Raw genomic sequence first — 115,343 nt, forward strand, 5'->3', positions numbered from 1 at the left:
GCCGGGCTGAACCCCACGGAAACGCTGGAGATCGACGCGCTGATCCGCCGGGTCGCCGCCACCGGCGTCACGGTGGTTCTGGTGGAGCATGACATGAAGATGGTCATGAACCTGTCCGACCGCATCCTCGTCCTCGACTATGGCCGCAAGCTGGCCGAGGGCACCGCCGCCGAGGTGCGCCAGGACGCCAACGTCATCGCCGCCTACCTCGGTGCCCACGCATGAGCCTCATCGAAAAGCCGGAGGCCGCACCCATGCTCGCCCTCACCGCCATCACCGACGAACACCGCAACCTGTGGCGCCTGACCGTCACGCTGGAGGCGGTGGCCGACGACATCGCCGCCGGGGCCGCCGTGGACCCGGCCTTCTTCGCCGCCGCCTTCGATTACATCGACCAGTTCATGGACGGCTGCCACCATGCCAAGGAGGACGGCCACCTGTTCCCCGCCGTCCGCCGCCGCACCCAGGATGCCGACGCCGCCATCGACCGGCTGCAGGCCGAACACCGCAACGGGCCCGCGGTGCTGGCCGCCCTGCGCCCCCGCTTCGCCGGGCCGCACCCGGACGGGGAGGCGCTGGCGGCCCTGCGCACCTACACCCAGACCCTGCGCGCCCACATCGCCACCGAGGAAAAGGAGGTGATGCCCATCGCCCGCGCCGCCTTGACCGCGGAGGATTGGGCGGAGATCGACCACGCCTTTTCCGACCACCACGACCCGGTGTTCGGCACCGCGGCCCGCGAGGAATTCCGCGACCTTTACCACCGCATCGCCAGTCTGGCCCCGGATTCCGTGGGGCTGGGCACCGCGGGCGTGCCGGCGGCGGACACCCACGACGTGCTGCTGCGCATCACCGGCCTGGAAAGCAGCTATGGCCGCATCAAGGCGCTGAAGGGCATCGACCTGGAGGTCCGCCGCGGCGAACTGGTTGCGCTGGTCGGCGCCAACGGGGCGGGGAAGACCACCTTCCTGCGCGCGCTGTCGGGCGTGCAGCCCATCGGCGCCGGGCGCATCACCTTCGATGGGGAGGATATCAGCCGCCTGCGCGCCGACCTGCGGGTCCGCCGCGGCATCTGCCAGTCGCCGGAAGGGCGGCAGGTGTTCGGCACGCTCAGCATCGAGGACAATTTGCGCCTCGGCGCCTTCACCCGCAGCCCCGCCGACGCCGAACCCGACCTGCGCCGCGTCTACGCCATGTTCCCGGTGCTGGAGGAAAAGCGCCGCCTGCCCGCCGGCACCCTGTCGGGCGGGCAGCAGCAGATGCTGGCCATCGGGCGCGCGCTGATGGGGCGGCCCAAGCTGCTGCTGCTGGACGAACCGTCCATGGGGCTGGCGCCGCTCTTGGTACAGGAGGTGTTCAACGTCATCCGCCGCCTGAAGGACGAGGGGATGACCATCCTGCTGGTGGAGCAGAACGCCTTTGCCGCCTTGGCAATCGCCGACCGGGGGTACGTGCTGGAAACCGGGGCGGTGACGCTGACCGGCAGCGGGCAGGATCTCATCGGCAATGAACAGGTGCGCTCGGCGTATCTGGGCATGTGACGTGGTGTCGAGGGGCACCGCCCCTCGACGCTCCCCGGCAGGGGCCGGCGGCCCCTGCACCCCATTGATGGGATGCTTGAATGTTTGAGACGCTTGAAATTGCCATCGACAATGGCACGGCCACCGTCTGGATGAACCGGCCGGAGGTGCACAACGCCTTCAATGCGCAGGTGATTGCCGATCTTCATGCGGCGTGCACGGCGCTGGACGCCGACGAGGCCGTGCGGGTGGTGGTGCTGGCGGGGCGGGGCAAGAGCTTTTCCGCCGGGGCCGACCTCAACTGGATGAAACAGGCCGGCGAGGCGGGGGAGGATGAGAACCGCGCCGACGCCCGCCGCATGGCGCTGATGCTGCGCGCGCTGGCCGAGTTGTCCAAGCCCACCATCGCGCGGGTCCATGGTGCGGCGCTGGGGGGCGGCATGGGGCTGGCGGCGGCGTGCGACATCTGCATCGCCAGCCAGCAGGCGGTGTTCGCCACGTCGGAGGTGCTGTTCGGCATCATCCCGTCGGCCATCAGCCCCTATGTCCTGCGCGCCATCGGCGAACGGCAGGCCGGGCGCTATTTCCTCACCGCCGAACGGCTGGGCGCCGAGCGCGCCGTCCAGCTTGGCCTGGCGCACGAGGCGGTGCCGGCGGACGAGCTGGACAATGTGATTGCCGCCATCATCCAGGCGCTGAAGCGCGGCGGCCCGCGGGCGCAGACGGCGGCCAAGGCGCTGATCCGCGGCGTCGGCACCCGCGCCGTGCCCGAGGCGGTGGTGGACGACACCGCCCGCCGCATCGCCGCACTCCGCGTCACGCCGGAGGCGAAGGAGGGGCTGGGCGCCTTCCTCGCCAAGCGTCCGGCGGCGTGGAACGTGGGCTGAGCGCGCCCGACGGAACTCCTGTCACGTCCCCCGCTTCCGTCTCACTCCCGTGGGCGGCTGGCGGAACCTGGGCCGGGTGCCGTTGGGTGCCCGGCCCCCTTTTCCCCCGGTGGGGATCGTGCAACCGCTTGAAACCACGAGGGGATGCCCCATGACGGACGCTGCCGGTTCGGTGATTTCCCAGGTTGCCGGCGAGGCCGGACGCCTCGGCCTCCACGTCGCCGACATCGTGGGCCACGTGGGCGACGTCAGCACGGTGCTGAACGAGCAGGCCCATGCCTTCGCCGCCCTCCAGCAGATGGCGGGGGAGGTGTCGCACTCCAACACCCGCATCAGCCAGGCGATCTCCATGGCCCGCGGCGCCGGCCAGCGGGCGCAGCAGACCACCGCATCGTCCCAGACGCGGCTGGAGCAGGCGCTGCAAACCATCCGCACCCTGCTTCAGGCCGTGGACCTGATCGCCAGCGAGGCCACGGGGCTGGACGAGACCTTGCAGCGCATCTCCCGCGTGGCGGGCACCATCGCCACCATCTCCAAGCAGACCAACCTGCTGGCGCTCAACGCCACCATCGAGGCGGCCCGTGCCGGCGATGCGGGCAAGGGATTCGCCGTGGTGGCGAGCGAGGTGAAGACCCTGGCCCGCCAGACCAGCGACGCCACCGACGACATCAGCGCCACCGTGCGCACCCTGTCGGGCAAGCTGACCACGCTCGCCACCCACGCGGGCGAGAGCCGCCGTCTGGCGGCGGAAGCGCGCGATGCCACCGACATGATCGGCACCACCGCCGGGGATGTCACCGCCGCGCTGGGCGACATCGACGCCGGGGCCGGGGAAATCGCCGCCGCCGCCCTGCAGATCGAAAGCCGCATCGGCGATTTCGTCGGGCGCGTGCTGTCGCTGTCGGGCACGGTGGAACGGTCCAACGCCAGCATGGCCGAAATCTCCCGCCGCTCCGACACGCTCCTGGAAATGTCGGAAACCCTGATCGGGCTGACCGCCGACACGGGCGTGGAGGGGCCGGACACGCCCTTCGTCCGGCTGGCCGTGGAGACCGCCCGCACCCTGTCCGATGGGCTGGAACAGGCGGTGCGCCATGGGGACATCACCCTGGCCGACCTGTTCGACACGCCCTATGCGGCGGTGCCGGGCTCCGATCCCACCCAATACACGGCACCCGTCACCCCGCTTCTGGATGCCGAGCGGCCCATGGCCGACCGCGTGGCCGGCAGTGACGGGCGGATCATGGCGGTGGGATTCTTCGACCGCGATGGCTATCTGGCGGCGGGCGACCGCAGCCTGTACCAGCCCCAGCGGCCCGGCGACCCGGCGTGGAACGCCGCCAATTCCCGCATCCGCCGCATCTTCAAGGACCGCACGGCGGCACGGGCCTGCCACAATCAGGCGCCGTTCCTGGTGCAGACCTACCGCCGCGATCTGGGCGGACGGTTCCAGTTGATGAAGGACGCCTCCGCCCCCATCACCGTGGCGGGACGCCACTGGGGGGCGGTGCGCATCATCTACACCGCCTGAGGCCCCGGCGGGTCACGCCGCCGGTTCGTGTGCCTTGGTCCTGCTGAGCAGGTCGAGCGCCACATCGACGATCATGTCCTCCTGCCCGCCGACCATCTTGCGCCGGCCCAGCTCCACCAGAATGGTGCGGGTGTCGATGCCGTAGGTCTTCGCCGCCCGCTCCGCATGGCGCAGGAAGCTGGAATAGACCCCGGCGTACCCCAGCGACAGGCTCTCGCGGTCCACGCGGACCGGGCGGTCCTGCAGCGGGCGCACCAGATCGTCCGCCGCGTCCATCAGCGCGAACAGGTCGCAGCCGTGGTCCAGCCCCATGCGGTCGAGCACGGCGATCAGCGCTTCCAGGGGCGCGTTGCCGGCCCCGGCCCCCATGCCGGCCAGCGAGGCATCGACGCGCACCGCCCCCGCCTCGATCCCCGCCACGGCGTTCGCCACGCCGAGCGTCAGGTTGTGGTGGGTGTGCACGCCGATCTGGGTTTCCGGTTTCAGCGCCCCGCGGAAGGCGTGGACCCGCTCCGCCACCTGATGGGGCAGCAGGGCACCGGCGGAATCCACCACATAGACGCATTCCGCGCCGTAGGATTCCATCAGCCGAGCCTGTTCCACCAGGCGGCCCACCGGGATCATGTGCGACATCATCAGGAAACCGATGGTGTCCATGCCCAGCGTGCGCGCGTGTTCGATGTGCTGCTTCGACACGTCGGCTTCGGTGCAGTGGGTGGCGACGCGCACGCTGCGCGCCCCGGCGTCATAGGCGGCGGACAATTCCTCCTTGGTGCCGATGCCGGGCAGCAGCAGCACCGTCACCTTGGCGTGGCCGACGGCGGCGGCGACGGTTTCGATCCAGGTGACGTCGGTGTGGCTGCCGAAGCCGTAGTTGAAGGAGCCGCCGGCCAGCCCGTCGCCGTGGGTGATCTCGATGGCATCCACCTTGGCCGCGTCCAGCGCCTTGGCGATCGTGACGACCGTGGACAGGTCGTACTGGTGCCGCAGCGCGTGCATGCCGTCGCGCAAGGTCACGTCCTGAATGTAGAGCTTGCTCATGGTGCCGTCTCCCCTCACGCGGCGCGCGTCCGCTCGACCCAGCGGTCGGCGGTGGCCATGGCGGCGGAGGTCATGATGTCCAGATTGCCGGCGTAGGCGGGCAGGTAATGGGCGGCCCCCTCCACCTCCAAAAAGATCGACGACTTGATGCCGGTGAAGTCGCCGTAGCCGGGAATGCGCACCGGATCGTTGTTGCCGAACCGTTCGAACTGGACCTTCTGCTTCAGGCGGTAGCCGGGCACGTAGCTCTGCACCTCCTTCACCATGGCCTCCACCGAGGCTTCGATCTCTTCCGGCTCGGCCCCTTGCGACAGCACGAACACGGTGTCGCGCATGATGAGCGGCGGTTCGGCGGGGTTGAGGATGATGACCGCCTTGCCCCGTTCGGCCCCGCCCACCTGCTCGATGGCGCGGCGGGTGGTCTGGGTGAATTCGTCGATGTTGGCCCGCGTGCCGGGTCCGGCGGATTTCGACGAGATCGACGCCACGATCTCGGCATAGGGCACGGCCTTCGCCACGCGCTTGACCGCATAGACCATGGGAATGGTGGCCTGCCCGCCGCAGGTGACCATGTTGACGTTGGGCTGGTCCAGATGGGTGTCGAGATTGACCGGCGGCACGGTGTAGGGGCCGATGGCGGCGGGCGTCAGGTCGATCACCTGCTTGCCGGCGGCAATGCACGCCGCGCTGTGCGTCTTGTGGGCATAGGCCGAGGTGGCGTCGAACACCACCTGGATGTCGGCCCATTCCGGCATCGCCATCAGCCCGTCGAGCCCGCCGTGGGTGGTGGCCACCCCCAGGCGGCGGGCGCGGGCCAGACCGTCGGATTCCGGGTCCACCCCCACCATCACCCCCATCGCGAGGTGCTTGGCCTGCCGCATCACCTTGATCATCAGGTCGGTGCCGATGTTCCCCGACCCGAGGATGGCGATCTTCGCTTTGCTCATGCTCGTCATTCCTTTGCAAAGGCGGCGCGGACGGAGCCGAGGCCCTGGATGCGCGCTTCCACCACCGATCCCCAGGTGACGGGAACCATCGGTCCCAGCGCGCCGGACAGCACGGTGTCGCCGGCCTTCAGCGGGCGCCCGGCCCGCACCATCACCCGCGCCAGCCACAGGACCGCGTTCAGCGGGTGGCCCAGACAGGCGGCGCCGGTGCCGCTGGACACCACGGTCCCGCCGCTGTCCATCTCCATGGCGCAGCCGTACAGGTCCAGCCCGTCCAGGCGCCGCGGCGGCCCCCCCAGCACGTAGAGACCGGACGAGGCGTTGTCGGCCACCGTGTCGGTGATGGTGATCTTCCAATCGCGGATGCGGCTGTCCACCACCTCGATCGCCGGCAGGGCGAACTCCACGGCGCGGATCACGTCGGCGAGGGTGATATGCTCCGACGTCAGGTCGCGGCCCAGGACGAAGGCCACCTCGGCCTCCGCCTTCGGCTGGATCAGGCGGCGGCGGGGGATGGCTTCCCCGTCCGGCACCGCCATGTCGGTGAACAGCATGCCGTAATCGGGCTGATCGACGCCCAACTGCGTCTGCACCGCCAGACTGGTCAGGCCGATCTTGCGGCCCGCCGGAACGCGGCCCTGGTCCAGCCAGCGCCGGGTGTTGATCTCCTGCACCGCATAGGCGGCGTCCACATCGCCCGGCGCCAGCAGCCCGGCCAGCGGGCCGCACGGCGTGCCGCTGCCGTGGGCGGCCCACAGCCGGTCCGCCGCGTCCTGCACGGCCGCCGTTTCAAGGGCGGTGGTTTCAAGGGTTGCCGTCATGGTGGCTCACCCCTTCAGGAAGTCGATGTGGATGCGGTTGAAGGTGTCGGGGTCTTCGTGCTGGGGCCAGTGGCCGCAGTTCTCCATCACCACGAACCGGCTGTTGGGCACCAGATTGGCCAGCCGCTGCCCCACCTCCACCGACGCGGTGGGATCGTGGGTGGTCCACAGCACCAGCGTTTCCGCCTGGATGCGGCTCAGTTCGTCCTCGGTCAGCAGGTTGCGGACGCGCACCTCCATATCCTGCAGGCACATGATGCGTTCCATCGCGTGCGCCATGCCGGGCAGGCGATAGACGCCGAAGCGTGCCTCCACCAGATCCTCGGTGACGATGGACGGGTCGAGCATCAGGAATTCCAGCCGCTTGCGCGTCGCCTCGCGGTCGGGCGCACGCACGGCGGCGAGGCTGAGGGTGCGCAGACGCTCCATCACCTTGGGGTCGGCGATCATGCCGCCGGCGGTGTTCAGCACCAGCTTGTCGATGCGCTCGGGATAGCGGGCCGCGAACCGCGCCGCCACCCAGCCGCCCAGGGATTCGCCCGACAGATGGATCTTTTCTTCACCGATGGCGTCGATGACATCCTTCAGGTGCTCGACGTAATCGTCGATCTCGTAATTGCGGTCGGGCTTGTCGGTGAAGCCGTGGCCCAGCATGTCGATGGCCATCACGCGGAAGTGCTCGGCGTGCGGCAGGACGTTGCGCATATAGGCTTCCAGATGCCCGGCGATGCCGTGCAGCAGAATCAGCGTGCGCGGACCCGCCCCCGCCTCCAGCACGCGGGTGCGCACGCCGTTGGCGTTGACGTAGTGCAGCCGCACCTCGCCGCCGGCGATGGCCGACCACAGCGAGCGCAGTTCCGGTTGGGCCGCCGTTCCGGCCGCGGAATGGGACATGAACCTTCCTCCCAAGGGGCGTTTTTCACGATGCGCGCCAAGATGAAGAAGGGACGCCGGACGGCGCCAATACATAATCCTTTGCTTATTCAGACGTGAAATATCTTAATCTTTGTGCAGCGCACGCTTCACCAGATCGACGAACCCGCTGAGGGCGGGAAAGTCCCGGTCGCGGCTGCGCACCATCGCCAGTTCCACCGACGGGGCGGAGCCGGCCAGCGGGCGGGTGGTGACGTTCTTGAACACCAGATGCTCGGCGTAATCGGGCAGCAGCCCGAAGCCGATGCCCATGCCGATGAGCGTCAGCAGCGTCAGCACGTTCTCCACATCCTGGATGGGGCGAAGCTGCACGCCCATGGCCCGGCAATGGGCCTCGGTGATCTCGGACAGGTTGCCGGCATGGTTGGGCGCCACCCGCAGATAGGGAAAGGGGGCCAGCGCCTCCAGCGGGATCTCGGCAAGCTGGGAAAGCTCATGATTCTCTGGTAGGACCACCACGATCTTTTCCAGCAAGACCACATCGTGGATCAGGGTCGTCTCGTCCACGGGAAGCCGCATGAAGGCCACATCGATACTGCCGTTTTCCAGGGCAGCGAGCTGTTCACCGGTGGTCATGTGCCGCAATTCCACCTGAGTATCGGGATATTGGGCACGGATACCGGACAGAACGCTGGGAAAGATCTTCACCTCCGCCGACGGCAGGAAGCCGATGGCCAGCCGGGTCTGTTCCGGCTGGGCGGCGCGGCGCGCCATGGTCACCGCCCGCTGGGTCTGGGCCATGACCAGCCGCGCCTCGTCCAGAAAGGCGCGTCCGGCGGCGGTGAGCGCCACGCGGCGCTTGGTCCGTTCCAAGAGCGGGGTTCCCACCTCGTCTTCCAGATCGCGGATTTGCTGGCTGAGCGACGGCTGGGCCGTGCGGAGCCGTTCGGCGGCGCGGGTGAAGTTGAGTTCCTCAGCCACGGCGATGAAATAGCGGATGTGCCGGAGTTCCATGCCGGCATTAAGACGTGGCACGTCTTTTTATGCAAGGAACAAAATATTTCACCCCCACAGCCTTTGCGGACATTTTCAGCCCACGAGCCAAAAAATCCCAACCAACGGTACCTGGCCAACGGTACCAGGAGGAGACAGCCCGATGGGCGACCGTATCGATGTGCAGAGCCTGGTGAACGCCCGTTCGGGCACCGTCACCCCGGCCATCTACAGCGACCCGGACATCTACACGCTGGAACTGGAACGCATCTTTGCGCGAAGCTGGCTGTTCCTGGTCCACGAGAGCATGATCCCCAAGGCCGGCGATTTCTTCACCACCTTCATGGGCGAAGACCCGGTGATCGTGGTGCGGCAGAAGGACGGCGGCATCGTCGCCTTCCTCAACCAATGCCGCCACCGCGGCATGAAATTGTGCCACGCCGACAGCGGCAACACCCGCGCCTTCACCTGCGCCTATCACGGCTGGGCCTTCGGCCTGGACGGCGGCCTGACCATGGTGCCGCTGGAGGAGCAGGCGTACCGCAATTCGCTGGACAAGAGCAAATGGGGGGCCGTGCGCGTGCCCCGCGTCGTCAGCTACAAGGGTCTGGTGTTCGGCTGCTGGGACGAGGCCGCACCGGAGCTGGAAGAGTATCTGGGCGACATGAAGTGGTATCTGGACGGCTTCCTCGACCGCCGCGAGGGCGGGACCGAGGTGGTCGGCGGCATCCACAAGTGGGAAGTGAAGTGCAACTGGAAATTCGCCGCGGAACAGTTCTGCAGCGACCAGTACCACGCCCCCTTCACCCACATCTCGGCGGTGCAGGTGCTGCAAAAGGTGCCGGAAAACACGCCGCAGGACCGCGACGCCCCCCTGGGCAGCGGCCAGACCGCGCGGCCTGTGTGGTCGGACGCGCAAGGTGGCGTGCAGTTTGCCGGCAACGGCCACGGCAGCGCGTTCTTCTTCACCAAGGAAGCCGACGCCAACGTGTGGGTGGACGGCACGGTGTCGGCCTATTTCCGCGACACCTTCGCCGAGACCGAAGCGCGTCTGGGCCGGGTGCGCGCCCTGCGTCTGGCCGGGCACAACACCATGTTCCCCACGCTGTCGTGGCTGAACGGCACCCAGACCCTGCGCATCTGGCACCCCCGCGGGCCGGACAAGATCGAGGTGTGGGCCTTCTGCATCGCCGACAAGGCCGCCCCGCAGGAGGTGAAGGACGCGCTGATCCGCAGCCACGCCCGCGCCTTCGGCCCCGCCGGCTTCCTGGAACAGGACGACACCGAGAACTGGATCGAGGTGCAGAAGGTTCTGCGCGGCCATATCGCGCAGAAGTCGGAGTTCTGCATCCAGATGGGTCTGGGCTTCGAGGAGCGCCGCGCCGACGGCATCCCCGGCATCACCAACTACACCTTCGCCGAAACGGCGGCGCGCGGCTTCTACCAGCGGTGGGCCGACATGATGACCGCCGAAAGCTGGAACGAGATCCAGTCCCGCACCAACGCCTATGAAAAGGAGGTCGTCCATGTCTGAGGCCGCCGTTCTCGACAAGCCCGCCGCCGCCCCCCTGGCCTGGGCGCCGATCGCCCTTCAGCATGATGTGGAGCAGTTCCTCTATCACGAGGCGGCCCTGCTGGACGAATGGAAGTTCCGTCCGTGGCTGGACCTGCTGGCCGACGACATCACCTATGTGATGAAGACCAACACGCTGGCCCAGACCCGCGACCGCCGCAAGGGCATCGCCCCGCCCACCACCTTCATCTACAACGAGGACAAGTTCCAGCTTGAGCGCCGGGTGGCGCGGCTGGAAACCGGCAACGCCTGGGCCGAGGAGCCGGTGTCGCGCACCCGCCACATCGTCAGCAACGTGCGCATCCTGGCGTGGGACGATCCCGAGGACGTGCTGGTGTCGTGCAATTACCTGCTGCACCGGGCGGCCAAGCCGCAGGACCATTACGATTTCGTCGGCACCCGCCGCGACCGTCTGCGCCGCGTGCCCGGCGGGGCGGGGTGGGAGATCTATGACCGGCAGATCGAGCTGGACCAGTTCGTCCTGCTCGCCCCCAGCATCAGCATCTTCTTCTGACCATGGCCCGTATCCTCGTGTGTTCCGTCGAAGACCTCCAGCCCGGCGATTCCCGCCGGGTGGAGTGTTCGCCGGCGGTGGCCGTCTTCAACGTGGACGGCGCCTTCTACGCGGTGGCCGACCTGTGCACCCACGGCAACGCCTCCATGGCCGACGGCTATCTGGAGGATGACGCCACGGTGGAATGCCCGCTGCACACGGCGCGCTTCTGCCTGAAGACCGGGCGGCCCATGTGCCTGCCGGCGACGGAGCCGCTGCGCACCTTCCCCGTCGTCGTCGAGGGCGACAGCCTGTTCGTCGAGGTGGAGGAGGCGGCATGAGTGGCGCCGTGACCACGGGCCGGCTGACGGGGGAGGCGATCCTCGTCACCGGCGGCGGGTCCGGCCTGGGCCGGGCGGTGGTGGAACGCTTCCTGGCCGAAGGGGCGCGGGTGGGCGTGCTGGAGCGGTCGGCGGAGAAGGTGGCGCAGCTTGCCGCCGATTTCGGTGACCGTGTGGTGGCGATCCAGGGCGACGTGCGGTCCCTGGACGACAACCGCCGGGCGGTGGCGGACACCGTGGCCCGTTTCGGCAGGCTGGATGGGTTCGTCGGCAACGCCGCCATCTGGGACCACGGCGCCGGCCTGCTGGCCACCGACGGCGACCGTCTGGCCCAGGGCTTCGACGAGCTGTTCGCCGTCAACGTCAAGGGCTACCTGCTGGGGGCCAAGGCGGCGGCGGCGGAACTGGTGAAGACCGAAGGGTCGATGATCTTCACCCTGTCCAACGCGGCCTTCTACCCCGCGGGCGGCGGGCCGCTCTACACCGCGTCCAAGCACGCGGCGGTGGGGCTGATCCGCCAGCTTGCGTACGAACTGGCGCCCAAGGTGCGGGTGAACGGCGTTGCCCCGTGCGGCATGGCGTCGGACCTGCGCGGGCCGGAAGCGCTGGGGCAGCAGGACATGAGGATCATGGATTCCCGCACGCCCGAGGCGATCCGGTCGATCCTGCCCCTGCAGTTCTTCCCCGAACCCGCCGATTTCACCGGCCCGTTCGTCATGCTGGCGTCCCGCGCCGACAACCGCACGCTGAGCGGCGTGCTCATCAACGCCGACGCCGGCCTCGCCATCCGCGGCATCCGCCACGTGGCGGGCGGCCTGGACCTGTAACCAACAAGATCCGCGCTTTTGAGCTTGGGAACAGTGCAGGGTCAAGGGGCATCCGCCCCTCGACACTCCCCGACAGGGGCCAACGGCCCCTGTACCCCATTGATGGGATGCAAGGGCCGTCGGCCCTTGCTGGGGGTGTCGGGGGCAAAGCCCCTGACGTTCAGGCTGTTCCCTTGGCTCACACGGCGCCGAACCGGGAGGAAACCCATGCCCGTGAAGCTGATCTGCGCCTCGCACACGCCGATGATGGATTACATCCATCCCCCCGCGGCGGTGGAGGCCGAGGCGCGCGCCACCTTCGCCTCACTGGCCGAGGATGTGGCGGCGTACGATCCCGAACTGGTGGTCGTGTTCGCGCCCGACCATTTCAACGGCTTCTTCTACGACCTGATGCCGTCGTTCTGCGTGGGGCTGCGGGCGGCGTGCGCCGGGGATTGGGACATCGGCCACGGGCCGCTGAACGTGCCGGAAGCCCTGGCGCTGGATCTGGTGCGGGCGGTGCAGGCGCAGGACATCGACGTCGCCTATTCCTACCGGATGCAGGCGGACCACGGCTTCACCCAGCCGCTGGAATTCCTGTGCGGGAACGTGGCCCGCTATCCGGTGATCCCGATCTTCATCAACGGGGCGGCCAAGCCGCTGCCGCCGTGCCGCCGGGCGGTGGCGCTGGGGACGGCGGTGGGCCGTTTCCTCGGCGGTTTGAGCGAGCGGGTGCTGATCATCGGCTCCGGCGGCCTGTCCCACGACCCGCCCACGCCGCAGATGGGGTCCGTCCCGCCGGAGGTGGAGGAATTCCTGATCGCCGGGCGCAACCCGACGCCGGAGGCCCGCCAGCGCCGTCAGGAAAACGTGCTGCGCACCGGCCGCCTGCTGGCGGAGGGGCAGGGGCAGTCGCTGCCGCTCAACGCCGACTGGGACCGGAAGCTGATGACCCTGTTCGCCACCGCCGACATGGACGCGCTGGCGGCCCTGCGCGACGAGGACATCCTGGCCCAGGGCGGGCGCGGCGGGCAGGAGATCCGCGCCTGGATCGCGGCGTTCGCCGCCATGAACGCCATGGGGCCGTATCAGGCGGTGACCCATTACTATCACCCCATCGACGAATGGATCGCCGGCATGGGCATGATGAGCGCCGTTCCGGCCCCCCGCAACGCGCTGGCGGCGTGAGGCAGTGATGACGGAAACCTATGTGATCGTCGGCGGCGGACAGGCGGGGGCGGTGGCCGCCGCCAGCCTGCGCACCTTCGGCTTCGGCGGGCGCATCTTGTTCGTCGGGGCCGAATCCCATCTGCCCTACGAACGCCCGCCGCTGTCCAAGGAGGTGCTGACCAAGCCGGAAACCGCCCGGCTGACCATCCATCCCGACAGCTTCTACGCCGGCAACGCCATCGAAACCCGCTTCGGCACCGCCGCCGTCACCCTGGACGCCGAGGCGCACACGCTGGAACTGGCGAACGGGGAAACCGTCCGTTACGACCGGCTGTTGCTGGCGACGGGGGCGCGGGCGCGGCCCTATCCGCTGCTGGACCATCTGGGCGCGGGCGTCCACACGGTGCGCACGCTGGACGATTCCGAAGCGCTGCGCGGCCACATCTGGCCGGGGCGGCGGGTGCTGGTGGTGGGCGGCGGCGTCATCGGGCTGGAGGTGGCGGCCAGCGTCGTCACCATGGGCGCCACGGTGACGGTGATCGAACGCGGCGACCGGCTGATGGCCCGCGCCGCCCCGGCGCCGCTGGCCGACGACCTGCGCGCGCTGCATGAGGGGCGCGGCGTGGCCTTTGCCTTCGGCTGCGAGCTGGTGGAGGCGGTGAAGGCCACGGACGGCACCATCACGCTGGCCGCCGCCGACGGGCGCCGGTTCACCGGCGATCTGGTGGTCTATGGCGTCGGCGTGGAACTGAACGTCGAACTGGCGGTGTCGGCGGGGCTGCATGTGGAGGACGGCATCGTCGTGGACGAGCATGGCCGCACCAGCCACCCCGCCATCTTCGCCGCCGGCGACGTGGCGCGGCAGTGGCACCCGCACCTGAACGGTTACCGCCGTTACGAGACCTGGGCCAACGCCCAGAACCAGGGGGCGTGCGTCGCCCGCGCCATGGTGACCGGCGAGCCTTGCGGGTTCGAGGTGCTGTGGTACTGGACCGACCAGTACGGCATCAACATCCAGGTGGCAGGATCGTGCGAGGCCGACGACTGGCTGCTGCGCGGCAACCGGGACGGCGGGCGCTACACCCTGTTCGGCGTGACGGCGGGGGTGGTGACCGGGGCGGTGACGGTGAACAACGGGCGCGACATGCGCCCGGCCCGTGCGCTGATCGCCGCCGGGGCCGCGGCGGACGCCGCCCGCCTGACCGATGCCGGGACACCGTTGCGCGCCCCGGCGGCCAAGGCGGCCTGACGGCATGAAACGCAGGGTGCGGCCTCCCGCCCGCACCGGGGGATGCGGTGGGCATCGGGCATGGCGTTGCCCCTGTTCCATGCGTCCTTGACTTGAGCGGCCGGGCATTCCCGTGCCCGGCCCTCCTTTTCCCTTTCGGAGCCATCCGTCATGACCACCGCTTCGGACGATTCGGCTGTTCCGGGGCCCGCCGTTCTGGTGGCGGTCCTCAACGATCTGGCCCGGCGCATGGGCACGCTGGGGCTGGAGTTGTCCGACATCACCGGCAACGTGGATGCGGTGTCGGCGGTGGTGGAGCGGCAGGCGGCCCAGTTCGCCACCGTGCGCCGCTCGGTCGAAACCATGGTGGCGGCCAACCGTGCCATCCATCTGCAGGCCGACGCCACGCGCGAGGCCACCGGGCGCGCCGCCGACGACATCGCGCGTTCGCGCACCGTGCTGACCGACGCGGTGGAGCGCATCGCCGCCCTGATCGGCGGCGTGGCCCGCATCGAAGAACATCTGGGCGGCATCGCCGCCTCGCTGCGTCAGGTCGCCGCCTTTTCCGGCATGATCGAGGCGATTTCCAAACAGACCAACCTGTTGGCGCTGAACGCCACCATCGAAGCCGCGCGCGCGGGGGAGGCCGGCAAGGGCTTCGCCATCGTCGCGCGGGAGGTGAAGGGGCTGGCCGAACAGGCGCGCCGGGCGACCGAGGAGATCGCCCGCACCGTCGCCACCCTGAACGGGCAGGTGGACGCGCTGCTCCAGCACAGTGCGGCGGCCAGCGCCGGGGCGGTGCTGGCGCGCGACGGAACCACCCTGATCGAGCGCTTCATCCATCAGATCGAGGCCGATTTCACCGCCGTGGGCGACGCCATCCTGGCCATTGCCGCCAGTGCGCGCGGCAACCTGGACCATTGCGCCGCCCTGACCGGCGAGGTGACGGCGCTGGAAGAGGCCGGCGCCACCTCCACCGGCGCGCTGAAGACCGCCGACGGGCGGCTGGTGGCGGTGCTGGAGACGTGCGAAGCCCTGATCGACGCCATCGCCGCCGGGCCGGTGCCCACCCCCGACAGCCCGTTCCTGCGCATGGCCGAGGACGCCGCGCGGCGGGTGGCCGATGCGTTTGAGGCGGCGGTGACCGCCGGGGCCATCGGCATCGACGCCCTGTTCGACGAGGATTACCGCCCGGTGCCCGGCACCGCCCCGGAACAGGCGCTGACCGCCTTCACCACGCTGGCCGACCGGCTGCTGCCGGGCATTCAGGAACCGCTGGTCACCCATGACGCGCGGGTGGTGTTCGCCATCGCCAGCGACCGCAACGGTTATGTGCCCACCCACAACCGCCGCTACAGCATGCCGCAGAGCACGAACCCGGTGTGGAACACCGCCCACAGCCGCCAGCGCCGGCTGTTCCGCACCCGTGCCGCGCTGAAGGCGGCCCGCTCGCCCAAACCCACGCTGCACACCATGCGGCGCGATCTGGGCGGCGGCCAGCACACGCTCATCAAGATCGCCAGCGCCCCCATTCTGGTCCGCGGACGCCAGTGGGGGGCGTTCAGCGTCGCGTTCAATCTGCCGACCGGGGACATCGGGAACGGCAGCCCATCATAAAAAAGACGATCGAGGAGGTAAGCCCAGATGGATGCCGCGTTGCGCAAACGAATACAGGGTCATCCCAAATACCGCCAACTTGTGGCCCGCCGCATGCGGCTGGCGTGGTTCCTGTCGGCGGTGATGGTGGTGGTCTATTACGGCTACATCCTGGCCGTGGCCCTGATGCCCCAGCAGATGGGGGCACCCGTGGCCCAGGGCGGGGTCACGTCGGTGGGCTTTCCCGCCGGGGTGGGGGTGATCCTGACCGCCATCGCCCTGACCGGGGTCTATGTCTTCCACGCCAACCGCCGCTTCGACGGCATGATCCGCGACATCGTGGAGGAAACCCGGTGATGCGCCGTCCCCTTTCCCTCATCGCGGCGGGCGTTGCCGCAGCACCCGCCGCCGCCTGGGCCGCGGGTGCGCTGGACGGGCCGGTGACCAAGCAGGCCACCAACGTCACCGCCATTATCATGTTCTTCGCCTTTGTCCTGGCCACGCTGGGGCTGACGTGGTGGGCGGCGCGGCGCACGCGCTCGGCGTCCGACTTCTACACCGCGGGCGGCGGCATCACCGGGTTCCAGAACGGTCTGGCCATTGCCGGCGACTATATGTCGGCGGCGTCGTTCCTGGGCATCGTGGCGCTGGTCTACACCTCGGGCTACGACGGGCTGATCTATTCGGTGGGGGTGCTGGCCGGCTGGCCGCTCATCCTGTTCCTGATCGCCGAACCGCTGCGCAACCTGGGGCGCTTTTCCTTTGTCGATGTGCTGTCCCAGCGGCTGACCGAGCGGCCCATCCGGCTGTTCGCCGCGTGCAGCTCGCTGACGGTGGTGGCCTTTTACCTGATCGCCCAGATGGTGGGGGCGGGGCAGTTGATCCAACTGCTGTTCGGGCTGGATTACATGTACGCGGTGGTGCTGGTGGGGGTTCTGATGATCCTCTACGTCACCTTCGGCGGCATGCTCGCCACCACCTGGGTGCAGATCACCAAGGCGATCCTGCTGCTGCTGGGCGCCACCTTCATGGCGGTCAGCGTGCTGATGGCCTTCGGCTTCAGCCTGGACGCCCTGTTCGCCCGCGCCATCGAGATCAAGGGCAGTGCGCGCATCATGATGCCCGGCAATTTCGTGAAAGACCCGTGGCAAACGGTGTCGCTGGGGCTGGCGCTGATGTTCGGCACCGCCGGGCTGCCGCACATCATGATGCGGTTCTTCACCGTGGCCGACCAGCAGGCGGCGCGGCAGTCGGTGTTCGTCGCCACCGGCTTCATCGGCTATTTCTACATCCTGACCTTCATCATCGGCTTCGGCGCCATCGTGATGATCGCCGGCAACGACACCTATCTGGTGCGCAACGCCGAGGGCGTGGTCACGGGCCTGCGCGGCGGCGGCAACATGGCGGCCATCCATCTGGCCCACGCCATCGGCGGCGATTTGTTCCTGGGCTTCATCTCGGCGGTGGCCTTCGCCACCATCCTGGCGGTGGTGTCGGGTCTGACGCTGTCGGGGGCGACCACGGTGTCGTACGACCTCTATTCCCGCCTGATCCGCAAGGGCCGGGCGAACGAGCAGGCCGAGATGCGGGTGTCGCGCATCGCCACCATCACGCTGGGCATCGTGGCGGTGGGGCTGGGCATCCTGTTCGAGAAGCAGAACATCGCCTTCATGGTCGGTCTGGCCTTCGCCATCGCGGCCAGCGCCAATTTCCCCGTGCTGATCCTGTCCATGTTCTGGCGCGGGCTGACCACCCGCGGGGCGGTGGCGGGGGGAACCGCCGGGCTGATCACCGCCGTGGGGCTGACCATCCTGGGGCCGGGGATCTGGGTGAAGGTGCTGGGCTTCGCCACGCCGGTCATCGCGTGGGACACGCCGGCGCTGATCTCCATGCCGGTGGCCTTCGCCGTCATCTGGCTGGTGTCGCGGCTGGACGGCAGCGTGGACCGCGCGGCGGCGGGGGAGGTGTTCGAGGACCAGTTCGTGCGGTCGCAGACCGGCATCGGTGTGGCGGCGGCCCAATCCCACTGACGGACCCAAGACAGGAAAGCGCCGCCGGACCCGTCCGGCGGCGTTTTTTCATGGCGGCGCCGTTTCCCGGCCCGTACGGGCGGCAGGAACGGCGGGCGTGAAGGGGGTGTCGCCGCCGTCGCCGAACCCATGCCCGGCATCGGAGCCGTCACCGTAGCAGTAGCCATAGCCATAGCCGTAGCCCGTGTCGGAGCCGTCGCCGAACCCGTCGCCGTCGCCATAGCCGCCGCCGGGCAGGCCGTGGGCCGATCCGCTGAGCAGGGACGCCATGGTCAGCGGCCCTGGACGGGGGCGGCGGCCCACGCGGCGGCGGCGGCATCGGTCACGCCGAAGACGGCGGTCACGCCTTCCAGAATGACCGACGGCGCCGTGGCGCTGATGCGGCAGCGCCCGGTCGGGCCGATGTCGGCCAGCCCGAACACCCCGCCGACGTCTTCCGACCAGTACAGGCACATCCGCGCGTTGGTGAGAACGATGGGCCGGGCCGCCACGTTTTCCGTCGTGCCAAAGACGACCCCGCGTTTGTCGGTGCAGACGACGACGTTGGTGCTCATGTTCCTTGCCCCATGCTCTGCCGGCGTGGTGCGGTCCGTGGCGCGGGATGGTGATCTCCGGGGAACGGCCGCGTTTCCACGAAAGACTGTAATGCGGTTAAAAAACCGCGTCAACAGAAAATGCGGCTTTTTTACCGCATTGGCGCCGCTGGGCGCCGGGGCGTGCGGGCGGTGTCCTGGCATGCCACGCTTGCGTTATTATGATTTTGTTCCTATTATGGTTGCGGTTCCGGATGGCGGGAGGGTACGATGACGGGCGTGCTGTGGGATGCGGGCACCATTCCCGACGAAGCGTGGGAAATGCTCCGCCTGCTTGATGTCTTGCCGGATGGCGTCCGGCGCAGGGCGCTGAGGGATCTCAGCCTGCACGCTTCTTGCGTGCGCGTGCGGCGTCGGCGAGCGCCCGCAATTCCTCAAGAAAACTTTCCTTCTGGCTGGGGGGGAGTTCGTCGAGGTCCGCGATAGCCTTCAGCTTCCAGTCTTCCATGCCGCTTGGGTGCGGAGCCGGCTTGGGCAGGGGGGTGTCGAAGCCGTCGGCGAAGAAGCTCGGCGGAACCTGCAGAACCTCGGCCAGCTTCAGCAGGTTGTCGCCGCGCGGAATCTTCACCATGCCGCGCTGGATGTTCCGTATGAAATCACGGTGCTTCCCCGCCAGGATGGAAGCCCCATTCGGCGTCAGGCCGATTTCGGCCAGGCGGTCGGTGATCCGTTCCGAGAGCGGTTTCGTCATGCGCGCTATAATGCCCATCCTGCATCATGCGGTTAATGCGGTATTTTTACCGCAACTCCTTTGGCAAGGACACCACAAAATGGGGCGCGCATCGGCTTTGGGCGCCGGGGGCCGGCCTTTGAAAGAGGCTGATCCTGTTCATGATGACCCGCGGGCGTTTCTGTGCAAATCAGAACACGCACGTGACGGCCCCCGGAAACGTTGGCGGCGGCCCATCATCGGCGACGAGGCATGGTGCATGGAGCATGACGACAAGACCGGAAACCCGCCGCCCGGTCCGGCGCGACCGCACGCCGATGCGGCTTTGCTGGCCCTTGGCCGTGCGTTCGACGCGGCGTGGGCGGCCGAGCGGGCATTGCCCGGCAACACCCCCGATGCAACGGCCGATGCCGCCCATGGGGCGGTCCGGCGGATCGTGGAGCGTATTCTCGTCCACCCCGCGGCCACGGTGGACGGGCTGGCGGTAAAGGCGCGCGTGCTCCTCTGGTGCGGGTACCAGAGCCATGAGGTCGGGCCGGATCTGTTCGGGGATACCCTTGACCTGCGCATTGCCGGCGCGGTTCTCCGCGACCTTCTGCACCTGAACGGTGCCGGATGACGGCGGGGGGCCGGTTCCCGGTCCCGTGCCCCGTCCCGGATGCCGGGACGGGGCGATGGTACGGGACGCCGGTGCGTTACCGTTTTCCCGGCAAGGGGATGGGCAGGTGGTCGAGCAGCGACCCGCCCGCCGCTCCCTTTTCCTCGGACCGTTTCCAGACGTAGACGCCCAGAACGCTGAGCCCGATCGCCCACATGAAGGTCAGGCCGGCGATGGATTCGATGATGCGGGCGGCCTCCGCCGGGGTCTTGACGATGGCCCATGTGATGGCGGCCATCTGCGCCGCCCAGGTCATGGCCATGACGTAGCCGAACGTCGGGCGCATCCGGCGGACATAGGCGTCTTCGGACGCGGCCTCCAGCCGGCTGGTTTCGTTGACGGCGCCCAGACGCCGGGTTTCCTCCTGCACCAGGGTCTTTTCATAATCGAGCAGCGCTTCCTGAAGCCTGGCGGCGGCTTCGGGGCTGGCCCGCAACGCGTCCATCAGCCGGGACGGATCGGATTCGCCCGCCGCGGCGGTGGCGTGCCCGACGATGCCCTGGGCGATGGTCTCGGCCTTGGGGCCGGCGACGCGGCCCACGAGGCTGGGGACGAATTCGGCGGCGAGGCTGATGGCAAGCGGAATGAGCGGCAGCATGGCGGCCTCATCACAGCAAAGAGGAGGAGAGGGCGGCACCGCTGTCCTGCCCCCCGGCGGTGCTGCCGCGCTGGAACAGGGCAGCCTCGGCGGCGCGGCGCTTCTTCAGGCCCGGCAGGTCCGTCAGGGTGCCGTTGACGCGGGCCTTGGTCCAGCGGCCGAACTGCGCCGCCGCCCCGGCGCGGTCGCCGGCGTTCAGCAGGCGCAGCAGTGTGGAGCCGGCCAGCGCGCCGGTGTTGAACTGAAAGCTTGCCAGCGCGCCGCGCTCTTCGGGGTTGAGAGGGACGGTGACGCAGCGGTCAACCGCGGCGGCGGCCTGCGCCAGATCCTCGGCCAGCCAGACCGCCGCCTGCCGTTCGGTGCAGGCCATGCCGGCGGTGACGCCGCGGGTGTGCCCGTACCCGATGGTCCACACCCCTGCCGGGCAACGGTAGGCTTGGGTGCGCAGGCCCTCGTAATATTTTACGAGGTCGATGGCGTGGCTGCAAACGGGGGTGGTCATGCTCTACACTCCCAGGAATTTCTTGAGGATCACCGGCGCCACAAAGGACAGGGCGGTGCCGGCGATGGCGAAATAAACCCCGAACGTGATCAGCTTTTCGCTGCCGTCGCCGATCTTGCGGGTCAGGGCGTCCAGCTTCTGTTCGATGCGGGTTTCGTTGGCGATGACGCGGCGTTCCAGGGCGTCGAAGCGCGTTTCCAGGACGATCGTGCGTTCCCGGTTCTCGCCATGCTTTTCGATGGCGGTGCTGACACGCTCCAGCCATCGCTCAAGGCCGGCGAAACGGGCCTCGACATGATCTTTGAGCCCCTGCATGTCGTGCCCCACGGTGGTCTCCGCCATGTTGGTGATGTCTCCGCGTTGCAGGGTGATGTGCCTGCGGGGTGGTTGGGTGTTTTGGTATTCATCGATGACTGATAGTTGAGTGGGCAGGGCCGCCGGCCGGGCGGCCCTGATGCGTGTCACGGCTGCATCGCGTTCAGATGTAGTCGATCACGTGGTTGGCGTTCCCCGCCTTGACGCGGGTGAAGGTCAGCCCCTGCGTGCCGGACGCCTTTTTCCGCTTCACGGTGTAATCGGTGCCGGGAACCATCAGCGCGTATTCGTCCATGCCGATGGTGATGTTATCGACCATGGGGGCGTACGACGGGTTGGACGAGGACATCAGGACAACGATGTTCAGGCTCGTCATCGCCGACACGTCCAGGGCCAGCAGGCCGGTCTGGAACTCCGCCCGGGAGTTGGCCACGCTGTCGAGCTGGGCCGCGGTGGCGGCGGTGGTCAGCGCCGAACCGTTCCATGTCATGGCATAGGCGGTGTCCACCCAGGCCGAGCCGTTCCACCGTTTCAGGGCCGAGCCGTACCCATCGGTGGAAATCAGGAATTTCATCGCCGTCCCCGGCGGCACGTACGCCGTCACCGCCCCGTTGTCGATGCTGGAGAAGGCCGACAGATCCAGCGCCGTCGCGCCCGGCTTGGTGGCGACCCAGTACGTGCCGGTCACGTACTGCTGACCATAGGGCAGCGTGGGAACGGCAATGGTGTCGCCGGTCCAGCCGCGGTCGGTGCCGTAGCTGTAGCGGATCTCGTCCATCCACCCGTACCAGCAATTGCTCCGGCTGGGGGCCCCGCCAATCGTCATGCGCAATGGGTAACCCGTGATGGAATAGAGTGTCACGTTGCTCACGCTGCCGACACGGGTGCCGTCCCAATAGAGGAAGAGCGAACTGCCGGAACGGACGACGGCGCAGTGATGCCAGGCTTGCGAAACGGAGACGGGGGACGGGGTGTTGTATGTGGCGCCGGTTTTGCCGCTGGTTGAATAGCGCACGGTCAGCCTGTTATCGGACGCGAGTCCGAGCGCCCACTGAATGCCCCCGCCTTGCGCATCCCAGATTTCATAGCCGCCGCAGACATTCACGAATTCGCGGAAAGCCGGGATATAGTCGGTGCCGGGATGAACAAAACATTCAAAAACCCAACTTCCCGTGGACCCATCGATATTCTGTGGATAAACATCCATAATGGACGATTGGCCGTTGCAGAGGAATGATGAAATTCCAAAATTTTTCTTCAAATTAGATGTGGTTATTTGTGCCCGGTCTGAGGTGAAGATTCTGTCCATGTTCGAGATCCAGATGCCATCCTTGACCGTCTTCACGCCTGTATTGCCGATGAGCGTGGCATTTTTCGACAATTCCTTCGCCCATTTCTGACCAGTCGAGCCGGACGAGAAATCCCAGAACAGCGCGGTGTCATCGTCGGACGTCAGGGCGGCCGGCGTGAAGTTGACCGTGTAACGGGGCTTGCCGCGGGTGAGGCGGAACTGGCTGATGTGGCCGGTGAGCGAACCATCCGTGGATGTCGTCCCCAGCCGCACCATGATATCGGTGGGGGACATTCCCAGCCACGCCTTCTTCATGAGGGGAGCGCCCGTTATTTTTCCGTTGATGTAAAGCGCATACCCGCGCGGCTCGCGCACGAGGGCGACATGAACGTCCGCGCCGACGGTTGTGGGACCGGTCGGAAGGGTTTCGATCGTCGATCCATCGAAGATGGAAGCCTTCAGGCCCGTCACGTCACCGAGGACCGACCAGCTCCCTCCTCCTCCATTGGCGCCCCAGATGCCGAAAAGGATGTGGTTGTAATTCAGGGTGGTCAGTTTGGCCCAGCATTCGAAACAGAAATATTCGGTGTAGCTGGCATTGAGCGGAGTCGAATTCCCGTCACTGAGGAGGCATGCATAGCTCACGTAGTTGTTTTCGGAGAAGCTCAGCGCCGTGCTGGAACCGTTGATGGACGCCGGGGCGAGCGCCGCCGTACCGGTGTAGACCAGCGTCCGGATCGACGACGCGTTCGTCTGCGCGGTCCCATGGCTGCTTTCGGAGCTGTCCAACGTCACCTTGTCACCGTTGGCGCCGTTGAAATGCAGCAGCAGCACCGTGCGGTCGTCGGCGGTGTACGGGGCCGTGGGCGGGGTGAAGCTGGACGTCCATTCGGCGACGCCGCGTTTCAGCCGCACCTCGTCCAGGCAGGCGTCCGTGGGGTAATTCCCACCGCCGCCGCTCCGGCCAATATAGAAGCGCCGCGGCGTGTCCCCCTGCATGTACAACGGCATGGTCCCGATGGCATAGGATCCTTTCTGAACACCGTTGGCGAACCAGAAAATCGTGCCGCCGCTGCGCGTCACGGCGATGTGGTGCCATTCCCCCACGGCCAGAACGCCAAAGCCGGACCCGGCCGGAAGAGCGTTCACCGTGCCGTTTTGGTTTGTATAGAGTGTGAGAAGAAGATTGGTCGTTCCAGAGGCGAATACAAAGGCGACGTTGCCGTTGATGGGCCCGGAGACGCAGGCGATGTCGCCCAGTCCAACCGGGACGCTGTTTGGGCGCACCCAGAAGTCGAGGGTGAAATCCTCCCCGTCCAGGGCGAAGTCGCCATGGGGCTTGCCGTACGACACGACCACGTCGGGGCGGGCGCCGCCGTTGATGCGCAGGCTGGAGGAGCCGAATTTGGCATAAGCGGTGGTGATCTCCGCATTGCCGCCCATGATGGCCACTTCATGCCCCGACCGGCTGTCGTCGCGGATGAACTGGTTGCCGTGACCGTCGTCGAAATGGAACAGGTGCACGGTGTCGGCATCGCGGACGTGCGGGGTGGTGTGCGGCATGAATGTGGCGGTGTAGCGCGCCACCTTGGAAACGCGGATCTCATCCATCCACCCGGTGAAGAACGGCGCGGCGGGGGACGACTCCCCGGCCGCCGCACCGATCACCATGGCCCGCGCGCCATAAGCGGTCGTGTCGGCGTAGGTTCCGGCGGACGTGCCGTTGACGTACAGCGTGGTGGTTCCGTTCTTTCGGGCAATGGCCCAATGGAACCATATATCGGCCGGGGGGGCGGTGGTGGAGATCCGGGCCGCCCCGTTGATCGACAGGGTGATGGTACCGGCACTCATGAAGAGCCGCGGGTTGGAGCCGGTGGTGTCGAGGATGGTGACGGGGGTGGCCACGGCGGTGCGGGCCCATCCCTCGATGGTGAAATCCTGCGCCGCCCCGAAGGCGATCTTGTAGCTTGACGGGATGGTGACGGCGCTGGCCCCGTCGAAATACGCACAGTGCGTGCCGAACGCGGTGATCTTGCGTTCGTCGACGACCTCGGTGTTGCCACTGCCTCCCTCGGCATGGATCAGCAGCTTGGTGGCGCCGTCGATCACGGCGCCGGCGGTGTTGGCCAGCGTGAAGGTGGTGCCCGTGGCGTCGGTCCCGTTGGTGTCCTGCTGGGCGTAGTCGCCTTCGTTGGTGTAGGTGATGTTGAAGGTCTGGCCGGCCACCTGCTCATAGGCGGCCAGGATCGACTGGCCGTTCAGGCTTGCGGTGTTTCCGGAGGGCACGTACAGCACGGACGATTGCTTGACCGTGGCTCCGTTCCCTGCCTCGGCGGGGATGGCGACGACCGTGCTCCAGGTGCCGTCTCCGCGCAGCACCTTGGTGGCATCGGGGGTGCCGGCGCCCAGAACGGCGGGGTTGATGGTGTCGCCGGTGGCGAATTCGCCCAGGGCGGCGGCCGGGCCGGTGATGGTGCCGTCGGCGTTGCGGCCGGTGCCGATGGCCTTGACCGGGGTAACATAGGTCATGTCGTCCTCGTCGGGAAAAGCGGTTGGGGTCAGAGGGCGCCGGGCGTCAGCGCGATGGGGCTGGAGGTGCCGTTTGCCAAGACGAAAGGCAGCACCGGCTGGTGCGTCAGGTCGCGGTAGTCGCCGGACAGGGCCACCGCGGACAGGCTGGCGCGGTCGGCCTTCTTCCCGAACTTGTCGGCGAGCGTCGTGATGAAAACCGGGTCGTTGCCGATCGCGGCAGCCAGCTTGCCCAGGGTGTCCAGCACCGGGGGGGCATCGCCGGTCACCTGTGCCACCGCCGTGGTGACGGCGGTGGTGGTGGCGGTGGTGGTGGCGGCGTTGGCGGTGAGCACGACGGTTTCCGCCTGGACGCGGGCTTCCTCCGCCCAATGATAGGCGGAATAGAGGCCCGGCTTGACCGGCGTGTTCCGCCCCGCCTGGGCAAACGCCTGTGCCAGGTCGCGGGCGTTGACGGCATCGGTCCTGGCCGCGAGAGCGTCGATGGCGGCCTGGGTGATCGACGCGGCGGAACTGGCCGTTTCAGCGGCGCGCATGCCCGCCGCCACCGCGTTGATCGCCGCCTGCTTCGCCTGCGTCGATGCTTCTCCCGCTTTCAGGGATGCGGTGACGGCGGCGGCTTCGGCGGCGGCCTTCTGGGCTTCGACCGAGGCGACGGCGCCACTGGCTTGCGTGGCGTAGAAGCGGGCGGAATACACCCCGCCCTCAACCGGGCCGCTCTCCTGGCTGGCCCAGGCGCCGGCGCGGTCGCGGGCGGTTTCGGCACCCTGCCGGGCAAGGGTGGCGCTGGTCTGGGCCGCCTGCGCCGCGGCCCTGGCGGCGACGGCGGCGTCACGGGCGGATTCGGCCGCCGTCTGATACTGGGCGGCCGCACCCGCCGCCGCTTCCGTCAGGGACTTGCTCGCCAGGGTCAGGCCGTAGGCGGCTTCGCTGACGGATTGGGCGGTTCCGGCGGCCTGCGCCGCGGACTGGGCCAGCGTTCCCGCCGCCATGGCATGATGCTTGGCCGAATAACGGGTATCCTCGACCGGTCCATCGGTCTTTTCCGCCCAGTCGCGGGCACGGTCAAGGGTTCCCACCGCCACGCTCACCCGCCAGCCACCGGCGTCATAGATGACGTCGGCGTAGCTTTCGTCGCGGACGGAGACCCGCCAGCCCACTTGGGGCTGGATGAATGTCCAGGTGGTCTTGTCCCACACCGCGATGCGCCCGGCCTGTCCGGCCCACGCGCCGGTGGCGTTGGCGGGCACGATGTAATTCCCCCGTTCCGATGGGGTGGCGGGCGGTGTGCTGGCCGCCCGGCTTTCGACGACGGTCAGGCCGGTGTCCTGAGCGATGATGGCGCCCTCGACCTTCAGGACCATCTCCTTCCACAGCGACGTGGTGTCGGTGTCGCCCGCGTCCGGGTAGGGAAAGTTGAAATAGGGGGTGACGTCGCGGGTGATGGTGTACGCTTCCCCCGCTGCCGAAGCCCCGGCGTACGGGTGCGACAGGGTAAGCCGGGTGCCGCTGTCAACCGATGCGATGGTGTAGGACACGCCGGAACGATACAGCGAAAACACCTGACCGGGGATCACCGCCCCCGTCCAGGCGGTTCCCGTGCCCGTCACCACCGGCGATCCCTGTGTGACGGAAACCAGCCCCTCGCGATACTGTGCCATAGTCCACTCCGAAAATATGGTAAGCATAATAAGTCATTGATGACTTATTATGCGGGTGATGGGTACAGCCGTTCCCTTCTGATCGCGGCAAGCGCGGTCAGCATGGCGTCCTGTTTGTCCGGCCGGTCCCGGGCCGCTTCAGCGTGGGTTTCCATGCGATGGTCGATGGCCATGCCGGGAGATCGGGACGTTGGTGGGCGGCGGCGGCCTCTGCACAAATCCTGTTTTAAGTTATCGACATAAAATTATATCCAACAAATATGTCAGTCATGACTGATTATTGACAGCAGTCTACGTGTTTTTGTGGGCAGTTGTCAACTCTCAGCCGTTCTTCCGTCACCGTTGACGGTTCGCCGCCGGTCACGACGGTGCAGAGGGCCGGAAGGGCCATTCAGGGCGGCCATGCCCGCGCCCTCAGGCTCACAGGCATGCCATCATGATGGACAGACGGCTTCGTGCCGTTTTCGTGGCGGCACGCCGGGGGCGGTGGACCCGGTGTCCGGCATCGGGCGTTCACAATTCCCCCCGTTTCACCTACATCATGGGGCTTGCACCGGTACGGCACGGTGTTCCGCGGAGGAGGGGGGCTTGTCATCACCGAAGGAGACCACGGGGGCCTCCGGCCCTGTGCCGGATGGCGGCGAGGCCGCACCCGGCGCGAAGCGGCCCGTCGTGAAGGCCCGCACCATCATCGAGGATATCCATCGGGCCACCGGCTTCGAGCGGGGCCAGATCGGTCTGACCCTGACCGCGCTCTACAACGCCGTGGCCGAGCGGCTGAAGGGCGGGGAGGATGTGGTCCTGCAGGATTTCGTGTCGTTTTCGGTCAAGGAATACCGGGAGCGGGATTATTTCGTTCCCCCCACCCAGGAATATATCTCGCGCGGGCCGGCCAGCCGCCTGCGGGTTCAGCCGGCGACCACGTTCAAGAAACGCGTTTGACCGCGGCGCTCCATGCCCTCTCACGCCGGGCGGGCGTCAGGGCGTGCTCCCGGTCTGACGCCGGCGGGCGTCGGCCAGCATCCGCTCCAGGCTTTCCACCGCAAAGAGCGTGCTGGCGACGCCGGGGAAATGGTCGGCCAGAACCCGTTGCAGGAACCAGATCTGGTCCATCTCCAGGATATCGGCGATTTCCTGGCACCGTTCGAGCGGGACGCGGGAGGTGCCGGATTCCATCATCGACAGGAAATTCGGGTTCCGGTAACCCATCTTGCGGGCGATTTCGGTCTGGGTCATGTGCAGCTCCTTGCGGCGCTGCCCGATGATGTCCCCCGGCGTGTCCAGATCGCGATAAGAAGCCATGGCCGGTCACCGTTCCTGTTGCCGATGCTGCCGATGCCGGGAGAGGCGGCTGAGATTCATGCCGCGCCCTGTCCACAGTCATTTCGTCCACAGTCATCGCTGAGTGTCATCATTCTGGACTGAAGGATAATCCCGCTTCTTTTCGTATTCAACATGGAAAATGCCTGTTTGCCGGCCCATGGCGCGCATCCGCGCCGCCGGCTACGGGGCGCGGGCTTCGAACGCCGACAGCACGGCGTGCAGGCGGGCGGCCAGGGGGGCGGCATGGGGGGGCGTCATCATGGTCAGATGGTTGCCCGGCACCGGCTCCAGCACCGGGGCGCCGGCGCTGAAATTCCCCCAGCCCCAGAGCGGATCGCCGCGCAGCGCCGCGGGCATCCCGGACAGGAAATCCTCCAGCGCCTCCTCCGCCCTGAACAGGGCGATGGGGGCCTTGACGTCCGCGGGCGGCTGATAGGCGATGCGGGCCTGCGCCCGGTACACCTCGGCGAAGCCGCGGATCTCGGCGGTGTCTGTCCCGGCCTGCACCGCGCCCATGGCCTCCATGGCGCGGGTGAGGGCCGTCACCTGCTCGTCCCACGACCGGCCCGCCACGTCGCCGTCGGTCAGCCCGTGGGGCTTGCCGAACATGGCCGACAGGATGTCGGCGATGGTCAGGATCCACCGCGCGTTGTCCCAGTCCTCCATCACCGAACGGTCCCGCGCGCCGGGCACGCCGGTGTCGAGCACCGCCACCCCCGCCACCGTCTCCCCGGCGGCCAGCAACTGGCGGGCCATTTCGAAGGCGACCCAGCTTCCGAACGAATGCCCGCCCAGCAGATAGGGGCCGTGGGGCTGCACCGTCTTCAGCGCCGCCACGTTCTGGGCGGCGATGTCCTCGATCCGCTCCAGCGGCGGGGCGGCACCGTCCAGCCCGGCAGCCTGCAGCCCGTAGAAGGGGCGACCGTGCGCCTTCAGTTCCAAGGCCAGGGCGCGCAGGTAGAGCACCGTCCCGCCCGTGCCCGGCACGCAGAAAAACGGCGCCGCCGCCCCCTCCGTCTGGATCGGCACCAGGGGGGAGAAGGCGGTGGCCGGCCCGCCCAGCGCCTGGGCCAGTTCGCGGATGGTCGGCTGGGCCAGCAGCACCGTCAGGGGAAGCTGGGTGCCGAAGCTCTCCTTCACCATGGTCATGTGGCGGATCGCCAGCAGGGAATCGCCGCCCAGATCGAAGAAGTTGTCGTGGACGCCCACGGTGGTGAAGCCGAACAACTCCTGCCACAGCGCCACCAGCCGGGATTCGGCCGCGGTGGCCGGGGCGGCGTAGGTGGTGGCCAGGGCCGGGCGCTCGTGCTGGATCTCGGACCGGACAGCCGCCGGCTGCACCGGCACGGGGGCAGTGGTGCGCCGGACCCATTGGTCATAGCGCGCCCGGATGTCGCCGGTGGACAGGATCACCCGGCCCACCGGAACATGGGCCACCACCCGCGCCAGCGCCTCCAGCGATTCCGCCGGCGTCATGGTGAAGACGGGGCCGGAGTCCGGCGGCCCGTCGAACCGCCAGCCGTCGCACCCCACGCTCAGCCAGCGGGTGCCGCCGTCCTGCTGTGCCTGCCGGGTGACGAAGGCGTCGGCGAAGGCGTTGGCCGCGGCATAGGCGGCAAAGCCGTACCCGCCCAGCACAGCGGAGGTGGAGGAGATCACCAGACAGAAATCCACGTCCCGCCCGTCCAGCACCCGTTCCAGCACGCGCAGGCCGTGGACCTTGGGCGCGAACTGCGCCGCCGTTTCCGCCGCCCCCACCGTGGCGATGGTGGCGAGGTAGGAGGCGTCGTTGAGCCGCCCGGCGGCGTGGATCACCCCATGCACGGGGCCGAAGCGTTCCTCGGCCAGATCGAAGGCGGCGCGCAGGGCCGCCTCGTCCGCCACGTCGGCCCGGATTGTCAGCACCGCGGCCCCCAGCGCCTCCATCTCCCGCACCTGGCGGATGATGGCGGCGGCGGGTCCGCCCGCCGGCTGGCGGTCCCACTCCTCCCGCGCGGGGAAGGGGGACGATCCCACCAGCACCAGCCGCGCCCGCACGGTGCCGGCCAGGAAGCGGGCCAGCATCAGCCCCACCCGGCCCAGCCCGCCGGTGATGAGATAGACCCCGCCCTCGCGCCAGCCGGTGGCGGCGGCGGGGGGCGGGTCCAGGGTCACCGCTTCGAAACCGGGCACGAAGCGGCGGTTGCCGCGGTAGGCGACCAGGGGATCGGGCGCCCCCGCCAGCAGGTCGGCCAGCAGCGCATCGGCCAGCCCGCCGGCGTGGCCGCCGGGAATGTCCAGGCAGCGGACGGTGATCGCCGGCACCTCCTGCGGCAGCACCAGACAGGGGCCGAGCAGCGTCGCCGCGTCCGGGTCCACCGTGTCGCCGCCGCCCACGTCGTGCAGGTGGCGGGCGATGACCGCGATGGTCAGCATCTCCCCCGCCCGCCGCCCGGCCAGCGCGCGGCCCAGCAGCAGCAGGCTGCCGTAACCCGCCGCCTGCACCGCGTCGAACCCGGCATCCAGGGCCACCGTCAGCGGCCAGAGGTGCAGCACCATGCGCAGCGGGCGGCCGTCCAGCGCGGTGATGAGTGCGGTGTAATCCTCCGGCACCGAGGGGCGGAGGGTGAAGGCTTCGCCGTTACGCCCGTAACGGTCGCCGGCTGCGACGGTAACGATGTCACATCCCGCCGCGGCCAGCCGCTCCACGATCCGCCGCTCCAGGGCCGAGCCGCCGCCGAACACCAGCCAGGTGCCCGGCTGGGCGGCGATGGCGGTTGCGTCCAGGCGCGGGGCCAGCGACGGCTTCCACGCCGGGAGCGTGAACCACGCGTCCAGCGGCAGCCTCTTTTGCGGATCGTGCCGGGGAATAAGGGCCTCGTGGCCGGGATCGTCGATGAAGTACCGCTGGCGGTCGAAGGCATAGCCGGGCAGGGGGATGCGCGACAGCCGGTCGCCGGCGTAGAAACCGTCCCAATCCACCGCCACGCCCGCGGCCCACAGCCGGCCCAGGCTGTCCAGCATCCCCGCCGTCTCGGTCTCCTCCTCCGGCCCCGCGGGGCGGGGGAAGGACGGCAGCACGGGGCGCCCGCCCGCCACCGGGTGGCGGCGGGTCAGGGCGGTCAGCACCGTGCCCGGCCCCACCTCCAGCGGGATGGCGGCGGGGGTGTCCAGGGCCGCGGCGATGCCGTCGGCAAAGCGCACGGCGTGGCGCAGGTGGCGCGCCCAATAGGCGGGATCGGTGGCCTGTTCCGCGGTGATCCAGGTGCCGGTCAGGTTGGACACGAACGGCACCGTGGGCGGGTTGAGCCGCACCGTGCGCAGCAGCGCCGTGAAGGGCGCCACCGCCGGGTCCATCAGCGCCGAATGGAAGGCGTGGGAGGTGCGCAGCCGCCGGCACGGGATGTCCCGCTCCGCCAGCCGCTGCGCCAGCGCCGTGACGGCTGCCTCGGGGCCGGAGACGGTGCATTCCTGCACCCCGTTGATCCCGGCCAGATCCAGATCGCCGGACAGCCACCCCGCGACCTCTTCCGCGGGGCGGGCGACGGCCAGCATGGCCCCACCCGGCAGTTCCCAGATCAGCCGCCCCCGTTCCGCCACGATGTCCAGGGCGGTGTCGAAATCGAACACCCCGGCCAGACAGGCGGCGGTGTATTCGCCCAGGCTGTGGCCGATCATGGCGCTGGGCGTGATCCCCCACGCCATCCAGGTTTGCGCCAGGGCGTATTCGGTCAGGAACAGGGCCGGCTGGGTCAGCCACGTCTGCGACAGGCGTTCGTCCGCCGCCGCGCGGGCGTCCGGGGCGGGGGAGAGCAGGGTGCGCAGGTCCAGCCCCAGCCGTTCGCGCAGCCGCTCCGCCCCGCGGTCGATCCAGGTGCGGAACACGGGTTCCGTGCGGTAAAGCTCCGCTCCCATGCCGGCGTACTGGCTGCCCTGGCCGGGGAACAGGAACACCACGCCGGGCGGGCTGGCCGGGGCCGGCGGCGCCGGGCGGGGATCGGGGGATGACAGCAGCCGCACCGCCTCGGCCCCGTCGCGGCAGACCACCGCCGCGCGGTGGGCGAAGGCCCGGCGCCCCACCGCCAGGGTATAGGCGGCGTCGGCGGGGTCGGTGTCCGGGTGCGCGTCCAGATGGGCGGCCAGGGCGGCGCGGGCACGCTCCAGCGCCGCCGGGCTGCGGGCCGACAGCAGCAGCAGGTGGCGGGCGCGGTGGGCCGACGAGGCGGTGCGGGCGGGCGCCTCCTCCACGATCACGTGGGCGTTGGTGCCGCCGATGCCGAACGAGCTGACGCCCGCCCGGCGTGGGCCGGCGCCCCCGTCCCAACCGCGCAGCCGGTCGTTGACGAAGAACGGGCTGTTGGCGAAGTCGATCTCGGGGTTGCCGCGGCGGAAATGCAGTGTCGGCGGGATCTGCCGGTGCTGGAGCGCCAGCACGGTCTTGACCAGCCCGGCCATGCCGGCGGCGGTGTCCAGATGGCCGATGTTGGTCTTCACCGCCCCCAGCGCGCAGGTCTGCACCGCGTCGGTCCCGGCCCGGAACGCGCGGGTCAGGGCCGCCACCTCGATGGGGTCGCCGAAGCGGGTGCCGGTGCCGTGGGTTTCCACGTACGAGATATCGGCGGCGGTCACCCCGGCCCGTGCCTGTGCGGTGGCGATGACCTCGGCCTGCGCCTCCACCCCCGGCGCGGTGAAGGAAACCTTCAGCGCGCCGTCGTTGTTGATGGCCGATCCCGTGATGACGGCGTGGATGGTGTCGCGGTCGGCGATGGCCGCGTCCAGCGGCTTCAGCAGCACCGCGGCCACCCCGCTGCCCCAGGTGGTGCCGTTGGCGTCGGCGTCGAACGCCCGGCAATGGCCGTCGGGCGAATGGATCATCCCCTCCTGATAGGTATAGCCCGACACCTGCGGCAGCTTGATCGCCACCGCACCGGCCAGCGCCATGTCGCATTCCCCGTCGAGCAGGCTGTTGCACGCCATGTGCAGCGCCACCAGCGAGGTGGAGCAGGCGGTCTGCACCGTCACGCTCGGCCCCCTCAGGTCCAGGGCGTACGAGGTGCGGGTGGGCAGGAAATCCTTGTCGTTGGTGAAGATCATCTGCTGCACGTCGATCGCCCGGCCGGCGAACAGGCTGGGCAGCAGATTGCGCGCCAGATACCCGGCGTGGCTGGACCCGGCGAACACCCCGATGCGGTTGCCCGCCCGGTTGCCGGCATAGCCGGCGTTCTCCAGCGTGTGCCACGCGGTTTCCAGGAACAGCCGGTGCTGGGGGTCCATCACCTCCGCTTCCGACGGGGTGACGCCGAAGAAGCCGGCGTCGAACCCCGCCACGTCCGACAGGCAGCCGTTGGCCGGCACATAGGCGGGATCGGCAATCATCTCCGGCGGCATCCCCGCCGCCAGCAGTTCTTCATCCGAGAAGAAGCGGATGGACTCGCGCCCGTCGCGCAGGTTGGCCCAGAAGGTCTCAAGGTCATCGGCACCGGGGAAGCGCCCGGATAGCCCGATGATGGCGATGGCGCGGGAACCGCGGCGGGGGGCCGCGGCGGACGCCGACACCGCGACCGCCCGGTCGTCCGCCGCCAGCCACGCGGCCAGGGTGCGGACGGTGGGGTACTGGAACAGGGTGATGAGGGGGAAGGGCCGCGCGGTTTCCCCCCGCAGCGCCTCGTGCACCTGGGTCAGCAGCAGCGAATGGCCGCCGAGGTCGAAGAAGTTGTCGTCGATGCCCACGGCGTCCAGGCGCAGCACCGTCTGCCACACCGCGGCCACCCGCGCTTCCAGCGCCGTTTGCGGTGCGGCGGGGGCGGCGCGCGGGGCCGATGCCCCTGTGTCGGGGGCCGGCAGCGCCTTGCGGTCGGCCTTGCCGTTGGGGGTCAGGGGGTAGGCGTCCATCATGACGAAGGCGGCGGGGATCATGTACGCCGGCACCGCGTCGCGCAGGAACGTGCGCAAATCCCCGGCACCGGGCGCCGGGGTGGTGGATGCCACGATATAGGCCACCAGCCGCTTGTCGCCCGGCGCATCCTCCCGCGCCAAAACGATGGCGTCGCGCACGCCGTCGTGGCGGCGCAGCGCCGTTTCGATCTCCCCCAACTCGATGCGGAAGCCGCGGATCTTCACCTGATGGTCGATGCGGCCCAGGAACTCGATGGGGCCGGCGGCCAGACGGCGCACCAGATCGCCGGTGCGGTAGAGGCGGGCGCCCGGTTCGGTGGCGAAGGGGTCGGGGACGTAGCGCTCGGCGGTCATGCCGGGCTTGTTCAGATAGCCGCGGGCCAGCCCGTCGCCGCCGATGTACAGCTCGCCCGGAACGCCGATGGGCAGGGGCCGGGCGTTCGGCCCCAGCACGTGGATCTGGGTGTTGGCGATGGGATGGCCCACCGGCTCCACCCCTTCCTCGCCCACGTCGGCGGGGGGGACTTCGGACACGGCGGACCACACGGTGGTTTCGGTCGGGCCGTAGAGGTTCCACAGCCGGACGCCCTTGCCCAGCAGCGCCCGCGACAGCGCGCGCGGCAGCGCCTCCCCCCCGCAGAGCGCGGTGAAGCCGGCGGGCGGGCGCCAGCCGGTGTCAACCAGGATGCGCCAGGTGGCGGGGGTGGCCTGCATGACGGTGACGGCACGGGCGGCGAGTGCGGCCTGAAGCGCCTGTCCGTCCAGCGTGGTTTCCCGCTCCGCCACCACCAGCCGGCCCCCGGTGATGAGCGGCAGATAGAGTTCCAGGGCGGCGATGTCGAACGAGACGGTGGTGACCGCCAGCAGCGTGTCGTGCTCGGCGAACCCTGGTTCCCGCTGCATGGACAGCAGGAAGTTCAGCAGCGCCCGGTGCTCCACCGCCACCCCCTTGGGCCGCCCGGTGGAGCCGGAGGTGTAGATCACATACGCCGTGTTGCCGGGGGCCGCCGCGCACGCCGCGGCACGGTGGGCGGGTGCGGGCGCCCAATCATCCTCCAGGCACAGGACCGGCACCGCCCCGTCGGGGAACAGGGACCGCAGGTGCCGCTGGGTGATCGCCAGCGCCGGGCGGGCGTCGTCGATGACCAGCGCCAGCCGGTCGGGCGGATAGGCGGGGTCGAGCGGGATATAGGCGCCGCCGGCCTTCAGGATCGCCAGCAGCGCGACGACCATGTCCGCCGAGCGTTCGACGCACAGGGCCACCCGCGTTTCCGGCCCCACGCCCAGGGTGCGCAGGTGCGCGGCCAGCGCGTCGGCCCGTGCGCGCAGGGCGGCGTAGGTGATGTCCTGATCGCCGAAACGGACCGCTACCCGGTGGGGCACCCGCGCCGCCGTGTCGTCGAACAGGTCGGGGACGGTGCGTTCGCGCGGGTAGTCCACGCGGGTCCGGTTGGGGGCGTGGATCACGGCGCGCCGCTCGTCGGCGTCCATCATCGCCAGATCGGGCACGGGGGCGTCGGGGGCGGCGGCCATGCCCGCCAGCAGCACCCGGTAATGGCCCATCATGCGCCCGATGGTCGCCGCGTCGAACAGGTCGGGGTTGTAGTTCCAGAACACCGCCAGATCCGCCGCCCGCTCCTGCACGGTCAGGCTCAGGTCGAATTTGGCGCTGGTTTCCTCCTGCTCCACCGGGATCAGGGTCAGGCCGGCGGCCTCGATGCGTTCGGTGGGCGCGCGCAGTTGGAACGACACCTGCACCAGCGGCGAATAGCTGAGCGCACGGGCCGGGCGCAATTCCTCCACCAACTGCTCGAAGGGCAGTTCCTGATGCTCCAGCGCCTCCATCCCCGTCAGCCGCACGCGGTCCAGCACGATGCGCACGGTGGGGTCGCCCGACAGGTCCACGCGCACCGCCAGCGTGTTGATGAACAGGCCGATCAGCCCCTCCATCTCCGTGCGGGGGCGGTTGGCGACGGGGGTGCCCACCACCACGTCGGACAGGGTGCTGTAGCGCCCCAGCAGGATGGCGAAGCCGGCCAGCAGCGTCATGTAGAGGGTGGTGCCGGCACTCTGCCCCAACTCGCGCAGGCTCCGGGTCAGGCCCGCGTCCAGCACCCCGGCCAGGCTCGCCCCGCGGTAGGTCTGGACCGGCGGGCGGGGCCGGTCGGTGGGCAGGGCCAGAACCTCGGGTATCCCGGCCAGCTTGGTGCGCCAATAGGCGATTTCGCCGGCCAGGAAAGCGCCTTGCAGGCGGTTGCGCTGCCAATGGGCGACGTCGGCGTATTGCAGCGGCAGCGGGGCCAGCGGCGACGGCTGCCCGTGGCGGAAGGCACCGTAGAGGCTGGTCAGTTCCCGCACCAGCACGTCCAGCGACCACCCGTCGGACACGATGTGGTGCATGGTCAGCAGGAACAGATGCCCGCGGGACAGCGGCACCAGCGTGGCCTGCACCAGCCGCCCGTTTTCCAGATCGAAGCAGCGCCCGGCCTCGTCCGCCACCAGCGCCGCGATGGCCGCGTCCTCATCCAGGCCCGGCGGCAGGGGCCGCAGGGTCAGGGGGCAGTCCGCCGTGTCGTGGATCACCAGCACCGGCTGGGCGCCGCGCAGGACGAAGTTGGTGCGCAGGCTTTCGTGACGGCGCACGATTTCGGCCAGCGCCCGTTCCAGCGCCGGCACGTCCAGATCCCCTTCCAGCCGCACGGCCATGGGCATGGTGTATGTGGCCGACGGCCCCTCCAGCCGGTCGAGGAACCACAGCCGCTGCTGCCCGAACGACAGCGGCAGGTCACCGCCGCGCGGGACCGGGGGGATGGCGGTCCCGGCCCCGGCTGTCAGCGCCTGCGCCCGCAGCAGAAAGGCGATGACCTCGGCCTTGCGGGCCGACAGCTCCCGCGTCAGGTCGGGGGTCAGGGTGCCCTTGGGCGCCCGGCACCGCAATTCCTCCCCCTGGACCGACAGCGCAACGCCCAGGCCGCGCAACTGGGCAAGGAAGGCGTCGATGGGGGTCACAGGCTGATCTCCTCTTCGTCGTCGCTCATGGCGGTCTCGGGCGCGCCGTGCTGCCGGGCGGCCCACAGGATGGTGTCCACATGGGCGGCAAGCTGCCGCACCGTCGGCCCTTCGAACAGGACGGGCAGGGGAACCGCCAGCCCCAGCGTCTGCTTGACGCGGGCCACCAGACGGGTGGCCAGCAGGGAGTGGCCGCCCAGCGCGAAGAAGTCGTCGTCGATGCCGACCCGCTCCTGCGACAGAACTTCGGCCATGATCGCCGCCAACTGCTCCTCCACCGGGGTGCGGGGGGCCGTCAGCTCGCGGGCCGCGGGCCGGCCGGGGGGCGGCAGGCTCCTTCGGTCCAGCTTGCCGTTGGGGGTCAGGGGGAACCGCTCCATCACCACCACGTCCGACGGGATCATGTAGGCGGGAACCCGCCCGCTGAGCCAGCCGCGCAGCGCCGCCCGGCTGGGAGTATCGCCGGCATCGGGCGACGGCTGCACGTACGCCACCAGCCGCTGGTCGTCGGCGGTGGCGCCCCACAGGGTGACCACCGCCTGCGTGACCTCCGCCCGTTCGTTCAGCACCGCCTCGATCTCGCCCAGTTCGATGCGGAAGCCGCGCAGCTTCACCTGATGGTCCATGCGCCCCAGGAACACGAGATTGCCGTCGGGACGGTGGCGCACCAGATCGCCGGTGCGGTAGACCCGCGCCCCCGGCTGGGTGGCGAAGGGATCGGGGATGAACTTCTCGGCGGTCAGGGACGGGCGGCCCAGATAGCCCATGGCAAGGCCACTGCCGCCGATCAGCAATTCGCCCGCCACCCCCATGGGCACCAGCCCGTGCCGCCGGTCGGTGACGAACAGGGTGGTGTTGGCGATGGGGCGCCCGATCGGCTCCGACGCTTCGTCATGCGTGCCGGGGGCGGCCAGGATGCGGCTGGACCAGATGGTGGTTTCGGTGGGGCCGTAGAGGTTCCACACCTCCACGCCCGTGGCGTCCATGCGGGTGGCGAGGTCGCGGGACAGCGCCTCCCCCCCGCACAGCGCGCGGCGCAGCGGCGCGCCCCGCCAGCCGGCGTCCAGCAGCAGCCGCCACGTGGCCGGGGTGGCCTGAAGCACCGTGGCCCCGCTCTCCTCCAGCCCGGCCAGCAGTTGGAAGCCGTCGGCTGCGGTCTCGCGGCTGGCCAGCACCACCCGCGCACCCACCAGCAGGGGCAGGTAGAGTTCCAGCCCGGCGATGTCGAACGAGATGGTGGTGACGGCGAACAGCACGTCGTCCGCCTCCAGCCCCGGCGCCTCGGCCATGGTGGCGAGGAAGTTGACGAGGCCGGCCTGCGTCACCTGCACGCCCTTGGGCCGCCCGGTGGACCCGGAGGTGTAGAGGACATAGGCCAGTTGCCCGGCGATCACCGGGCGCACCGGGGCGCCGGACGGATGTCCGGCCCCGGTTGCCGGGTCGTCCAGGCACAGCAGCGGTGCGGGCACCCCGTCCAGATCCGCCCTCAGGTGCGTCTGCGTCAGCACGAGGGCCGCGCTGGCGTCGGACAGCATGAAGGCGATGCGGTCGGCGGGGAAGCCGGGGTCGAGGGGGACCGACGCCGCCCCCGCCTTCTGGATGCCCAGCAGCCCCACCAGCATGTCGGGGGAGCGGTCCACGTACAGCCCCACCAGATCCCCAGGCCCGATGCCCAGGGACCGCAGGTGGTGGGCCAGCCGGTTGGCCCGCCGGTTCAGCGCGCCATAGGTGATCTGCTGATCCTCGAAGACCACCGCGGTGCGGTCCGGCGTGCGGCGCACCTGATCCTCGAACAGGTCGGGCAGGGTGCGGGCCAGTTCGGGGTTTTCCCGCACGGTGTCGTTCAGCCCGTGGACCAGCAGCCGGCGTTCGTCCGCCGTCATCAGGCAATCCGCGGCCCAGGCGCCCACCGTCTGGTCCGGTGCTTCGGCCAGACCGGACAGCAGGCTTTCCAGATGGCCCAGAATCCGCGCCGCCGCCCCGTCGTCGAAGCGGGCGCGGTCATAGGCGATCTTCAGCGGGATCTGCGTGCCCCCGGCGGCGGTCACGGTCAGGGGGATGTTGTTCTGCTCCTGCAGCCGCACGTCGGTGACCGACAGGGTGCCCGTTTCCTCCAGCGTGGAGTCCATGGGGTAGTTCTCGAACACCACCACGCTTTCGAACAGCGGGTCGCGCGGCCCCACCCCGCTCCACCCGTGGATGGCGGTGAGTGGGGTGTGGGTGTAGAGGTCGCGGGTGATCTGCGCGTCCATCAGGGCGGCGAAGAACGGCGTCACCCCCTGGTCCGCGTCGATCGCCACCCGCACGGGCAGGGTGTTGATGAACAGCCCGACCATGGAATCCACCTCCGCGATCTCCGGCGGGCGGCCCGATACGGTGGTGCCGAACACCACGTCGGCGGTCTGGCCGTAGCGGCCCAGCAGCACGGCCCACGCGCCCTGGATCACCACGCCCAGGGTCAGGCGGCGGCTCTGGGCGAAGCGGGTCAGGGCCTGGCTGGCCTCCGCGCTCAGGCTGCACCCGATCTCGCGGAAATCGGCGGCGGGTTCGGCCCCGCCGGCAGCATGATGGGCCGGGCGGTCCACCCCCAGCGGCGTCGGCGTGTCGAAGCCCGCCAGATTGGCCCGCCAGAAGGCTTCGGCCTTGCCCATGTCCTGCCGCCCCAGCCACGCGATGTAATTGCGGTAGGGGGGCGGGGTGGGCAGATCGGCGTCGCGGCCCGCGGCAAAGGTGCCGTACCAGTGCATCACCTCCCGCATCAGGATGGGCAGGCACCAGCCGTCGGTCAGCAGGTGGTGGTGGCTCCACACGAACCGCCACGACCGCTCATTCAGGCGGATCAGCGCGCAGCGCATCAGCGGGGCGGCGTCGAGCGCGAAACCGCGGGTGCGGTCGTCGCGCAGATAAGCGTCCAGCCGGCTGTCGGCGGACGGATCGTTGCTCCAGTCCAAATCCTCCCACGGCAGGTCGGCGCGCTGCAGCACCACCTGCACCGGGTCGGCGGCGATGTCGGGCAGGAACACCGTGCGCAGGCTGGGGTGACGCTCGACCACCCGCTGCCACGCGCGGCGGAAGGCATCGGCGCGCAGATCGCCCTCCAGCCGGGCGGCAAGCTGGATGACATAGGCGCCCGACTGCGGCTGATAGAGGGCGTGGAACATCATGCCCTGCTGCAGCGGCGACAGGCGGTAGACGTCCTCCACCCCCCGGCCCCAGCGGTGGAACAGCCCGTCCAGCGCCGTGTCCCCCACCGCCGCCAGCGGGAAGTCGGACGGGGTGTAGCCCCCGGCCCCGGCGGTGGCGCAATGGGCGATGATGGCGTCCAGCTCCTGCACGAAGCGCTGGGCCAGGGTTTCCACCGTGCGGCGGGTGTGGCGGTTGCGGCTGTAGGTCCAGATGAACTCCATCCGGTCACCGCGCAGCAGCCCGTTCACCTCGATCACGAAGCGGCGGTTGCCGGCGCGGCTCTGGTCGTCGCCGATGTCCTCGCGCGCTTCGCCCAGGATGATGGACCCGGCCATGTCCTGCTCGAACCGGCCCAGATAGTTGAAGCTGACCTCGGGTTCGGTGGCGCACTCCAGGGCGGCGCGCACCGCCGGATCGGGGCTGAGGTAGCGCAGAATCCCATAGCCGATGCCCTGGTTGGGCACGGCGCGCAGGGTTTCCTTGATCCGCTTCAGCGCGGTGCCGGCATCGTCGCCGGCGCTGGCCGACAGGGCGATGGGATAGGCGGCGGTGAACCAGCCCACCGTGCGCGTCAGGTCCACGTCATCGAACAGCGGCTCGCGCCCGTGCCCCTCCAGCACGATGCGCAGGCTGGCATCGCCGGTCCAGTCGGCAAAGGCGCGCACCAGCGCCGTCAGCAGCACGTCGTTGATCTGGGTGCGGTAGACGCGCGGGGTCTGTTGCAACAGCGCCTGCGTCGAGGCTGCGGCGAGCGCCACCGTCACATGCTCGGCGGATGCCGTTGTGTTGGCGGGGGGGGTGTTCGCGGAATCGGCCTCCGCCATGTCCACCGGCAGCGGCACGCCGGGGGCCGTCACCTGATCCCGCCAGAACGGCAGTTCGGCCAGTGCCGGTTCCCCGGCGGCGTACGCGGCCAGCCGCTGGGACCAATAGGGAAAGGCGGTGGTCTTGGCGGCCAGTTCCACCGGCTGGCCCTGGCGCAGCGCGTGGAGCGCGGTGGCAAGGTCGCTCAGCAGGATGCGCAGCGACACCCCGTCCACCACGAAATGATGGATCGCCAGCAGCAGCCGGTCGGCCCCGCCACCCATGCGGAACAGGGCGGCGCGGATCAGCGGCCCGCGGGTCAGGTCCAGGCTGCGCTGGAGCCGTTCAGCCTCGGCCCGCAGGACCGGCGCCTTGTCGGCGGAAGCCAGAGAGGTCAGGTCGTGGAAGGAGAAGGGGATCGCTTCCACGCTGTCGGCGATGTCGATGCGCGGCGCATCCCCCGGTTCTCCGTGGAAGCGGGCGCGCAGCATGTCGTGGTGGACCAGCAGGTGATGCACCGCGGTTTCCACGTCCTGCGGCGGCAGACCGGGTGTGACCTCCAGCAGCACCGACTGGTTGAAGTGCCACGGCTCGGGCGGCAGGCCGTCGTAGAACCACGCCAGCACCGGCGTCGCCGCCGCAGGGCCGGAGACGATGCCCTGTTCGGCGTGGACCGCCGCCTGTTCCGGCATGACGCGGGCCAGTTCGGCGATGGTCTGGTTCTGGAAAAGCTGGCGGACGCTGATGCCGAACCCGGCCCGCCCGGCGCGGTTGGCGATCTGGATGCTGAGGATGGAATCCCCGCCCAGGCTGAAGAAATTGTCGTGGATACCCACCTGCTCCAGCCCCAGCACCTCTTGCCAGATGGTGGCGAGCAGGGTTTCGGTGGGCGTGCGCGGGGCGGCATAGGCGGTTTCCCGCACGCCGAAATCGGGGGCGGGCAGGCTGCTTCGGTCCAGCTTGCCGTTGGCGGTCAGCGGGAACGACGCCAGCGCCACGAAGGCCGACGGGATCATGTAGTCCGGCAGCCGGTCGGCCAGATAGCCCCGCATCTCCCGCCCGTCGGGCACCGCGGTGCCGGTGACATAGGCCACCAGCCGCTTGGCCCCGCCCGCGCGCCCGTCGGCCACCACCACGGCGTCGGTGACGGCGGGATGGCCGGCGATGACGGCGGCGATTTCGCCCAGTTCGATGCGGAAGCCGCGGATCTTCACCTGATGATCGTCGCGGCCCAGGAACTCCAGCTCACCGCTGCGCCGCCAGCGCACGAGGTCGCCGGTGCGGTAGAGGCGGGCACCGGGCACGGGTGCGAAGGGATCGGGGACGAAGCTGGCCGCGGTCTGGGCCGGGTGGGCCAGATAGCCGCGGGTGACCTGCGGCCCGCCGATCAGCAACTCGCCCGCCACCCCCGCCGGCTGCGGGCCGAACCGCCCGTCCAGGCAATAGAGCCGGCTGTGGGGCGTGGGCCGCCCGATGGGGATCACGGTCTCGCGCGCCTGCGGGTCCACCGCGTGGACGCTGGCCCACACCGTGGCCTCGGTCGGGCCGTATTCGTTGAACAGGGCCGTGTGGGGCAGGGCCTCCCCATGGCGGGCCACCAGTTCGGGGGGCATGGCCTCGCCCCCTAGGATCACCGTGCGCAGGTCGGCCAGTTCCCCCGGCCCCGCCGCGTCCAGCAGCGGCAGGTACGACAGCGGCACCAGCACCAGATGGGACGCCCGCGCCCGCATCATATGGTCCAGCAACTGCCGCGGATCCTGCGCCAGATCGGTGGATTCCAGATGCAGCCGGCCCCCCTGGCACAAGGTCCAGAAAATGCAGCCGGTCGCCACGTCGAAGCCCAGCGGCTGGAGCAGCAGCATGGACGTCACCGGCTGCCCGGTATAGCGGGCCAGACGCGCGTGGGTCGAATGCACCAGATTGGCGTGGGAGACCTGCACCCCCTTGGGCCGCCCGGTGGAGCCGGAGGTGTAGATGATGTAGGCCAGAGCGTCGGACGGCACCGCGCGCACCGGGTTGGTGTCCGTCACACCGGGCGCGCGCAGGTCTTCCACCATGCGCACCCCCGTGCCCGCCGGCAGCGCGCCGGCCAGCGCCGGTTCACTCAGCACCAGCGTGGCCCCGGTCTGGCCGAGGATGAAGGCCAGCCGGTCGGGCGGGGTCCGCGGCACCAGCGGCACATAGGCGCCGCCGGCCTTCAGGATCGCCAGCAGGCCGACCAGCATGTCCAGCGACGGCTCCACATGCAGCCCCACCGTCACCTCCGGCCCCACGCCCAGGGCGATCAGCCGGTGGGCGGCGCGGTTGGCCAGCCGGTTCAGCGCGCCATAGGTCAGCACGCCGTCGCCGTGGACCAGCGCCGGGCGGTCGGGGGTGAGCGCTGCCTGACGCTCGAACAGCGCGTGGATGGTCCCGTCCTGCGGCGTGGGGGCCATGGTGCGGTTCCAATCCACCAGAATGGCGCGCCGCTGCGCCTCGCCCAGCAGGGGCAGGGCGGCGATGTCGGCGTCCGGGGCGGCCGCCATGGCGTCGAGGATGCGGCGGTACTGGCCGGTGAACGCGTCGATGGTGGCGTCGTCGAACAGGTCGGTGTCGTATTCGACGGTGCCGTGCAACTCCCCGCCGCGTTCCTCCAGCGACAGGGTGAGGTCGAACTTCGCCGACACCGCCGTGGGTTCCACCACCGACAGGGTGAGATCACCCATTTCCATGTCGGGCATGGGCGCGTTCTGCAGGACGAACATCACCTGGAAAATCGGGGTGTGGCTCAGGCTGCGTTCGGGCTGCAGCGTCTCCACGATCTGCTCGAACGGCACGTCCTGATGGTCATAGGCCGACAGGGCCGTGCGCCGGATGCGCTCCAGCACCGTGCGCACCGACGGCTGTCCCGACAGGTCGATGCGCAGCGGCAGGGTGTTGACGAAGAACCCCACCAGGGATTCCAGTGCTGCCTGATTGCGGTTGGCGATGGGTGACCCCACCACCAGATCGTCGGTGCGGCCCAGCCGGGCCAGCAGGATGCCGAACCCCGCCAGCAGGGTCATGAACGGCGTGGCCTCGGCGCTGCGGCCAAGCTGGTTCACCCGCGCGGTCAGGCCGGCGTCGATGACGAAGCCGTGGATGCGCCCGCGGTGGCGCCGCACCGCCGGGCGCGGACGGTCGAAGGGCAGCTCCAGCACCGCCGGCGCCCCGGCCAACTGGCCGGTCCAATAGCGCATCTGCGCCTGCAAGACCTCGCCGCTCAGCCATTGGCGCTGCCAGACGGCGTAATCGGCGTACTGCACCGGCAGGGCGGGCAGCGGGCTGGGCTGCCCGGCGCTGAAGGCACGGTAGAGGGCGGCCATCTCCTGGAAGATCAGGCCGATGGACCACTGGTCGGAGATGATGTGGTGCAGGGTGACGGCGAAGACATGCTCACCCGGCGCCAGCCGCAGCAGGACGGCGCGGAACAGCGTGTCGCGCGCCAGATCGAACGGGCGCTCGCTTTCACTGGCCAGCCGCTGGCGCAACTCCAGATCCCGCGCGTGCGGCGGCAGCGCGTCCAGCGCCACCGTGCGCAGGGCATAGGGCACCGGGTCGGCCACCGCCTGCACCGGGCTGCCGCCCCGTTCGGGGAAGCTGGTGCGCAGGGCGTCGTGCCGCCGGGCGATCTCCCCGACCACCCGTTCCAGCGCGTCCACGTCCAGCGGCCCGGTGATGCGGATGGCGCCCGCGATGTGGTAGGCGAGGCTCTGCCCCTCCAGCCGGTCGAGGAACCACAGGCGCTGCTGGGAGAAGGACAGGGGTGCCGAATCCCGCTCCGCCGCGCTCAGCGCCACGATGGGCGGCAGCACCACGTCGGCGCGGGTGTCGGTGCCGCCCAGCCGTTCGGCCAGCAACCGCACGGTCGGGGTGTCGAACAGCGCCTTGATCGGCAATTCCACCGCCCACGCCTCGCGGATGCGGGAAATCACCTGAATGGCGAGCAGGGAGTGGCCGCCCAGATGGAAGAAATTGTCGGTGGCCCCCACCCGCTCCACGCCCAGCACGGCGGCCCAGATGGCGGCCAGCTTTTCCTCGTCCGGGGTGCGGGGGGCCTCGTACTTGCCCTCCACATCCAGGCCCGCCGGGACGGGCAGCGCCCGCCGGTCGATCTTGCCGTTCGGCGTCAGCGGCAGCCGGTCCAGGCACACGATGGCCGAGGGCACCATGTAGTCGGGCAGCCGTTCGGCCATGCGCCGGCGCAGGTCGGCCACCAGCGCGCGCACCCGCCCGCCGCGCACGGGATCGTTGGCCAGCGGCGCATCGGTGGCACCGTCCGCCGGGGTGAGCGGGATGCCGATGCCGTCGTCCGGGCCGGTGCCGCGGGACAGCACCGCGTCGAACCGCCCCGATCCCGGCTGGCCGCCCGGCCAGCCGCACGACACGCGCAGGCCCAGATCACGGCCCAGTTCCCACACCTGTTCCGGCGTGACGCCGCCGGCCGGATGCTCGTCCAGATGCCGGCGCATAGCCTCCACGGATGCGGGGCCGGCGGGATCGGCCAGCCACGCCAGCACCCGGCGGTCGTCGTCCACCCGGCGGTTGCGCAGGTTGCGGATGGTCACCGGCCCCGTCTGGGCCGCCTGTGCCACCGCGGCGCGGATCTCGTCCCACGCCGGGCCGTGGCCGGCGTCGATGACGGTGCCGGCGTCCGCTGCGGGCACCCCCGGCCCGACGCGCAGAACCACGTCGTAGCGGAACCGGGTCATCTCGTTGAGGGCCGCACCGCGCTTCAGTTGCAGCAGCACGCGGCTGATGCGGGGGAAGCGGGCGGGCAGGGCGGCGAACAGCGCCGGGTCGAACAGCAATTCCTCTTCATGCTCGGCCTGTCCGGCCACGCGGCGGCGCAGATCGTCGGGCGTGCAGGAATCCTCCGCCTGATGGAACTGCACCGACGCGTGCTGAAGCTCCAGCAGCGGCAGGGCGCGCAGATCACCTAAGAAGATGGAACCGCCGTCGGCCACCGCCGCCACCGCCGCGTCCAGCACGTCGAGGAAATAGTCCAGGCCGGGGAAATACTGGGAGACGGAGTTGACCACCACCGTGTCGAAGCAGCGGTGGTGCCCCTCCCCCACCTCCCGCGCCTGACGGCGCAGCAGCCGGACCTGGGTCAGACCGCGCGCCGTCACCCGCGCGCTCAGCGTTTCAAGGACGGAGGCGGAGAAGTCCACGCCCACGTATTCCGCCACGTGCGGCGCCACGCGGGTCAGCAGCAGGCCGGTGCCGCAGCCGATTTCCAGCACCCGCGACGGCTTGAGGTCGAGGATGCGGGCGACGGTGTGATCCACCCATTCCCGCATCTCGTCCCGCGGGATCGGCTGGCCGGTGTAGCTGCTGAGCCAGCCGCTGAGGTCGAAATCATCGGCCTCGGCCAGATCCCCGGTGCGGTAGTTCTCGTCCCACACCGCCTGCCATTTCTCGATCTGCGCCGTTTCCGGCGCCTGCTCGGCGGGGGGCTGCCAGTCGGGGTCGGCCTCCACATAGGCGACAAGCTGCTGACGGTTCGGCTGGTCCTCGCGGCAGACCACGACGCCGGTGCGCACGCCGGGGTGGCGGTCCAGCACCGCTTCGATCTCGCCCAGTTCGATGCGGAAGCCGCGGATCTTCACCTGATGGTCCAGCCGGCCCAGGAAGCCGATGCGCCCGTCCGGCAGATAGCGGGTGAGGTCGCCGGTGCGGTAGGCGCGCGCCCCCGGCTGGCCTGCGAAGGCGTCGGGCAGGAAGCGTTCCGCCGTCATCGCCGGCTGGTTGCGGTAGCCGCGGGCCAGCCCGATGCCGCCGATCAGCAATTCACCGGGGAAACCGGGGGGTACCAGATCGGTGCCGTCGTCGGCGATGTAGACGCGGGTGTTGCCGATGGGGTGGCCGATGGGTTCCTTGGCATCCTCCGCCGTGCCCTCGGCCTGATGCACCTGGGACACCGTGGACCAGATGGTGGTCTCGGTCGGGCCGTAGAGGTTCCACAGCTCGGCACCCGTGGCGAGCAGCCGTTCGGCCAGATCGCCCGACAGCGCTTCACCGCCGCAGAACAGCCGGCGTGGCAGTGGCCCGCGCCAGTCCGCCGCCAGCAGCAGCCGCCACGTGGCCGGGGTCGCCTGAAGGATGGTGGGGGCCGTTTCCTCCACCAGCCGGCGCAGGGCGAAGCCGTCGGCGGCGGCATCCCGCGACACCAGTTCGATCCGCCCGCCGGTGATCAGCGGCAGATAGAGTTCCAGCCCGGCGATGTCGAACGAGATGGTGGTGACCGCCAGGAACACGTCGTGTTCGGTGATCCCCGGCTCCTCCCCCATGGTCAGCAGGAAGTTGGCGAGCGCCGCGTGGCCGATCTGCACCCCCTTGGGCGTGCCGGTCGAGCCGGAGGTGTAGATGACATAGGCCAGGCTGTCGGGATGGACGGTCACCGGCGGGCGGGGCGGGGCGGCGGCCACCGCGTCCCACTCCCGCTCCAGGCACAGGCGGGGCAGGGTGGGGGCGAAGGCCACGTCCCCGGTGCTCCGCCCGGTCAGCAGCAGCGTCATCCCGGAATGGGTGGCCATGTGGGCCAGCCGTTCGTCGGGGAAGGCGGGGTCGAGGGGGACATAGGCGGCCCCGGCCTTCAGAATGCCCAGCAGCGCCACCACCATGGTGACCGAACGGTCCAGGCACACGCCGATCAGGCTTTCCGGCCCGGCGCCGCGGCTGTGCAGATACCGGGCAAGCTGCTCCGCCCGCCGGTTCAGCGCGCCATAGGACAGGGCGTGGCCGCCGTGGGACACGGCGATGCGCTCAGGCGTGCGCGCCGCCTGCCGCACGAACAGATCGGGCAGGGTCTGCGTGCCGGGATAGGGGCGTTCGGTGGCGTTGCGGTCCGCCAGCACCAGCCGCCGTTCCGCCGCGTCCATCAGGTCCAGCCGCGCCACGGGCGTGTCGGGGGCCGCCGCCAGCCCGTGCAGCAGGGCGGCGTAGCGGCGCACGAAGGCGGCGATGGTAGGTTCGTCGAACAGATCGGTGTTGTATTCCAGCTCGCCCGACAGGCCGTGGGCGGTTTCCTCCAGCTTCAGCGTCAGGTCGAACATGGACCCGGCGGTGTCCTGGGGGATCATGGTCATGCGCAGATCCCCGATCCGCACCCCCTCGGTCCGCGTGTTCTGGTTCTGCAGGATGAACATGCTCTGGAACAGCGGCGAGAAGCTCAGGTTGCGCTCGGGCTGCACCGCCTCCACCAGCCGTTCGAACGGCACGTCCTGATGGCGGAAGGCGTCCAGGCAGGTCTGACGCACCTGGGCCAGCAGGCCGCGGCCCGTCAGCCCGCCGGCCAGATCCACCCGCATCACCAGCGTGTTGACGAAGAAGCCGATCAGCCCCTCCACCTCCTCCGTCCGGCGGTTGGCGATGGGGGAGCCGACGGCCACCGTGTTCTGTCCGCTGTAGCGGGCCAGCAGCGCGCCGAACCCGGCCAGCAGCGTCATGAACAGGGTCGCCCCCGCCCCCTGGCCCAGCGCCTTCAGCCGGTCGAGCAGGTCCGCGGGCAGGGTGAAGTAATGGGTGCGCCCGGCGAACGTCTGCACCGGCGGGCGCGGACGGTCGGTGGGCAGGGTCAGCAGTGCCGGGATGCCGTCCAGCGTTTTGCGCCAATAGGAAAGCTGCCCGTCCAGCCGCTCCCTGCTCAGCCAGTCCCGTTGCCAGCAGGCGTAATCGGCGTACTGGATCGGCAGGGGCGGCAGCGGCGACGGCGCCTTGCGGGCAAAGGCGGTGTAAAGCTCCATCACTTCGCGCAGCAGCACGTTGCCGATGGACCAGCCGTCGGACACGATGTGGTGGATGTTGATCAGCAGCGTGTGGCAGTCGGGCGCCGTGCGCACCAGCGTCACCCGCAGCAACAGGTCTTCGGACAGGTGGAAGGGCCGCCGCGCTTCCCGCGCCGCGAGATCCAGCAGCGCCGTTTCCCGCTCCGCCGCCGGCAGCGGCTGGAGATCCACCACCGGCAGGGTCACGTCCACCGCGTCGTGGATGACCTGCACCGGCTGGCCGCCGTGCAGGACGAAGTTGGTGCGCAGCGCCTCGTGCCGGCGCACGACCTCCTGGAACACGGCCTCCAGTGCCGCCACGTCGAGCGGCCCGTCCAGCCGCACGGCGTTGGGCATGTTGTAGACCGAACTCGGCCCCTCCAACTGGTCCAGGAACCACAGCCGCTGCTGGGCATAGGACAGCGGCGGCACGCTCCCCGCCGGGCGGCGGGGGATGCGTTCCTTTTCCGGCGGTGCCGCCGCCGCACCCTGAAGCTTCTTCAGGAGTGCCTGCTTGGCGGGGGAGAGGGAGGCCAGCCGGTCGGCCAGCGCTTGGGCGTGTTCCAGTTCCCGGCTCATTTGATACCTGCGCTGCTCAGCAATTCGGCGGGGATGTCACCATCGGCGAGCAGGGCCGCCACCTCGTCCTCGGACATGCTTTCCAGACGGTCGAGCAGGGCCGCCAGATCCTCTTCCCCGCCGCCCGTGGGCCGTTTGCGGGCCAGGGATTCCGCCAGTTGGGCGACGGTCGGCGTGGCGAACAGGGCGTCAAGCTCCACATCCACCCCGAACAGCCGCCGCAGCCGCGACACCAATTGCGCCGCGATCAGCGAATGGCCGCCGAGGTCGAAGAAATTGTCGTTGATGCCGATGCTCTCGATCCCCAGCACCTCTTGCCACAGGGCGGCCACCGCCGCCTCGTCCTCGGTCCGGGGGGCCACATAGGGCACGAGGTCGGGGCGCTGGTGGCCCTTGGCGGGGGCGGCGTCCGTCTGTCCCTCCGCGGCGTCGGCACCCGCGCGCGGCTGGGTGCCGGCGGCCTGCCGGCGGGCGGCGGGATCGGCGGTGGCGACCACCACGCGGCCACCGGCCGGCAGGTGGGCCAGACGGGTGAAGGCGTCCGCCCCTTCCGCCGGGGTGATGGCGAAGCCGGCGCGGGCCGCCGCCGCCGCGTCCGCGGCCCACATGTCCCAATTGACCACGGTCCAGCCGCGCGCCTCGGCAAAGGTGTCGAAGGCCACGGCGGCGGCGGCGTGGGCCGCCTGTCCCAGCCCGCCGATCTCGGCGGCCAGCGACGACATGACCATGCACACCTCCACGGGCCGGGTGCGCAGCACGGCGTCCAGCGCCGCCATCGCCGCTTCCTGCTGGCCCCAATAACGGGCGCGGGTGGCGGGGTCGAGATCCCGGATGAGCCGCACGGGCCGTTCCTCGCTCATGCCGGCGGCGTGGACGACACCGGTGATGGGGCCGAGGGCATCCTCGATCCGGCGGAACGCCGCCTCCAGCGACGGCGCGTCATAGGCCGGCACGCGGATCACCAGCGCGTCGCCGGTGCCGCCCGCCGGTTCATCCGTCCCGTCGGTGTCGATCAGGGCCAGACGCACCGGCGCCAGCGCCCGGATCTGCTGCGCCAGCCCCAGCCCGATGGCGCTCAGACCCCCGGTGACGGCACAGACGCCGCCGGCACGGAACACCGGCTCCCCGCCGTCACGGTTGAGCCGCACGGGCGTGGGGGCATAGACCCAGCGCCGCCCGCCGCGCAGGGCAACGATCCGCTCCTCCGCCGGGGCATCCAGTTCGCGCACCAGCCGCCGGGCCAGGGCCGCCGCCGGATCGGCGGGGGCAACGTCGATGGCGCGGCAGCGGATGGCGGGGTGTTCCCACGGGATGGTGGCGGTCAGGCCCAGCAGGGCGGCCTTGGCCGGGTCGGCGGCGGCCTCCCCATCCAGGCCGCGCAGGCGGTCGGCGACGATGGTCAGGTCCACCGGCTCGTCCAGCGCCAGCCACGCCAGCGCCTGCACCAGCGCCAGGGCCGGGGCGGTGTGGCGGGCGATGGCGGGGGCACCCTCGGCCACCCCCTCCCCGGTCAGGCCCCAGAGATGGACGATCCGGCGGGGCAGGGCGCCGTCGGTCAGCAACTCATCGAACAGGGCGGTGAAATCGTCCGTCTGCGCCGGGTCGATGGTGTAGGCGGTGCCGCTGTCCTTGGCGAAGGCGGCACCGGCCCGCACCGTCACCACCGGGCGGTCCAGCCGCGCCAGTTCATCGGCCAGTGCGGTGCCGACACCGCGGGTGTCGGTGAACACCAGGGTGGTGCCGTCCGCGTCGGTGCGCGGGGCCGGGGCCACCGCCGCCCGCCAGCCGGGCAGGTGGAACCAGTCGGCCACGTCCGTGCGCTTGCCGGCGGTCACCGGGGCGGCGGCGGTGCGCTTGCCCGGTGCCACCCAATAGCTTTGCCGCTGGAACGGGTATGTGGGCAGCGGCACCCGGCGGCGGCGCTCGTCGCGGTAGAACCCGCTCCAATCCGGGGCCACGCCGCGCTTCCACAGTTCGGCCACCGCGTGCAGCAGGGTTTCCAGCGCGCCCCGGCTTTCCTTGGGCTGGGGCAGGGTCGGGAAACAGGCCGCCGCACCGCCGGCCCGTGCGGCGAAGGTGCTGAGCGTGCGGCCCGGCCCCACCTCCACCAGCGGCACCGGCATCCGTTCCAGCAGCCGGGCCAGACCGTCGGCGAAGCGCACCGGCTGGCGCAGGTGGTTCGCCCAGTATTCGGGCCGGGTGGCCTCCGCCTCGGTGATCCAGGTGCCGGTCAGGTTGGAGAGATAGGGGATGCGCGGCGCGCTGAAGCGCACCCGCCTCAGCAGCGCCAGGAACGGTTCCACCGCCGGCTCCATCATCGCCGAGTGGAAGGCGTGGGAGGTGTGCAGGCGGGTGCAGGCCACCCCCTCGGCGTCCAGCAGCACCTGGAAGGCGGCCACCGCGGCCTCCGGCCCGGCGACGACGCACAGGCCGGGGGCGTTGACCGCCGCCAGCTCCACCCCGTTGCCCAGCCGCGGGCGCAGGGCGTCTTCGGCCAGGGGCACGGCCAGCATCGCCCCCGGCGCCATGGACTGCATCAGCCGCCCGCGCGCCGCGATCAGCGACAGCGCGTCCGCCAGGGAGAAGACGCCGGCCAGACAGGCGGCGACGTATTCGCCCAGGCTGTGGCCGATCATGGCGCTGGGCGTCAGCCCCCAGCTCATCAGCAGGCGGGCCAGGGCGTATTCGACGGCGAACAGCACCGGCTGGGTGACGGCGGTCTGCGCCAGGGTGCGCCCCGCCGCCTCCGCCGCACCGTCCGCGGGGAACAGCAGGGTGCGGATGTCGAGGCCCAGGTCGGCCTGCAGATGGCGGGCGCAGGTGTCGATCTCGTCCCGGAACACCGGCTCGCTGCGGTAGAGATCCCGCGCCATGCCGGGATACTGGCTGCCCTGGCCGGGGAACAGGAAGGCCACCCCCTGGTCGCCGCGCTCGCAATAATGGGCCGGCTGGGGGCTGCGCAGTTTCTGAACCGCGTCGGCCACCCCGGTGCAGACCACGGTGCGGCGGTGGGCGAAGGGCCGGCGCCCGCGCTGGAGCGTGTGGCACACGTCGGCCAGATCGGCGCCGGGCGTTTGCTCCAGATAGGATGCCAGATCGTCGGTAACGGCCTGCAGCGCGCTGTCCGTGCGTGCCGACAGGGTGACGATCTGCACGGGGCGGGAGGGCGACCCCGGTTCCGTCAGCGGCGCTTCTTCCAGGATGGCGTGGGCGTTGGTGCCGCCGACCCCGAACGAGCTGATGCCGGCCCGGCGCGGGGTGCCCTTGCGCCGTGGCCAGGGCTGGAGCGTGTTGACGACGTAGAACGGCGTTTCCGGCAGGTTCAGCTTGGGATTGGGAGCCTGGAAATGCAGCGTGGGCGGAATCATCTCGTGCCGCAGCGCCAGCACCGTTTTAATCAGCCCGGCCAAGCCCGCGGCCTTGTCCACATGGCCGATGTTCGATTTGACCGCACCCAGGCCGCAGAAGCCGGTCTTCTGCGTGCCGGTGCGGAAGGCGCGGGTCAGGCCCGCCACCTCCACCGGGTCGCCCAGCGGGGTGGCGGTGCCGTGGGTTTCCACGTACGAAATGGTGTCGGGCGGGCAGTTGGCGACGCTCTGCGCCTCCACGATCACCGCGGCCTGCCCCTCGATGCTGGGGGCGGCGTAGCCCAGCTTCTTGGAACCGTCGTTGTTGATGGCGGTTCCCTTGATCACCGCGTGGATGGTGTCGCCGTCGGCCAGCGCGTCGGCCAGCCGCTTCAGCACCACGGCGGCCATGCCGTTGCCGTCCACCAGCCCGCTGGGGGTGGCGTCGAACGGGCGGCAATGGCCGTCGGGGGAATAGGCCGACCCCGGTTCGTGGATATGCCCGTGCTTTTGCGGCAGATGCACGGTGATGCCGCCCACCAGCGCCATGTCGGCCTGATAGGTGATCAGGCTCTGACAGGCGAAATGGGTGCTGACCAGCGACGACGAACACGCGGTGCCGATGTCCACCCCCGGCCCCTGGACGTTCAGGGCATAGGCGATGCGGGTCGGAACAAAATCCTTGTCGTTGAAGATCGACAGCTGGAACCCGCCCACCGTCTCGGCCAGACCGGGGTTGGAGAGGATGTTGAGCGGCAGATAGGTGTTCATGCCCGCACTGGTGTAGACGGCGACGCGCCCGTCGTACGCCTCGGCGTCATAGCCGGCGTGCTCCATGGCCTGCCACGCGCATTCCATCAACAGACGGTGCTGCGGGTCCATCAGTTCCGCTTCACGGGGGGAGATGCCGAAGAAGGCGGCGTCGAACTGGTCGGCGCCGTCCAGATAGCCCTTGGTGGCGATGAAATCCGGGTGGCGGATGGTCTCCAGATCCAGCCCGGCCTCCAGCAATTCGGCCTCGGTGAAGGTGGCGATGGATTCCACGCCGTCGCGCAGGTTGCGCCAGAAGGCGTCAACATCCGCCGCCCCCGGCATGCGTGCGGCCATGCCGATGATGGCAATGCTGTCCTGCTCGTCCTGCAGCAGCGCGTCGTCGTTGGTCATCTCGTCAGGCTCCCTCAGGCGTGCTGCCGTCTGCGCCGGGCCGCGGACTGGCGGGCGGCGGTGCGTTGCTGGTCGGCGCGGGTCTTGATGCGGCCGTAATCGGGGGCCGCCCCCTCGCCCTGTCCCTGGGCATCGCTCAGGTACTGGGCCAGGGAGGCGACGGTGGGATGCTTGAAGAAGGCGATCACCACCGCGTCGCGGTCCATCAGGTGGTCGAGCCGCGAGCACACCTGAAGCAGCAGGAAGGAATCGCCGCCCAGGTCGAAGAAGTTGTCGTGAACCCCGACCCGCTCGATTCCCAGCACCTCCTGCCAGATGCCGGCCAGTTCCTGTTCCACGTCGGTGCGGGCCGGCAGATAGGTATCGGCCGTGCCACCGCGGGTCTGTTCCGGCACCGGCAGGCGGGCGCGGTCGATCTTGCCGTTACCGGTCAGCGGCATCTGCGCCACCACCACCAGTGCTGCCGGCACCATGTGGGCCGGCAGCCGGTCCTTCAGCGCCCGGCGCAGGGCGTCGGCCAGGGCGCTGTCGTCTTCCGCCGGCTGGGCGGGGCGGACATAGGCGGCGAGATACGGATGCCCCGGCTGATCCTCGCGCAGAAGCACCACGGCCTCGCCCACCTCGGGCAGGCCGCCCAGCACGCCCTCGATCTCGCCCAGTTCGATGCGGAAGCCGTGCAGCTTGATCTGCCGGTCCATGCGGCCCAGGTAGGTCAGCGTGCCGTCCGGCAGATAGCGGGCGCGGTCGCCGGTCCTGTAGAGCCGTTCACCCTGCCGGGTGAAGGGATCGGGGACGAAGGCCCCGGCGGTCAGGTCGCCGCGGCCCAGATAGCCGCGGGCCAGCCCGGCCCCGCCGATGTAAAGCTCCCCCGCCATGCCCGGCGGCACCGGCTGGAGATGGCGGTCCAGCACATGCAGGCGGGTGCCGGCGATGGGCCGCCCGATGGGCATCACCCCCGCCGCAACCGGCGCCGTGGCGCCCTGGACGCAGCACCCGACCACGGTTTCGGTGGGGCCGTATTCGTTGACCGCGCGGACGGTGCCGTCCGCCAGCCACGGGTTGATGGCGGTGGCGGTCAGCGCCTCCCCCCCCAGCACCAGATGGCGGGCCAGTCCGGCGGGCGGGGCGCCGTCGAACATGGTGTTGAGCAGTTCCAGATGCGCCGGGGTCACCTTGACGAAGTTGAACCGCCGTGCCGAGCGCCGCAGGGACGTCAGCGCTTCCAGCTCGCTGGCGCCGGCCAGCATGACCACGGACGCGCCGGCCAGCAGCGGCACGAACAGGCTGGTCAGGGTGGCGTCGAAGCCGATGGACCCCAGAACCGGGGCGCCGTCGCCCTCGCCGCCTGCGTAATCGCCCACGGCCCATTGCAGGTAGTTCACCATGCCGTGGTGGGAGATCATCACCCCCTTGGGCTTGCCGGTGGACCCGGAGGTGTAGATCACGTACGCCAGATGGCCGGGCAGGGTGGCGGTCACCGGGGCCGTCGCCGGTTCCCCCGCGATATCGGGCCAATCGGCGTCCACCCGGCACACCGGGCCGGGCGCGTCGGGCAGGGTGCCCGCCAACCCCTCGCGGGTCAGCAGCACGGCGATCTGCGCGTCCTGCATCATCAGCGCCAGGCGCGCGGCGGGATAGGCCGGGTCCAGCGGCACGAAGGCGCCGCCGGCCTTCAGCGTCGCCAGCATGGCCACCAGCAGCGGCCACGACCGTTCCAGGCACACCCCCACCCGTCGGTCGGGGCCGACCCCCAGCCGTTGCAGCCGGTGGGCCAGACGGTTGGCCCGCCGGTCCAGCTCGGCATAGGTCAGGCAGACGTCGCCGTCTGCGCCCTCGGCCCCTTCCTCGATCAGCGCCACCCGGTGGGGATGGCGGGCCACCGCGTCGGCCCACAGATCGGTGAAGCGGGCGGCGGGGGCCGCCGCCGGGGCGGCGTTCCACTCCACCAGCACGCGCTCAAGGGCGGGGCCGCTCAGCAGCGGGACGGCGGCCACCGGCTGACCCGGATCGGCGGTGACCGATTCCAGCAGGGTGCGGTACTGGTCCAGCAGCCCCTCGACGGTGGCGGCGTCGAACAGGCCGGTGTTGTAGTCGCAGGCGATGGACGCGCCGTCGTCGCGCAGATAGACGGTCAGCGTCAGGTCCACCCCGGTGAAGCCCACCGGCAGGCGGTAGGAGTCCACCTCCAGCCCGGCGATGGCCTGCCGTCCGCCGTCCCGTTCCAGGTTGAACACCACGCCCAGCAGCGGCGCGCGGCTGCTGTCGCGCTTGTGCCCCAGCTTGTCGATCAGCCGGGCGAACGGGTAATCCTGGTGGTCGAAAGCATCCAGCAGCGTGCTGCGGATGGTCTTCAGATGCGCGCCGAACGGCGTGTCCGCCGTCACGGTGCTGAGCACCGGCAGCAGATGGACGCAATAGCCCACCAGCGCCTCCCCGCCGGTCAGCCCGCTGCGCCCGGCATAGGGGCAGCCGACGACGATCCGGTCCTGCTCGCCCAGCCGGTGCAGCAGGGCGGAATAGGCGGCCAGCAGCACCATATAGACGGTGCTGCCGTGGGCGCGGCCCAGCGTCTTCACCCCGTCGATCAGGCTGCCCGGAAGCTCGGTCCACAGGCGGGCACCGTCATAGGTCTTGACCGCGGGCCGGGGCCGGTCGGACGGCAGATCCAGCGGCGGCACCGGCGTGGCGAAACGCTCCAGCCAATAGGCCTCGTGCCGGGCCATGGCGTCGCTGTTCTCCTGCTCCCGCTGCCAGCGCACGAAATCGCGGTAGGGCAGGGGCGTGGGCAGGGCCGGTTCGGTGCCGGCGCGCTCGGCCTCGTAACAGGCCAGCGCCTCGTTCAGCACGATGCCCATGGCCGGGCCGTCGCTGCCGATGTGATGGGCCTGGAGGAACAGCACGTGCCGGTCCGCCGCCAGCCGGTAGAGGTACGGGACGAACAGCGGCCCATTGACGAAATCGAAGCGGTCGCGGGTGTGGGCGGCCAGCCGCTCGGTCAGCCGCGCCTGGGGATCATCCTCCCCCGACAGATCGACGGTGGTCAGGCCGGTCAGGGCCGCGGGGTGGATGATCTGGTGCTCGCCCGCCTCGTCGAAGGTGGTGCGCAGCGCCTCGTGCCGGGCCACCACGCGGGCGATGGCGCGGTCGAGCGCCGCCGCGTCGAGATCCCCCTCCAGCAGCAGGGCGGCGGGGTCGTTGTAGGCGCGGGAACCGTCGGCGCTCAACTGCGCCAGAACCCACAACTGCTTCTGCGCCTCGCCCATCGGTTCCGGCGGCTCGGCGGACAGCGTGCCCCCGGCGGTGGTGACGACCACCGGGGCGGTTTCCGCCGCGGTGTCCGGCTGGAACCGGCGGCGCAGGGCGTTCAGGCTGGGCAGCCCGGCCAGCACCGCGGCGGGATCGACGCCGAAATCCACGAAGCACGAGATCTCGTCCACGCCGATGTCGTTCAGACGCTCCACGATGGGCGCGCAGGTCTCGGGCGAGCCGATCAGGGCGCTGGAGCCGACGTAGGTGTCGTACGCCTTGTTGACGAGGAAGTTCTTGTCGTCCGCCGTCAGCCGGTTGATGTCCACCGCGTTGCGGTCGATCTGCGCCATGCGCTGGAACAGCCCGATGCCCGACAGCAGATAGTCGCACAGGGGCTGGCGCGCCGTGGCGATGGCCCGGTCGGCGTCGGCATCGAGATAGGTGTGGATCAGCACCGACACGTTGCCGGCGGCGGGATCCAGGCCGTTGTCGGCCCGCGCCTGCCGGTAGATGGCGATGTTCTCCGCCAGATCCTCCAGCGACTGCCCCATCAGGTTGGTCAGCACGCCGATGCCCGCGGCCCCCGCCCGGCGGTAGGTGTCGGGGTTGTTGACGATGGCCAGCCACGTGGGCAGTTCGGCCTGCTTGGGCCGGGGGTAGATGGCCAGTTCGACCGCGCTGTTCTGGCCGCCGCGCCGGTTGATCTTTTCCCCCCGCCACAGGCGGCGGACGGTCTCGATCCGTTCGAACGTGACCTCGCGCCGGTCCTCGTAGGTCTCGGGCGAGAACACGAAGTCGTTGGCGTGCCAGCCCGACGCGAAGCCCACGCCCACCCGCCCGCGGGACAGGTTGTCCACCACCGACCATTCCTCCGCCACGCGGATGGGGTCGTGCAGCGGGGCCACCACCGCACCGGAGCGAAGCTGCACCTTGTGGGTTTCGCGGGCCAGGGCGGCGGCCACCACCGACGGGTTGGGGGAGAAGCCGCCGAATTCGTGGAAATGCCGTTCGGGCAGCCAGATGGCCGAGAAGCCCTCGCGGTCGGCGAAATGCGCGCCTTCCATGATCAGGTCGTACTTGCCGTCGCTGAAGGCGGCGGAATAGGGGCCGAAGAAGAACAGCCCGAAATCCACCGTGCGTGCACCCTGGCGGACCGGGTGGTGCCGGGCGTCACCGGCCACCGTGTCGTTGTGGCCCAGCTTGGAACGGTGGCGCGCCCAGAACCCCTCGGGCTTGCCGCTGTCCAAGGGGGCGGTGCGGGCGATGGCGGGCGACGTGGCGCGGGCCGGGCTTGCGGCTTTGCTGCACGCCGCCGCCGGGGCCGGTGCCGCGGCGGTCGGTTGCGCCGGGGTGGTGCCGCCCCGGCGTTCGGGCAGGAATCCGCCCTGGCGCAGGTCGTCCACGCTGTCCTTGATCGCCTTGACGAAATGGGCCAGATCGTCGTCGGTGTGGGCGGTGGACAGGAAGCAGTTGCGCCATTCCCAGATGTACACGCCGCGCAGCAGCAGGTGGTAATAGAGGATGTCCAGATTGCCCTGGAACACCAGCCGGAACATGGACGCGAAGTGGGTGACGCGCAGCGGCAGCCCCTCGCCCTCGAAATAGGCGTTGAGGGTGTTGGCGAGGTCGGTGGTGCGCTGGTTCAGCCGTTCCTGCAGCGCCGGCCCCTCGGCCTTCAGATGGCGCAGTGCCGCCAGGGCCGCGGCCATGGTGAAGGGGTGCTGGCAGAAGGTGCCGCCGAAATACGTCCGCGGTGCCGCGGGGTAGGAGGCATCGCCATAGGCCCAATAGCCGCCGTCGATGCCGTCGAGGAACCGGCGCGTGCCGGCCACGGCGCCGATGGGCATGCCGCCGCCGATGATCTTGCCATAGGTGGCGATGTCGGCGCGCACGCCGAACAGCGCCTGCGCCCCGCCCTGGTGGGCGCGGAAGCCGGTGATCATCTCGTCGAAGACCAGCGCGGTGCCGCTTTCCTCGGTCAGCGCGCGCAGCGTGTGCAGGAACTCCACCGGGCGGAAATCGGGGCGGCGGCTCTGCACCGGCTCCACCAGCACGGCGGCCAGTTCATGGGCGTGGCGTCGCAGGATCTCCAGGCTTTCGTCGGTGCCGTATTCCAGCACCAGCACGTCCGACGCCACCCCCGCCGGCACGCCGGGTGCCAGCGGTTCGGAGCGGAATTCGCCGTTGGCCTGGATGGTGCGGGCCAGCGTGCCGTCGGAATGGCCGTGGTACGAGCCGTCGAACATGGCGATCTTCGACCGCCCGGTGGCCGCACGGGCCAGACGCAGGGCGGTCATCACCGCCTCGGTGCCCGAATTGGTGAAGGCGACCCGCTCGTGCCCGGTCATCTCCAGGAAGAGGTCGGTCACCTCCTTCAGCAGGTCGGAGCGGGGCCCGAGCTGGAAGCCGCGCCCCACCTCCGCCTCGATCACGCCCTTCATGAAACCGGGGCGGTTGCCGAACAGCAGCACCCCGAAGCCCATGGTCAGGTCGATGTAGTCGTTGCCGTCGATGTCGCGCAGGTGCGACCCCAGCGCCTCCGCCCCGGTGATGGGATAGAGGATCTCCTTGGTGGAGAAGCGGAAACCGACGCTGGCCCGGCTGTCGGCCAGCCCGGCCCGGCACGCCTGCGCCAGTTCCTTCGACCGCGGGGTGCGGCTGAGATACCGCTCGATCAGCGAGGCGAGGTGCTGGTCCTGGCGCGGGTTCTTGCCCGTCGGCTCCAGCGACACCGGGTTGGCCAGTGCGCGCAGCGGCGACGAGCGGTCCTCGGCCTTGGGCGGCGCTTGAGCGGCGGCGGCGGGCTGGGCCGCGGGTGTTGGCGGCGGGACCGAGCGCGGCGGCTGTAACGCGGGCAGCACCGCCGTGGGCTGGGCCTGTAACGCGGTTTCACCCGACGGCTGCGCTGCCACGGCGGGGGCCGCCAGGGCCGCGCCCTGCAACAGCGCCAGCTGCTGGCTCAGCACCTGCGTCTGGGCCAGCAGAAGCTGTTCCAGCGCCGTGCCGCCCACCACCGGACGGACCGCCACCGGGGCGGGGGCCACGGGCGCGCTCACCACCGCCACGGGGGCGGCCTGCACGGGGGCGGCGGCAACCGGAACCGGCGCGGGCGCCGGGGCGGGTGCCGCCACCGGCTGCGGCGCCACCGTCTGGGGAGCGGGCTGGGCAATGGGCTGGGCCGCGGGCGGCGGGGTCAGGCCGAAGGTGGAGCGGTCCACCAGATGGTCGGCCAGGGCGGCGATGGAGGTCACGTCCTCGAAGAACTGGCGCATCTGCAGCTTGACGCCGAAATTGTCGTCGATCAGCCGCATGGCTTCCACCAGCACCAGCGAATCCGCCCCCATCTCCAGGAACGAGGCATGGATGTCGATGTCGCCCGGTTCCACGCGCATCATGGCGGCGATGATGGTCAGCAGCTTGGCCAGAACCGCATCGTGCTGGATCTTCCGGCTGTCTTGGGTCGGCACCGCGGCGGCTTGATTGTTGTCCATGGTCGATCCTGTCGTGGCAAACCAATGCGACTTGCGCTGGAAGGGGTAGGTTGGAACGGGCGCGCGGGTGGGGGCGAAGGGGGCGTCGAACGCCGCCCAGTCGATGGCGGCCCCGCGGACGTAGGCTTCGGCCACGCTGGCGCCCAGCACCGGCCAATCGTCGCGCGGCGGCGCCAGCGACGGCAGCCACACCGCCGACGGCTCCCGCCGCCGGCCCAGTTGGGTCAGGACCGTGCCGGCCCCGATCTCGATGAAATGGCGGTAGCCCTGGCCGAGCAGGGCGCCCAGGCCATCGCCGAACAGCACCGGCTCGCGGCAGTGGCGGCGCCAGTATGCGGCATCCAGAACCGCCCCGCCGGCGGGCACAAAGCCGCCGGTCAGGTTCAGCGCCATGGGCAGGGTGGCCGGCTGGTGGGCGACGGTGGCGGCGAAGCGCTCGAAATCCCCCAGGATCGGGTCCATCACCGGGGAATGGAAGGCGTGGGTCACGGCCAGCGGCGTGGACGATATGCCCTCCGCCGTCAGCAGCGCCAGCACGTCGGCCAGCGCGGCGGCATCGCCGGAAATCACCGTGTTGCCCGGCCCGTTGATGACGGCGATGGACAGGGCATCGGTGTGCCCGGTCAGCGCCGCCTCCACCCGCGGGGCGTCGGCGAACACGGCGGCCATGGCGCCCGCCGCCGGCAGCGTGTCCATCAGGCGTGCCCGCTCCGTCACCAGCCGCAGCCCGTCCTCCAGGCTGACGGCACCGGCGACGCAGGCGGCGCAATATTCGCCCAGGCTGTGGCCCAGCACCGCCGCCGGCTCCACCCCCCACGACCGCCACAGGGCGGCCAGGGCGTATTGCAGCGAGAACAGCGCCGGCTGGGCATAAATGGCGCGTTCCAGCAGCCGTTCGTCGTCGGGCGTTTCGGGATAGAGCGCCGCCAGCAGGGGCCGGTCCAGCAGCGGCGCCACGGCGTCGGCACAGCGCTCCAGCGCTTCGCGGAAGGTGGGGTGGGTGTCGAACAGGCCGCGCCCGGCCCCGGCCTGAAGCGCGCCCTGGCCGCTGAACAGGAAGACCGGGCGGAACGGCGCGGACACCGGCTCCCGCCCCACCACCAGCCCCGGTGCGGCACGGCCCTCGCGCAGGGCGGCAAGCTGGCCGCGCGCCTGTTCCCAATCGCCGGCACACAGGGCGGCGCGGCGGGGGAAAGGACTGCGCGCGGTGGCGGCACCGTGGCAGGCATCGGCCAGGGCGGGGGCCGCGGGGCTGCGGGAAAGGGTCTCGTACGACTCCGCCAGCGCTGTCAGGGCGGCGGGCGTCTTGGCCGACAGGGCCAGGATGTGAACCGGGCGCTGGGCGGCGGGGGCGGCGGGCGGCGCCGCCGCCGGGGCCTCTTCCACGATCAGATGGGCGTTGCTGCCGGTGGCGCCGAAGGAACTCAGGCCCGCGCGCCGGGGCCGGTCGCCCCGCGGCCACGGGGTGGCGGCGCGCACCGGGGCCACGTTCAGCGTTTCCCACGCCAAATTCGGGTTCGGCTGGGTGACGTGCAGCGTGGGGGGCAGGGTGTCGTGCCGCAACGCCTGAATCAGCTTGATGAGACCGGCGACCCCGGCGGCGGATTCCAGATGGCCGATGTTGGATTTGACCGACCCCAGCAGCAGCGGGCGGTCCCGCCCCGCCGCCTGCCCCAGCACGGTGCCCAGGGCCTGCACCTCGATCACGTCGCCCAGCGACGTGCCGGTGCCGTGGGCTTCCACATAGTCGATGTCGGCGGGGGACAGCCCGGCCTTGCCCAGCACCTGCCGGATCAGCCGCTGCTGGGCGATGCCGTTGGGAACAGTGAAACCGCTGCTGGCCCCGTCCTGGTTGACCGCCGAGGCGCGGATCAGCGCCAGGATGCGGTCGCCCGCCGCCACCGCGTCGCGGTAGCGCTTCAGCACCACCAGCCCGCAGCCCTCGCCGCGGACATAGCCGTCGGCTGCGGCATCGAAGGTCTTGCACCGCCCGTCGGGCGCCAGCATCCCGGCGGCGGCCAGCGTTACATAAAGCTTGGGCGACAGGATCAGGTTGACGCCCCCGGCCAGGGCCTGCGCGCATTCCCCGGCGCGCAGGCTGGCGCACGCCAGATGGATGGCCGACAGCGACGACGAGCACGCCGTATCCACCGCCAGGCACGGCCCCTGGAACCCCAGCACGTACGACAGCCGCCCGGCGCAGCCGTTCAGCGGCGTGCCGGTGTTGAAATAGGGGTTGTTGTAATCGTCATCCGCGTGCTCGACCTGCAAAAGACCATAGTCGGACGCGGTGACGCCGACGAACACGCCGGTGGCGCTGCCGGCCAACTGTTCGGGGATCAGGCCGGCGTCTTCCAGCGCCTCCCACGCCACTTCCAGCAGCACGCGCTGTTGCGGGTCCATCCCCTCCGCCTCGCGGGCCGAGATGCCGAAGAAGGTGGCGTCGAAACGGTCCACATCGCGGAGGAACCCGCCGTGGCGGGCATAGGTCTTGCCCGGCGTGCCCGGTGTCGGGTCGTAATGGGCGGCGGTGTCCCAGCGGTCCGCCGGGATCTCGGTCACCATGTCCTGCCCGTCGCGCAGGATCTCCCAGAACGCGTCGGCACCGTGGGCGCCCGGCATGCGGCAGCCGATGCCGACCACGGCGATGGGTTCGGCGGCGGCCTGCTCCAGATGGCTGACCTTTTCACGCAACTGCCGGATGGCGACGACCGCCTTTTGCAGCGGCGTCATCTCGTCAGGTGGGGGAGTGGTCATGGCGCCCATCCTTCGTTGGTCAGTGCAGCCAGTTCATCGTCGATGAGCGCGGCAAGCTCGCTGTCGGTGAAGCTCTGGACGTCGGCGTCCGGCGGGGCGGCCTTCTTCGGGGCCGGGGCGGGGGCCGGTTCGGCCTTCGGCGCCTCGGGGAAGACCAGACCCAGGACGCAGCCGGCCAAGGCGGTGATGTTGGGATGGTCGAACACCGCCGACGACGGCAGCGCACAGCCGAGCTGGGTGTCGATGCGCTGCTTCAGCTCCGCCGCGGTCAGGGAATCCAGCCCCATGTCGAAGAAGCCGCGGCGGGGGTCCACCGGGAACCCCGGCTCGAACCGCAGCACCGCGCGGATCTGGTCCTGGAGGAAGGCGATGAGCGCGTCGCCGCGGTCGCGCGCCGGCAGGGCGGCCAGCCGTTCCCGCTCCGCCGCCACCGCCGGTTCGCGGGCCGCGGGCGTGCCCAGCCCCTCCAGCACCGGCAGCCGGCTGCGCGCCTCGAACACGTTGCGCAGGCGCTGCCAGTCGGCGTCGGCGACGATGGCCGAACCGGCCCCGGCGGCCAGAAACCGCCCGAACAGGGCGATGGCCCGGTCCGGGGCCAGCGGCTTGAAGCCGGTGGCGGCGATCAGCCGGGTGGCGTCGCCGCCGGCCAGCCCGCCGCCGTCCCACGGCCCCCAGCCGATGGACGCGGCCGCCAGCCCCAGCCCGCGGCGGTGGGCCGCCAGCGCGTCGAGGAAGGCGTTGGCCGCGGTATAGACCCCCTGCTGCGCCGTGCCCATGACCGGGGAGACGGAGGAGAAGGAGACGCAGAAATCCAAGGTCATGTCCTGGGTCAGCTGGTGCAGCACCCACGCCCCGTCCACCTTGGCCGCCAGCCCGGCCCGCAGGCTTTCGGGCGTCAGGTCGAGAATGTTCTGGGGCGTGGCGGCCCCGGCGGCGTGGACGATGCCCTTGAGCGTGAAGCCGCTGCCGGCGATGTCCGCCAGCACGCCGCGCACGGATGCTTCATCGGCGCAATCGGCGGCGGCCACCATCACCCGCGCGCCCGCGGCCTCCAGCGCGGCCAGCACCCCGCCATCAACCCCGGCGGCCCCCCGGCGGCCCATCAGCACCAGCAGCCCGGCGCCGGCCTTGGCCAGCAGCCCGGCCACCCGCAGCCCCAAGGCCCCCAGCCCGCCGGTCACCAGATAGGCGCCGCCGCGGTCCAGCGTGACGGTGCGGGCCGGCGGCGGGTCCGTGGCCTCCAGCCGGGGAACGTAGCGGGTGCCGCCGCGCAGCGCCGCGGCATCCTCCCCGTCCGCGGCCAGGATGGCGCGGGCCAGGGCGGCGCGGTCGTCGGCACCGGCCCACGGTTCCACGTCGATCAGCCCGCCCTTCAGCGCCGGGTGTTCCAAAAACAGCGTGCGCCCGAACCCCCACAGCAGCGCCGGCCACGGGGATGCGGGGGTGCCGTCGCCGGCCTCCGTCGCCGCCTCGGTCACCAGCCACAGGCGGGGGGGCACGGTCAGGCCGGTCAGCGCGCGGACCAGCCGCACCGCCGCCATCAGCCCGGCGTCGCCGCCGTCGCCGGCCTCCGGCCACAGGAAGACCACGCCGTCCAGTACGCCTTCCGCCGCTCCCTCCGGCGCCAGGGCGGCGAACAGGTGGCGCATGTCCTCGTCGCTGTTGGTGAGCGTCCAGGCACCGTCGCCGGTGGCGGCGAAGCGCCGGCCAAGGGTGGCGGCGAAGCAGCGCCGTCCCGCCGCGCGGAACGCCGCCGCCACGTCGGGCGCGCCCTCGCCCCCCAGCACCAGCCACGCCCCGCCCGTGGGCGGAACCGCGGCGGCCAGCGGCTTTTCCCGCCACGCCAGCCGGTAGCAGAGGCCATGATCGTCGTCCGCCGCGGCGGGCCGCCGGGTCAGGAGCGCGATCAGCTTCGGCGCCAGCGCCAGCTCCTCCGCCGTCAGGCTGCCGGCGGCGGCGAGGCGCTGCAACACCGCCTCCGCCCCGTCCGCCGTCATCAGGGCGGGGGCCGGCTCGCCATCGTCGAACCAAAAGCGTTTGCGCTGGAACGGGTATGTGGGCAGGTCCAGATGGGGCGGGCGATTCGGGTACACCGCGTTCCAGCCGATGGCCGCCCCCTGGACGTACAGCTCGCCCACCGCGCGGGTGAAGCGGGCCGGGTCGGTCCGCCGCAGGCTGGGGACCAGCACCGCACCGTCGGGCAGGCAGCGGCGGGCCAGCCCGCACAGCACCGGGTCCGGCCCGATCTCCACGAACGCGCGGCAGCCCAGATCCTGCAGCGCCGCCACACCGTCGGCAAAGCGCACCGCGTCGCGCACGTGGCGGACCCAGTAATCGGGCCGGGTGATCTCGTCGCCCGCCGGCTGGCCGGTGACGTTGGATACCAGGGGCAGGGCGGGGGGATGGAACGTCACCGTCGCCGCCACCGCGGCAAAGGCGTCCAGCATCGGGTCCATCAGCGGGGAGTGGAAGGCGTGGGAAACGGTCAGTTCCCGCCCGTGGACGCCCTCGGCCCGCAGGGTGTCGAGCACCCGCCGCAGCGCCGCCGCGTCCCCGGCGATCACCGTCTGGTCCGGCCCGTTCAGGGCGGCGATGGACAGGGCGGGGATGCCGGCGATGGCGCGCGCCACCCGGTTCCCGTCCGCCGTGACCGAGGCCATGGCGCCCCCGGCGGGCAGGGCCTGCATCAGCCGCGCCCGCGCGGCGATCAGGCGGATGCCGTCCTCAAGGCTGAAGACCCCGGCGGCACAGGCGGCCACATACTCACCCACGCTGTGCCCCAGCACCGCATCGGGCCGCACGCCCAGCGACGCCCACAGTTCGTACAGCGCGTATTCCAGGCAGAACAGCGCCGGCTGGGTGTTGCCGGTCTGGTCCAGCCGCCCGGTGTCGTCGGACAGCAGATCGATGAGCGCGATGTCGGTGTGGGCGGCCAGCAGGGCGGCGCAACGGTCCAGTGCCGCGCGGAACACCGGCTGCGTGTCATAGAGATGCCGGCCCATGCCGGGGTACTGCGCGCCTTGGCCGGTGAAGAGGAAGGCCAGCGGCGGCACCCCGGTGTCCGCGGTCCCGCGGGTGATGACGGCGGGGGCGGGGCGGCCCTGGGCAGCGTGCTCCAGCGCGTCGGCGAACGCATCGGCGCTGTCGGCCACCACCGCCAGCCGGTGGGGCAGGTGGGCGCGGCCCCGCGCCACCGCGGCGCACAGATCCGCCGGTGCGATGCCGGGGTTGGCGCGCAGGTGGGCGTGGTAGCGCCCCGCCACCGCGGCCAGCGCCTCGGGGGAGCGGGCGCTCAGCGGCAGCAGCCACGGCGCGGCGGTGCCGGTTTCGGGCACCGCGGGGGTGTCCGGCGCCTCGGCGATCACGATATGGGCGTTGGTGCCGCTGAAGCCGAAGCTGCTGACCCCGGCGATGCGCGGCTCAGGCCCACGGGGCCACGGCACCGGTCCCTGCACCACGCGCAGGGGCTTGTCGGCCCACGGGAAACGCGGGGTGGGGGTGGTGCAGTTCCGGTGCGGCGGCAGGCAGCCGCGGCGCAGGGCCGACACCACCTTGATGACGCCGGCCACCCCGGCGGCGGCCTCCAGATGGCCCAGATTGGTCTTGACCGATCCCACATAGAGGGGGCGGTCGGGCGTGTGCCCGGCGCCGAACACCCGGTCCAGCGCCCCCAGTTCGATGGGGTCGCCCAGCGCCGTGCCGGTGCCGTGCGCCTCCACATACGACACCGCGGCGGGGGAAACCCCGGCGTTGGCCAGTGCCTGCCGGATCACCTGTTCCTGCGCCGGCCCGCTGGGTACGGTCAAGCCGCCGCTGGGGCCGTCCTGATTGACGGCGGACCCGCGGACCACCGCCAGCACCCGGTCGCCGTCGGCCAGCGCGTCGGTCAGCCGCTTCAGCACCAGCACGCCGCAGCCCTCGCCGCGGACATAGCCGTCCGCCGCGGCGTCGAAGGTCTTGCACCGCCCGTCGGGCGCCAGCATCCGCGCCTTGGAGAAATTGATGCTCAGGCCCGGTTCCAGGATCAGGTTCACGCCGCCGGTCAGCGCCAGCGTGCATTCCCCCCGCCGCAGGCTGTCGCACGCCAGATGCAGCGCCACCAGCGACGAGGAACAGGCGGTGTCGAGCGCGAAGCACGGCCCGGTCAGCCCGAAGCAATAGGACAGCCGCCCGGCGATCATGCCCGGCGACGTGCCGGTGCCGGCATAAGCATCGAGGCGGGCGTGACGGCTGGGCGCGAACAGGCGCTGGCCGAAATCCTGCCCCATGATGCCGATGAACACGCCCGTGGGGCTGCGGTACAGGCTATCCGCCGGGATGCCGGCATCCTCCAGCGCTTCCCACGCCACCTCCAGCAACAGCCGCTGCTGCGGGTCCATGGACGCGGCCTCGCGAGGGGAGATGCCGAAGAAATGCGGGTCGAAACGGTCGATGCCGTCGAGGAACCCGCCCGACCGCTGCACCATCTTGCCCGGCGCGTCGGGATCGGGGTCGTAATAGGCATCGATGTCCCAGCGGCTGGCCGGCACCTCGGCGATGGCGTCGCGGCCCTCATGCAGCAGCGGCCAAAAGGTGTGCGGCCCGTCACCGCCGCCGGGGAAGCGGCAGCCCATGCCGACGATGGCGATGGGTTCGCGCTGTTTCGCCTCGCTGGCGTTCAGCTTGGCTTGCAGTTCGTCGATCTTCAGCAGCGCCTGCCGGATCAGGGTGCGGTTGTCGGTGGTCTTGTCACCCGTGCTCATGCCCGCCGTCCTCCCTCTTCCACCGCCAGCCCGAGCCGTTCGGCCAGCATGGCCTCAAGCTCGGCGTCCGACAGATCGTCCAGATCCGATTCCTCCACGGTCGCCGCCGCTGCCGCCGCGGGGGCCGTGCCCACGGCGGGTTCCGGCGCCGCATCGGCGTCCAGGCCGGGAACGGCGGTCATCAGATGCTCGGTCAGCGTTTCCAGCGTGGGATGGTCGAACAGCAGCGTGGTCGCCAGCGGGCAGCCCAGGGCGGCGGCCAGCCGGGTGCGCAGGTCCACCGCCATCAGCGAATCCAGCCCCAGATCGAACAGCGGCTGGCGCGGGGCGATGGGCGCACCGCTGGTCCCGCCCACCACCCGGACGATCTCGTCACGGATCAGCCCGGCCAGCAGCGTGCGCCGGGACGCGGGCGGCGCCTGGAGCAGACGCGGGGTCCAGCCGGCGGCCCCGGCGGTCTTTGCCGGGGTCTGGTCCGGCGGGGGCCGCAGGGCGGCGAACAGCGGATGGTCCACCGCCCCCGGTGCCTGCCGGAAGAACGCCGGCCAGTCCACGTTCATGATGCCGATGTGGGCGGGGGCGCCCGCCGCCACCCGCTCCAGCGCGTCGAGCGCCTCGTCCGGCGGCAGGGCGGCGATGCCCTGGCGGGCCAGCCGCTGGCTCTGGCGGTCATCGAGCCGGGCGGCCATGCCGGCCTGCGCCCACGGTCCCCAGCCGACGCTGAGACCCGGCAGACCCTGTCCCCGGCGGGCCTGCATCAGCGCGTCCATGTAGCTGTTGGCGGCGACATAGGCCCCTTGCGCCGACGATCCGGTCAGCGCGGTCATGGACGAGAAGCCGATGAAGAAATCCAGCGGCAGGCCGCGGGTCTGCTCGTGCAGATGGGCCAGCCCCACCGTCTTGGCCGCCAGGGCGTGCGACAGGCGGGCGGCGTCCAGATGCAGCAGAACGCCGTCGTCCAGCACCCCGGCGGCGTGGACCACGCCGGCCAGGGGCCGGTCGGACGTTGCTGCGGCGATGGCCGCCGCCACCTCCGCCCCCACCGCCAGATCGGCGCGGCAGAGCCGCACCGTGGCGCCGGTGGCGCGCAGTTCGTCCACGAACGCCGCGGCGTCCGTCCCGGCGGCGCTGCGGCTGACCAGCGTCAGGTCGCGGGCGCCGCGGGCCACCAGCCGGCGGGCCATGAAACGCCCCAGGCCCCCCAGGCCCCCCAGGATCAGATAGGCGCCGTCCGCCCGCACCGGCAGCGGGCCTGTGGCCGCGGGCGGCGCCATCCGCACCAGCCGCGCCACGCGCCGGCTGCCGCCGCGGTAGGACACCCGTTCCTCACCGTCGTCGGCGCCCAGGTCGCGCACCAGCGCCTCGGTGGGCGGGGCATCGCCGTGAGGGTCGAGGTCGATCACGCGCACCCGCAGTTCCGGGTGCTCCAGTGCGGCGGTGCGGGCCAGACCGGACAGGGGGGCCTGCGCCGGTTCCGCATCCCACGCCCCGCGGGTGACCACGGCCAGCGCCGGGGCGTCTGCCCCCCGCCGCGCGGCGGCGGCGACGAGGTGGAGGAAGGGAACGCAGGCCCCGGCGATGGCGGACTCCAGCGCCGCGGCCTCTGCGCTGCGGGCGTCCAGGCCCCAGAGATAGGCGATGCGGAAGGCCGCCTGTCCGGGGAACGCCGCGTCCAGCAGGGCGGCCATATCTTCGGGCTTGCGCGGGTCGATGCGGTACTGGGTATCGTCCAGCCGCTCGAACGCGGTTCCCGGCGTCACGCGGACGGTGCGCATCCCGTGGGCCGCGCGGTGGGCGGCCAGCGCGTCACCCTGTCCGCCTTGGTCCGCGAAGACCAGCCACGGCACGTCGCCGGCCCCGGCGGCGGGCGTCTCGGCCTCGGCCCAGTCGATCCGGTGGAGCCACGATCCGGTGTGGTCCTTGGCCGGGCGGCGCAGCAGCGCTTCCAGCGTCGTCTGCCGCCCTTCCAGGCCCAGGCATTCGGCGACCAGGGTGCCGTCGGCGTCCAGCAGCCACATGTCGCCGACCATGCGTCCCGGCGCCTGCGGCAGTTCCCGGCGGCGGGCATAGGCGGTCAGCGGCCCATCCCCCGGCGGGTGCAGCAGGGTGAAGCGGCCAACGGCGAAGGGCACCAGCGGCCTGTCGCCGTCGATCCCCACCATGGCGGCCAGCAGGCTGAGCCAGGAATCGATCAACCCCGGATGCATCCGGGTGCCGGCGATGTCCAGCGGCGGCTCGGTGGCCGGCGGGCGCAGGCGCCCCACCGATTCCCGCGGGTCGAGCCGCATGGACTCCAGCCAGACATAGCTGGGGCCGAGGACGATGTGACGGTGCCGGTGGGCGGCCCGCACCTCCTCCCCCGACAGCGCGGTTTCCAGCCGCTCCCACGCGCCGTCCAGGGTGGCCAAGGTGTGGGGGGCGGCGGAATCGCGCCCGTCGCGGCTGAGCGTGCCGGAGACGTGGACCGTCTGGGTGGCCGGGTCGCCGGCGGCGTCCATGCTGACCAGCCGGAAGGCGGTGCCGTCACCGTTGGGGGTGAAGGCCAGATGGACCAGCCGCGAGCCGTCCTCGGGGATCACCAGCGCCTGATGCAGCACCAGATCGGACAGGCGGACGGCCCCATCCCCGAACGCCGTCACCGCCGCGTCCAGAATCATGGAAATCAGGGAGGCGCCCGACACCACCACCGCGCCGAAGATGCGGTGCTCGTCCAGCAGCGGGATCTCGGCCACGCCGTAGCGCGTCTCGAACAGCACCGCGTCCAGCAGCGGCGAACGCACCATGCGGTCCAGCAGGGGGGCGGGGCGGGCCGCCACCACCGGGGCGCTCCCACCGCCCAGCCGCGGATTGTCCACCCAGTGGCGGGTGCGCTGGAACGGGTAGTGGGGCAGGCTGGTCCAGCGGCGGCCGCGCCCGGCGTGCACCGCGGCCCAGTCCACCGTCGCGCCTTGGGTGTGGAGCGCGCCCAGGGCACGGTGCAGCACCGCCGCATCGGGGACGCCGCGCTTCAGGCTGGGCAGCCACGCCCCGTTCTCGGGATCGAAACACTGACGCGCCATGCCCAGCAGGACCGGCTGCGGCCCCACCTCGACGAAGGTGCGCACCCCCGCCCGCTCCAGCGCCGCCATGCCGGCGGCAAAGGCGACGGGGCGGCGGACGTGATCCACCCAATAGCGCGGGGTGGCGATCTCGGCCCCGATGAGGCCGCCCGTCAGGTTCGACACCAGCGGGATGCGCGGCGGCGACAGGGTGACCCGGCGGACCACCTGTTCGAATTCCGCCAGCATCGGGTCCATCCGGTGCGAATGGAAGGCGTGGGAAACGGTCAGCCGCACCACCCGCACCCCGCCCGCCGCCAGGGCGGCGCTCAGGCGGTCCACCGCGTCCGCGGTGCCGGACACCACGGTGTGGGCCGGGCCGTTGACAGCGGCGATGTCCACCTGACCGGCATGGGGGGCCAGGGCCGCCGTGACGGTATCGGCATCGGCGAACACCGCGGCCATGGCGCCGCCCGCCGGCAGCGCCTGCATCAGCCGCCCGCGCTCGGCGATCAGGGTCAGCCCGTCCTCCAGACTGAAGACCCCGGCCAGGCAGGCGGCGGCGTATTCCCCGACGCTGTGCCCGATCAGGAACTGCGGGCGGATGCCCCACGATTCCCAAAGCTGGGCCAGCGCGTATTCCAGGACGAACAGGGCCGGCTGGGCCAACCCCGTGGGCGTCAGCGCGCCCTCGTCACCGGAGAACATCCGCTCCGCCAGCGACAGGCCGAGCCGTGGGCGCAGCAGCGCGTCGCAACGGTCAACCGCGTCGCGGAACACCGGCTGGGTGCGGTAGAGGCCGTGGCCCATGCCGGCGTACTGCGCGCCTTGGCCGGTGAACAGGAACGCCACCCCCGGCCCCACACCGTCGTCGGCGTTGCCGGTGTCGGCGGACGGGTCCGCGCGGCCCTCCAGAAAGGCATCCAGGCCGGCGCGCAGGGCCTCGGCGCTCCCCCCCTCCACCGCCAGACGGCGGGACAGGTGGCGGCGCCCGGCGGCGGCGGAATAGCACAGGTCGCCGAGATCGGTATCGGACAAGGCGGCATCGGCCAGGACGGCACGGGTGCGGGCGGCCAGATCGCGCAGGCCCCCCTCGTTGCGGGCCGACAGGCACAGCAGGTGGGTGCCGGCGTCCGCCGTGTCCTCACCGCGGGCGGGAGCCGGCGGCGGTTCCTCCACGACGATGTGGGCGTTGGTGCCGCTGAAGCCGAAGGAACTCAGCCCGGCCACCCGCGGGCGCTGGTCCCGCCGCGGCCAGGATGCGCGTTCCCCCACCACCCGCAGCGCCATGGCGTCCCACGCGATGTGCGGGTTGGGGGTGCGGAAGTGGAGGGAGGCCGGCAGCGTCTCGTGCCGCAGCGCCAGGATCAGCTTGATCAGCCCGGCCATGCCCGCCGCGGCTTCCAGATGGCCGATGTTGGTCTTGACCGACCCGATGCGCAGCGGCGCGTCCCGCGCGGTGCCGAACACCGCCCCCAGCGCTTCGGCCTCGATGGGGTCGCCCAGCAGGGTGCCGGTGCCGTGGGCTTCCACGTAATCCACGTCGCCGGGGGTCAGGCCGGCGTCCCGCAGCGCCTCGCGCACCACCGCCTGCTGCGCGGTGCCGTTGGGGGCGGCCAGCCCGTTGGTGCGGCCGTCCTGGTTGACGGCGGTGCCCTTGACCACCGCCAGGATGCGGTTGCCGTCGCGCACCGCGTCATCCAGCCGCTTCAGCACCACGAAGCCGCAGCCCTCGCCGCGGACATAGCCGTCCGCCGCCGCGTCGAAGGTCCGGCATTTCCCCTCGGGCGAAATGGCGCGCAGCTTGGAAAAGCAGATGTGGGATTCCGGCGACAGGATCAGGTTGACCCCGCCCACCAGCGCCATGTCGGATTCCCCCGACCGCAGGCTGCGGCTGGCCAGATGCAGCGCCACCAGCGACGACGAGCACGCCGTGTCCACCGCCAGCGCCGGCCCGTGCAGCCCCAGCACGTACGACAGCCGCCCCACCGCGGTGCTGAAGGTGCTGCCGGTCATGGAATAGGCGTCGATCGCCTCGGGCCGCCCGGAATGGCGGTGGGCCTGGACGTAATCGTCGCTGGAGATGCCGACGAACACGCCGGTGCGGCTGTGCTTCAGCGCTGTGGGGTCGAGGCAGGCATCCTCCAGCGCTTCCCACCCCAATTCCAGGATCAGCCGGTGCTGGGGGTCGAGGGCGCGCGCCTCCCGCGGGGTGATGCCGAAGAAGCCGGCGTCGAAATCGCCGACCGGCACATCGAGAAAGCCGCCGCGCGCCGTGACCATCTTGCCCGGCGCGTCGGGATCGGCCGACAGATGGCGGTCCGCCGGCCAGCGGTCCGCCGGCACCGCGGCGATGGCGTCCACCCCGTCGTTCAGGAGTTGCCAGAACGCGCCCGTGTCGTTGGCCCCGCCGGGGAAGCGGCAGGCCATGCCGACCACCGCGATGGCGTCCCGCTTGCGCAGGGCGGCGTTCTCGTCCACCAGTTGGCGGATCGCGGCCTTGGCCTTGAGCAACGCCTGCTTATAGGCTTCTTCCCGGTCTGAATGTGCCGCTGCCGCCATGCCCGCCTGCTGTGATGCGCTGTTGCGTTACGCCTGAACGATTTCCAGATGGCCGCGGCCCGCCAGCGTGGGCAGGTCCACCTCGGCCACGCACCGGACCTTGACGAAATCCAGCGTCAGGGTGCCGGCCAGACGCGCGGTGCCGGTGCCGTTGGCGAAATCGGCGTGGTTCAGGTCGCAAGCCTCCCGGTCCAGCCGCACGCCCAGCTCCGTCCCGCCCTTGGTCTCGGGGAAGCGGATGTGGACATAGCCGCGGTTGATGCCGTCGCGCAGGGCCGCGGCGGTCTTGTCCGGGCGCAAGCCCATCTCGATGGGGTGGGTGCCGGTGGACAGGTGGCGGATCAGGGCGCCGTCCTCCTCCGCCCCGTCATCGGCGGCGGGAGCGGGCGGCGGGTTCTTCGCCAGCTCTTCCATCTGCCGGCGCAGGCTCAAGGGCCGCATGTCGGTCCACACGGCCTCGATATGGGCCAGACAGTCGGCCTTGGGGCCGGTCTTGCCGGCGTCCTTCCAGCCCAGCGGGAAATCCCGGCCCGCCGGCCAGATGGAATATTGTTCTTCGGCGTTCACGACCACGGTGTAGAGGCCGGTGTCGTCCTGTTCGTCCTGCGCCATGGCTTTTCCCCAAAGTTTCTCGGTGACGGTGCGGGCACCCGCGTGTCAGGCCAGCGCGCTCGCCATCGCCCGCAGCAGCAGGTCGCGGTTGGAGCGCAAGAAGAAATGATCGCCCGGAAAGATCCGCAGCCGGGCGCCCTCGGTGGTGTGTTCGCCCCACGCCTCCACCTCGGTGGGCGAGACCTCGGCGTCCTGGCGGCCGGCGTAGAGCACCAGCGGGCAGCCCAGCGGTTCCCCCGGTTCGTGGCGGTAGCCGTCGCACAGGGCCAGATCGGCGCGCAGGGCCGGCAGGATGATCTCCACCAGTTCCTTGTGCTCGAACACCTCCCGCGGGGTGCCGCCGAACAGCCGCACCGCCTCCAGGAATTCCGCGTCGTCCAGCCCGATCAGCGGCTTGCGGCGCAGCGGCAGGTGGGCGGCGCGGTGGGCCGACAGGAACAGCATCTCCGGCATCGGCGCGCCCCGCCGCCGCAGGATGCGCGTCAGCTCGAACGAGATCAGCGCCCCCATGCTGTGGCCGAACAGGGCGAAGGGCCGGTCGGTGAAGGGCAGGATCTCGTCGGCCAGCCGCTCGGCCAGATCGCCCATCACCGTGAAGGGCGTGTCGCCCAGCCGGTTTTCCCGCCCCGGAAGCTGGATGGGGCACAGCTCCACCATGGGCAGGCTCTGCGCCCACCCGCGGTAGACCGACGCCCCGCCCCCCGCGAACGGCAGGCAGAACAGCCGCAGGCGCGCGGCCGGGTTGGGCGCCGGGCAGGTGATCCAACGGTTGAACACCGCCGCGGGCGTGGTCGGCGTGCTGGCGGCGGTGGCCGGCTGAAACGTCACGGGCATCCCTTTCCCATCTGTCGGTCGGACGTCCGGCTCATGGGACGTCTTCGGCGAGAAGATCATCGATATCCGTCAGCAGATCCAGCGCGGCGCGATGGGCGGCCCCATCCTGCGGCTGGTCCTCGCGGCTGCCGGCGGCGGCATCCCCCGCGGCACCGGGCAACTGGGCCTCAAGGAACCCGGCGATGTCGCCCACCGTCGGGTAATTGAACACCAAAGTGACCGGCAGCGGGCGCTGAAGCGCGTTGGCCAGGCCGTTGCGCAACTGCACCGCCATCAGGGAGTCCAGCCCCTGGTCGGTCAGGGGACGGGTGCCGTCCAGGGCCGCCGCGGGGATACCCAGGATGCGCTGGAGCGTGGTGCGGACCAGATCGTCCAGGATCCCCCGGCGCTGCTCCGCCGATCCCTGGTGCAACCGGATGATGAGGTCCGAGCCGGCGTCCGCCGCCGCCCCGGCCCCCGCCCGCCGGGCGCTGCCGCCCAGGTCGAGGAACAGGCTCTGCGCCTTGGGCAGTTGCGCCAGATAGGTGGCCCAGTCGGCGTCCATCACCCCCACCTGCACCGCATCGCCGCCCAGGATGCGCGACAACAGGGCGATGCCGTCGCCGGGCTGGATGCCGGTGAAGCCCTGACGGCCCAGCCGTTCGCGGATGGTGGGGTCGGATGTGGCGATGCCCACCTGCTCCCACGGTCCCCAGTTGATGCTGACCGCGGTCAGCCCCTGTGCCCGGCGGTGATGGGCCAGTGCGTCGAGGTAGGCGTTGGCCGCGGCATAGTTGGCCTGTCCGGGGTTGCCCAGCAGCGACGCCGCCGAGGAGAACAGGGCGAAGAAGTCCAGATCCAGCCCGCGGGTCAGGGTGTGCAGGTTCCACGCCCCGGCGGTCTTGGCCGGCAGGATGCTGCGGAACCGTTCCCACCCCTGGTCGGCCATCATGCCGTCGGCGATGCCGCCCGCCGCGTGGATCACGCCGCGCAGGGCCGGCGCCCCATGGCCGAATTCCCCGATGGCCGTGGCCAGCGCCCCGGCATCGGCGGCATCGGCCAGCACGGTGCGCACGGTGGCACCGGCCTGTTCCAGCCGGGCGATGGCCGCGGCGGCGTCCGCCGAGGGGGGCCGGCGGCCCACCAGAACCAGATGGCGCGCGCCTTCGTTCACCAGCCATTCCGCCGTCAGCAGGCCCAGGGCACCCAGGCCGCCGGTGATGAGATAGCCGCCGTCGGCCCGCACCGTCACCGGCTGGCCGGCGGCGGTCCTGTGCCCGGTCAGGCGGGCCACATGGCGCATGCCCCGGCGCCACGCCACCTCGCCCTCGTCATCGCTGGTGCGGAGCGTGGACAGCAGATCGTCGGCGGGCTGGGCCGCGGCGGGGTCCAGATCCACACAGGTGCAGCGGGTCTGCGGGTATTCCAGCCCCAGCGTCAGGCCCAGGCCCCACAGGGGCGCCTGTCCGGCGCGCACCGGTTCGGCATCGCCGGCCACGGCTTGGGCACCGCGGGTGACCAGCCACACGCGGGCAGCACCCAGCGCCCCGGCCTTGTCCAGCGCCTGCACCAGATGCAGGGCGCCGGCGCACGCGGCGTCGTCCGCCGGCTCGTCCAGGCCCCACAGGTGGATGACGCCGTCGTACTGCTCACCGGGGTCCAGGCTGTCCCGCAGCAGCCGGTCGAAATCCTGCGGCTGGGCCGGGTTCAGGCGGTAGGTGCCGTCGCCGGTGGCCGCGAACGCCGTCCCGGCAAAGGCCAGCACGCAGCGGGCGCCGTCGGCCTGCAGCGGGCGGGCCAGGCTTTCGGCCACGCCCTGGTTGTCGGCCAGCAGCAGCCAGCGCGACGGCGGGGCGGAGGCCGCCGCCGCCGGGGCCAGCGGGCGCCAGTCCTTGGCGTACAGCCGGCCTTCCGTGCCGGCGGTCAGGTGCCGCAGCACGTCCCGGCTGCGGGCGCGCCGGCCCTCGAACCCGATGAATTCCAGCACCAGCCGGTCGTTGCGGTCGAACACCTGCACGTCGGCGGCCACCCGGTCCTCGCCGCCGGCCGGACGCAGCACCAGATGCGCCCAGCAGTGGTCGGGGTCGGGATCGGCGTGGACGCGCACCGCCTCGATGCCGAACGGCAGCCAGGTGTCGCCGTCGGCCAGCGGGGCGGCGGCCAGCAGCAGCCCGAAGGCGGCATCCAGCAGGCCGGGGTGAAGGGGCCGGGATTCCAGCCCGCCCAGCGCCGCCGGCACCCGGATGGCGCAGACCGCCTCATCCTTGCCCAGACGGATGGCATCGATCCAGCGGTAGCTGGGGCCGAGACCGATGTGGCGTTCGGCCTGGGTGCGGTAGAAGCGTTCGGCCCCGATCTCCTCCGCGCAGCGCTCCCACACCGCGTGACGCGGCTGGACGCTGGCAGCGGCGGGGGGTAGCTCCCCGGTGTGCACCACGGCTTCCACATGGGTGGAGACCACGGGATCGTCGTCGCCGTCATCGTCGGCGAAGCTGACCAGCCGCAGCGCGGTCCGGTCACCCTCGGGCGTCAGCACCGCCTGCACGGTGACGGCCTGTCCGGCGGCAATGACGAGGGGCTGGACGAAGCCCACGTCCCGCACCACGCAGGCTGGCGATTTCCGGGCCTTGGCGACGGCGGCCAGCAGCATGGACAGGTAGCAGGCCCCCGACACCACCACCTCGCCGAAGATGCGGTGGTCGCCCAGCAGCGGCAGGTCGGTGACGCTGAAACGGTTCTCGTAGACCGTCGCCCCCAGGGCCGGCAGCCGCAGCCGCTGGCCCAGCAGCGGCGAGCCGGTGCGGCGCTGTGCCGGGCGGCCGGACTGGGCCGGACGGTCCAGCCAATAGCGCTGGCGCTGGAACGGGTATGTTGGCAGCGGCAGGCGGCGGCGCGTGTACGGCGCGTCGAACCCGGCCCAATCCACCGGACCCCGCACCGCCAGCCGGGCGAGGCTGTCGAGAAGCTGGTCCCAGTTGCCGCGGTGCTCGGCCAGGCTGGGCAGCCACAGCGCCGCATCGGCGTCCACACAGCCGGAGGCCAGCCCCAGCAGCGTGGGCTTCGGCCCGATCTCCACGAAGGTGTCGCAGCCGGCGTCCACCAGCGCTTCCACCCCCGCCCGGAACAGCACCGGCTGGCGGATGTGGCGGCACCAATAGGCGGCGGTCGCCACCTCGTCGGTGGCCGGGGCGCCGGTGACGTTGGACACCAGCGTGATGCTGGGTTCGGCGTAGGTGACGCGGGCCGCGGCCTGGGCGAAATCGCCCAGCATCGGTTCCATCAGCGGCGAGTGGAAGGCATGCGAGGTGCGCAGCGTGCGGGTGCCGATGCCCCGGCGTTCCAGCTCCGCCCGGATGGTGGCGATGGCGTCCGCGGCACCGGACAGCACGGTGTGGGCCGGGCCGTTCTCGGCGGCGACGGCGACACGCCCGGCCACCGGGTCCAGCAGGGGACGGATGTCGTCCAGCCCGGCGAACACCGCCATCATTTCACCGTCGCGGGGCAGGGCCTGCATCAGGCGGGCACGGGCGGCGACCAGCGTCAGCGCGTCTTCCAGGCTGAAGACCCCGGCGATGCAGGCGGCCACGTATTCGCCCAGGCTGTGGCCCATCACCGCGTCGGGCACGATCCCCCACGACTGCCACAGCTGGGCCAGCGCGTATTCCACCGCGAACAGGGCCGGCTGGGCATAGAGGGTGTCGTCGAGATCCACGTCCGGCGATGCCCCGCCGGCGGGGTAGAGGATGGCGGTCAGGGAACGGCCCAGCAGCGGATCGAGGATCGCCGCACAGCGGTCCAGATGCGCGCGGAACACCGGCTGGGTTTCATAGAGTTCCCGGCCCATGCCCACGTACTGCGCGCCCTGGCCGGTGAACAGGAAGGCGATGCGGTCGCGTTCCTGCGCGTCGGCCTGACCGCGGACGATGCCGTCGGCGTCCGTCCCGCCGTCGGCGACGGTGCCGAGGGCGGATGCCAGCTCGGCCACCGACCCGGCGGCCACCGCCACCCGGTGGTTGAACGCCTTGCGCCCGGTGTTGGCGGTGAAGCAGACGTCGGCCAGCGCAGCGTCGGGGTTGGCGCCGAGGAAGGCGGCATAACGCCCGGCCAGCTGGGCCAGGGCGGTTTCGTTGCGGGCCGACAGCGTCAGGATGTGGCGCGGACGCTCCGCCCCGGCCTCGATCACGGCGGGCTGGGGCGCTTCTTCCAGGATGACGTGAGCGTTGGTGCCGCCGATGCCCAGCGAGTTCACGCCCGCGCGCCGCGGGGTGCCGCCGGTGGCGGGCCACGGCGTCAGTGTGGTCGGCACGTAGAACGGGCTGTTCTCGAAGTCGATGGCCGGGTTGGGCGTGTCGAAATGCAGGTTGGCGGGGATCGCCTTGTGCTCCAGCGCCAACGCCGCCTTGATGAAGCCCGCCATGCCCGAGGTGATCTGCAGGTGCCCGACGTTGGTCTTGACCGACGCGATGGCGCAGAAGCCCTTTTCCTCGGTGTGCAGGCGGAAGGCCTGGGTCAGGGCGTTGATTTCGATGGGGTCGCCCATCTCGGTGCCGGTGCCGTGGGCTTCGATGAACCCGACGGTCTCGGGGGCGATGCCGGCGACGGCCAGCGCCTCGGCCACCGCCGACGCCTCGCCCTCGCCCGACGGGGCCATGTAGCCCACCTTGTCGCCGCCGTCGTTGTTGACCGACGATCCCTTGACCACCGCCACGATGTGGTCGTTGTCGCGCAGCGCGTCGTCCAGCCGCTTCAGCACCACCACGCCGACGCCGCTGCCGAACACCGTGCCCTTGGCCTGGGCGTCGAAGGCGCGGCAATGGCCGTCGGGCGACACGATCATGCCGTCCTGGTACAGGTGCCCGGCCCGGTGCGGGATCTGCACCGCCGAACAGGCGGCCAGGAACATGTCGGCCTCGCCGTTCAGCAGCGATTGGCAGGCCATGTGAACCACCACCAGACCCGTGGAGCACGCGGTCTGCACGTTCACGCTGGGGCCGCGCAGGTTCAGCTTGTACGACAGGCGGGTGGGCAGATAGTCCTTGTCGTTGGCGACCATGAGCTGGAAACCGCCCATGGAATCCAGCGTCGTCACGTCCAGATTGTCCAGCAGGTCCAGCGTGCCGCGGTTGGGATGGACGTTGTTCAGCAGATAGGTGTTCATGCTGGCGCCGGCATAGACGCCGATCTCGCCGCGGTAATTGGTGGGGTCGTAACCCGCACTTTCCAGCGCTTCCCACCCGCATTCCAGCAGCAGCCGCTGCTGCGGGTCCATCAGTGCTGCGTCCATCGCGTTGTAGCCGAAGAACTCGGCGTCGAAGCCCTCGATCTCCGACAGGATGGGGCTGGCCTTCACATAGCCGGCGCGGCGGACCACCGACGGGTCGATCCCCGACGCGATCACCTCGTCATCGCTGAAGAAGGTGATGGATTCGGTGCCGGCGGCGAGATTCTCCCAGAACGCATCGGTGGTGTCGGCGCCGGGGAAGCGGCAGGCCATGCCGATGACGGCGATGTCGCGGCTGCTGCGGCTGCCCGCCGCCTCGGCCCGCGCCTTGGCGCGGTCGGCACCGCGCTGGGACGGGTTGGCCTGCTCGATGCCGTCGGTCAGGATCTGAACCAGCGCGCGGATGGTGGGGTATTTGAACAGGTCGGGCAGCGACAGGCGGGGGCCGAATTCGGCCACCAGCCGGTGATGGGCCTGCACCAGCAGCAGCGAATGGCCGCCCAGTTCGAAGAAGTCGTCGTCCACGCCGACCTCGGCCACGCCCAGCACGTCCTGCCAGATGCCGGCGATCTTCAGCTCGATCTCCGACGCCGGCACCTGACGCGGCCCGTCGCCGCGCCCGCCGCCGCTCATCAGCACCGCCAGCCGCTCACGGTCCACCGCCCCCGTCACGGTGATGGGCAGTTCGGGCAGGTATTGCAGCGGCGTTCCCGGACGGCACGCCGGCAGGCGGCCATAGGTGTCACCGGCGAACAGGCGCTGGTAGAACGGGTGCTCCTGGAACCGCTTGGCGTGGTGCATGGAGGCGTGGGTGAAGGGAACCGTCTCGCCGTTGGCGCGGATCAGCGCGCCCTCGATGATGAATTCCGGGTTCAGCCCGTTGTCGCACACCCGGCGGTGGATGGTGGCTTCCACCCGGTCGCCGGCGGCCACGTCCACGCCCGGCTCGAACACCGGCATATAGACCGGCAGCCAGCTGTGTTCGTGCTCCAGAATGTCGATCACCTCGCCCTCGATGGTGTGGAGCTTCAGCCACACGAGGAACCCGTCGAGACGGGATGCCTTGTCGATGGGCAGGGTGATGGTGTGGTCTTCCTCCAGCGTGATCGGTTTGCTGTAGTCGAGATCCTCGAAGATGTCGGGGGCCGACAGCAGATGATCGTGGGGGAACTTCTTGATGCAGACGCGCAGGTCGAACGGATAGCCGATCTGGTCGAAGATCTTTTCCGTGTACGACGCCGGCACCCGGTGGAAGCCGGGGTTGTTCAGGATGGCGTCGGGCAGGCGGGCCGCGGCGATGACGGTGGTGCTGCGCACCGGGATCATCACCCCGCCCGGACGCAGCAGCCGGTGGGCGTCGTTGATGATGACCGCCGAGCCTTCGCAGCCGCCGATGGGGCCGACGATTTCCGACACGCACACGTCCGCCGGCTCGGGCAGGTTCACCTCACCCGCTTCGCCGTGGAAGACGGTGATGCGGTCGGACAGCCCCAGGCTTTCGATGTGGGCGACGGCCAGTTCGAAGGCGCGGTCGCCCTTTTCGATGGCATAGACCTTGCGCGCCCCGGCCTCCAGCGCCAGCCGGGCCAGGATGGCCTCCTTGCCGGTGCCGACGTCCACGGCGATCTTGCCCTTCACCGTGCGTTCCAGTGCCGTGCGGTATTTTTCGTTGCGCCGCTCGTCGTTGGCCAGCGCGTAATAGATCAGGTCGTCGTAGACGTAGTATTCGGCCACCGACGGCCACAGCTCGATCTGTTCGGCGGCGGCGGTTTCCGGCTGGCGGAGCTGGACGAAGGTGGCGGGCGCCACCGTGCCGAAGGCGTCCACCGGCAGCGGCAGGCCGGCATCCGCCGGGGACAGCAGGCGGGGGGCGGTGAAACAGGCGGTGCGGGTCACCGGCTCCAGCGGGCCGTCGGTGCGGCGCACCCGCACGCGGGCGTCCGCCTCGTCGATGCCGATCAGCAGCCGGCCCCGGCCCAGACGCACGCCGGCCAGCAGGGTGTTCAGGCCGCGCGCCGCATCCGCGGTTCCGGCGGCGTCCAGGGCGGCGCCATGAACCGCCACGCCGGCCGCGGCCAGCCGCTGCGCCAGGGCGTCCAGGAACGCGGCCTCGGCCGCCGCCGCCGGGCTGCCGCCCACCGCATGGGCGGTGGTGGCGAACAGGATGACCGCGGCACCGCGGCCCTGCGCCTGTTCCGCCAGGGTTTCCACGCGGGCCAGGGCATCGGCGAAGGCGGTGTCGTCCGCCCCGGCGCCGTCCGCCGGCAGGTGGATCACGCCGTCCAGGGCATCGCCCCACGCGGCGGGAAGGCTGTCGAGGCCGGTGCCGTAGACGCAATCGCCGCCCACGGCCTGCAGCCGCCGCAGGGCCGCGGCCTGCCCGTCGCCGGGGACCGCGTCACGGCCCAGCAGCAGCACCCGCGCGTGATGGCGGGCCAGCAGAAATTCCGCCAGATCCGGGCCGAACCCGTCCAGGCCGTTGTTCAGCACATAGACGCCGTTGCGGCGGAACGGGCTGGTCCACCCGGCCTCGTCCGCGCGGGCGGCCACGTCCACGGCGCGCAGGCCGGCAACCCAGCGCTGCCCATCGCGCAGCGCCACGCGGGCGTCGACGGCGGGCGTCAGCGCCTCGCGCACCAAATCGGCGGGGTCCACCGTGTCCGTCACATCCACATGGCGGACGTCGAGTGCCGGCAGAGTCCGGGCGATGGTTTCCACCACGCCCGGCAGAACGGCGCGGGCCGGGGCGGCGGTGTCGCCCGCCAGCACGGATTCCGCACCCGTGGACACCACCAGCAGACGGATCGGACGCTCGGCGGGCAGGCTCCGCGCCAGCGCCAGCAGGGCACGGGCGTCCCGCTCGGCCCGCTCCAGGCTGCCGTCGGCGCCAAGGGCGGACAGGTGCAGCACCGTGCGCACGCCGTCCAGATCCGGCAGGGACTGGCCCGCGGCGGCGGTCACGGCGGCGATGCCGGCGGCGGCCAGGGCATCGGCCACACGGCGGCCCACACCCTGCTCATCCAGAACCACCAGACAGGTGCCGTCCGCCGGCTGCGGGGCGTTGACCAGCTCCTTGCGCTGCCACACCGCCTCCAGGAAGCGGTCGGGCAGGGCGCGTTCGCTGCCGGTCAGGGCATCCACCCGGTCCAGCGTGTCCTGGAAATCGCCGTTCTGGAACCGCGTGGTCAGCCGCTTGTGCTGGATCTTGCCGATGGCGGTCTTCGGAATCGTGTCCAGATCCACCGGGATCAGATAGTCGGCCTTGATGCCCAGCTGCTTGGTCAGGCGCATCTGGATGGCCCGCAGCAGCGGGCGCAGCACCGCGTCGGCGGTGAAGGTGGTGTGGAAGAACACCGCCAGCTTCTGGTCGTCGCTGCCCGCCGCGCGCACGGCGCAGGCGGCGCTGAACGACGGGGTGACGCCGTCCACCTGCTCGACGATGCCTTCGATCTCGCTGTTGTAGAAGTTGGCGCCGTTGATGATGATGCCGGCCCCGGCGCGGCCCGCCAGGAACATCTCGCCGTCGATGATGAAACCGACGTCGCCGGTTTCGAACCATCCGTCGGCGCGGAAGACGGCGTTGGCCTCGGTGTTGCCGAAATAGCCGGGCGACACGGCGGCGCCGCTGAACTGGAGATGGCCGGCCACCCCCTGGGGCACCACGCGCTGCTCGTCATCGACGATGCGCATGGTCATGCCGGGGATGACGGCGCCGAGGCTGGCGAAGGAAATGGCGGTGTCGTCGTCGGGATCGGCGGCGCGCAGCGTGCCGCCCAGGGATGTGCGGTCGATGTGGTGGAAGGTCAGCGACCGCCCGTCCTGCGGGCAGTGATAGGTGACGCCCGACCCCATCTCGGCCATGCCGAACGCGGTGCGTACCACCGACGGCTTCAGCCCGAACGGCGCCAGCCCGGCCAGGAATTCGCGGGTGGCCGTGCGGGTGATCATCTCGCCCGCGGTCAGCAGCCCCTTGACGCACGACAGATCCCAGTCGCCGGGCCGCTCGTTCTTCAGCGCCGCACTGACCAGGGAATAGGCGAAGTTGGGCGCCCAGCTGTGGGTGACGCGGTAGCGGTGGATCAGCTCCATCCACTGCAGCGGACGGCCCAGCACGGTTTCCTTGGGCGCATAGACCAGCGTGCAGCCCAGTGCGATGCAGCGGATGTGCCAGTCGGAAATGCTGCCCACATGGTCGAAGGGCAGCCAGTTCAGGATCACGTCGTCCGACGCATGGCCGCACAGCAGGTTCACGCCCCGCGCGCGCGCCAGCACGTTGCCGTGGGTCAGCATCACCGCCTTGGGCGCGCCGGTGCTGCCCGACGACAGGGTGTAGAACGCCACGTCGTCCGGCTGGGCCGCGTGGGTGCCGGTGTCGGGGTCGCCGCCGCGCAGATCCTCGATGGCGGCCAGACGGGATTCGCCCAGAACCGGGGTCTGGGCGATGGCCTGGGCGCGGCTGGCCGTGGCCAGCACCAGCGGACGGCCCAGCAGATTCCAGATGTGGGTCAGGTGGTCGAGCGCCCGGCTTTCCACGTCGTACGCCATGGGCACCGACACGATCACCGGCTGGATGCCGCCCAGAACGCAGCCCCAGAACGCCTTCAAGATATCGTCGTTGCGGTCGAGCTGCAGCACCACCTTGTCGCCGGCCCCCAGGCCCAGGCGGCGCAGGCCGCCCAGCACCCGGCGGGCGGCGTCGGCCAGCGTGCCGTAATTGCCCACGTGCTGGGTGCCGTCGGCCTCGATCTGGATGATGGCGGCGTCCTGCGGCGCCCGGCGCAGCAGCTCGGGCAGGGTGCGGGGCGCGTCCGCGCTCTGCGGCAGCGGCGCGCCCCGGCACAGCGACGGGGCGGCGGGTTCGGCGTCACGCTCCGCGGCGGTGGCGGCGGCAGGGGCTTCCGCCGTGCGGGAATCGATGGACGACGGCAGCACGCCGCGCAGCAGCCGGTCAACGGCCACGAACCGCCGGGCATCCTCCCGCGGGCCCGGCAGGCAGGCCGCCTGCTCCACGTCCGGGTGGGCGGCGACGGCGCTTTCCCACGCCGGGATGAGGGTGTCGTCCCACACCGGCAGGTTTTCCAGGGCGGCCCGGTCGGGCGCCCCCCCGGCGGTCAGCGGCATGTGCAGCACGGGCACGAACGCCGCGATCCGCCCGCCGGCCAGCGCGTGCAGCCGGAGGCGGACCGCGTCGAAGTCACGCGGATCCTCAACCACGACGTAAGCGGCAAGAACGGTTTCACCCGATGGTTTCCGCCGCTCGAAAACAACGCATTCCTTGACGGACGGATCGTTGAGCAAGTTTCCGGCGTGGGCGGTCAAATCATCATCGCCCTGCGACGGCACCGCAACCAAATGGTTCTGACCGTCGTTTTTGGCCTGGGAACGGCCGTTGACTTCGAAGGACGGGTTCATCGAAAGCCAAGATCCTTTCCTGTATAGGCCATAAACAGTGAATCGGAAGAAGACCGATTGCTGTTAAAATAACTTGGCCAGCTTCACCTGCGGCGCAGGTTATGCAGACAAGTCCGTTTGGTCAAGATCGGGATTCGCGGTGTATTGGATTTATTTTTGTCCGCATGAACGTTGATTACTACATTGTTATCGAAGGGTAATACACATATATGCAATTTACGATGGATTACGAACGTAACCTGACGAAACTATTGCATGGTGGCATTATCTATAATACTTGGTCGCCTGGTATTATTAATGGAGGCTCATATTTCGTCCGTGGTCGGGTCTTGTGATCCATGCGGATAATTACGCGTTGCGCGTATGGCAACGGCCTCTTGCGGTGGTTTGCGTTTGTATGCGTTGCGGTTTGGTTATGAATTTACGTCGGCCTTTACAGGGATCGATGCAATATGATTATATCGGTTTTAGCAATGATTTGTCCATTCCGATGCTCTAAAAATTCAGAGGCATGTTAAATATGGTTGCGGACCGGCATTGAATTGAACCGTAGCGATGCTCGCTTGCGGGGATTTTCTTGGATATGGCGGCACAATCAATGCGAGGGGACGGCCATGTTGATTGTGGTTTATCTTGTTTTATGCTTGGCGGTCGCCCTTGCCGGGCGGCGTGGGCGTATTGGTTTTATTGGATATTTCGTCCTGTCCATCGTTTTTACCCCGCTTGCTATGCTGGTCTTTCTGATCGTCAGCCGGTGGGATCAGAAACGCAAGTCGCGCAAACGTACGGATATATGCGATCATTGCGAGCATGAGATTCGGGCCATGTCGGAAAAACGCCATTGTGCCCATTGCGGGCGCCCGATGTGAGAATGCCCGCGCGCCCCGCACGCCCTGACCCCGTTCACACGATGCCGGGTGCCGTCTGATGGAATTCCTACACCTGCTCCGAAGCGAGGCGGTGCCCAACCTGCGGCGCATCCTCATGATGGCGACGGTCGCCGGGCTCAGCAACGCCCTGGTGCTGGCGCTGATCAACGCCGCGGCCAACCTCGACAAGGATGAGCGGGGCAGCATCACCACCCTGGGCCTGCTGTTCATCATCGTGGTCGGCACCTACACGGTGGCGCAGCGCTTCGTCATGTCCTCCACCGCGCGGGAGGTGGAGCGGATCATCCACCGCATCCGCTGCCGGCTGATCCGGGAAATCCGCAACTGCGAGCTGGATGGGATGGAGCGGATCGGCCGCACCAGCATCTTCAACGGCCTCAGCAAGGAAATCCAGACCATCGCCCAGTCGGGCAACATGCTGGGCATGCTGTTCCAGAACGGCGTGCTGCTGGTGTTCGCCACGCTGTACCTCATCCTGGTGTCGCTGCCGGCCTTCGTCCTGACGCTGGTCTTCACCGCCGGGGCCACCTCGCTCTATCTGGCGCGCATGGCGCGCATCAACACGGCGATCCACGAGGCGACGCAGGCGGAATACCGGCTGCACGACCTGCTGGGCGGTATCCTGGACGGGTTCAAGGAAATCAAGCTGAACGACCGCCGCAGCGCCGAATCGGCCGCCGACGTGATCCAGGCGTCGCTGAACGCCGCCGACGAACGGACCAAGGCGCAATCGGAATTCGGGCGGACGTTCGTGTTCACGCAGAACGTCTTCTTCCTGCTGCTGGGCACGGTGGTGTTCCTGGTGCCCATGCTGAGCGACACCCCCAGCGACAGCCTGGTGAAGGCGACGTCGGCGGTTCTGTTCCTGTTCGGGCCGCTGGCCGCGGTGGTGTCGTCGATTCCCATCCTGGCCAGCGCCAACGCCGCCGCGGGCGCCATCGCCGAGCTTGAAACGCTGCTGCGCAAGACGGCGGAGAACGGGCGGAAGGTGGGGCGGAGCACGGACGCGGCGGCGGAACCGCCCGCGTTCCAGGAAATCGAGCTGCGCGACGTGACCTTCTGCTTCGACGACGGGCAGCGCGAACGCCCGTTCCAGGTCGGTCCCATCAACCTGACCCTGAAGCCCGGCGAGACCGTGTTCATTTCCGGCGGCAACGGGGCGGGCAAATCCACCTTCATGCGCCTGCTGACCTCGCTCTACTGGCCGCAGGGGGGGATGATCCTGCTGGACGGGCAGCTCCTGGAACACCACGCGGTGCATAAATACCGCGCTCTGTTTTCCACCGTGTTCAGCGACTATCACCTGTTCAAGCGGCTCTACGGCATCGACGAGGAGGCCCGCGCCCGGGCGGAGGCGCTGATCGCGGAATTCGAGCTGTCGGACAAGACCTCCCTGACCGGCAACGAGCTGTCCACCGTCGATCTGTCGGCGGGCCAGCGCAAGCGGCTGGCGCTGATCGTCGCCATGATGGAACGGCGCCCCATCTGCGTTCTCGACGAATGGGCCGCCGACCAGGATCCGTATTTCCGGCGCAAGTTCTATGAGGACGTGATCCCGAAGATGAAGGCTGCCGGTACGACGGTCATCTGCGTCACCCATGACGACCGCTATTTCGGTCTGGCCGACCGCCGCATCCATCTGGAAGAGGGCCGCATTGTGATGGACAGCAGGGAGACGCCGGATGCTTAGGTTCTTCAGACGCATCCGGCGGGCCATCGTCGGTTTCATGGCCGACCACGCGCCCGAAACGGTGATCGTGGTCTTCATCATCGCCTTCGTGCTGGTGGTGTTCCGGCACGAGATGTTCATCTCCATCGGTCCCGGCCATTACGGCGTGCTGTGGCGCCGCTTCGGCGGCGGCACCGACACGTCCCATCTGTACGGCGAAGGGATGCACCTGATCTTCCCCTTCAACAAGATGTACATCTTCAACGGCCAGGTGCAGATGGAGGAGGAGGATCTCGATGTCCTGTCCTCCGACGGGTTGAAGATGCAGGTCAACGTGGTGTACCGCTTCAGCCTGAACCCCGACCACATCGGGGCGCTCGCCAAATACGTCGGCCCGGACTACAAGAAGAAGCTGGTCGCACCCCAGGTGGCGTCGCTGGCCCGCAACATCTTCTCCAACAACACGCCCGAGGAAATCTTCTCGGCCCGCCGTCAGGACATCGAGGATTCGCTGACCGACGATGTGCAGGGGCGGCTCGATTCCATGTTCCAGCCGGCCTGGCACAACGGGCCGCCGCTGTCCTTCGTCAAGGTGTGGGACGTGCTGATCCGCGGCATCACCCTGCCGCCGGCGGTCGCCGCCGCGGTCGAGCGCAAGAACGAAGCCAAGCAGAACAACGAGGCGTACGATTACCGCCTGCTGAGCGAGGCCAAGGAGGCCCAGCGCAAGCTGATCGAGGCCGAGGGCATCGACAAGTTCCAGCAAAAGGTTTCCCCCAGCCTGACCGACAGCTATCTGCAATGGCAGGGGATCCAGGCGACCCGCGCGCTGGCCGAATCGCACAACAGCAAGATCGTCGTCATCGGCGGCGGCAAGAACGGGATGCCGGTCATTCTGGGGGGGCTGGACGACGCCAAGACGGCCACGTCTTCCGACAAGACACCGGCCGACAAGACGCCGGCCGAGAAGACGCCTTCGGACAAGGCGCCTGCCGACAAGGCGTCTTCCGATTCCCAGGCCAAGCCGTCCACCAATTCGACGGACGGTGCTGCCAAATCCACGCCGGACGCGGACGGCACGGCGAAGCCATAGGACGGCGGGGTCATAAGGATGCGGATCAACCGCCGAACGGTCATCGCCGGATTGCTTGCCTCCATGGGCGGCGTTGCGGAGGCGGCCCACCCCGTCCGGGCGGCGGCGCAGCTGCGCAAGCTGAAACCGCTGGTGCCGGAAGAGGATGTGCTGCTGCGGATCGCCGGTGACGATGCCGCCAGCACCACGCTCATTCCGCAGGTCGCCGCCAATCTGCTGAAGCTGCAGGGCGCGCAGAATATCGAGATCCTGCCGGCCCCCGCCCCGTGGACGATTCAGGTCCGGGGCCGTGTGCTGCCGGAAACCGATGTTTCCATCCTGATCCGCGCCACCTCGACCACCGAAGGGTACGAGTGGCTGAGTTCGGGAAAGGCCGACGTGTGGCTGGCCGCACGCCCCGCCACGCCCATGGAAATGGATGGGCTGCGCGCCGCCGGCAAGCCGATGTTCGCCCGCATCGCCCGTTTCGCCCTGGTGATGGCGGTCCACCCCGAAAACCCGGTCCAGACGCTGACCCACGATCAGGTGCGCGACATCTACACCGGCGACGTGACCGACTGGTCGGAGGTCGGCGGTGCCGCTGGTCCGATCCATCCCTATGGCCGTAGCGCTGGGTCGGCGAACGACGGCACCTTTTCCGAGTTCTTCTATGACGGGTCGGAGGTGTCGGGCATGGTGCGCCATGTGCCGCTGTTCACCGACATGCACCGGGAAATCATCCGCAACCGGCACGGCATCGGCTATCTGTCCACCAGCCACGACACGGGTCTGAAGCGGATCCAGTTGACCGTCGATGGCCGCGTCACCTCCCTTCCCGACGCCTATGGCCTGGAAACCGAGGATTACCCGCTGGCCAATGCGCTGTTCCTGTTCCGGCTGGAGAAGCCGGGCATGGATATGGCCGAAGCCTTCGTGCGCGAAGCCCGGTCGCCGCGTTCGGAATATCTGATGATGCGGATGGGCTTCCGGGCGGCGAAACCGCAGCTTCTGTGGCCGCCGCATCCCCGGCCGCTGCCGTCCCGGACCGAGATCGCCGCCTACACCCTGAACGCCGTGCGCGTCAGCATCACCATCCATTTCCCCGGTGATTCCGACGAGCTGGACGAAACGGCGCTTCAGGACATCCGCGATCTGGTGGTCTATCTCCGCCGTCTGTCGATCCCGAACGGCGGGCTGGTCCACACATGCCATGCGGAAAACAGTGGCGACCTGTCCCTCAACCGCCACACGTCCCTGCGGCTCGGCGAAATCTTCGCCGCGGCCCTGCGGGAGGAGAACTTCGTCGCGGGCGAACTGGTTCCCATGGGGGCGGCGCTGCCGCTGGCCGACGACATCACCCCCGCCGGGCGCCGGGCCAACCGCCGGATCGAAACCTGGATCCGGCCCTGACCCCGGCCGGCGGGCCGGGGCAGAACCGGAAGACCGGCGGTTACTGATAGGCCGGCAGCAGCCATTCGCCGTTGGTGACGAAGAACTGTTCGGCAAAACCGTCACCCAGCCGTCCGATGTGGCGGGAGAACTCCGCCAGCGGTTCGGTGCCGCCCTCGGGGTGGGGGAAATCGCTGGAATAGCAGTAGCATTCGGCGAAGCCGTAGCGGTCGATGTAGTCGGCCACCCGTTCGAACCGGTACGGGGTCAGGCGGACGTTGCGGCGCAGGTATTCCGACGGCTTCAGGGACAGCACGCCGGACATCCGCCGGTGATAGATGTCGGCGATGTGATCCAGCCGTTCGGCCAGCGGGCCCAGCCAGCCGCTGCCCAGTTCCAGAACGCCGAAGCGCAAGGCGGGGAAGCGTTCGAACACACCGCCCAGGACCAGCGTGGTCAACAGGTTCTGCGGGGCGTATTGCAGGGCGGAGAAGGCGAAGATGTTGATCTGTTCACACTCCGACGCGATGTCGGTCGGGCGGAAGTTCAGATGCTCCACCCCGTTGGCCCAATCGTAGCTGGCCAGGAAGCCGTATTCCCCGCCGGCGTGCAGCACCGCGGAGGAGCCGGACTCCTCCAGGATGCGCCACAGCCGGTCCATCTTGGCGTGCGCGGGCGACAGCTTGGCCGGCGGGGCCGAGCTGGGGATGACGAAGGCGCGGCACCCGGCCTTCACCATCGCTTCCGCCTCGTCCGCCGCCACGTCGATGTCGTGCAGGTTCAGAAGGGCGGCGGCGCGCAGCCGGTTGGGATCGGTCTTGATGTACTGCAGGACGAAACGGTTCCAATGGCGCATGGTCGCAACGCCGAGTGCGGTGTCGGCGAAGGTGGTCGCCATGATGCCCGGATCGGCCAGGATCAGCCCGCGGGCCACGCCCATCCGGTCCATGCATTTCAGCCGCCCGTCGGGGGTGAAGGCGCCGGGGGCGACGGCCCCCTTGAGCCTCCACACCGTGTCGTCGGTGTATTCTTCCGTTTCGACGTCGATTAGCGAGGCGACGCGCTTTTGTTGCTCGGGCGGAGCCTGTTCCTTCATCTGGCGAAGCATTTCTGCGAACTGGACGCCGACCTCTCCGGCGGCGATTTCATATGTATCCGGTGAAGGCTGGATATGCATGTCCAGATCCAGCAGCCTTCCGTGGTACCGGCTTCCGTCTAACATCTTTTCCCCCTTGTCAAAGCCCGGCATCACGATCACCGGACAGAAACATACGAATGATTCGGTGCGAAAAGATACAATGGCCTTGCAACCTTATTCCGGTCAATCACGATTCAATACGCTTCCAAATAGAATTGTATCTCGCCATATTATCTCATGGCCCCGAATCGATTCTTGGCTATACGGGAGATGAGGCATCAAATAGATGCTTTTGTATGTTCCACCCACATCTCGTGCCGCTCTAACCGCTTGAAATGGAAGGCTGCGGCCTTTCACTCCCCGCTGAAATAGATTCACGGTGCCATCAAATGAAATTTGCGCTAGAGAACGATGGGTGGATCGTTTTCGAAGTTCGGAGGTAGACATGACGTATGAAACGCATCACGGTACCGACAACGGTGCCGAACCCTTGGCGGCGGAAGCTCCGGCCGACACCGCCCCGGCGGCCGAGCCGGCCACCGCCCCCTCGGCGAACGAGCTGGCGTCGCTGGAAAAGGTCCGCCATTACATGGCGTGGTCGGCGGCGGGCGGGCTGGTTCCCGTTCCCGGTCTCGACCTGGCCGCGGTGCTCGCCGCCCAGCTCAAGCTGCTGTCGGAAATCAGCACGATCTACAATGTTCCGTTCAAGCAGGATCTCGCCAAGCACGTGATCGGTTCGCTGATCGGCGGCGTGGGCAGCCTGGCGGTGGCTCAGGCCACCTCGTGGGCGATCCGCAGCATCCCGGTCATCGGCACGCTGGCGTCGGCGTTCTGGCAGCCGGCCATCGCCAGCGCGGCCACCTGGGCGCTGGGCAAGGTGTTCATCCAGCACTTCGAATCGGGCGGCACCTTCCTCGACTTCAAGCCGGAGAAGGTCCGCGCCTATTTCCGCGAACAGTACGAAGCGGCCCGCGCCGGCAAGACCGATTCGTCGGAAACCGTGCAGGCGGCGTAAACCGGTGGCGGCGGATCCGGCATCCCGCGGGGTGCCGGATCCGCCCGTCCGTCTGGTTGTGCGGCTGGGAGCCTTGGCTCCCAGCCGTATTTTTATGCGTGCGCATGCCCTCGGCCATAATATTTTCAAAAGAAAAAACCGATCGCAAAATAAAATTTGCGAGTGCCATGATTTTTTAATTCGACCAAAAGCTGTTTTCCCGCGCCCCGTCCCCGCCCGGCCGGGACAAAGGAAAAGCCCCTGAAGGGGGTGCCTTCAGGGGCCGAGCATGGGGGGAGCGCGGGGGGAGACGTGCCGTTACGCGGCCCGGACTTTCACCAGGAACGCGGACACCTCCGAGCGCAAGGTGGCGGCGGAACGCGACAGGGCCTGGGCGCTGCCCAGCACGCGCGAGGCCGCGGTGCCGCCGTCCGATGCCGCCCCGCTGACCTTGGCGATGGCCGAAGACACCTCGGCGGTGCCGGCGGACGCCTGTTGGACGTTGCGGGCGATTTCCTGGGTCGCCGCGTCCTGCTGCTCCACGGAATCGGCGATGACGGCGGCGATCTGGCTGCTTTCGCCGATCACCTGCACGATGCCGCGGATGGAATCCACCGTGCGGTGGGTGACGTCCTGCACGTCGGCGATCTGCTGGGTGATGTCCTCGGTGGCCTTGGCGGTCTGGTTGGCGAGGTTCTTGACCTCCGACGCCACGACGGCGAAGCCCTTGCCGGCCTCGCCCGCGCGGGCCGCCTCGATGGTGGCGTTGAGCGCCAGAAGATTGGTCTGCTGGGCGATGGAGTTGATGAGCTGCACCACCTCGTCGATCTTCTGGGTGGCCGACACCAGCCCCTCGGCGGTCTGCTGGGTGTTTTCGGCGGTCTGGACCGCCTGATTGGCCACGTCGGACGACCGGCGCACCTGCTGACCCACCTCGCGCACGGTGGCGGCCAGTTCGGTGCAGGCGGCGGCCACGGTCTCGACGTTGGTGGTGGCCTGGGTGGCGGCGGCGGCGACGGTGCTGGCCTCGGCGGTGGTCTTGTCGATGGCGCCGTTCAGGGTGCGGGCGGCTCCTTCCAGATCCTCGGCGGCGTTGGCCACCAGGGTGACGATGGACCCGACGCTGCGTTCGAACTGGGATGCGAGATCGTCCATGACGCGGCGCTTCTCCGCTTCCGCCCGGCGTTCGGCTTCCTGGTTTTCCTGTTCCATCCGGCGGGCGCGGACCATGTTGTCCTTGAACACGGCGACGGCGCGGATGATCTCGCTCACCTCGTCGTGGCTGGTGGCGGTGGGCACGTCCACCGAGAGGTCGCCGTTCGCCAGCCGCAAGGTGGTGTCGGTCAGCCGGCGCAGGGGCCGGACGGTGGCGATGGACCATGCCGCCAGCGCCACGCCCAGAACGATGGTGACGGCGCACAGGCCGATCATCAGCATCTGGAAATCCGACGCCAGGGCGCGCGCCTCCTTGGCGATGATGTTGTTGTCGTTTTCCTGGAGGTCGATGAACTGGTTGATGCGGGCCAGCCATTCCACAAACAGCGGGCGGGCCTGTTCCACCAGGATCTTCGACGCCTGGGCCGAATCGCCCGACCGGCGCGCCTCGATCACCCGCTTGATGAGGGGGAGGGTCTTGCCCTCCGTCTCCTTGATGCTGGTGAGGATCTGGCGTTCGCGCGCGGAAATGTCGGTGCGGGCGGCGAACATGCGGTCGAGCAGGTCGGCGGCCCTGGCGTAATCGGCGGCCAGCTTGTCGATGGCCGCCACCTCCGCCGCCACCTGGGCGGTGTCGGGCAGCAGGGTCACGTCGCGCAGGCTGATGGCACGGTCGTGCACGCTGCCGCGGAAGTTGATGGCGTAGCGTTGCTTGACGCTGTTCACGTCGTTGATCAGCGTCAGGTCGTAATCAATGATGTTGACCTTGACGATGCCGATGCCCGTCAGGGTCGCCATCAAAAGAAGGATGCCGGCAAAGCTGACCACGAGCCGGGTGCTGATCTTTGCATTTGCGAACACGCTCTGTTCCTCCCCCATGCGGGACCGGCGGTGATGGATGTCCCCGTCGGCCGGAAGGCTACACCGGAAAGATCCGCACCGGTACGGCCGCGGCTAACTACGCAATCCGTCCGGCGCCGGATCACCGTAAGAGGAAAAAGTTACAGCGTGATAAACGGTTACCGGGTGGGTGGAGGGGCTGCCCTGCGCGCCCGGTACTTGTCTCGCCGGGCCGGGCGTGGTTCCCTGATGCCCCCTTGCCGGAGGTCATTCCCCATGAGTTGGAACACGCTGGGCCTGTTCCTGGTCACCTTCTTCTTCATCTCGGCGACACCGGGGCCGAACATGCTGCTGGCCATGAGCCTTGGCCTGCGGTTCGGCGTGGGCCGGGCCGCGTGGGGCGGCATCGGCATGGTGTCCGGGCTGGTGGTGCTGGCCAGCCTGTCGGTGCTGGGCCTGGGCGCGCTGCTGGCGGCGTCGGAACCGGCATTCCTGACGCTGAAATGGGCGGGTGTCGCCTATCTGACGTGGCTGGGCTGGCAGACGTGGCGCGCACCCGCCGCCCCGGTCACCCCCGGCGATGCCCCGCCGGTGAGCGGGGAGGGGTCGGCGGGCCGGCTGTTCGTGCGCGGCCTGCTGGTCACCTTCAGCAACCCCAAGGCGCTGGTGTTCATGGCGGCGCTGTTCCCGCAGTTCATCGAGCCGGCGCAGCCGCTGCTGCCGCAGTTCGTCACCCTGGTGGCGCTGATGGCGGCCATCGAGTTCGGGTGGATTCTGACCTACGCCGCCGGGGGCCACACCCTGGCCGCGCGCCTGTCCAGCACCACCGCCGTCCGCAGCCTGAACCGCCTGAGCGGCGGGCTGATGATCGGGGCCGGCGGGTTGCTGGCGCTGGCCAAGCGGATCTGATTGGGCTACCGCCCAAACCCCCTTTGTTTTTATCGATAAACAAAGGGGGAGGTTTGGAGGCGCCAGCCTCCAAGCGGGGCCGGGGCGGCAACCCCGCTCTCATCCCGCCATATAAAGCCCCCCATTGACGTGGATGGTCTCCCCGGTGACATAGGCCGCACCGGGGCCGCAGAGGAAGGCCACGACCTCCGCCACCTCCGCCGCGGTGCCCAGGCGTTTCAGGGGCGTGCCCTCGATCATCCGCGCCTTGCGGGTGCCGTCCAGCGCCTGCATCATCTTCGTGTCGATCAGCCCCGGCGACACCGCGTTGACACGGGTGCGCGGGGCCAGTTCCTGGGCCAGGCTGCGGGTGAGCGTCAGCACCCCGCCCTTGGCCGAGGCGTAAGGGGTGTGGTCGATGCTGCCCCGGTGCCCGGCGACCGAGGTGATGTTGACGATGGCGCTGCCCTCGGCCAGCAGGGGGATGAGCGCGCGGATCGTCCAGAACACCCCGTCGAGATTGACCGCCAGCGAGCGGCGCCATTGTTCCGCCGTCATGGAGCGCACGTCCAGGTGCTGGTAGAGGCCGGCGCCGGTGATGACGCAATCCACCCCCCCGAACCGTTCCCGCGCCAGATCCGCCACCCGTTCCGCCGCGGTGGGGTCGGTGACGTCCTGGCCGCACACGGCGACGTCGGCGCCGGTCAGGGTGTCGGCAAAGGCGGCCAGCGGTTCCATGTCGATGTCGGTCAGCAGCAGCCGGGCGCCGGCCTGCGCGAACAGCGCCGCGATGGCGCGGGGAATCTCGCCGTTCGCCCCGGTGATGACGGTCACGCGGCTGGACAATGCATGCATTTGGGTGTTCCTTCACCTGTTCGCCGAACTGTAATCGGCTGTTTTTCCTAGGGTTTTTACCTCTTTGGCGCCGTGGGGCGGAAAATTGCCTTTGGGCCGCAAGAGTCTGCTTGTCTGACAAGCATATCACCTGCTAGGATTCCTGCCAACAAAGCCGAGCAACGGCCGCCGCCGCTCTCCCGACGCCGGGAACGGGGCACCACATTTGGGAGGAGCATCGCCATGGCGGTGTTGGACATCAGCGGTACGACGCGCCTGCTTGCGATCGTGGCCGACCCTATCAAGCATGTGCGCACGCCCCAGGCGTTGAATCGCCTTTTCACCGACCGCGGCGTGGACGCGGTGATGGTGCCGATGCACGTGCCCCCGGAACATCTGGCGGTCTGGCTGGCGGGCCTGCGCACCGTGCGCAATCTGGCCGGCGCCGTGGTCACCGTGCCGCACAAGGAGCGGGCGGCCTCCCTGTGCGATGAGCTGACGCCCGAGGCCGCGGCCATCGGTGCCGTCAACGCCATCCGCCGCACCGCCGACGGCCGCCTGCTGGGCGCCATGTTCGACGGGCTGGGGCTGGTCCAGGGCCTGCGCCGCGCGGGCATCGACCCGGCGGGGCACCACGCGCTGCTGGCCGGGGCCGGCGGGGCGGCGTCGGCGGCGGCCTTCGCCCTGGCGCAAGCCGGGGTGGCCCGCCTGACCATCGCCAACCGCACGGCGGCGAAGGCGGACGCGTTGGCCGCCCGCATCGCCGCGGCTTACCCCGGCGTGACCGTCGCCGCCGGTCCGGCGGACCCCGCCGGTTTCTCGCTGGTGGTGAACGGCACCTCGCTGGGCATGGCGGCGGGCGATCCCCTGCCGGTGGACGTGGACCGGCTGGAAGCGGGTGCCGTGGCGGCGGAGGTCATCATGAACCCCGCGCGCACCGCCTTTCTCGATGCCGCCGCCGCCCGCGGCTGCCGCACCCACGAGGGGCGCCACATGCTGGAAGCGCAGTTGGACCTGCTGGCCGGGTTCCTGACCGGCCCCGCCGCCTGATCCTGATCCCCTTGTTCAAACCCGCCCCCGCCGGGTGACCGGCGGGGGCCGACAAAAACGCAAGACATTGCGACACGGAGGAAGCCGTCTATGAAGTTCGCTCATGCCGCCGCTGCCATCGCGCTGACGGTCCCCATGGCTGCCGCCCCCCTGGCCGGCGCCAAGGCCGAGGCCCTGCGCATCGCCATCATCGAAAGCCTGTCGGGCGGCCAGACCTCCACCGGGCGGCCCAACGTGCTGGGCGCCAGCTACGTCATCGACAAGCTGAACGCCGCGGGCGGCTTCAACGGCGACAAGATCGTCGTCACCGAATACGACAACGGCGGCAACACCGCCGGCGCCTCGGCCAAGTTCAAGCAGGCGCTGGCCGACGGCGTGCACATCGTCATCCAGGGCTCGTCCTCGGCCATCGCCGGCCAATTGTCGGAGGACGTGCGCAAGCACAACCTGCGCAACAAGGGCAAGGAGGTGCTGTATCTCAACGTCGGCGCCGAGGCGATGGAGCTGACGGGCGAGAAGTGCCACTTCCACGCCTTCCGCTTCACCACCACCGCACCCATGCGCGTCGGCGCCCTGGTGCGGGTGATGAAGGAGGCGGGCACGCTGGGGGGCCGCGTCTATTCCATCAACCAGAACTATTCCTGGGGCCAGGACATGGAAGCGGCCATCAAGGGCAACGCCGCCGCCGGCCGCTACGAGGTGGTGGAAACCGTCCTGCACGAGGTCAACCGCATCCAGGACTTCGCCCCCTTCGTCGCCAAGATCCAGGCGGCCAAGGCCGACACGGTGATCACCGGCAACTGGTCCAACGATCTTCTGCTGCTGATGAAGGCGGCGGGGGCGTCGGGGCTGAAGGCGCGCTTCGCCACCGCCTTCCTCGACCAGCCGGGCAACATCGGCAACGCCGGTGACGTGGCGCTGGGCCATTACGTCGCCCACACCTACAACGCCGAAGCCACCGACGGCGTGATGGCCGAGGATTACAAGAAGGTCACCGGCCATTACCCCGCCTATGTGGAGCCCAACACCATCAACGGCGTGAAGATGCTGGCGGAGGCGCTGAAGGCGGTGGACTTCAAGGGCGGTGCCATCGACGTGGACAAGCTCGCCCTGGCGCTTGAGAACGTGACGCTGACCACCGACACCGGCGTGCAGTCCATCCGCAAGGAGGACCATCAGGCCTATCTGCCGGTGGTGGTGTCGCGGGTGGAGGCCGGGGTCAAGTACCCGGTGGACGGCACGAACCTGGGCTTCCGCCCGGTGAAGGTGCTGCCCTCCGACCAGACCATCTATCCGGTGCAGGCGTCCTGCAAGATGACCCGTCCCAACTGATGCCGTCTGCGCCCTCCCTCCCTTGCCCCCGTTTGACCGGGCGGGGGAGGGGGCGCGCCATCTGGCCTCCGCAACCGGGAGACCGCCCCCGTGGAATTCCTCATCACCTCGCTGCTCAACGGCGCCATCTACGGCATGCTGCTGTTCATGGTGTCCGCCGGCCTGACGCTGATCTTCGGCATGATGGGCGTGCTGAATTTCGCCCACGCCTCCTTCTACATGCTGGGGGCCTATTTCGCCTACACGCTGTCGGGCCTGTTCAATTTCTGGGTCGGGCTGCTGGTGGCCCCGCTGCTGGTGGGTGCGGTCGGCATGCTGATCGAGCGTTACATGCTGCGCCGGGTTCACCGCCACGGCCATGCCCATGAACTGCTTCTCACCTTCGGCATCGCGCTGATCTGCGAAGAGCTGGTCAAGCTGTTCTACGGCGATTTCCCGGTGAACTATCAGATGCCCGCGGGGCTGAACTTCTCGGCCTTCACCGTGTTCGGCGCCCAGTATCCCTTCTACCGCCTGTTCATCGGCATGGTGGCGCTGGTGATGTTCGCCGCCTTGCTGCTGGTGCTGACCCGCACGCGCATCGGCATCGTGGTGCGCGGGGCCGAGCGTCTGCCCAAGATGGCGGAGGCGTTGGGCCACAACGTGCCGATGATCTTCATGGGCGTGTTCGGGGCCGGGGCGGCGCTGGCCGGGCTGGGCGGGGCGGTGGCCGGGGCCTTCTTCCCCACCAACCCCAACATGGCCATCGACCTGGGCGTCATCGTGTTCGTGGTGGTGGTGGTCGGCGGGCTGGGGTCGCTGGCGGGGTCGCTGGTGGCGTCGCTGCTGATCGGCGTCTTCACCTCCTTCGCCATCGGGCTCGACTGGTCCATCGCCCGGCTGCTGGCGCCGCTGGGGCTGGGGGACTGGGCGCAATCGGTGGGCGGGCCGCTGTCCATGACGCTGTCGTCGGTGTCGGGGGCCGTGCCGTTCATGCTGATGCTCATCATCCTGCTGGTCCGTCCGGCGGGGCTGATGGGTGCGAAGAACTGAGGGGCCGCGACATGTCTGGCAAGAAACTGTTTCTCGGGCTGCTGGCCGCGGTGCTGCTGGTGGCCGTTCCCCCCTTCCTCGGGCTGGGGTGGCAGAACGCGCTGACCAACGTGCTGATTGCCGCCTTGTTCGCCACCGCCTTCAACCTGCTGATGGGGCAGGGGGGGATGCTGTCGTTCGGCCACGCCGCCTATTACGGCATCGGCGCCTTTGCCGTGCTGCATCTGATGCGGGCGGTGGAGGGGGGGCTGCCGTTCCCAACCGCCCTGCTGCCGCTGGCCGGGGGCCTGGCCGGTCTGGTGGCCGGGCTGGGGGCGGGGTATTTCGCCACCCTGCGCACCGGCGTCTATTTCGCCCTGGTGACCTTGGCGCTGGCGGAACTGCCCCACGCGCTGGCCCCCCATTGGGAAGGGGTGTTCGGCGGGGAATCCGGGCTGTCGTCCATGCGCATGCCGTCCATGGGGCTGGATTTCGGGTCGAGCCTGCAGGTCTATTACGTGGCGCTGGGCTGGACCGTGGTGTGCGTGGCGCTCCTCTACGCCTACACCCGCACGCCGTTCGGGCGGCTGACGCTGGCGCTGCGCGACAACGAGCAGCGGGTGCGCTTCATGGGCTTCGACGCCCACGCCGCCAAGACGCTGGTGTTCGGGGTGTCGGCCATGATGACCGGCATCGCCGGCGGGCTGCTGGCCCTGTCCAGCGAAACCGCGAACTACAACATCTTCTCGTCCCATGTGTCGGCGCAGGTGGTGCTGCATGTGTTCGTCGGCGGGTCGGGGCTGTTCTTCGGCCCGGTGATCGGCGCCACGGTGCTGACGCTGTTCTCGTTCCTGGCGTCGGAGATGACGCGGGCGTGGCTGCTGTACCAGGGCATCATCTTCACCCTGATCATGCTCTACGCCCCCACCGGCATCGCCGGGGTGGTGCAGGCCCACATCGCCGCCCGCCACCGCCTGCCCTGGGGCCGTCTGGCGGGTCCGTACGCGGTGGCGGCCATCGGCGGGCTGCTGGCCGCCGCCGGCACCGTGTTCGTGGTGCAGATGGCCGAGCATGTGTTCTCCCAGACCTACCGCGCCGCGGCGGCGCAGGGGCGGTGGGGCGACGTGGCGCTGTTCGGGCTGACCTGGGCGCCGCACAACCCCGCCACATGGCTGGCGCCGCTGGCCGTGTTCGCGCTGGGCATCGTCATCCTGCGCCGCGTGCGCGCCCCCATCGCCCGGCTGTGGCACGGCGGGGAGGATGAGGCGGACACCGCCGCATCCCAGCCCGCCCACGGCGCCGCCTGACCCGGAAAGGCCGCAACCATGACCGACCATTCCCATGACACCCCCGCCGCCGACGTGCTGGTGCTGGACGATGTGCAGAAGCATTTCGGCGGGCTGCAGATCATGCGCGGCGTCAATCTGGCGGTGCGCCGCGGCGAGCGCCATGCCATCCTCGGCCCCAACGGTGCCGGCAAATCCACGCTGTTCAACCTGATCTCCGGGGCGTTTCCGCCCACCAGCGGGCGGATCATGCTGAACGGCCGCCCGATCCAGGGGCTGGCGCCGGAACGCATCAACCGCCTGGGCCTCGCCCGCTCGTTCCAGATCACCAACATTTTCGGGCGGATGAGCACGTTCGAGAATTTGCGCATCGGCGTGATGGCCCGCCAGGGCGTGCGCTTCGGCCTGTTCAGCCCCGTGGCGTCCAACCGCCGCCTGAACGAGGAGGCGCGCCATCTGCTGGATCTGGTGCGGTTGAGCAAGCGCGCCGACACCCCCGCCGCCGACCTGACCTATTCCGAACAGCGGGCGCTGGAGATCGGCATGACGCTGGCGACGGGGCCGGAGGTGATCCTGCTGGACGAACCCACCGCCGGCATGTCGCGGGAGGAAACCGCGTACATGGTCGAGCTGATCCGCGACGTGACCCAGGGCAAGACCCTGCTGATGGTGGAGCACGACATGAGCGTGGTGTTCAGCCTGTGCGACCGGATTTCGGTGCTGGTGTACGGCGCCATCCTCGCCACCGGCACCCCGGACGAGATCCGCGCCAACCGCGCGGTGCAGGAAGCCTATCTGGGCGAGGAACTGGCGGGGGAGGCGGCCTGATGCTGCTCAGCGTTGACAATCTGCACGCCCATTACGGCAAGAGCCACATCCTCCACGGCGTCAGCTTCACCATGGCCGAGGCGGACATCGTGGCGCTGTTGGGCCGCAACGGCTCGGGCCGTTCCACCACGCTGAAGGCGATGATGGGCTGGCTGGAACCCACCGCCGGCTCGGTGCGCCTGAAGGATAAGGAACTGGCCGGACGCAGCGCCCATGCCGTCGCCCGCCAGGGGCTGGGCTATGTGCCCGAAGAGCGGCTGGTCTTCCCCAACCTGACGGTGGAGGAGAACCTGCACATGGGCATGCTGTCCGGCGTCGATGGCGCCCCGCGCTGGAGCGTGGACGACATGTACGCCTATTTCCCCCGCCTGCGCGAACGCCGCAACCAGAAGGCCGGCACCATGTCGGGCGGCGAACAGCAGATGCTGACCATCTGCCGCTCGCTTCTGGGCAACCCGCTGGTGCTGCTGGTGGACGAGCCCACCGAGGGGCTGGCGCCCAAGATCGTGGACGTGGTGACCGACGTGGTGCGCGACATCCACCGCCGCGGCGTCGGCGTGCTGCTGGTGGAACAGAAGATGAGCATGGCGCTGAAGGTCGCCCAGCGGGTGCTGGTCATGGGCCACGGCGCCATCCAGTTCGACGGCAGCCCCCAGGACATCCAGGCCCGCGGCGACATCCGCCGCGAATGGCTGGAGGTCGCCTGAAGCGTCGGTGCCGCGCCGGGCTGGTGCAACGAAACCATCTTTCTCATCGTCATTCCCGCGAAGGCGGGAATCCAGGCGAGAGCCGCGGCAGCGGCGACATGAGTCCCGAAGGTGCCGGCAGGGAAACACCTTCTGGATCCCAGCCTTCGCTGGGATGACGGGGAAAGAGGAAGAAGCCCATGCGCGCCACCACTTGTCAGACAATATGACCATAAGACTTCGGAGACGTGCCAATTATGACGGATACTCTGGCAAGCAGGAGTGGGGAAATCGGCAGCACCTCTCCCCCCGTGGTGCTGGTGACGGGGGCGGGGGCCGGCATCGGGCTGGCCATCGCCCGGCGCTTCGCCCAGGGCGGGGCCGCCGTCGCCCTGCTGGACCGTGACGGCGACGCCGCGGCCATGGCGGCCATGGACCTTGCCGCACTGGGCGTGAAGACGCTGGGGCTTGCCGCGTCGGTCACCGACGAGCGGGCGGTGGATGCGGCGGTGGAGCAGGCCGAAGCCACCCTCGGTCCCATCGGCGTGCTGGTCAACAACGCCGGCATCGCGTGCAACAAGCCGACGCTGGAACTGGGCCTGGACGAATGGCGCCGGGCGGTGGACGTCAACCTGACCGGCGTCTTCATCTGCGCGCAAAGCTGCGGGCGGCGCATGGCGGCGCGCGGGCGCGGCACCATCGTCAACATCGGCTCCATGTACGGCACGGTGGCCGCCCCCAACCGCGCCGGCTACTGCGCCACCAAGAGTGCGGTGGACATGCTGACCCGCGTGCTGGCGGTGGAATGGGCGCCGCTGGGGCTGCGCGTCAATGCCGTGGCCCCCGGCTATGTGCGCACCGCGCTGCTGGAAGACCTGATCGAGCAGGGCCGGGTCGATGCCGACGCGCTGATCGCCCGCACCCCCGCCCGCCGCTTCGGCACGGTGGAGGAGGTGGCGGAGCTGACCCATTTCCTCGCGTCCGGCGCCGCGTCCTTCATCAACGGCCAGGTGGTCGGGCTGGACGGCGGCTGGACCGCCAACGGCTATCTGTAACGTTCGCCCCCCGGAGATCGTCATGACTGTTCAGGACACCCTGTCCCCGTCCGCCCCCTGGCGCGAACTGCGCTCCACCGCCGCCGACTGGGACGCCGCCGATCCCGCCCTGTTGGGCACGCTGCTGGTCCACCAGCACCTGATCCGCGCGTTTGAAGAAAAGGTTCTGGAACTGGCGGGCCGCGGGCTGGTCCACGGCCCCGCCCATTCCTCGGTCGGGCAGGAGGGCGGGGCCGCCGGCTCGATCCTGCCGCTGCGCGCGTCGGACCAGATCAACGGTTCCCACCGCGGCCACCACCAGTTTCTCGCCAAGGCGCTGGGGTACATCGGCCCGCAGCACCCCGATCCCCGCGCCGATCTCTCGGCGGATGTGAAGGGGCTGTTGCGCAAGACGCTGGCCGAGATCCTGGGTCTGGCCGAAGGCTTCTGCAAGGGCCGCGGCGGCTCCATGCATCTGCGCTGGGAAGAGGCGGGGGCGCTGGGCACCAACGCCATCGTCGGCGGCGGCGTGCCGCTGGCCGCCGGGGCCGCGTGGGCGCACCGCCGGGCCGAGACCGGCGACGTGGCGGTGACCTATTTCGGCGACGGGGCGGTCAACATCGGCTCGGTGCTGGAAACCATGAATCTGGCGGCGGCGTGGCGCCTGCCCCTGTGCTTCTTCATCGAGAACAACCGCTACGCCGTCGCCACCACGGTGGAGGAATCCACCGCCGAGCCGCGGCTGTCGGCCCGCGGGCTTGCCTTCGGCATTCCATCGTGGAAGGTGGACGGCATGGACCCGCTGGCGGTCTATCTGGCCATGGAAGAGGCGCTGGCGGTCATGCGCACCGGCGGCGGCCCCACCATCATCGAGGCCGACGTCTACCGCTATTTCCACCAGAACGGCCCGCTGCCCGGCAGCGCCTTCGGCTACCGCACCAAGGACGAGGAAAAGGCGTGGCGCGCCCGCGACCCCCTGGACCGCGTGGCGCGCGAGATGACCAGCCGCGGCCTGCTGACCCACGACGACGTGGCGGGCTTGCGCGCCCGCTGCGTGGCGGCGATGGACGAGGCGGCGGCGGCCCTGCTGGACACCAGCGGCCCGGCCCCGCGCATCCGCCCCGAGCTGTGGCCGTCGCCCGATTTCCGCGATTACGGCATTCGCGGCGACCTGTCGGAAATGGCCGGCGTGCGCACGGCGGAGCAGGACAGCTTCACCGGCACGCTGGCCGAGCGTCCCTTCATCGACACCGTGGCCGACGTCATGCACCGGCGCATGGAAACCGACGACCGCGTCGTCGTGCTGGGCGAGGACATCCACCGGCTGAAGGGCGGCACCAACGGCGCCACCCGCGGTCTGGCCGCCGCCTTCCCCGGCCGGGTGCTGGGCACGCCCATCAGCGAGAACGCCTTTGCCGGTCTGGCCGGCGGCATGGCGATGGACGGGCGGTACATCCCGGTGGTGGAATTCATGTACCCCGATTTCATGTGGGTGGCTGCCGATCAGGTGTTCAACCAGATCGCCAAGGCCCGCCACATGTTCGGCGGCGAGGGGATCATGCCGCTGGTGCTGCGCACCAAGATCGCCATGGGCACCGGCTACGGTTCCCAGCATTCCATGGACCCGGCCGGGATCTTCGCCACCTCGGTCGGCTGGCGCATCGTCGCCCCCTCCACGCCGTTCGATTACGTCGGGCTGATGAACAGCGCGCTGCGCTGCAAGGATCCGGTGCTGGTGCTGGAGCACGTTGATCTTTATGCCTCCAAGGGCCTGGCCCCGGTGGACGATCTCGACTACTGCATCCCGTTCGGCAAGGCGCGGGTGGTGCGGGCGGGGACGGCCGCCACCGTGCTCACCTATTCCGCCATGGTCGCGCCGACGGTGGCCGCCGCCGGCCGGCTGGGCGTGGATGCCGAGGTGATCGACCTGCGCAGCCTGGACCGCGCCGGGCTGGACTGGGACACCATCGGCGCGTCGATCCGCAAGACCGGCAATGTGCTGATCGTGGAGCAGGGGTCCATCGGCACCTCGTACGGCGGGATGCTGGCCGATGAGATTCAGCGCCGCTTCTTCGATTGGCTGGACCAGCCGGTGCAGCGGGTTCACGGTGCCGAGGCATCGCCCAGCGTGTCCAAGGTGCTGGAAGCCGCCGCCGCCGCCGGCCCGCGGGAGATCGAGGACGGCCTGCGCCGCGTGATGGCCGATCAGGGCCTGCCGCTGGCCCTGGCCGCCGAATAAACCAATAGGGATAAGGAACGCACCGATGAAGATGGTCGCCCCCATGGAGGTCGGTCTGTGCTGCACCGATCTCGACACCCTCGCCGCCTTTTACGTGGAGGTGCTGGGCTTCACCCAGGTCAACGTCATCACGGTCCCGCCGGACAAGGCGGCGGGCACCGCGCTGTGCGATGCCGGCTACCGCGTGACGCGGCTGCAGTCGCCCTATGGCGAGCGCATCAAGCTGCTGCAGCCGGCCACCCCGGCGGCGGTGCGCGCGCCTGCCGCGCGCATTCTGGACGAGCGCAACGCCGCCTATCTGACCTTCATCGTCCATGACCTGCAAAGCGTGCTCGACCGGCTGCTGGCCCGCGGCGTGGATCCCATGACCGGCCCCGCCATGCACGAGGTGCGCCCCGGCACCTATCTGGTGTTCGCCCGCGACCCCGAGGGCAACATCCTGGAATTCGTGCAGTACGCCGACGTCGCCGCCTACCGCCCCGATCTGGCGGGCGGGGGGCGCTGAGCCATGGCCATCAGCATTCCGATGCCGGTGCTGTCCGCCGGCATGACCGAGGCGGCGGTGGCCCGCTGGCTGAAGGCCGAAGGCGACAGCATCGCCAGGGGCGAAGCCATCGCCGAGGTGGAAACCGACAAGGCCACCCTGGAGCTGGAGGCCGAGGCCGACGGCGTTCTGGGCCGCATCCTGGCCCCCGCCGGCACCACGGTGGCGGTGAACGCCGCCATCGCCCTGCTGCTGGCGCCGGGCGAGACGCTGCCCGCCGAAACGCCGGCCCCGGCCCCCGTGGTGGCTCTTCCCCCACCCGCGAACGAGAGCGTGCGGATCTTCGCCTCGCCACTTGCCCGGCGCGTCGCGCGGGACACGGGCGTGGCGCTGGAGGGGCTGACCGGCAGCGGCCCCCGTGGCCGCATCGTGCGGCGCGACGTGGAGGCGGCCCGTCCCGCGTCCATTCCCGCCCCGCTTCCCGTTGCCGCCCCGGTTGCGGCGGCCCCCGCGCCGGTTCCAGTGGCTCCCGAGGCGCCGCCGCCGGCCCCGGCCACCCCGGCGTATGGCGGGCCGCACGCGCGCATTCCGCACACCGCCATGCGGCGGGCCATCGCCCGGCGGCTGTCGGAGTCCAAGCGCACCATCCCCCATTTCTACCTGTCGTCGGATCTGGAGCTTGACGCGCTGCTGGCCCTGCGCGCCACGCTCAACGAGCGGCTGGCGGGCGAGGGCAAGCTGTCGGTCAACGACTTCATCGTCAAGGCCGCCGCCCTGGCCCTGCGCCAGGTGCCGGATGCGAACGCCGTCTGGACCGACGACGCGGTGCTGCGGCTGGAGGATGTGGATGTCTGCGTGGCCGTGGCGACCGACGGCGGCCTCATCACGCCGGTGGTGCGCCACGCCGATGCCAAGGGCCTCGCCGGCATTTCCCGCGACGTGAAGGATCTGGCGGCCCGCGCCCGCGCCGGTTCCCTGAAGCCCGAGGAATACCAGGGCGGCGGCTTCACCATCTCCAATCTGGGCATGTACGGGGTGGGGCGGTTCGCCGCCATCATCAACCCGCCGCAAAGCTGCATCCTGGCGGTGGGGGCGGCGGAGCGCAAACCCGTGGTCCACGGCGACGCGGTGGAGATCCGCACCATCATGACCGTCACCCTGTCGGTCGATCACCGTTCGGTGGACGGTGCCGTCGGCGCCCGCTTCCTCGCCGCCCTCAAGACCATCGTGGAGGAGCCGCTGCGGCTGATGCTGTGACGCTGCGCGCTCCCCGTTCCCTCATGTTCCCGGAGACATTCGTCATGCTGACCGACCCCGGCCTGCTGCGCCGGCAGTGCTTCATCGACGGCCAATGGGTGGACGCCGATGCCGGCGGCACCATCGCCGTCACCAACCCCGCCGACGGCTCCACCCTCGCCACCGTTCCCGACGCCGGGGCCGCCGAGACCCGCCGCGCCATCGACGCCGCGGCCCGCGCGTTCGACCGCTGGAAGCGCACCACCGCCAAGGAACGCGCCGCCGTCCTGCGCCGCTGGTTCGACCTGATCGTGCAGAATCAGGAGGATCTGGCGGTGCTGATGACCGCCGAACAGGGCAAGCCCCTGGCCGAGGCCCGCGGCGAGATCGCTTACGCCGCGTCCTTCATCGAATGGTTCGCGGAAGAGGCCAAGCGCGCCTATGGCGACGTCATCCCCTCGCCCCGCGCCGACGCGCGGCTGCTGGCGATCCGCCAGCCCATCGGGGTGACCGCTGCGATTACGCCGTGGAACTTCCCCGCCGCCATGATCACGCGCAAGGCCGGGCCGGCGCTGGCCGCCGGCTGCACCATGGTGCTGAAACCGGCGGCCCAGACGCCGCTGTCGGCGTTGGCGCTGGCGGTGCTGGCCGAACGGGCCGGCGTGCCGCCCGGCGTGTTCAACGTGGTGACCGGCGGTGCCGCCGCCATCGGTGGCGCGTTGACCGCCAGCCCGGTGGTGCGCAAGCTGAGCTTCACCGGATCGACCGCGGTGGGCAAGACGCTGATGGCCCAGTGCGCCGGCACGGTGAAGAAGGTGTCCATGGAGCTGGGCGGCAACGCGCCGTTCATCGTGTTCGACGACGCCGACATCGACGCGGCGGTGCAGGGCGCCATCGCGTCCAAATACCGCAACGCCGGCCAGACCTGCGTGTGCGTCAACCGCTTCCTGGTGCAGGATGGGGTGTACGAAGCGTTCGCCGCCCGGCTGGCCGCCGCGGTGGCCGATCTGAAAGTGGGGGCCGGCAGCGAACCGGGGGTGACCCAGGGGCCGCTGATCGATGAACGCGCGGTGGCGAAGGTGGAATCCCACGTGGCCGACGCGGTGTCCAAGGGGGCGGCGGTGCGGGCCGGCGGGCGCCGCCACGCGCTGGGCGGCACCTTCTTCGAACCGACGGTGCTGACCGGCATGACCCCGGACATGGTGATCGCCCGTGATGAGACCTTCGGCCCGGTGGCGGCCCTGTTCCCCTTCCGCACGGAAGAGGAGGCGATCCGGCTGGCCAACGACACCGAATACGGGCTGGCCGGCTATCTCTACACCCGCGACCTGGGCCGCGCGCTGCGGGTGATGGAGGCGCTGGAATACGGCATGGTCGGCATCAACACCGGCCTGATTTCCAACGAGGTCGCCCCCTTCGGCGGGGTGAAGGAATCCGGTATCGGCCGCGAAGGCTCCCGTTACGGCCTGGACGAGTATATGGAGATCAAATACGCCTGCATCGCCGGGCTGTGATCCCTGCGCAATCGGAAAGGGCCGCCGGTTCCGGCGGCCCTTTTGGCCGTTACGGCTCCACCGACGGGCTGACCTGATAGAGCCGCAGCCGCGCCCCGGCGTTGGTCAGGTGCTGGGCCGCGGCCTCGCGCGCCTGGGCCTCGTCGCGCTCGGCTATGGCCTTGTAGATCGCCTCGTGCTCCTTGTGGACGGCGGCGGTCAGGCCGGCGTGGCGGGCGGTGTTGGTGCGGGCGATGCGGATCAGCCGGCGCACCTGGGATTCCAGATACTCGCCGAACTGCTGGACATAGGGGTTGTGGCTGGCCTTGAGGATGGCGCTGTGGAACTGCATGTCCTCGTTCACGCCGTTCTCACCCGCCTTTATGGCCTGGGCCAGCGCGTCCAGCGCGGCGCGGATCTCGGCCAGTTCGGCATCGGTGCGGCGGGCGGCGGCAAGCTGCGTCGCCACCACCTCCACCGACATCAGGAATTCCAGCACCAGATCCAGTTCGTGGGAATCCTGCAGATTGGGCTGCAGGCGGAACACCCGGTTGCCCTCCGGGCTGACGAACTGGCCGCGCCCCTGCTGGGAGGTGACCAGCCCCTCCGACTTCAGCAGCGACAGCGCCTCGCGCACCACCGAGCGGCTGACGCCGTAGGTGGCGCACAGCTCGTGCTGGGTCGGCAACTGCTCGCCGGGACGAAGCTCGCCGGCCTCGATGGACTGGCGCAGGCGCCGCGCCAATTCGTCGGGCAGGCTGCCGTTCCGTTCGATCACGCCATTCTTCTCAAGCATGCCCGTCCCCGGATGCGGCGCGGGCCGCATCGTCTTATGTGAGTGTTCGTTTCCGGCCCGGTCAGAGGTCCGATTATCAGACAAGCATACCGGATATCCCCGCGCTTGCAAAGACCGCCGCCGGCCTCCGCTCGCGGCGATGGAGAAAAAGAGCATGGCGGCGTGCTTTTTTGGAGTCCTCCCGTGCGCTCCCGCTGCCCGGTGCGATGCACGCCCGGCGGCGGTGGCCGCACGCACCAGACAAAAAGCGATTGCTCAGAATTTCGCCGCTGTGTATGGTCAATCAATCCATACAAAATGATAGGAGCGGATCGGTGAACGCCCTTCAATCCATCGGCGTGTTGCTGGGGTGCCAGTTGGCGGGGGAGGTGGCGGTGCGGCTCCTGGCCGTGCCGCTGCCGGGCGCGGTGGTCGGCTGCGTCCTGCTGTTCGCCCTGCTGACCGTGCGGGCCGGGGTGCCCGGCGGGCTGAAGACGATGGCGGACGGGCTGCTGCGCTATCTGCCGGTGATGTTCGTGCCCGCCGGGGTCGGGGTGATGGCCGATGCCGAGCGCGTGCGTGATGAATGGCTGGCGCTGCTGACCGTGCTGGTGCTGGGCACCGTGGTCACCGCCGCCGTCACGCTGTGGAGCTTCGATGTCATGGCGCGCGCCGTGGACCGGCGGGCGGGGGCGGGCGATGACCGGCGCTGATGCGTGGGGGGGGCTGCTGGCCTCTCCCTTGCCGTGGATGGCGGCGACCGTCGGCGCCTTTTTGCTGGCGCTGGAGGTGCACCGGCGCAGCGGCGGCCACGCCCTGACCCAGCCGGTGGCGCTGGCGGTGGCCCTGCTGATCGGGATGCTGGTGGTGACCGGCGTGCCGGTCCAGACCTACACCCAGGGAACCGCACCGCTGCGCTTCCTGCTGGGGCCGGCGACGGTGGCGCTGGCGGTGCCCATGTACGAGCAGCGCCGCCTGATCGCGCGCACATGGCTGCCCATCGGCGTGGCGCTGCTGGCCGGGTGCGTGACGGCGGTGGTGTCGGTGGTGGGGCTGGCGTGGGCGACGGGGCTGAGCGGAACCATGATGCTGTCGCTCAGCCCGAAATCGGCCACCATGCCCATCGCCATGGAGGTGTCGGCCAAGATCGGCGGCCTGTCCACCCTGACCATGGTGTTCGTCATGGCGACGGGGCTGGTGGGAACGGCGCTGGCCGGCCCCCTGCGCCGTCTGGCACCGGGGGACGACGGGCGGGGGATGGGCTTTACCCTGGGGCTGGCGGCCCACGGGATCGGCATCGGGCGGGCGTTCCAGATCAGCCCGGCGGCCGGTGTGTTCGCCGGGCTGGCCATGGCCCTGAACGGCATCGCCACCGCGGTGCTGACGCCGCTGATCCTCACACTGCTGCGGATCTAGGTCTTTGGTTTCCCCCCCGTGTGAGTCACCGTGCCGCTAGATCACGGTGTCGGCCAGCGCGGGGATCTGGTCCAGCGCGTCGGCCAGGGTCTCCAGCATCCGCCGGCAATCGGTGCGGGTAACCGGCGCGCCCAGGCAGATGCGCACCGCCTCCGGCGCCGGCCCGTCGGTCAGGAAGGCGTCGCTGACCGCCGCCACGATGGAGCGGGTGCGCAGGCAGGCGGCGAATTCCCCCCGCGTCCACGCCGGGGGCAGGCCGAGCCACAGGTGGAAGCCCTGGGGATGGGCGGCGGTCAGGGCCGGCGGCAGCAGGGCGGCGGCCAGGCGCTGGCGTGCCTCCGCCTCCGCCCGGATGGCGGCGAGCAGCAGCCCGGCGGTGCCGTCGGCGATCCAGCGGGTGGCCACCGCCGCCGGGATGGCCGGCGTGCCCAGCAGGGCCGCGCGCTGCGATGCCTCCAGCCGCGCCGCCTGACGGGCGTCGGGGGCGGCCACATAGGTGATGCGCAGGCCGGGCGCCACGCATTTCGCCAGACCCGCCACGTGGAAGGTCAGCTCCGGTGCCAGGGTGGCGAGGGGCGGCGGCGCGTCCTGGGGCAGGACGCCGTAGATGTCGTCCTCGACGATCGGCACCCCGTACTCCCGCGCGATGGCGGCGATGGCCGCCCGCCGGTCCGCCGGCAGGGTGGCCGTGGTCGGGTTGTGCAGGGTGGGGGTGCAATAGAGCGCCTTGGGCGCGTGCGCGGCAAAGGCGGCGCGCAGGGCGTCGGGGTCGATTCCCTGGCCGTCCATGGCCACCCCCGCCACCCGCACGCCCAACTGGCGGGCGATGGCGCGGAAGCCGGGGTAGGTCAGCGCCTCGGTGCACACGGTGTCGCCGGGGCGGGCCAGCATGGTCAGCAGGGCCAGGAGCGCGGCCTGGGTGCCGGGGCAGACCACCACCCGCCCGGCCCCGCCGTCCGCCGCCAGATCCGGCAGCCGGGGCAGCAGCCAGCGTGCGCCGGCCTCCCGGTCCTCCGCCGCGGTGCCGGTTTCGGGGTAGCGCAGCAGCGCGCGCAGGTCGATCCGCTGCGCCGCGTCGGCCAGCCCGCCGCGCACCCGGTCCAGCAGGTCCGGCGCCTCGGGCAGCGGGGGCTGGTTCATGGTCATGTCGATCACCGCCGCCGGCGCGGTGTCGCGCGGGGTGTCGGGCCGGGGAACCGGGGCGGGGCCGGCGCTGGGCGGGCGGACGAAGGTGCCCTGGCCCACGCGGGCATCCAGCAGGCCGCGCTGCCGCGCCTCGCTGTAGGCGCGGCTGACGGTGGTCAGGTCCAGCCCCAGCCGGTCGGCCAGGGCGCGTTGCGGCGGCAGCCGCTGTCCGGCGGCCAGCCGCCCGCTGCGGATGTCGTCGGCGATCGCGTCGGCGATGGCCAGATAGACCGGCCTGTCCCGGTTGGCCAGATCGGGATGCCAGACCGCGCCGGTGGATTGTTCGGTGGATTGCATGGATGTCCTGATCCGGTCTTTCGTCCCGCACGGTCCCCACGGTGGCCATACGGTGGCCGGTGGCGTCCGTATCATATGAGCGTCCGCCGGCTCCGGCTGCAAGCCCCTCCGGTGCTGCAACAGGGTGTGGCCGTCAGCGGGCGAGGAACAGCAGGATGGCCAGATTGGCCCAGGACGCCAGCACGATGATGGTCACGGCCAGCGGCGGGCTGAGCAGCAGGACGGCCGTGTAGCCGCCCACCGCCACCACCAGCAGCAGCAGGGCAAAGAGCGTGACGCGGGTGTCTTCCATGATGTGGATCTCCGTATCCAGGGGGGGCCGTTCGTCGGCGGGTCAGGCGGCCGGCGGCGCCAGCGGCAGGTCCAGCCGCTGCCACACGTCCACCAGCGCCGCCGCCAGGGCCGTCATGTGGGCGTCGGTATGGAGCGGGGTGGGGGTGAAGCGCAGCCGCTCCGCCCCGCGGGGAACGGTGGGGTAGTTGATGGGCTGGACATAGATGCCGTGCCGGTCCATCAGCATGCCGGACGCCTGCTTGCAGCGGTGGGCGCCGCCCACCAGCACCGGCACCAGATGGCTGGCCGAGGGCATCACCGGCAGCCCGGCAGCGGTCAGCCGCCGTTTCAGGGCCGCGGCCCGTTCCTGATGCCGGCCGCGCTCCGCCCCGCTGGCCTTCAGATGGCGGACGGCGGCCAGCGCCCCCGCCGCCAGGACCGGCGCCAGGGCGGTGGAGAAGATGAAGCCGGCGGCGAAGCTGCGGATGCAGTCCACCAGGGCCGCCGATCCGGCGATGTAGCCGCCCTGGACCCCGAACGCCTTGCCCAGCGTGGCTTCGACGACGGTGATGCGGTCCAGGGCGCCGTCGCGTTCGGCGATGCCGCCGCCGCGGGGGCCGTACAGCCCCACCGCGTGCACCTCGTCCAGATAGGTCATGGCGCCGTGCCTGTCGGCCACGTCGCAGATGTCGTGGATGGGAGCGATGTCGCCGTCCATGGAATAGACGGATTCGAACGCCACGATCACCGGCCGTCCCGGGGCGACGCCCGACAGGATCTCGTCCAGATGCCCGGGGTCGTTGTGGCGGAAGATGTGTTTCTCGGCCCCGCTGTTGCGGATGCCGGTGATCATGGAATTGTGGTTCAGCGCGTCCGACACGAACACGCAGCCGGGCAGGATCCGCCCCAGCGTGGTCAGCGCCGCATCGTTGGACACGTAGCCCGAGGTGAACAGCAGCGCGGCTTCCTTGCCGTGCAGGTCGGCCAGCTCCCGTTCCAGCAGCACATGATAATGGCTGGTGCCCGAGATGTTGCGGGTGCCGCCGGCCCCCGCCCCGCAGTCGTCCAGCGCCGCGTGCATGGCCTCCAGCACCGCCGGATGCTGCCCCATGCCCAGGTAGTCGTTGGAACACCACACCGTCACCTTGCGTTCGCCCCCCGCATCGTCGCGGTGCGTCGCCGTGGGGAAATCCCCCCGGTGGCGGGCAAGGTCGGCGAAGACCCGGTAGCGCCCATCCTGCTTGATGGCTGCGATCAGATCACGGAAAACGGAATCGTGCGGCATCGGATCCTCTCTGCCGGGGGTGGCCCCATCGGATGAGGTGCCATCAATAAACGGCAGTGTATGCATTCAATAAAAGTGATTGCAAGGATATTGTGCGCTCAATTGTATTGATTGATTGGTGCGTGCCCGGCGGTGGGCGGGATGTGTGAAGTTTTTTTGATGGGGCGGGGCTTCCCTTGACCCTGCGCGGGCCGCGGCGGTACGAGGGTGCCTGCCTCGTGCCACCGGGATGAAATGCCCATGCGCTTCGATCTGCCGGACCCGGCGTCCGCGGCGACGACCTTTGCCGCCCTTGCCATCGCCTTCGTTCTCGGTGCCCTGATCGGGTTCGAGCGGCAGTACCGCCAGCGCACCGCCGGGCTGCGCACCAACGTGCTGGTGGCGGTGGGGGCGGCGGCCTTCGCCGACATCGGCATGCAGCTTTCGGGGGTGGAGGGGGCGACCCACATCGTGTCCTATGTGGTGTCGGGCATCGGCTTTCTGGGGGCCGGCGTCATCATGAAGGAGGGTACGAACGTCCGCGGCCTGAACACGGCGGCGACCCTGTGGTGTTCGGCGGCGGTGGGGGCGTGTTCGGGCTGCGGCCTGCCGGTGGAGGCGGTGATGCTGACGGTCTTCGTCCTGGCCGGCAACACGCTGCTGCGCCCGCTGGTCAACCACATCAACCGCCTGCCCATCGACGAGCGGGTGACCGAGGCGCTGTACCGCGTCCACGTGGTGGCCGACCCCGAACAGGTGTCCGATGTCCGCGACGCGCTGGCCGCCGAACTGGAAGCCCTGAACTATCCCATCCGGGACATCGAGGTTCTGTCGGAATCCGAGGAGCAGGTGGAGCTGGCCGCCGTGCTGGTGCCCACCACGGCGGAACCGGATGAGTTGGAACGGGCCGTCCTGAGCCTGGAGCAGCAACCCGGCATCCGCAGCGCC

66 protein-coding genes (2 of these 66 cut by a window edge) are annotated in these 115,343 nt (G+C 70.1%); 35 read left to right on the forward strand and 31 right to left on the reverse strand.

Features of this window, described 5'->3' with window-relative positions:
• From M2352_RS20695 to M2352_RS20715, 4 genes are all read left to right on the forward strand, one after another.
• Positions 1-225: the 3' portion of an ABC transporter ATP-binding protein gene (locus tag M2352_RS20695; protein WP_264666426.1), read on the forward strand. It extends 537 nt beyond the left edge of the window; 225 of the gene's 762 nt are visible here — the last part of the coding sequence; the start codon falls outside the window, past its left edge; the stop codon is at positions 223-225.
• Positions 222-1,541 carry an ATP-binding cassette domain-containing protein gene (locus M2352_RS26520; protein WP_319802059.1) on the forward strand — a complete coding sequence of 440 codons (1,320 nt, stop codon included), beginning with the start codon at positions 222-224 and terminating at the stop codon, positions 1,539-1,541. Before M2352_RS20695 ends, M2352_RS26520 begins: the two co-directional genes overlap by 4 nt.
• An 80-nt stretch (positions 1,542-1,621) precedes the next feature.
• On the forward strand, positions 1,622-2,407 hold the full coding sequence (locus M2352_RS20710; protein ID WP_264666427.1) for an enoyl-CoA hydratase/isomerase family protein: 786 nt from the start codon (positions 1,622-1,624) through the stop codon (positions 2,405-2,407).
• A gap of 151 nt (positions 2,408-2,558) precedes the next feature.
• Positions 2,559-3,938: a methyl-accepting chemotaxis protein gene (locus M2352_RS20715; RefSeq protein ID WP_319802060.1), complete on the forward strand. Its 1,380-nt coding sequence runs from the start codon at positions 2,559-2,561 to the stop codon at positions 3,936-3,938.
• Positions 3,939-3,950: 12 nt separating this feature from the next.
• Here the strand turns inward: M2352_RS20715 and dmpG are convergent, their stop codons facing one another.
• From dmpG to M2352_RS20740, 5 genes are all read right to left on the reverse strand, one after another.
• Entirely contained in the window at positions 3,951-4,979 is a 1,029-nt protein-coding gene (gene dmpG, locus M2352_RS20720) for a 4-hydroxy-2-oxovalerate aldolase (protein ID WP_264666428.1), read from the reverse strand.
• Between the two features lie 14 nt (positions 4,980-4,993).
• Positions 4,994-5,926, reverse strand: coding sequence for an acetaldehyde dehydrogenase (acetylating) (locus M2352_RS20725; protein ID WP_264666429.1), 933 nt, complete (start codon positions 5,924-5,926; stop codon positions 4,994-4,996).
• A 5-nt stretch (positions 5,927-5,931) separates the two neighbouring features.
• Positions 5,932-6,747 carry a 2-keto-4-pentenoate hydratase gene (locus M2352_RS20730; RefSeq protein ID WP_264666430.1) on the reverse strand — a complete coding sequence of 272 codons (816 nt, stop codon included), beginning with the start codon at positions 6,745-6,747 and terminating at the stop codon, positions 5,932-5,934.
• A gap of 6 nt (positions 6,748-6,753) precedes the next feature.
• Positions 6,754-7,641 (reverse strand): alpha/beta fold hydrolase, encoded by an 888-nt coding sequence (locus tag M2352_RS20735; RefSeq protein WP_264666431.1) that lies wholly within the window; start codon positions 7,639-7,641, stop codon positions 6,754-6,756.
• A gap of 105 nt (positions 7,642-7,746) precedes the next feature.
• Complete coding sequence (locus M2352_RS20740; protein ID WP_264666432.1) at positions 7,747-8,634, reverse strand: LysR substrate-binding domain-containing protein; 888 nt, start codon at positions 8,632-8,634, stop codon at positions 7,747-7,749.
• Between the two features lie 142 nt (positions 8,635-8,776).
• Here M2352_RS20740 and hcaE point away from each other — a divergent pair, with 142 nt between their 5' ends.
• The 9 genes from hcaE (at position 8,777) to M2352_RS20785 (ending at position 17,850) form a co-directional block, all read left to right on the forward strand.
• A complete protein-coding gene (gene hcaE, locus M2352_RS20745) occupies positions 8,777-10,147 on the forward strand; it encodes a 3-phenylpropionate/cinnamic acid dioxygenase subunit alpha (protein WP_264666433.1) in 1,371 nt (456 codons plus the stop codon).
• The gene (gene hcaF, locus M2352_RS20750; protein ID WP_264666434.1) at positions 10,140-10,700 is read left to right on the forward strand and encodes a 3-phenylpropionate/cinnamic acid dioxygenase subunit beta; all 561 of its coding nucleotides are present in this window, start codon (positions 10,140-10,142) and stop codon (positions 10,698-10,700) included. The genes hcaE and hcaF overlap by 8 nt, the downstream gene beginning before the upstream one ends.
• 2 nt (positions 10,701-10,702) lie before the next feature.
• Positions 10,703-11,020, forward strand: coding sequence for a 3-phenylpropionate/cinnamic acid dioxygenase ferredoxin subunit (gene hcaC / locus M2352_RS20755; protein ID WP_264666435.1), 318 nt, complete (start codon positions 10,703-10,705; stop codon positions 11,018-11,020).
• A complete protein-coding gene (hcaB, locus tag M2352_RS20760; protein ID WP_264666436.1) occupies positions 11,017-11,847 on the forward strand; it encodes a 3-phenylpropionate-dihydrodiol/cinnamic acid-dihydrodiol dehydrogenase in 831 nt (276 codons plus the stop codon). Before hcaC ends, hcaB begins: the two co-directional genes overlap by 4 nt.
• Positions 11,848-12,054: 207 nt before the next feature.
• Positions 12,055-13,014 carry a 3-carboxyethylcatechol 2,3-dioxygenase gene (locus tag M2352_RS20765; RefSeq protein ID WP_264666437.1) on the forward strand — a complete coding sequence of 320 codons (960 nt, stop codon included), beginning with the start codon at positions 12,055-12,057 and terminating at the stop codon, positions 13,012-13,014.
• Positions 13,015-13,021: 7 nt separating this feature from the next.
• A complete protein-coding gene (gene hcaD, locus M2352_RS20770; protein WP_264666438.1) occupies positions 13,022-14,245 on the forward strand; it encodes a 3-phenylpropionate/cinnamic acid dioxygenase ferredoxin--NAD(+) reductase subunit in 1,224 nt (407 codons plus the stop codon).
• 150 nt (positions 14,246-14,395) lie between these two features.
• Positions 14,396-15,841 (forward strand): methyl-accepting chemotaxis protein, encoded by a 1,446-nt coding sequence (locus tag M2352_RS20775; protein ID WP_264666439.1) that lies wholly within the window; start codon positions 14,396-14,398, stop codon positions 15,839-15,841.
• A gap of 27 nt (positions 15,842-15,868) precedes the next feature.
• Entirely contained in the window at positions 15,869-16,177 is a 309-nt protein-coding gene (locus tag M2352_RS20780; RefSeq protein WP_264666440.1) for a DUF485 domain-containing protein, read from the forward strand.
• A complete protein-coding gene (locus tag M2352_RS20785; RefSeq protein WP_264666441.1) occupies positions 16,177-17,850 on the forward strand; it encodes a cation acetate symporter in 1,674 nt (557 codons plus the stop codon). The genes M2352_RS20780 and M2352_RS20785 overlap by 1 nt, the downstream gene beginning before the upstream one ends.
• Positions 17,851-17,898: 48 nt before the next feature.
• On the opposite strand, the gene M2352_RS20790 is transcribed toward M2352_RS20785, so the two are convergent.
• The 3 genes from M2352_RS20790 to M2352_RS20800 all read right to left on the reverse strand — a co-directional run bounded on the left by M2352_RS20790 (position 17,899) and on the right by M2352_RS20800 (position 19,134).
• Positions 17,899-18,120, reverse strand: a complete 222-nt coding sequence (locus tag M2352_RS20790; RefSeq protein WP_264666442.1) for a hypothetical protein — start codon at positions 18,118-18,120, stop codon at positions 17,899-17,901.
• A 2-nt stretch (positions 18,121-18,122) separates the two neighbouring features.
• Positions 18,123-18,404, reverse strand: a complete 282-nt coding sequence (locus tag M2352_RS20795) for a DUF6948 domain-containing protein (RefSeq protein ID WP_264666443.1) — start codon at positions 18,402-18,404, stop codon at positions 18,123-18,125.
• Between the two features lie 358 nt (positions 18,405-18,762).
• Positions 18,763-19,134, reverse strand: a complete 372-nt coding sequence (locus M2352_RS20800) for a hypothetical protein (protein WP_264666444.1) — start codon at positions 19,132-19,134, stop codon at positions 18,763-18,765.
• Positions 19,135-19,372: 238 nt separating this feature from the next.
• Here M2352_RS20800 and M2352_RS20805 point away from each other — a divergent pair, with 238 nt between their 5' ends.
• A complete protein-coding gene (locus tag M2352_RS20805) occupies positions 19,373-19,732 on the forward strand; it encodes a hypothetical protein (protein WP_264666445.1) in 360 nt (119 codons plus the stop codon).
• Positions 19,733-19,808: 76 nt separating this feature from the next.
• Here the strand turns inward: M2352_RS20805 and M2352_RS20810 are convergent, their stop codons facing one another.
• The 6 genes from M2352_RS20810 to M2352_RS20835 form a co-directional block, all read right to left on the reverse strand.
• The gene (locus M2352_RS20810) at positions 19,809-20,369 is read right to left on the reverse strand and encodes a holin family protein (RefSeq protein WP_264666446.1); all 561 of its coding nucleotides are present in this window, start codon (positions 20,367-20,369) and stop codon (positions 19,809-19,811) included.
• 10 nt (positions 20,370-20,379) lie between these two features.
• Positions 20,380-20,871 carry a lysozyme gene (locus M2352_RS20815; protein WP_264666447.1) on the reverse strand — a complete coding sequence of 164 codons (492 nt, stop codon included), beginning with the start codon at positions 20,869-20,871 and terminating at the stop codon, positions 20,380-20,382.
• Between the two features lie 3 nt (positions 20,872-20,874).
• Entirely contained in the window at positions 20,875-21,213 is a 339-nt protein-coding gene (locus tag M2352_RS20820) for a hypothetical protein (RefSeq protein ID WP_264666448.1), read from the reverse strand.
• A gap of 136 nt (positions 21,214-21,349) precedes the next feature.
• Positions 21,350-25,006 carry a LamG domain-containing protein gene (locus M2352_RS20825; protein WP_264666449.1) on the reverse strand — a complete coding sequence of 1,219 codons (3,657 nt, stop codon included), beginning with the start codon at positions 25,004-25,006 and terminating at the stop codon, positions 21,350-21,352.
• Positions 25,007-25,035: 29 nt separating this feature from the next.
• Positions 25,036-26,667, reverse strand: a complete 1,632-nt coding sequence (locus M2352_RS20830) for a DUF2793 domain-containing protein (RefSeq protein WP_264666450.1) — start codon at positions 26,665-26,667, stop codon at positions 25,036-25,038.
• 47 nt (positions 26,668-26,714) lie between these two features.
• On the reverse strand, positions 26,715-26,840 hold the full coding sequence (locus M2352_RS20835) for a hypothetical protein (protein WP_264666451.1): 126 nt from the start codon (positions 26,838-26,840) through the stop codon (positions 26,715-26,717).
• Positions 26,841-27,255: 415 nt separating this feature from the next.
• Here M2352_RS20835 and M2352_RS20840 point away from each other — a divergent pair, with 415 nt between their 5' ends.
• Positions 27,256-27,609, forward strand: coding sequence for an HU family DNA-binding protein (locus M2352_RS20840; RefSeq protein WP_264666452.1), 354 nt, complete (start codon positions 27,256-27,258; stop codon positions 27,607-27,609).
• A 36-nt stretch (positions 27,610-27,645) separates the two neighbouring features.
• Here the strand turns inward: M2352_RS20840 and M2352_RS20845 are convergent, their stop codons facing one another.
• The 10 genes from M2352_RS20845 to M2352_RS20890 all read right to left on the reverse strand — a co-directional run bounded on the left by M2352_RS20845 (position 27,646) and on the right by M2352_RS20890 (position 85,637).
• Complete coding sequence (locus M2352_RS20845; RefSeq protein WP_264666453.1) at positions 27,646-27,969, reverse strand: helix-turn-helix domain-containing protein; 324 nt, start codon at positions 27,967-27,969, stop codon at positions 27,646-27,648.
• Between the two features lie 201 nt (positions 27,970-28,170).
• Complete coding sequence (locus M2352_RS20850; protein ID WP_264666454.1) at positions 28,171-36,873, reverse strand: non-ribosomal peptide synthetase/type I polyketide synthase; 8,703 nt, start codon at positions 36,871-36,873, stop codon at positions 28,171-28,173.
• The gene (locus tag M2352_RS20855) at positions 36,870-49,229 is read right to left on the reverse strand and encodes a non-ribosomal peptide synthetase (protein WP_264666455.1); all 12,360 of its coding nucleotides are present in this window, start codon (positions 49,227-49,229) and stop codon (positions 36,870-36,872) included. The genes M2352_RS20850 and M2352_RS20855 overlap by 4 nt, the downstream gene beginning before the upstream one ends.
• On the reverse strand, positions 49,226-53,740 hold the full coding sequence (locus M2352_RS20860) for a type I polyketide synthase (protein WP_264666456.1): 4,515 nt from the start codon (positions 53,738-53,740) through the stop codon (positions 49,226-49,228). The genes M2352_RS20855 and M2352_RS20860 overlap by 4 nt, the downstream gene beginning before the upstream one ends.
• Positions 53,741-53,754: 14 nt before the next feature.
• A complete protein-coding gene (locus M2352_RS20865) occupies positions 53,755-63,237 on the reverse strand; it encodes a non-ribosomal peptide synthetase/type I polyketide synthase (RefSeq protein ID WP_264666457.1) in 9,483 nt (3,160 codons plus the stop codon).
• Positions 63,234-67,979: a type I polyketide synthase gene (locus M2352_RS20870; RefSeq protein ID WP_264666458.1), complete on the reverse strand. Its 4,746-nt coding sequence runs from the start codon at positions 67,977-67,979 to the stop codon at positions 63,234-63,236. The genes M2352_RS20865 and M2352_RS20870 overlap by 4 nt, the downstream gene beginning before the upstream one ends.
• Positions 67,976-73,579, reverse strand: coding sequence for a type I polyketide synthase (locus tag M2352_RS20875; protein ID WP_264666459.1), 5,604 nt, complete (start codon positions 73,577-73,579; stop codon positions 67,976-67,978). The genes M2352_RS20870 and M2352_RS20875 overlap by 4 nt, the downstream gene beginning before the upstream one ends.
• 27 nt (positions 73,580-73,606) lie before the next feature.
• Positions 73,607-74,191, reverse strand: coding sequence for an MbtH family protein (locus M2352_RS26675; RefSeq protein ID WP_264666460.1), 585 nt, complete (start codon positions 74,189-74,191; stop codon positions 73,607-73,609).
• Positions 74,192-74,236: 45 nt separating this feature from the next.
• Positions 74,237-75,019: a thioesterase II family protein gene (locus M2352_RS20885; RefSeq protein WP_264666461.1), complete on the reverse strand. Its 783-nt coding sequence runs from the start codon at positions 75,017-75,019 to the stop codon at positions 74,237-74,239.
• 37 nt (positions 75,020-75,056) lie between these two features.
• A complete protein-coding gene (locus M2352_RS20890) occupies positions 75,057-85,637 on the reverse strand; it encodes a type I polyketide synthase (protein ID WP_264666462.1) in 10,581 nt (3,526 codons plus the stop codon).
• A gap of 614 nt (positions 85,638-86,251) precedes the next feature.
• Here M2352_RS20890 and M2352_RS20895 point away from each other — a divergent pair.
• From M2352_RS20895 to M2352_RS20910, 4 genes are read left to right on the forward strand one after another with little or no spacing between them, the layout of a single operon-like run.
• Positions 86,252-86,506, forward strand: coding sequence for a hypothetical protein (locus M2352_RS20895; protein ID WP_264666463.1), 255 nt, complete (start codon positions 86,252-86,254; stop codon positions 86,504-86,506).
• 58 nt (positions 86,507-86,564) lie between these two features.
• Positions 86,565-88,217 carry a cyclic peptide export ABC transporter gene (locus M2352_RS20900; RefSeq protein ID WP_264666464.1) on the forward strand — a complete coding sequence of 551 codons (1,653 nt, stop codon included), beginning with the start codon at positions 86,565-86,567 and terminating at the stop codon, positions 88,215-88,217.
• Entirely contained in the window at positions 88,210-89,289 is a 1,080-nt protein-coding gene (locus tag M2352_RS20905; RefSeq protein ID WP_264666465.1) for a prohibitin family protein, read from the forward strand. Before M2352_RS20900 ends, M2352_RS20905 begins: the two co-directional genes overlap by 8 nt.
• An 18-nt stretch (positions 89,290-89,307) precedes the next feature.
• A complete protein-coding gene (locus M2352_RS20910; RefSeq protein ID WP_264666466.1) occupies positions 89,308-90,678 on the forward strand; it encodes a substrate-binding domain-containing protein in 1,371 nt (456 codons plus the stop codon).
• 40 nt (positions 90,679-90,718) lie between these two features.
• Here M2352_RS20910 and M2352_RS20915 read toward each other — a convergent pair whose 3' ends face one another.
• A complete protein-coding gene (locus tag M2352_RS20915) occupies positions 90,719-91,879 on the reverse strand; it encodes an amidohydrolase family protein (protein ID WP_264666467.1) in 1,161 nt (386 codons plus the stop codon).
• 361 nt (positions 91,880-92,240) lie between these two features.
• Between M2352_RS20915 and M2352_RS20920 the strand changes: the two genes are divergently transcribed.
• Positions 92,241-92,810 carry a YcjF family protein gene (locus M2352_RS20920; RefSeq protein WP_264666468.1) on the forward strand — a complete coding sequence of 190 codons (570 nt, stop codon included), beginning with the start codon at positions 92,241-92,243 and terminating at the stop codon, positions 92,808-92,810.
• 297 nt (positions 92,811-93,107) lie between these two features.
• Here M2352_RS20920 and M2352_RS20925 read toward each other — a convergent pair whose 3' ends face one another.
• Positions 93,108-94,805 (reverse strand): methyl-accepting chemotaxis protein, encoded by a 1,698-nt coding sequence (locus tag M2352_RS20925; protein WP_264666469.1) that lies wholly within the window; start codon positions 94,803-94,805, stop codon positions 93,108-93,110.
• A gap of 255 nt (positions 94,806-95,060) precedes the next feature.
• On the opposite strand from M2352_RS20925, the gene M2352_RS20930 reads away from it, so the two are divergent.
• Entirely contained in the window at positions 95,061-95,693 is a 633-nt protein-coding gene (locus M2352_RS20930; RefSeq protein WP_264666470.1) for a LysE family translocator, read from the forward strand.
• A gap of 99 nt (positions 95,694-95,792) precedes the next feature.
• Here M2352_RS20930 and M2352_RS20935 read toward each other — a convergent pair whose 3' ends face one another.
• A complete protein-coding gene (locus tag M2352_RS20935) occupies positions 95,793-96,527 on the reverse strand; it encodes an SDR family NAD(P)-dependent oxidoreductase (protein ID WP_264666471.1) in 735 nt (244 codons plus the stop codon).
• A 222-nt stretch (positions 96,528-96,749) separates the two neighbouring features.
• Between M2352_RS20935 and M2352_RS20940 the strand changes: the two genes are divergently transcribed.
• The 11 genes from M2352_RS20940 to M2352_RS20990 all read left to right on the forward strand — a co-directional run bounded on the left by M2352_RS20940 (position 96,750) and on the right by M2352_RS20990 (position 109,206).
• Positions 96,750-97,556 carry a shikimate dehydrogenase family protein gene (locus tag M2352_RS20940; RefSeq protein WP_264666472.1) on the forward strand — a complete coding sequence of 269 codons (807 nt, stop codon included), beginning with the start codon at positions 96,750-96,752 and terminating at the stop codon, positions 97,554-97,556.
• Positions 97,557-97,646: 90 nt separating this feature from the next.
• The gene (locus M2352_RS20945; RefSeq protein ID WP_264666473.1) at positions 97,647-98,888 is read left to right on the forward strand and encodes a branched-chain amino acid ABC transporter substrate-binding protein; all 1,242 of its coding nucleotides are present in this window, start codon (positions 97,647-97,649) and stop codon (positions 98,886-98,888) included.
• A gap of 90 nt (positions 98,889-98,978) precedes the next feature.
• Complete coding sequence (locus tag M2352_RS20950) at positions 98,979-99,920, forward strand: branched-chain amino acid ABC transporter permease (RefSeq protein WP_264666474.1); 942 nt, start codon at positions 98,979-98,981, stop codon at positions 99,918-99,920.
• 11 nt (positions 99,921-99,931) lie between these two features.
• Positions 99,932-101,206, forward strand: coding sequence for a branched-chain amino acid ABC transporter permease (locus M2352_RS20955; RefSeq protein WP_264666475.1), 1,275 nt, complete (start codon positions 99,932-99,934; stop codon positions 101,204-101,206).
• A gap of 18 nt (positions 101,207-101,224) precedes the next feature.
• Entirely contained in the window at positions 101,225-102,013 is a 789-nt protein-coding gene (locus M2352_RS20960) for an ABC transporter ATP-binding protein (protein ID WP_264666476.1), read from the forward strand.
• A complete protein-coding gene (locus tag M2352_RS20965) occupies positions 102,013-102,720 on the forward strand; it encodes an ABC transporter ATP-binding protein (RefSeq protein WP_264666477.1) in 708 nt (235 codons plus the stop codon). The genes M2352_RS20960 and M2352_RS20965 overlap by 1 nt, the downstream gene beginning before the upstream one ends.
• Positions 102,721-102,956: 236 nt before the next feature.
• Positions 102,957-103,754, forward strand: coding sequence for an SDR family NAD(P)-dependent oxidoreductase (locus M2352_RS20970; RefSeq protein WP_264666478.1), 798 nt, complete (start codon positions 102,957-102,959; stop codon positions 103,752-103,754).
• A 22-nt stretch (positions 103,755-103,776) separates the two neighbouring features.
• Complete coding sequence (locus M2352_RS20975) at positions 103,777-105,972, forward strand: alpha-ketoacid dehydrogenase subunit alpha/beta (RefSeq protein WP_264666479.1); 2,196 nt, start codon at positions 103,777-103,779, stop codon at positions 105,970-105,972.
• Positions 105,973-105,997: 25 nt separating this feature from the next.
• Complete coding sequence (locus M2352_RS20980; RefSeq protein WP_264666480.1) at positions 105,998-106,477, forward strand: VOC family protein; 480 nt, start codon at positions 105,998-106,000, stop codon at positions 106,475-106,477.
• 3 nt (positions 106,478-106,480) lie between these two features.
• Positions 106,481-107,713, forward strand: a complete 1,233-nt coding sequence (locus M2352_RS20985; RefSeq protein ID WP_264666481.1) for a dihydrolipoamide acetyltransferase family protein — start codon at positions 106,481-106,483, stop codon at positions 107,711-107,713.
• 44 nt (positions 107,714-107,757) lie between these two features.
• Positions 107,758-109,206 (forward strand): NAD-dependent succinate-semialdehyde dehydrogenase, encoded by a 1,449-nt coding sequence (locus M2352_RS20990; protein WP_264666482.1) that lies wholly within the window; start codon positions 107,758-107,760, stop codon positions 109,204-109,206.
• 49 nt (positions 109,207-109,255) lie between these two features.
• On the opposite strand, the gene M2352_RS20995 is transcribed toward M2352_RS20990, so the two are convergent.
• On the reverse strand, positions 109,256-109,981 hold the full coding sequence (locus M2352_RS20995) for a FadR/GntR family transcriptional regulator (RefSeq protein WP_264666483.1): 726 nt from the start codon (positions 109,979-109,981) through the stop codon (positions 109,256-109,258).
• Positions 109,982-110,295: 314 nt separating this feature from the next.
• On the opposite strand from M2352_RS20995, the gene M2352_RS21000 reads away from it, so the two are divergent.
• Together M2352_RS21000 and M2352_RS21005 are read left to right on the forward strand one after the other, a co-directional pair.
• On the forward strand, positions 110,296-110,673 hold the full coding sequence (locus tag M2352_RS21000) for a CidA/LrgA family protein (protein ID WP_264666484.1): 378 nt from the start codon (positions 110,296-110,298) through the stop codon (positions 110,671-110,673).
• Positions 110,660-111,376, forward strand: a complete 717-nt coding sequence (locus M2352_RS21005) for an LrgB family protein (protein ID WP_264666485.1) — start codon at positions 110,660-110,662, stop codon at positions 111,374-111,376. Before M2352_RS21000 ends, M2352_RS21005 begins: the two co-directional genes overlap by 14 nt.
• 36 nt (positions 111,377-111,412) lie before the next feature.
• Here the strand turns inward: M2352_RS21005 and M2352_RS21010 are convergent, their stop codons facing one another.
• The 3 genes from M2352_RS21010 to hemA form a co-directional block, all read right to left on the reverse strand.
• Complete coding sequence (locus M2352_RS21010; protein WP_264666486.1) at positions 111,413-112,858, reverse strand: aminotransferase-like domain-containing protein; 1,446 nt, start codon at positions 112,856-112,858, stop codon at positions 111,413-111,415.
• A gap of 133 nt (positions 112,859-112,991) precedes the next feature.
• Complete coding sequence (locus M2352_RS21015; protein WP_264666487.1) at positions 112,992-113,150, reverse strand: sugar tyrosine-protein kinase; 159 nt, start codon at positions 113,148-113,150, stop codon at positions 112,992-112,994.
• Positions 113,151-113,192: 42 nt separating this feature from the next.
• On the reverse strand, positions 113,193-114,416 hold the full coding sequence (gene hemA, locus M2352_RS21020) for a 5-aminolevulinate synthase (protein WP_264666488.1): 1,224 nt from the start codon (positions 114,414-114,416) through the stop codon (positions 113,193-113,195).
• 240 nt (positions 114,417-114,656) lie between these two features.
• Here hemA and M2352_RS21025 point away from each other — a divergent pair, with 240 nt between their 5' ends.
• Positions 114,657-115,343 carry the 5' portion of an MgtC/SapB family protein gene (locus M2352_RS21025; protein ID WP_264666489.1) on the forward strand. It continues 27 nt past the right edge of the window, so the window shows 687 of its 714 coding nt (coding positions 1-687); it begins with the start codon at positions 114,657-114,659; its stop codon lies beyond the right edge, outside the window.

It is taken from the genome of Azospirillum fermentarium (assembly GCF_025961205.1).
Taxonomy (GTDB): domain Bacteria; phylum Pseudomonadota; class Alphaproteobacteria; order Azospirillales; family Azospirillaceae; genus Azospirillum; species Azospirillum fermentarium.

Bases quoted from the DNA above. Each gene is read 5' to 3' on its own strand.
- M2352_RS20825 (WP_264666449.1), bottom strand. From the start codon at position 25,006: ATGACCTATGTTACCCCGGTCAAGGCCATCGGCACCGGCCGCAACGCC.
- M2352_RS20895 (WP_264666463.1), top strand. From the start codon at position 86,252: ATGTTGATTGTGGTTTATCTTGTTTTATGCTTGGCGGTCGCCCTTGCC.
- M2352_RS20795 (WP_264666443.1), bottom strand. From the start codon at position 18,404: ATGAGCACCAACGTCGTCGTCTGCACCGACAAACGCGGGGTCGTCTTT.
- M2352_RS21010 (WP_264666486.1), bottom strand. From the start codon at position 112,858: ATGCAATCCACCGAACAATCCACCGGCGCGGTCTGGCATCCCGATCTG.
- M2352_RS20765 (WP_264666437.1), top strand. From the start codon at position 12,055: ATGCCCGTGAAGCTGATCTGCGCCTCGCACACGCCGATGATGGATTAC.
- M2352_RS20740 (WP_264666432.1), bottom strand. From the start codon at position 8,634: ATGGAACTCCGGCACATCCGCTATTTCATCGCCGTGGCTGAGGAACTC.
- M2352_RS20865 (WP_264666457.1), bottom strand. From the start codon at position 63,237: ATGACCACTCCCCCACCTGACGAGATGACGCCGCTGCAAAAGGCGGTC.
- M2352_RS20955 (WP_264666475.1), top strand. From the start codon at position 99,932: ATGTCTGGCAAGAAACTGTTTCTCGGGCTGCTGGCCGCGGTGCTGCTG.
- M2352_RS20730 (WP_264666430.1), bottom strand. From the start codon at position 6,747: ATGACGGCAACCCTTGAAACCACCGCCCTTGAAACGGCGGCCGTGCAG.
- M2352_RS20905 (WP_264666465.1), top strand. From the start codon at position 88,210: ATGCTTAGGTTCTTCAGACGCATCCGGCGGGCCATCGTCGGTTTCATG.
- hemA (WP_264666488.1), bottom strand. From the start codon at position 114,416: ATGCCGCACGATTCCGTTTTCCGTGATCTGATCGCAGCCATCAAGCAG.
- hcaC (WP_264666435.1), top strand. From the start codon at position 10,703: ATGGCCCGTATCCTCGTGTGTTCCGTCGAAGACCTCCAGCCCGGCGAT.
- M2352_RS20830 (WP_264666450.1), bottom strand. From the start codon at position 26,667: ATGGCACAGTATCGCGAGGGGCTGGTTTCCGTCACACAGGGATCGCCG.
- hcaB (WP_264666436.1), top strand. From the start codon at position 11,017: ATGAGTGGCGCCGTGACCACGGGCCGGCTGACGGGGGAGGCGATCCTC.
- M2352_RS20975 (WP_264666479.1), top strand. From the start codon at position 103,777: ATGACTGTTCAGGACACCCTGTCCCCGTCCGCCCCCTGGCGCGAACTG.
- M2352_RS20875 (WP_264666459.1), bottom strand. From the start codon at position 73,579: ATGGCGGCAGCGGCACATTCAGACCGGGAAGAAGCCTATAAGCAGGCG.
- M2352_RS26675 (WP_264666460.1), bottom strand. From the start codon at position 74,191: ATGGCGCAGGACGAACAGGACGACACCGGCCTCTACACCGTGGTCGTG.
- M2352_RS20915 (WP_264666467.1), bottom strand. From the start codon at position 91,879: ATGTTAGACGGAAGCCGGTACCACGGAAGGCTGCTGGATCTGGACATG.
- M2352_RS20965 (WP_264666477.1), top strand. From the start codon at position 102,013: ATGCTGCTCAGCGTTGACAATCTGCACGCCCATTACGGCAAGAGCCAC.
- M2352_RS20710 (WP_264666427.1), top strand. From the start codon at position 1,622: ATGTTTGAGACGCTTGAAATTGCCATCGACAATGGCACGGCCACCGTC.
- M2352_RS20990 (WP_264666482.1), top strand. From the start codon at position 107,758: ATGCTGACCGACCCCGGCCTGCTGCGCCGGCAGTGCTTCATCGACGGC.
- M2352_RS20735 (WP_264666431.1), bottom strand. From the start codon at position 7,641: ATGTCCCATTCCGCGGCCGGAACGGCGGCCCAACCGGAACTGCGCTCG.
- M2352_RS20900 (WP_264666464.1), top strand. From the start codon at position 86,565: ATGGAATTCCTACACCTGCTCCGAAGCGAGGCGGTGCCCAACCTGCGG.
- M2352_RS20815 (WP_264666447.1), bottom strand. From the start codon at position 20,871: ATGACCACCCCCGTTTGCAGCCACGCCATCGACCTCGTAAAATATTAC.
- M2352_RS20860 (WP_264666456.1), bottom strand. From the start codon at position 53,740: ATGACCAACGACGACGCGCTGCTGCAGGACGAGCAGGACAGCATTGCC.
- M2352_RS20970 (WP_264666478.1), top strand. From the start codon at position 102,957: ATGACGGATACTCTGGCAAGCAGGAGTGGGGAAATCGGCAGCACCTCT.
- M2352_RS20800 (WP_264666444.1), bottom strand. From the start codon at position 19,134: ATGACGAAACCGCTCTCGGAACGGATCACCGACCGCCTGGCCGAAATC.
- M2352_RS20780 (WP_264666440.1), top strand. From the start codon at position 15,869: ATGGATGCCGCGTTGCGCAAACGAATACAGGGTCATCCCAAATACCGC.
- M2352_RS20725 (WP_264666429.1), bottom strand. From the start codon at position 5,926: ATGAGCAAAGCGAAGATCGCCATCCTCGGGTCGGGGAACATCGGCACC.
- M2352_RS20845 (WP_264666453.1), bottom strand. From the start codon at position 27,969: ATGGCTTCTTATCGCGATCTGGACACGCCGGGGGACATCATCGGGCAG.
- M2352_RS20715 (WP_319802060.1), top strand. From the start codon at position 2,559: ATGACGGACGCTGCCGGTTCGGTGATTTCCCAGGTTGCCGGCGAGGCC.
- M2352_RS20930 (WP_264666470.1), top strand. From the start codon at position 95,061: ATGAGTTGGAACACGCTGGGCCTGTTCCTGGTCACCTTCTTCTTCATC.
- M2352_RS20785 (WP_264666441.1), top strand. From the start codon at position 16,177: ATGCGCCGTCCCCTTTCCCTCATCGCGGCGGGCGTTGCCGCAGCACCC.
- M2352_RS20920 (WP_264666468.1), top strand. From the start codon at position 92,241: ATGACGTATGAAACGCATCACGGTACCGACAACGGTGCCGAACCCTTG.
- M2352_RS20995 (WP_264666483.1), bottom strand. From the start codon at position 109,981: ATGCTTGAGAAGAATGGCGTGATCGAACGGAACGGCAGCCTGCCCGAC.
- M2352_RS21015 (WP_264666487.1), bottom strand. From the start codon at position 113,150: ATGGAAGACACCCGCGTCACGCTCTTTGCCCTGCTGCTGCTGGTGGTG.
- M2352_RS20935 (WP_264666471.1), bottom strand. From the start codon at position 96,527: ATGCATGCATTGTCCAGCCGCGTGACCGTCATCACCGGGGCGAACGGC.
- dmpG (WP_264666428.1), bottom strand. From the start codon at position 4,979: ATGAGCAAGCTCTACATTCAGGACGTGACCTTGCGCGACGGCATGCAC.
- M2352_RS20855 (WP_264666455.1), bottom strand. From the start codon at position 49,229: ATGAGCCGGGAACTGGAACACGCCCAAGCGCTGGCCGACCGGCTGGCC.
- M2352_RS20910 (WP_264666466.1), top strand. From the start codon at position 89,308: ATGCGGATCAACCGCCGAACGGTCATCGCCGGATTGCTTGCCTCCATG.
- M2352_RS20940 (WP_264666472.1), top strand. From the start codon at position 96,750: ATGGCGGTGTTGGACATCAGCGGTACGACGCGCCTGCTTGCGATCGTG.
- M2352_RS20805 (WP_264666445.1), top strand. From the start codon at position 19,373: ATGGAGCATGACGACAAGACCGGAAACCCGCCGCCCGGTCCGGCGCGA.
- M2352_RS21005 (WP_264666485.1), top strand. From the start codon at position 110,660: ATGACCGGCGCTGATGCGTGGGGGGGGCTGCTGGCCTCTCCCTTGCCG.
- M2352_RS20890 (WP_264666462.1), bottom strand. From the start codon at position 85,637: ATGAACCCGTCCTTCGAAGTCAACGGCCGTTCCCAGGCCAAAAACGAC.
- M2352_RS26520 (WP_319802059.1), top strand. From the start codon at position 222: ATGAGCCTCATCGAAAAGCCGGAGGCCGCACCCATGCTCGCCCTCACC.
- M2352_RS20775 (WP_264666439.1), top strand. From the start codon at position 14,396: ATGACCACCGCTTCGGACGATTCGGCTGTTCCGGGGCCCGCCGTTCTG.
- M2352_RS20835 (WP_264666451.1), bottom strand. From the start codon at position 26,840: ATGGCCATCGACCATCGCATGGAAACCCACGCTGAAGCGGCCCGGGAC.
- M2352_RS20810 (WP_264666446.1), bottom strand. From the start codon at position 20,369: ATGCTGCCGCTCATTCCGCTTGCCATCAGCCTCGCCGCCGAATTCGTC.
- M2352_RS20985 (WP_264666481.1), top strand. From the start codon at position 106,481: ATGGCCATCAGCATTCCGATGCCGGTGCTGTCCGCCGGCATGACCGAG.
- M2352_RS20820 (WP_264666448.1), bottom strand. From the start codon at position 21,213: ATGGCGGAGACCACCGTGGGGCACGACATGCAGGGGCTCAAAGATCAT.
- M2352_RS20980 (WP_264666480.1), top strand. From the start codon at position 105,998: ATGAAGATGGTCGCCCCCATGGAGGTCGGTCTGTGCTGCACCGATCTC.
- M2352_RS20960 (WP_264666476.1), top strand. From the start codon at position 101,225: ATGACCGACCATTCCCATGACACCCCCGCCGCCGACGTGCTGGTGCTG.
- M2352_RS20790 (WP_264666442.1), bottom strand. From the start codon at position 18,120: ATGGCGTCCCTGCTCAGCGGATCGGCCCACGGCCTGCCCGGCGGCGGC.
- hcaD (WP_264666438.1), top strand. From the start codon at position 13,022: ATGACGGAAACCTATGTGATCGTCGGCGGCGGACAGGCGGGGGCGGTG.
- hcaE (WP_264666433.1), top strand. From the start codon at position 8,777: ATGGGCGACCGTATCGATGTGCAGAGCCTGGTGAACGCCCGTTCGGGC.
- M2352_RS20945 (WP_264666473.1), top strand. From the start codon at position 97,647: ATGAAGTTCGCTCATGCCGCCGCTGCCATCGCGCTGACGGTCCCCATG.
- M2352_RS20870 (WP_264666458.1), bottom strand. From the start codon at position 67,979: ATGAGCACGGGTGACAAGACCACCGACAACCGCACCCTGATCCGGCAG.
- hcaF (WP_264666434.1), top strand. From the start codon at position 10,140: ATGTCTGAGGCCGCCGTTCTCGACAAGCCCGCCGCCGCCCCCCTGGCC.